This window comes from Bacillus sp. AFS002410, from assembly GCF_002556365.1.
In the GTDB taxonomy this organism is placed as follows: Bacteria; Bacillota; Bacilli; order Bacillales; family Bacillaceae_G; genus Gottfriedia.
Genome location: NZ_NUEU01000009.1, coordinates 344,507 through 459,849, shown reverse-complemented (window position 1 = coordinate 459,849; position 115,343 = coordinate 344,507). Strand labels below are relative to the sequence as shown.

Here is a 115,343-nt window from a genome sequence, read left to right as displayed (position 1 = left end):
CAAAGTAAAAGAAGCAGAACTTTTAGCGGAATTTGCGCAAGAGCGTATTCATGAAGCAAGAGAATTAATTAAAGAAGGTAAAGAAGATCTAGCAAAAGAAACAATTAAAGAAGCTTTAGGTCAGATGGAAAATGCTCAAGGACAGCTTGAAGGTAAGCTTCCAACTATTACTGAGCCAACGACTACAGAAAAAACAACAACAGAAGATAATGCTACGACGAAACCAGCTGAAGATTCAACTGAAGTAGATAAAGAAGATACAGAAAAACAAGAAACAGATAAAGAAGATACAGAAAAACATGAAAAACAAAAATTAACTAAAGAGCAAAAAGAAATAGCAAAAATTCAGCACCACTTAAATAATAATTTACTTGTTTTAGCAGACGTTTTAGATAAAGTGAAAAATCCTAAAGCAAAAGCTGCAATCGCAAAAAATATTGAAAAGAGCTTTAACAAAATTTCTGAAAGACTAGAGAAAGTTTTAAAGCATGAAGAAAAGAATTCAACTGCACTAAAACCAGTTATTACAATTCAATACCCAGATGGATCTACTGAAAAATCAGATACACCAGAAGTTATTACAACTATAACTAAAATTGAAGATGTAAATGATACAGATGTAAAAAATGTTAACGAAGATGTAAAAGATACAGTCGTAAAAAATGTTAATGAAGATGATCAAGGTGAAGATGATGACAAAGATGATGCTGCTGAGGTTTCTACAAAGCCTGTAAAAGTAGAGCATAAGGAAGAGCACCATCAACATAAAGCAAAGAAAGTAAAAGTAGTTAAAGTTAAAAAAGCAAAAGTTGAAAAAGAAGAAAAAGCTGAACGACATGAAGTGAAAAAGCATGAAGTGAAAAAACACGAAGTTACAAATCATAGAAACCGTGGTGAACATGAAAACCGTGGAAACCATAAGGGAAATGAAAAGCAAGAGTGGAAAAAAAATGAAAATTCTAATGACCAAGGTGAAAACCATGGAAATGGACATGACGAAGATTAATAAGTAATTATTACCATTCGCCTTTCAAGAAAATCGCATGAAACATTTCATAAGATGCGATATGCTTAAGTTTAATTGGTAATTAAAATGGTGCCTCTCACATTCATTTGATTATATAATGATGGAGGCGCCTTCTTTAGTCGCCAATCAATCCTCTTTTGAAAGGAGATGGGGTCTTGTTACTTACAATTTTTCAGACACTTTATAAAAGGAAAGAAAAAATTGAAGATATTGTATTAACAATACAACAATCTTCATCAAAGGAACTTGATGATTTTATCATTCAATACTCCCCTTTTATAAGCAAAACTGTTTCTACTATTTGTGGTAGATATATTACAAATAAAGAAGACGAATATAGTATCGGGTTAAGTGCATTTCATGAAGCTATAAAACTATATTCATATAAAAAAGGGGCTTCATTTTTAACTTTCGCCAAATTGATCATAAAACGTGAGTTGATTGATTATTTTCGTAAGGAATCTAAATATCAATTATTGACTTTAGAACAAAATGGGTCGGAGGATATACATAAACAGTACGATGACCATGTATATAGCTCGTATATTAAAAATTTTGATGAGTTCAATCGTAAAGAGGAAATTATTCATTTCAGTGAGATGCTAAAACAATTTGGAATTTCATTAGAAAGTTTAGTAGATGTTTCACCTAAACATGAAGATACAAGGGAGCATATTTTTTCAGTTGTAGACATTATTGCTTCTGATGAAGAAATGTTAGCCTTTCTGTATAAAAAGAAAAAATTACCGATGAATAAACTAGAAACTAAAGTTAATATAAGTCGAAAAACGTTAGACAAACATAGGAAATATATAATTGCTATGTGTATTATTAGCGTCAATGACTATATTTATTTACAAAACTACTTAAAAAGGGGGAGCTGAAGATGATCAATGGTATTGTTTTGAAGGTAAATCATTCTTCCGTAGTAGTACTAACTGCTAACGGTGAGTACTTAAAATGTAAAAAGTTATTGTCATCCTATTCAATTGGTGAAGAAATTCAGTTCCCCATCAGTGCAATTATTTCTAAAAATAAAATAAAAATAAGTATTCCTAAATTGGTACCTGTCGTAATTGCCAGTGCATTAATTCTAATGTCATTTGTATTCGTAAATTGGAACAACAAAAAAGCATTGGCAGCAGGAAGGGTCACAATTGATTCAGGGGCAAAGGTGTCATTAATTTTAGATAAACAGTTAAATGTTATTGGATTAAAAGGTCACAATGAACAAGGTAAAAAAGTGATTGATAAAATAGATAACTGGAAACAGGAGCCTTTACAGTCAGTTATGGATGATTTAGTTGGTGAAATGGAGAAGTCTAAAGTTATTCAACCGGATGATCAAATCAAATTAACTGGTCAGATGAAAAAGGAATTTAAAAATAAACAAAGTAAACTAAATAATGAATTGAAGGATATTCAAGAAACCAATAACCATATTAAAATTCCAAATTCTAAGGATTTAGATCAACTTAAAATTCAACCTAAGATTAAAACTCAACCTCAAACTCAAACTCAAAATAAGCAAGTAAGTAGTTTTAATTCTCATTCAGCTAAAGTGTCAAGAGGCGAAAAGAATGGCAAAGATAAACCTAATGTTAAGTCACCTAAAGTAGAGAATAACAGAGCGAATAATCATCGTTATTCAAAAGAAGAGAAGAATAATAGACACCAAGAAGCGCATTGGGGAAATAAGCAAAGTCAGTGGAAAAATCGACATCAAGAAGAGCATCGAGATTCATCGAAACAAAATCAACAAGGGCAAGACAATAACAATGAAAATCACCAAGATAAAAAAAAAAATCAGAATAATTACGAACGCGAAGTAAAAAGAAGCAATAATTACAAAAGTAGAAAAGAACAAAGAGAACGATGCCATAGTTGCAATACTCGTGATAAAGGGAATGAAAACAAAAACGAGCACGAACACGATAACAGGCACAATAGTAGCTGGCATAATGATAATGATAATAATGATGAAAAAGGCTCAGATTGATGATCTGAGCTTTTTTTACATTCTAAGAGCACAAAGGCCACGAAAGAAATCGCGTGTTATGCATGGCTACTCAAATGCTCGTGAATAACCTTCCAGTCACCAACTGCATCCTTCATAAACACATTTGTAGCCCTACCATGACCTTTTACGAATTTCCCATTCATGTAGCCTTCATAATGATATTGATAAGTACAGGAAGCGGAATTCTCATCAGTAGTTAGCCAGTTTACATTTGTAGCTCTATAGACTTCATCTTGAATTAGATTCCAAGCATTTTCAAAGTACTGTTGGATATCTAGTAAATTTGTACATGATTTATTAGAAAACCAATAAGTAGCATCCTTATGTATGTATTTTTTTACTTGGTCAAAATCATGCGTATTTGTTGCAATTATGTATTGTTGTAAAGCACCCTGATAGTTCATTTCCAAGCCACCTTTATATTAGAGTCGGAGTTAGACTTTAGATGAATATCTATAAACCATCATATCACTAATGATTTCACAGCAGATAAAAAGCTCTTAAAAAGTAAAACCACAAGGGAGTAAAGGTTCCCTTGTGGTTTCTATTTCACTTCAATTATTCCGCCGCTTATTCGTTTATAGCCCCTTAATTTTGATAAGTCTTCCATCAATTGTAATAATGCTATGTCCTTTTTTTTCGACTCAATCATTATATCGATATCACTTCCAATTGATCGAGCAATGTCAAAAAAGGGTTTAATAAAATCAAGATCAATTAAGTCTGAGTGAGACCTAAACTCTTTTTCAGATTTTGGAGAGGAAATATGTATTTTAGGTTTCAAATCAGTGTGATTCCAAGTCGAGTAAATGGAAGGTAATAATTCCTCTAATGGTTCATCACATAAATTGGCCATATGATGATGATAATCGAACACGAGCGGTATACCTTCTTTTTTGCATACGATTAATGTTTCCGAGGTATTGTACGTTTTATCGTCGTTTTCTAGTGTCATTTGTTTTTTTATATGAGAAGGGAGTTTTTTTATATTCTCATAAAAGCGATTAATAGCAAGCTCCTTATTACCATAAGCCCCTCCAATATGGATGTTGATCACACTTTGGTTTGAAACGCCCATTGCTTCAAGTACTTTAAAGTGATATTCCATATCAATTACAGCATTATCAGTAATATGTGGCTTCTCACTTGTAAAAAGCGTGAATTGATTAGGATGGAAGCTAACTCTTAATTCATGCTTTTTAATAAAATCGCCTATTTCTTTGAATTGCTTGTGAAAAATATTAATATAATCAAACTCTACATCGGGATGAGTCGCCAAAGGGACCATTGAAGAGGACATTCTGTATAAGGGAATTTGTTGTCCTACATTATAATGAAGTGCCCTATACGTATTCTCCAAATTTTGTGTTGTAACAGAAATTAGCTTCTCTAAACGTTCATCTTGATCGAGCGCTTTATAACGTGTTAAAGTTAGTGTTTTTGCAGGTGAACAATTATATAAAGATAATGCATGTGAGACGTATCCAAATCGAATAATCATTTTGTGCTCACCTCTATTACTGTTTTTGGTACTTTAAAAACATTACATTAATGGAGAAAGAAGCTTGGATAAAAGCTTACGACATTTCCATGAGAGAGTTGTCTTTTTATAATGTTGAATAGGGTAGGATTTTGAACACTCTAAGTCTTTCATAAATATTTTTTTGATTTCCAATATGAAGGATTCATTTGCAAAAATACAGCTCCACTCATCATTTATACAAAGGCTTCTACGATCAAAGTTAACGGACCCTACATCACAGCAGCAATCATCGATTAATAGTACTTTTGCATGAAAAAATCCTTTCTGATAATGGAAAACTTCGCCGCCACCTTCAAGGATTAAAAGGAGGTGAGGGAAACTAGCTTCTTTAACTAGCCTGTGGTCTTCTTTTTCAGGAACCATAACACAGATACGGACTCCTCGTTTTTGTGCGGCTAGTAAAGCATCCATGAGCTTTTTAGTTGGTATAAAATATGGAGTGCCAATAAAGATATGTTTTTCTGCTTTATCAATTAATTCTTTATAAAGATTCTCAATACGAATAAAGTCAGATGAATAGAAGTGATGTTCGATTTTTCCCGTAACTAGGTCTTTTTCATCAATTAAAGTGAAGGATTCTCCACCGCTTCTAACCCAGTCTATTAAAAATTGAACATGTAAATCTTTTACACCTTCACCTGTCATACGAATATGATAATCTCTCCAATAGCCTAGGTCTTCGTCAAAGCCAATATATTCTTTACCAATATTGAATCCACCAAAATAACCGGTTTTTTGATCAATCACTGTAATTTTACGATGGTTACGGTGCTGAAACCGATAGAGAGTATACGGAAATCCAGTACGTCGATTAAATAATACTTTTACACCATTTTTTTTTAGTTTTTCGATTCTTTTCCGTTTAAGTCCAAAACTACCGATCCAATCGACAAGTAAGCGTACTTGTAGTCCTTCGTGCGCCTTTTTTTCTAGTAGCGACAAAAATTTTTCGGAAGTATCATCATTACGAACGATATAAAAAAGCATGGAAATACTAGAACTTGCCTCATTTATGTCTTTAAGAAGATTTTCGTATAGGACATTACCATCTGTTATTAACATTGTTTCACTATATCTATTTTTAAATGGGCAAACCTTATCATATTTATGAAAAGCTCTGTAACCAAAATAGAGATCTAAGCTAGCAAGGAGTATTAGGATGAGTAGAGCAAATAAGCAAATACAAAGAATCATATAACTAACTCCTTTACCTTTTACGTGTTGATAGTATGACCATTTAAACTGAAGAATATGAAAAAGGGCTAATTTAATATGAAAAAGTATTTGACTGAATAGTCATTCATAATATAATTAAAGTATATATTTTCTGAATATTATTATGGTTATAAATTTTTAAAAAGTAAGCGTTTTATTTATAACCGGGGACATTGGGGGAGGAATACATCATGGATCATGCACTTTTGTATTTGAACGCATTTGGGTTTGTGGCAATTACAGTTTATGCAATTTATTTATTCATTTACCTGATTAAAACAAGACTAGCTTACATCAAGCTAGGCAAAAAGGAAGAGTTTGAAAGAAATTTTAAAGATCGTTTTCAAAAAATTTGGGTGAATGTTTTTGGACAAAAAAAGCTATTGAAGGATAAGAAAAGTGGATTTATCCATTTGCTATTCTTCTACGGATTTATTTTAGTTCAAGCAGGTGCTTTAGATTTTATTTTAAGAGGTCTAGTTCCTGGGGTGCATCTACCACTTGGGCCGTTATATGGTGCATTTACATTTTTTGAAGAAATCGTCGCTTTGTTAATACTGGTAGCAGTTGTTTGGGCTTTCCATAGAAGATATATTGAAAAGTTAGTTCGATTAAAAAGAGGTTGGAAAAGCGGTTTAGTTCTAATTTTTATTGGTTTATTAATGTTATCAACTCTTTTTGGAAATGGTATGGGAATCATTTGGAGCGGAGAAGGAACAAGCTTCCATGAGCCAATCGCATCTTTAGTTGCAACAATCTTTGGTGGAATTAGTAAACCTTTAGCCATTTCATTCTTTTATGTTGCTTGGTGGACTCACTTAATTTCACTTTTAACTTTCTTAGTGTATGTGCCTCAATCAAAGCACGCACATTTACTTGCTGGACCAGCAAATGTGTATTTTAATCGCTTATCGAAAGCAGGGAAATTAGAAAAAATCGATTTTGAAGATGAAACGCAGGAAACATTTGGTGTTGGAAAAATCAGTGATTTCCGTCAGTCTCAATTAATTGATTTATATGCTTGTGTTGAATGTGGTCGTTGTACAAATGTTTGTCCTGCTACGGCAACTGGGAAAATGCTGTCACCGATGGATTTAATCTTAAAACTTCGTGACCATTTAACTGAAACTGGAGCTGTAGTAACATCTAGAGCACCATGGGTTCCAACTGTTGCTTTTTCTAAAACAAAAGGTAATCAATTAGCGTTTTCTTCTCAAGGAAATCAAGAAACAGCAGCAACATTAGAATATAGTCCAAGTTTAATTGGCGATGTCATTACTGAAGAAGAGATTTGGGCATGTACGACTTGTCGTAACTGTGAAGACCAATGTCCAGTAATGAATGAGCATGTTGAAAAGATTATTGATTTACGTCGTTATTTAGTTTTAACGGAAGGGAAAATGCAACCTGATGCTCAACGTGCAATGACGAATATCGAGCGCCAAGGAAATCCTTGGGGATTAAATCGTAAGGATCGTGAAAATTGGAGAGAGCTTGATGAAAGTATCCACATCCCAACTGTAAAAGAAGCTAAAAAAGCTGGGGAAGAAATTGAATACTTATTCTGGGTTGGTTCAATGGGTGCATATGATAACCGTAGCCAAAAAATCGCTCTAGCGTTTGCAAAACTTATGAATGAAGCTGGAATTAAATTTGCAATTTTAGGTAATAAGGAGAAAAACTCTGGTGATACACCTAGACGTTTAGGTCAAGAATTCTTATTCCAGGAATTAGCATCTAATAATATCGCAGAAATCGAAAAAGCAGAAGTAAGCAAATTAGTAACAATTGATCCGCATGCTTATAACACATTTAAAAATGAATATCCTGATTTTGGATTATCAGTTGAAGTTTATCACCATACAGAATTATTATCGCAATGGGTTAAAGAAGGAAGATTAAATCCAGTTCATCGTGTAGATGAAGTTATTACTTATCATGATTCATGTTATTTAGGTAGATACAATGAAGTTTATGAAGCTCCTAGAGATATTCTTCGTGCAATTCCTGGCGTAAAGCTAGTTGAAATGGAGCGTAAACGTGAAACAGGAATGTGCTGTGGAGCGGGTGGTGGATTAATGTGGATGGAAGAGCATGTTGGTAACCGTATTAATGTTACACGTACTGAACAAGCACTTGCAGTTAGTCCGAATGTCATTGGAACAGGATGTCCTTATTGCTTAACAATGTTATCAGATGGAACAAAAGCAAAAGAAGTTGAAGAAAGTGTTAAAACACTCGATGTTGCAGAGCTTTTAGTAATTTCAATCTTTGGAGATAAGCAGAGCCAGGCTTCATAAGAGTTCTATTACTTTTCAAGTTTCATAAACTAACAATGAAAGGTGTGCAACTTGTACACCTTTCAGATTGTAGTGAGCGCCTTTTTATTTGCTATTAAAGGAATTTTTTATAGAAGAGAAATTAGTTTCTTAATTTAAGGGGGAAATTGGGATGAGTAAAACAGTTATAGTAAGTGCAGTTCGTACACCACTAGGACGCTTTGGAGGTATGTTAAAAGGTTTTAGTGCTGCTGAGTTAGGTGGTATTGCAATTAAAGAAACATTGAATCGTGTTAACCATCCTTTAGAATCAATTGATGATGTAATTATGGGAAGCGTTTTACAAGGTGGACAAGGGCAATTACCTTCAAGACAAGCACTACGTAATGCAGGCTTACCTTGGGAAACAAGATCAGAAACAATTAATAAAGTATGTGCATCAGGAATGAGAAGTGTAATGCTTGCTGACTTATTAATTCGTTCTGGTGAAAGTAAACGTATTGTCGCAGGTGGAATGGAATCTATGAGTAATACACCATACTATCAAACCAATTTAAGATGGGGAAATAAGATGGGACACTCTGAGTTAAAAGACGGCTTACTAGTAGATGGTTTAACTTGTTCATTCACTGGCGTTCATATGGGTACATATGGAAGTGAAGTTGCAAAATTAGAAGATATTTCTCGTGAACAACAAGATGAGTGGGCACTTCGTAGTCAACAACTTGCCGTTGAATCGATTAAAACAGGTAGATTTGAAGAAGAGATTGTAACAATTGAGTCTGTTGGCAAAAAAGGTGTCGTAACAAAAATTGAAGTAGATGAGTGTCCAAGAGAGGATTCGACAATTGAAAAATTAGCTAAATTAAATCCTGCATTTGATCGCGACGGAACGATTACTGCAGGAAATGCACCTGGATTAAATGACGGAGCTGCAGCACTTTTAATAATGAGTGAGGAAGAAGCAAAACAAAATGGTTTCACACCATTAGCTACAATTGTTGCTACAGATTCAATGGCTGTAGAAGCAAAGGACTTCCCAAGAACTCCGGGATATGTAATCCAAAAATTATTACAAAAAACAAATAAAAACATTTCAGATATAGATTTATTTGAAATTAACGAAGCATTCGCAGCAGTAGCTTTAGCGAGTGCGAAAATAGCTGATATTCCTTTAGAAAAAATAAATGTAAACGGTGGAGCTATTGCTCTAGGACATCCAATTGGAGCAAGTGGTGCAAGAATCATTGTAACCCTAATTCATGCACTAAAACAACGAGGTGGAGGTCTAGGAATCGCAGCAATCTGTAGTGGCGGTGGTCAAGGAGACGCTATTTTAGTAGAGGTACATTAAGGGAAAAGAGAATAGTATATGAAAAACGTGATCGATTAAGGTAAGGAATTTTTAAAGTAGAGCACAAAGGGAATGCTGCTCATTGGATAGAAGGAAAGAAAATCTATTTTCTTTTCCTACACCATTGATTCTGCATTCCCTTGTTCCTGTCTTTAATTCCATTATGTTTGTTTTTGCTATTTCCTCTACCCTTTTTTTCCTTCCTTTTTTGCACTAAAATTTTTCTACAAAAAATAACAGGAATTTTCAGTTTTTTGTCTAATAATATTCTTAGTAGACTATCTTTTTAGTCAAAGTACAAATTATTATGATAACGCTTACAAAATTCGACAAAAAGAACATGGCAGTGATAAGGGAGCAATAAGGTAAAAAGGAATAGGATATATACTAAGTATCTTTAATTAAAACTTTTATTTAATTGTTCATCCTTGTCCTAGCAAAAATCGGGGGAAATGATCTATGCAATTTCGTTTAAGTGAAGAACATGAAATGATTCGTAAAATGGTAAGAGATTTTGCTAGAAATGAGGTTGCTCCATCAGCTGCTGAGCGTGATGAGCATGAAAAATTTGATCGTTCAATCTTTGATCAAATGGCTGAGTTAGGATTAACAGGCATTCCATTCCCAGAAGAGTATGGTGGAATCGGTAGTGATTATTTAGCTTATGTTATTGCGGTAGAAGAGCTTTCTAGAGTTTGTGCTTCAACAGGTGTAACTTTATCTGCACACACTTCATTAGCTAGTTGGCCGATTTATAAATTTGGTACGGAAGAACAAAAACAAAAATTCTTAAAACCATTAGCACAAGGAACAAAAATTGGTGGTTACGGATTAACTGAACCAGGTTCTGGATCAGATGCTGGTGGAATGAGAACAACTGCTAGAAAAGAAGGAAATGAATATATATTAAACGGTTCAAAAATATTTATTACAAATGGTGGAGAAGCTGAAATCTATGTAGTATTTGCAGTGACTGACCCAACAAATAAACATGGCGTTTCTGCTTTTATCGTTGAAAGTGATTCACCAGGTTTTTCAGTTGGTAAGAAGGAAAGTAAATTAGGTATTCGTTCATCTCCAACAACTGAAATAATCTTTGAAGAATGTCGTATCCCTGCTGAAAACCTTTTAGGTGAAGAAGGTAAGGGATTTAAAGTTGCCATGCAAACTCTTGACGGCGGAAGAAATGGAATTGCTGCACAAGCAGTAGGTATTGCACAAGGTGCTCTAGACGCTTCAGTTGATTATGCTAGAGAGCGTGTTCAATTTGGAAAGCCAATTATTGCTCAACAAGGTATCTCGTTTAAACTTGCTGACATGGCTACAAGCATTGAAGCATCTCGTCTATTAACTTATCAAGCAGCATGGTTAGAGTCGAATGGGCTTCCATATGGTAAAGAATCTGCAATGTCGAAATTATTTGCAGGTGATACTGCAATGAAAGTTACAACAGAAGCAGTACAAGTTTTCGGTGGATATGGATATACAAAGGATTATCCTGTGGAGCGCTTCATGAGAGATGCTAAAATTACTCAAATTTATGAAGGTACACAAGAAATTCAAAAACTAGTAATCTCAAGAATGCTGTAAAAATATAGCTTAATTTTAATTTTGCATTACGAATGATCAGGATAGCTTGGTATAAGGAATATGGGATACCCTTTACCAAGTTTTCTTTTACGAAAAAGGTAATTATAATTCCGGGGGATGATTAGTATGGTAGAAAAGTATCAAGCTAAACATAAGATTCGTTTTGTTACTGCTTCAAGCTTATTTGATGGTCATGACGTGTCGATCAATATGATTAGAAGATTATTGCAAGAAAACGGTGTTGAAGTAGTTCACTTAGGTCATAACCGTTCTGTTGAAGAAATTATTAACGCAGCTATTCAAGAGGATGTACAAGGTATTTCTATTTCTTCCTACCAAGGTGGACATATGGAGTACTTTAAATATATGTATGATTTACTTCAAGAAAGAGGCGCAGCTCACATCAAGTTATTTGGTGGCGGAGGGGGCGTAATCTTGCCTAAAGAGCAAGAGGAGCTAGAAGCATACGGAATTACTAAAATCTATTCACCTGAAGACGGACGCATTATGGGGCTTCAAGGAATGATTAATCATATGCTACAAAGCACAGATTTTCTTCCACCTTTGAAGGACTTAGAAAATGTTCAAAAATTATCCGCAACAAATCATAAAGAGATTGCTAGATTCATTACTCTAGCTGAAAATAAAGGTTCTTTAGATTCAAGTTTAGAAATGGCAGCAACATTAGAAAAATCAGAAACTAGTAAAAGTGTAGTCATTGGTATGACTGGTACTGGTGGAGCTGGTAAAAGTTCATTAACAGATGAACTAGTACGCCGTTTTATTCAAGAGTTTCCTGAAAAAACAATCGGTATTGTTTCGATTGACCCAACGAAGCGAAAAACGGGTGGAGCACTATTAGGTGATCGTATTCGTATGAATTCAATTCACCATCCAAATGTGTATATGAGAAGTTTAGCAACTCGAGATAGCCAATCTGAAATCTCGAATGCTTTAGAGGATACGATCTCAATTTTAAAAACAGCGGATTTTGACGTTATTTTTGTTGAGACAAGTGGAATCGGTCAAGGTGATGCGGCAATTACTCAATACAGTGATATTCATCTGTATGTTATGACGAGCGAATTTGGAGCACCTTCTCAATTAGAAAAAATTGATATGATTGACTTCGCAGATTTAATTGCAATTAATAAATTTGAACGTCAAGGCTCAGAGGATGCATTACGACTTGTTCAAAAACAATATCAACGCAGTCGCCATCTTTTCCATGATGATATAGCTACAATGCCAGTTTACGGTACGATTGCTAGTCAATTTAATGACGCAGGTACTAATAATTTATTCTTAGCTTTAACTGGGGCAATTGAAAAACATACTGCAAATGAGTGGAACACGACGTATATTAAACCAGGAAACGTTGAAAAACAACATGTCATTATTCCGAGTAATCGTCGTTTTTATTTAAGAGAAATCGCAGAAGCGGTAAGAGATTATCATACTAATACCGAAGTTGAAGCAGCAAAAGCTTCAAAGCTATATCAAATTGAGGGAACGCTAGCTGAAATCGAATCACAAAACATTGAAGATGGAAAAAGCACTATAGTAGATTTGAAAAATAAATTTGAAGAATCTCTTGCTCCTTCTACTAAACAAGCTCTAAATCATTTTAAATTGATTAAAGAGGCATATTCAAAAGATCAACTTATTCAAAAAATAAGAGATAAAGAAATAAAAGTTGAGTTAACAACAACAACATTATCTGGTACGAAAATACCTAAAGTGTCTGTTCCAACATATCGTGACTATGGTGACTTACTAAGATGGGTTGCAAAAGAAAATGTACCTGGATACTTCCCATTTACAGCTGGGGTGTTCCCATTCAAGCGCCAAGACGAAGATCCAAAGAGACAATTTGCTGGTGAGGGACCACCAAGTAGAACAAATAAACGTTTCCACTATCTGTGTGAGAATGACCCAGCTAAACGCTTAAGTACAGCATTTGATTCAGTAACTTTATACGGCGAAGATCCAGCAATTCGTCCTGATATTTTTGGGAAAATTGGTGAAAGTGGCGTAAACGTATGTACATTAGAAAATATGATTGAGCTTTACAATGGGTTTGACTTATGTAGCCCTTCAACATCAGTTTCGATGACAATTAACGGTCCAGCTCCAATTATTTTAGCTATGTTCTTAAATACAGCTATTCATCAACAAGTTGAGTTAAAAGAAAAAGAGCTAGGTCGAATTTTAACAGTTGAAGAGTTTACTGTGGTAAAACAAGCAACGTTACAAAAAGTTCGTGGAACAGTTCAAGCTGATATTTTAAAAGAGGATCAAGGGCAAAATACTTGTATCTTCTCAACAGAATTTGCTTTAAAAATGATGGGAGATATTCAACAGTACTTTATCGATAATAGTGTTCGTAATTATTATTCTGTTTCAATTTCTGGGTATCATATTGCTGAAGCTGGAGCAAATCCAATTTCACAACTTGCATTCACTTTATCAAACGGATTCACTTACGTTGAATATTATTTAAGTCGAGGCATGAAGATTGATGATTTTGCTCATAATTTATCGTTCTTCTTTAGTAATGGTCTAGATGCTGAATACTCTGTGATCGGTCGGGTGGCGAGAAGAATTTGGGCTGTTACGATGAAAGATAAATATGGTGCATCTGAGCGTAGTCAAAAACTTAAATACCATGTTCAAACATCAGGTCGTTCTTTACATGCTCAAGAAATGGCATTTAATGATATTCGTACGACATTACAAGCATTATTAGCTTTATATGATAACTGTAACTCACTTCACACAAACGCATATGATGAGGCTGTTACAACTCCTACTGAAGAATCAGTACGTCGTGCAATGGCTATTCAGCTTATAATTCAAAAAGAAAATGGTCTATCGAAAAATGAAAATCCAATTCAAGGATCATTTATCATTGAACAGCTTACTGATTTAGTAGAAGAAGCAGTTCTAAAAGAGTTTGAGAGAATCAGTGATCGTGGTGGCGTATTAGGTGCAATGGAACTACAATATCAACGCGGTAAAATCCAAGAAGAGTCACTTTATTACGAAACACTAAAGCATAATGGAGATCTTCCAATCATCGGAGTAAACTCTTATATCAATCCTAATGAGCAAATGGAATCCATTAATACAATGGAAATCGCTAGATCAAGCTATGAGGAAAAACAATCGCAAATTGATCATGTAGAACAATTCCAAGTTAAAAATAAATCTGAAGCTCAAGTCGCTTTAGAACAATTGAAACAAGTTGCTCGCAAGAACGGTAATTTATTCGAAGAGCTAATGAATACTGTTCGCGTGGCTAGCTTAGGACAAATTACGCAAGCTTTATATGAAGTTGGCGGACAATACCGTAGAAATATGTAATAAACAGTTACGAAAGTTATTTGCTCTGCCTAAAGAGGAGCAAACGACGGGAGTTAGACATCATTAACTACACAATTTATACAAGGGGGAGAGGGGGGGCATTGAAATCCTTTTTATCGACCGATCTACATCCCCTAAACCCTGCCCTTATTTGAGCGTCTTTTGGACGCTCATTTTACTATTTTCATGAAAAATTAATCTAATATTGAAAAATATAGACAAGGTGCTAGCATATTTAACTTAGTTTTGTTTATAATGAAAGATATGTATTTTATAACTAACAAGTAAAATTTATACATAATGTTACTAAAATTATGGTGAAAATATTATTTTTAAAGGAGTGCTTACCTTGAGTTTAAAGCATTACTCGGAAGAGCAATTAAAAGAATTATCGCTTATTGAATTAGCATATGAAACTTTTTCTGAAACAAAGGAACCTATTTCTTTTTATGACTTAGTTGACCAAATGGCAACTGTTTTAGGTGTAACTAGAGATGCGCTTATGGAAAAACTTCCTCAATTTTATACAGAATTAAATATTGATGGACGTTTCGTTTGTTTAGGTGAAAATCGCTGGGGATTACGTGCTTGGTATCCATATGACCAAGCAGAAGAAGAAGTATTACCTGTTGCAAAACCTAAGAAGAAACGTAAGCAAGTAGAAGAAGATGAAGAATTTGATGATTACGACACATCTGATGAAGACGAGTTTGAAGAAGAAGACGCTGAGTTAGATGAACTTGATGAAGATCTAGTTGAAGATGACGAAACGGATGAATTCGATGATGAAGAAATCGACGAAGACGATGAGGATATAGACCTAGAGGATGAAGATTTAGAACTAGAAGAAGAAGAAGATGAAGAATTAGATGAATTTGAAGAGGAAGAAGAACGATAAGTTCTTGACTTTTTAGGACTGAATGAGTAGAATCTTTATTGGGCTCTTTAAAAAGAACGATATATAATTCGACGCTCCCTATTTTATATAGGGGGCGTCTTTGTTTTTTTAGAAAACTTTATAGTAAAGATACGAACATTGCTATATTCTTATTGAATCAAAAAGTTAAAAATTTGCATGAAAAAAACCCATTTTGGAAGACAATAAAGCATGCATACAAAAAGTTATTAAATTATTTTTAGAATTTAGCTTTGTAATTTCTAGTAAGAAAAAATAAAATACGAATGCTAAAAATGGAAGGGGCTCAATTATGACAAAGTATATTTTTGTAACAGGTGGCGTAGTTTCATCTCTTGGTAAAGGGATTGTTGCAGCATCTTTAGGACGATTACTAAAAAACAGAGGATTAAATGTAACAATTCAAAAGTTCGATCCTTATATTAACTTAGACCCAGGAACTATGAGTCCTTACCAACATGGTGAAGTCTTCGTAACAGATGACGGCGCAGAAACAGACTTAGACTTAGGTCACTATGAAAGATTTGTTGATATTAATGTTACTAAATTCAACAATATAACTAGTGGTAAAGTTTATTCTACAGTTTTACAAAAAGAACGTCGTGGAGATTACTTAGGTGGAACTGTACAAGTTATCCCACATATTACAAACGAAATTAAAGATAAAGTTTTCCGTGCTGGTCGCGAAACAAATGCGGATGTTGTTATTACTGAAATCGGTGGAACTGTTGGTGATATCGAATCATTACCATTTATGGAAGCTATTCGTCAAATTAAAGGCGATGTAGGTCGCGACAATGTAATGTATGTTCACTGTACGCTTCTTCCTTATATTAAAGCAGCTGGTGAGTTAAAAACAAAACCAACTCAACATAGTGTAAAAGAGCTTCGTAGTATTGGTATTCAACCAAACGTGATCGTTTTACGTTCAGAAACATCTGTACCACAAGAAATGAAAGATAAAATTGCACAATTCTGTGATGTAGATGCTAAAGACGTAATCGAATGTGTAGACGCTGATACACTTTACGAAATCCCATTAGCTTTACAAGCACAAGGATTAGACAGTATCGCATGTAACCATTTAAAACTACAAACAAATGAAGCAGATATGACAGAATGGACTTCATTAGTAGACAAAGTTAAAAACCTAACGAAATCAACAAAAATTGCTCTTGTTGGTAAATATGTAGAATTACAAGATGCGTATATTTCAGTAGCAGAAGCATTAAAGCACGCAGGATTTGCTTTTGATAGTGAAATTGAAATCAAATGGATTAACGCAGAAGAAGTTACAACAGCTAACGTAAATGAACTTTTAAGCGATGTTGATGGAATTCTTGTACCAGGTGGATTCGGAGACCGTGGTGTAGAAGGAAAAATTTTAACTGCGCAATTCGCTCGTGAAAATAACGTACCATTCTTAGGAATTTGTTTAGGTATGCAAATTGCATCAATCGAATTTGCTAGAAATGTTTTAGGACTGAAAGGTGCTCACTCAGCAGAAATCGATCCAACAACTAACTACCCAATTATCGATTTATTACCAGAGCAAAAAGATGTTGAGGATTTAGGTGGTACATTACGTTTAGGTTTATATCCATGTAAATTAGTTGAAGGCTCAAAAGCATATGAAGCATATGGTGATGAAGTAGTTTACGAACGTCATCGTCATCGTTATGAGTTCAACAATGAATACCGTCAACAAATGGAACAAGAAGGATTTATTTTCTCAGGAACTAGCCCTGATGGTCGTTTAGTAGAAATTATTGAGTTACCAAACCACCCGTGGTTTGTAGCATCTCAATTCCACCCAGAATTTATTTCTCGTCCAAACAGACCACAACCATTATTCAGAGACTTTGTTGGAGCATCACTTCAAGCTCAGAAATAAGGTAAGGGATGAAAATATAGGTCAAAAGTTCGAGTGGAAGCACAAAGACTTTTAAAAATAAAAAACACCCAACAGAATTTATAAAAAAATTTTGTTGGGTGTTTTTTTTGAGTATGAAAGAAAGTCTATTTTCTTATATACTGCTTAATAGTCTTCTAATATCTCGCTGATCGTTAGCAACAGACAGTGGTAAATAAATAAACCTGTAAGTAAGGTAGGGAAGCAGATTCGGTCTCCTTCGTCAGTTGGAACTAGCTTCCTTGTAAGTTCATAGTTAATAAATACATCAGCTAGTTCTGATAAATGATCTTCACCGTTTATAGAGGTAGAGACAATCACTAATCCAATATTTGATTCCGCTAATTTATTTGCAAGGAGAATGGCTTCTTGGTCATCAGTTTTTCTTGTGAATAACAGTACTCGATCTACTGGAGTTAGAGATTGAATTTCGCCGTTTTCAAATAAAGGTTTAAATGCTTCATTTTGCTCAGCACCATCAGTAACCTCTGAAACGATGCCGTAGAATTCTTTTGTGCCGTGGACATAAACATTTCCTTCACCAATAACGGCCTGTGCTAGAAAGCGTGAAGCATCTTCAAAAACTTCCTCTTGTTTAACTACTTTTTGAAAAACTCCATTCAATTGTGTCGAAAAAATTTTTAACATTAAATAATACTCCCTCTTATAAAAGTATGTTCTAACCATTATACTGTAATTTAGGTATATACAAAAAAATTATGAAAAGTAATTTTTTGTAAAGTTTATGAACAAAATGCAGGAAAATGGATTTTTAGGTAGAATGTAAAAATCTAGGGAAGTTTGTATTTTTTTAAGCACGTTATCTGGTTTAGAAAGGTGGTACTATTTTTGGGAAGTAAGTTACTTATTGTAGACGACCAGTACGGAATACGTTTACTTTTACATGAAATTTTCAAAAAAGAAGGCTATGAGGTTTTTCAGGCAGCTAATGGTTTTCAAGCGATTGATATTGTAGTGAAGGATTGTCCCGACTTAGTTATTCTTGATATGAAAATACCAGGTATGGACGGAGTAGAGATTTTAAAACGTATTAAAGAAATAAATAAAGATATTAAAGTCATTTTGATGACGGCTTATGGTGAGCTAGATATTATTGAAGAAGCTAAAAAATTAGGGGCACTACAATATTTTCCAAAACCATTTGATATTGATGAAATTAAGAAGGTTGTTCGAGAGTATACTTCACAACCACAATCTCAGCAGTAAAAAAGCAGATGGGTAGCGGACCATCTGCTTTTATTTTACATTCGCACCTTGAAAGCGTTTTCGGAAATTGGGGATAAAATAGGTAGAAATGTCATTTAATTGTCCAATATGTTACGATAATACGAACATTAGATGATATTTGTTGTGTTTTCATTTCATTTTTTGTATTCTTATGTTGTGATATAAATACCTATTAATTTACATAATAAAGATCGATTTGTAGCATTATATTCTTGTTAGTACAATTATAGGTGCAGATTAATTTTCATAAATGAGTATAAGGAGGGCTTAAAATGCCTTTAGTATCTATGACTGAAATGCTTAATAAAGCAAAAGAAGGTAAGTATGCAGTTGGTCAATACAATATTAATAACTTAGAGTGGACTTTTGCTATTCTTACTGCAGCTGAAAGAGAACAATCACCTGTAATCCTTGGTGTCTCTGAAGGTGCAGCTAAATACATGGGTGGATTTAACACTGTTGTAAAAATGGTTGAAGGTTTACTAATTGATTTAAAAGTGACTGTTCCTGTTGCAATTCATCTTGATCATGGTTCAAGCTATGAAGCTTGTAAAGCTGCAATTGATGCTGGATTTACTTCAGTTATGATTGACGCTTCTCATGATCCGTTTGAGCAAAATGTTGAAACAACTAAAAAAGTTGTAGACTATGCTCATTCTCATGGTGTGTCTGTTGAAGCTGAATTAGGAACTGTTGGTGGACAAGAAGATCACGTTGTTGGTGACATTATCTATGCTGACCCAGCAGAGTGTAAAGAACTTGTAGAGCGTACAGGCATTGACTGCTTAGCTCCAGCTTTAGGTTCTGTTCATGGACCATACAAAGGTGAACCTAAATTAGGTTTCGACGAAATGGAACAAGTTGGTAAAGAGACTAATGTACCATTAGTTTTACACGGTGGAACAGGAATCCCAACTGAACAAATTCAAAAAGCAATCGCTCGTGGAACTGCAAAAATCAACGTAAACACTGAGAACCAAATTGCTTTCAACAAAGCTGTTCGTGATTTCGTTGCAAATGATGCAAACCAATATGATCCACGTAAAGTACTTGGACCAGGTCGCGAAGCAATTATTGCAACAGTGGCTGGTAAAATCCGTGAGTTCGGTACTAGCAACAAAGCGTAATATTTTAAGTTTTTTAGCTTGAAATATGATATATTATAATAAATTAAGCCGTCTAAATTATGTTTAGACGGTTTTCTTGTTTAACCATGCTGTTAAACAAGAAATTTATATGTTTTTTCATTTACACTTGAAGATATTGGACAATAATGATTAGAATTAGTAGAGGACTAATTGATTTTTTTAAAAAATATCTTTACTAAATATCTATTTCTACTTATTCTACCAATTAAATTTTATTTAAAGGGATTGCTTAATATTTATGGAATTTGAAGATATTGTACTAAAAAACGTGCGAGATTTTCCTAAGCAAATGTCTTTACAATAGACTGTTCCTCTCGTATAAACTAAGATTAGGGAAGTAGAAATTTGGAGAAAATAGGTAGAAACTATTTAACAGTTGAGAAGCTGAAAGTTTTACTTCTCTACTATTTTCTTCTGCTCATTTTAGAAGGGAGTATACTATGGAAAAGCTTGTATTAGAAGGCGGTATACCTTTAAAAGGTACTATTCGTGTTAGCGGTGCCAAAAATAGTGCGGTTGCATTAATCCCAGCAACTATACTAGCTAGCTCACCGGTAACACTAGAAGGTGTTCCTAATATTTCAGATGTTCAAACGCTTTGTGACCTACTAGAAGAAATTGGAGGTCAAGTAGAAGTTTCTGATGAAAAAATAATGATTGATCCAACAAATATGGTTGCAATGCCACTTCCAAGTGGAAAAGTAAAAAAATTGCGCGCTTCTTATTATTTAATGGGTGCAATGTTAGGTAGATTTAAGCAAGCGGTTATAGGATTACCGGGTGGATGTTATCTTGGACCAAGACCTATTGATCAACATATAAAAGGTTTTGAAGCATTAGGTGCAAAAGTAACGAATGAGCAAGGTGCAATTTATTTAAGAGCAGAAGAATTAAAAGGTGCACGTATATACCTAGATGTAGTAAGTGTTGGGGCAACGATTAATATCATGTTAGCGGCAGTTTTAGCAAATGGTAGAACCGTTATTGAAAACGCTGCAAAAGAGCCTGAGATTGTTGATGTTGCGACTTTATTAACTAGTATGGGTGCTAAAATTAAAGGTGCTGGTACTGATGTCATTCGAATTGATGGTGTAGAATCTTTATCGGGCTGCACACATACAATTATTCCGGATCGCATTGAAGCAGGGACTTATACAATATTAGCAGCTGCAACTGTGCAAGAAGGGGACAAGGTTATTGTAGATAACGTTATTCCTCATCACTTAGAATCACTTATTGCGAAAATGAGAGAAATGAATATAGATATTGATACGAATGACGATCAAATAATCGTTACAGGATCGAATAGAGAACTGAAATCAGTTGATATTAAAACATTGGTTTATCCAGGTTTTCCGACGGATTTACAGCAGCCGTTTTCTGTATTGCTAACGAAAGCAAATGGGACAGCCGTTATAACTGACACTATTTATGGTGCGAGGTTTAAACATATTGATGAACTTAGAAGAATGAGTGCAACCATTAAAGTAGAGGGAAGTACGGCTATTATTTCTGGTCCATCTGAGTTACAAGGTGGTCGCGTAAAAGCAAGTGATTTACGTGCTGGCGCTGCACTTGTTATAGCAGGTCTAATTGCAGAAGGCAAAACAGAGCTAACTGGATTGGAGCATGTTGATCGAGGATACGAGGATTTAGTTGAAAAGCTTTTAGGCTTAGGAGCAAATGTTTGGCGTGTTCAGTTAACTAAACAAGAAGTTGAACAATTAAAAAATGCGTAAATTTGGATGTCTATATACTCCAGTTTAACATAAATAAGATAGTTTTCATTTACATCAAAGGGGGAGTTTTGAATGGAAAGAAGTTTATCAATGGAGTTAGTGCGTGTTACTGAGGCGGCAGCACTTGCATCAGCAAAATGGATGGGTTTAGGCAAAAAAGATGAAGCAGATGATGCTGCTACAACAGCAATGCGTGATGTGTTTGACACGATTCCTATGAAGGGGACAGTTGTAATTGGCGAAGGGGAAATGGATGAGGCTCCAATGCTTTATATCGGTGAGAAACTTGGAAATGGTTATGGTCCAAGAGTAGATGTAGCAGTTGATCCACTTGAGGGAACAAATATCGTAGCATCTGGTGGCTGGAATGCTTTAGCCGTTATTGCTATAGCTGACCATGGAAATTTATTACATGCGCCTGATATGTATATGGAGAAAATCGCAGTAGGACCTGAAGCTGTAGGTAAAGTTGATATAAATGCATCTGTTCTTGAAAACTTAACGGCTGTAGCAGAAGCAAAAGGGAAAAATATAAACGAAGTCGTTGCAACAGTGTTAAATAGAGAGCGTCACGCGAAATTAATTGAAGAAATTCGTTCTGCAGGTGCTCGAATTAAATTAATCAATGATGGTGATGTAGCTGGTGCAATTAACACAGCTTTTGATCACACAGGTGTTGATATTTTATTCGGTAGCGGTGGAGCACCAGAAGGAGTAATCGCTGCAGTAGCTTTAAAATGCTTAGGTGGCGAACTTCAAGGAAAGTTATTACCTCAAAACGAAGAAGAGATCGAACGTTGCAAACATATGGGCATCGAAGATCCAAACCGTGTATTATACATGGACGATTTAGTTAAAGGTGATGACGCAATTTTTGCTGCTACTGGAGTAACTGATGGAGAATTATTAAAAGGTGTTCAATACAAAGGCAATGTAGGAACTACACATTCATTAGTTATGCGTGCTAAATCAGGAACTGTTCGTTTTGTTGATGGACGTCACAGTTTAAACAAAAAACCTAACCTAGTAATTAAATAATAGAGCAAAAAAGTAGAAGATTCTTATGGTTAATGTTGCATTAACCGATCATCAGTAATCTTCGTCAACAGTCTAAAAAATTTAAATAATAGTGTATTAAAATAATGGCTCTTTCCTTTATTTCCCAAAGGGAAGAGTCATTAAATAGTTCAGTCGAAAAATAGTTGGCATAAAAAACTCTTTCGAATTATAATCTCAATAGATAGTAATCCTATTAATTCTAATTACTTAGAATATTTTTAGGGGAAAAGGTTACACTAAAGAGTAATACTTTATGTAAGTTTCCTTCTTAAAACCTTCTAAATAACCTTCCGAATTAAGAAAAACCCTAATTTGAACGAAAAAAAGTAAAGAGTGGTGTTATATGAGTTTAACAATCTCTGCATTAGAAAGCATGAAATTAAAAGATTTGTATGAACATGCAAAAGTAATGAAAATTTCGTACTACAGCAAATTAACGAAAAAAGAACTTATTTTTGCAATCTTAAAAGCGCAAGCTGAAAAAGATGGATTAATGTTCATGGAAGGTGTATTAGAAATTATCCCTTCAGAAGGATATGGATTCTTACGTCCAATCAATTATTCACCAAGCTCAGAGGATATTTACATTTCTGCATCTCAAATTCGTCGTTTTGATATGCGAAACGGAGATAAAGTTTCCGGTAAAGTACGTCCTCCAAAAGAGAATGAAAGATACTTTGGTCTACTTCAAGTAGAAGCAGTAAATGGAGATGACCCTGAGAATGCGAAAGAACGCGTTCACTTCCCAGGACTTACTGCATTGTATCCTAATCGACAAATGAAGCTTGAAACATCACCTGCTAAGTTTTCAACAAGAATCATCGATATGATTGCCCCAGTAGGATTTGGTCAACGTGGTTTAATTGTAGCCCCTCCAAAAGCAGGTAAAACTGAATTATTAAAAGAAGTTGCAAACAGCATAACAACAAATCACCCAGAAGCAGAACTAATTGTATTACTAATCGATGAGCGACCAGAAGAGGTAACGGATATCGAACGTTCTGTAAAAGGAGATGTTGTTAGTTCAACTTTCGATGAGACGCCAGATAGTCATATTAAAGTTGCTGAATTAGTATTAGAGCGCGCTATGAGACTAGTAGAGCATAAGAAAGATGTCATTATTTTAATGGATAGTATAACTAGACTTGCTCGTGCATACAATTTAGTTATTCCGCCGAGCGGTCGTACATTATCAGGTGGTATTGACCCTGCTGCGTTCCATAGACCAAAACGATTCTTTGGTGCTGCGCGAAACATTGAAGAAGGCGGAAGCTTAACGATTTTAGCTACAGCTTTAATCGATACAGGTTCTCGTATGGACGATGTTATTTATGAAGAATTCAAAGGAACTGGAAATATGGAGCTTCATCTTGATCGTTCGTTAGCTGAACGTCGTATTTTCCCTGCGATTGACATTCGTCGTTCTGGAACACGTAAGGAAGATTTATTAATACCAAAAGATCATCTGGACAAGCTATGGTTAATGAGAAAAACAATGTCAGATATTCCAGACTTTGTTGAACGTTATTTCAGAATGCTTCGTCAAACGAAAACAAATGAAGAATTCTTCAATACGATGACCGAAGAAAGTAGAAAGACACCTGTCTCTCATAAATAGTTGGAAGATATAAGCAACCTGTAAGAGAAAATAGTGGGTTGCAATCTCCCGGGTTAGTTGCTATAATTTCATTTGTATGTGAAATGTAAATTATGTGGTATACACATAGTTTCTTATAACTCTGATTTCAAGGATTTCAGGGCGGAAGGAGATGAAAAACATGAAAGCGAATATTCATCCTAATTACAAGAAAGTAGTGTTTATGGATATTAACACTGGTTTCAAATTCTTAAGCGGATCAACAAAATATTCTAACGAAACAATCGAGTGGGAAGATGGCGAAACTTACCCTTTAATCAAAGTTGAGGTTTCTTCTGATTCACACCCATTCTACACTGGTCGTCAGAAATTTGCTAACGCTGCAGGACGTGTTGAACGTTTCAACAAAAAATACGGCCTTAAGTAATATTGATGAAAAGCAGGCGAGTTATTGCTACTTTGCCTGCTTTTTTTACGCATTTATAGTCAAATATCATAGAAGTATAATTCAATATAATGAATTTTTATATAGATAGAAAAGATACTTACACAAACAATAATGCTGAATTTTCTAGCGTTTTATAATAGCTTAAAATAAATAAAATAGTCTTTGTACTGATATAGAAAGGTGAGACACATAATGTTCTTTATGATGAAAAAAAATGGTTGGATTGAAATGATTTGCGGAAGTATGTTTTCTGGAAAATCAGAGGAACTAATTCGCCGCGTTCGTCGTACACAATTTGCAAGGCAGAGTTGTGTTACATTCAAACCATCAATTGATAATCGATACAGTGAAGTAGAAGTGGTGTCTCACACGGGTATGAAAGTACCTGCTTACGCAGTAACACACTCATCACACATCCTAAAATACGTAACCGAAGAAGTTGAAGTAGTTGCAATCGACGAGATTCAATTCTTTGATGACGAAATCGTAAATATTGTTCAACAACTTGCGAACTCAGGAAAAAGAGTCATTTGTGCGGGATTAGACCAAGATTTCAGAGGATTACCATTCGGAAGGGTACCTGAAATATTATCGATTGCCGAACATGTAACAAAACTAAACGCGGTTTGTGCTACGTGCGGTTCTCCAGCAAGTAGAACTCAAAGATTAATAAATGGTAAACCAGCTTTATTTGAAGACCCTATCATTTTAGTAGGTGCGTCTGAATCATACGAACCAAGATGTCGCCATTGCCACGAGGTACCAACTAAAACAATTCAACCCGCTCTTCAAAATCAAAATGATTAATTGACAGTAGGTTGAAAATTAGCAATTAAGACCATATACTAAGAGTTGTGGATAGACGGCGCAATAACGCATTTATCAGGCAATTAGAATTAAAGAAGCGATTTTGTATCGCTTCTTTCGATATATATTTAGTAAAATTTAAGACGAAAATGTCGAGGTGAAAATTATGTTTGATCGATTGCAAGCAGTAGAGGATCGCTATGATAGATTAAACGATTTACTTAGTGACCCTGAAATATTAAATGACTCAAAAAAATTACGTGAATACTCAAAAGAACAATCTGATATTCAAGAAACGGTTGATGCTTACCGTCAATACAAATCAGTTAAAGAGCAAATCCAAGATGCAAAAGCTATGCTTGAAGAGAAGCTTGATGCTGATATGAAAGAAATGGTAAAAGAAGAGTTAAACGAATTAGAAAACGAATCAAAAGAGCTAGAAGAGCAATTAAAAATCCTTTTAATTCCAAAGGATCCTAATGATGATAAAAACGTTATCGTTGAGATTCGTGGTGCAGCAGGAGGAGACGAGGCTGCATTATTCGCTTCTACTTTATACCGTATGTACAGCCGTTACGCTGAGGTAAATGGATGGAAAACAGAAATCATTGAAGGTAACTATACAGAGCTAGGTGGCTTTAAAGAGGTTATCTTTATGATAAACGGTAAAGGTGCATACTCAAAATTAAAATTTGAAAATGGTGCTCACCGTGTTCAACGTGTTCCCGAAACAGAATCAGGTGGTAGAATTCATACTTCAACTGCAACAGTAGCTGTTTTACCAGAAGCTGAAGAAGTTGAAATTGAAATACATGACAAAGATATTCGTGTTGATACATTTGCTTCAAGTGGACCTGGTGGACAATCGGTAAATACAACGATGTCTGCTGTTCGTTTAACACATATTCCTACGAATACAGTTGTATCATGTCAGGACGAAAAATCACAGATTAAGAATAAAGAAAAAGCGATGAAGGTTCTTCGCGCTAGGGTTTATGATAAATTCCAAAGAGAAGTTCAAGCTGAATATGATCAAAACCGTAAGCAGGCTGTAGGGACGGGTGACCGCTCTGAACGTATCCGTACTTATAACTTCCCACAAAACCGTGTAACTGACCATCGAATTGGATTAACAATTCAAAAGCTTGATCAAATCGTTGAAGGTAAAATCGACGAAATTATTAATGCATTAATTATGGATGACCAAGCGAAACGAATGGAACAAAGTCAATAATGACGACAAAGATATATGAAGCCCTAAAATGGGCTTCTTCTTTTTTACAAGAACACGGTCGCGATGAAAATGTGGGTGAAATTGCATTAAAACATATATTAGACTGCAATCGAACGGAATTGCTGTTGAATATGAGAGAAGATTTAGAAGACAGTCAGTGGACACAATTTCAGGATTTTATTAATAAGCATATTGAAGGCCAGCCAATACAATATTTGATTGGATATGAGTATTTTTATGGTCGTAAATTCTTCGTTAATGAGGAGGTCCTAATACCTCGACCGGAAACAGAAGAATTAGTAGAAGGGGTTCTACAACGTATTCAAAAACATTGGAACAATACAGATCGACTTGAACTAGTTGATGTAGGTACAGGTAGTGGAGCAATTGCGATTTCCCTTGAGCTTGAAAGTAATCAACTTACAGTTCATACAGTCGATATAGCAGAAGAATCAATCCAAGTTGCTAAACGAAATGCACAAGAGCTACATGCGAAAGTTCATTTTATTCATAATGATTTACTTAATTACTTTATTGAAGAAAATAAGAAGGTTGATATTGTTGTATCAAATCCACCTTATATTCCTCATGAGGATTGGTTAGGATTAGATGATGTTGTTAAAAATCATGAGCCATACCGTGCTTTAGTGGGTGGTGAAGACGGTCTGAATTTTTACCGCCGTTTTGCAAATGACTTACCTAAAGTATTAAAAGAAAAGTCTCTTGTTGCATTTGAGGTTGGTGTAAACCAAGGTGAGCCAGTTGCTGACATCTTAAGAAAAGCTTTTCCGGGTGCAGCTGTTGAAGTTGTTTTCGATATAAATGGAAAAGACCGAATGGTATATATGTTAAATAGCTAATAGTGAATCGTAGTACATTGAACTGTAAAAAATCAATGTATTGCGATTCTTTTTTAATATGATAAAGTTGAAAAAGATAAGGAATTTTAATCAAAAAAACTTAATGAAAGAAGATAGTAGAATGAAAAAGTTTAATGGTTGGATTGTGTTTAATGGTCATATTACAGCTACAAAATTTACCGAACTTTTCGAATGGTTACGAGATACTGCAACTGCTAAAGGCATTGATGTCACGTTAGTTAAACATTATGAACTCGTTCCCGTAATCGAAAAAGGTCAAGCAATTTTAAAAGGGAAATACGCGAGCCAAAAGCCTGATTTTGTTATCTTTTGGGACAAGGATGTTCATTTAGCTAGGCATTTAGAAAATATGGGACTTAAATTATATAATTCCGCTAAGACCATCGAAGTCTGCGATGATAAAGCTTTAACTTTTCAGGAATTATCAAACTTCGATATCCCGATGCCAAAAACGATTACTGCACCACTCTTATTTCCGAATTGTGATTTAACAAATTTTGATTTTTATGAAGAAGTAATCAAGGAACTAGGTTTCCCATTAATAATAAAAGAATCATTTGGTTCATTTGGTAGACAAGTTTATTTAGTTGAGAACAGAGAAGATTTTTTCATAAAGGTAGAAGAGCTTAAACATGTACCTCATATTTACCAGGAATTCATAGAGTCAAGTAGAGGGACTGACATTCGTATTCAAGTAGTAGGAAATCAAGTAGTAACGTCTGTGCTAAGAAAATCAGAATCAGATTTCCGTGCGAACGTTACTAACGGTGGAAAAATGTACAAATTTGAGCCGACAGAGGAGCAGATTAACCTAGCACTAAAATGCTCTGAAATTTTAAAAGCTGATTTTGCTGGAATTGACTTATTATTTGGCGAAGACGGAAAAACATATTTATGTGAAGTGAACTCAAATGCGCATTTTAAAAATATTTATTTATGTACAGATGTGGATACGACCAAATATATAATCGATTATATTATTGAAGACTTGGAGAAAAGTATATGATTGGCTGGTTAATCTATTCAGAAGCGGATGCAGATCGAAATAAATCGTATATCGACTGGTTAATAAGTGGAGCAATGGAAAATGGATTTGAACTAAAGTTACTTTATACGGAAGATCTTGTAATTGGTATTCGAAATGGTGTGAATGTACTTTTCTACCAAGGTAAAGAAATAAGTAAGCCGGCTTTTATTATAATGAGAGCAATATCACAAATACTATCCTCCCACTTTGAAGAAATGGGAATTAGAGTTTTTAATAACCATGCCATTTCATCAATGGCCAATCACAAGTTTTTAACTCATCAGAAGCTTGCTAACTTAGGAATTCCTATGCTAGACACTCTTTATTGTAAAAAAAGTACAATTGCAAAAGCAATCGACACAATTCAGTTCCCTTGTGTACTTAAAAATTGCACAGGAAGAGGCGGCAGTGAAGTATTTCTTATCAATGACCAAGAAGAACTTTTGGAGACAGTACAGAACTCAAATTTCGATGAATTATTAATTCAAAGTGTTGCAGAGCAATTAGGCAAGGATTTAAGAGTTTTTATTATCGGCAAAGAGATTATAGCAGCTGTTTTAAGATATTCAGAAAAGGACTTTCGAGCTAATTATTCATTAGGTGGAGGTGCGATACTATATGAACTTTCCCAAACTGAAAAAGAACTCATTCAAAAAATAGTAGACCACTTTGATTTCGACTTCGTTGGAATTGACTTCATGTTCGATGTAGATAATCAACTAATCTTAAATGAAATTGAAGATGTAGTAGGCAGTAGAACATTATATACAGTATCTGATATTGATATTGTTACGCTCTATATGGATTATATAAAGAAAGCACTTGTTTAAAATACAATGACCGTAGCCATTCAAAGTCTTCTATTTTACGAAATGAGAGAGTTCTAGAAAAGACTTTCTTTAACGATCGAGTATAGTTCGACTCCTAAGAGAGATGCGCGAATGCTTAGTCCCATGGGAAGTGGCCATGCTGTAATGGAAATCGTCGGTATACTTATCAACAGAAAAAATAGAATACTAGTGTTTAAGAAACTTATAATTTGTCTACACTGTTCCTAGAGGGATGGTGGAGAGAATGAAAACTAAAAATAAAACAAAACTAACATATAGAATTATTTCTTTATTTATCATATTATTGATCAGCTCATCGGTATTAATGCCACTTCGAGATACAAATGCGAAAGGCAATGAAATGGTCGTAATTCCGAAGAAAGCTGTAAGATTAAGAATACTAGCAAATAGTGATTCTAGTGAAGACCAAGCTCTTAAGCGTAAAGTAAGAGACGAAGTTAATGCTCAAATTAGCACTTGGGTAAAAGATTTAACAAGCTTCGAAGAGGGACAAAAGGTTATTAAAAGCCATATTCCAGACTTACAAAAAACAGTTGCACGCGTTATTAAAGAAGAAGGCTCTAATCAATCATTTACAATTACTTTCTCTAAAAAAGTTAAATTCCCTACAAAATTATATGGAAGTTTCTTATATCCTGCTGGAGATTACGAAGCTGTACTAATTAGACTTGGTGCAGGTCAAGGAGCGAACTGGTGGTGCGTATTGTTCCCGCCTTTATGCTTTCTAGATTTTTCAAATGGTGATGCAACATTAAACAAAGATGCACTTCAAGCTCAACAAAAAGTTGATAAAGAAACGAAAATAGAAGATGAGCCTAAAAACGAACCTACAAAGAATGATGATATAACTCGTTTAAGTAATGATGATAGTTCATTTAAACATAGTAATGATTTACAAATTGAAGATGATGCTGAATCTAATAGCAGTGAAGCTGTTGCAGCATCTACGCTGCCTACTGATGAGCCAAAAAGCGATATAAAAGTTGAAAGCTTCTTCGTTCAAATGTTTAAAAACTTATTTTAGTTCTAGCAATCTCCCTATGTGCATAAAGTATTACAAGCATATTAGGGAGGTTTTTTTATGAAAATAAGATCAGCTATTCAAGAAGATTTCGAAACAATTTTTTCATTTCTAGGACAAGCAGGATTATCTACAAACGGGCTAGAGGAACAACAAGAATCTTTTTTCATAATGGAAGATGACTTCGGGAAAGCAGAAGCAGTTATTGGGTATGAACAAGATGGAGAAGAAGCATTATTAAGATCACTAGTAGTTGCGCCTACCATTTATTCACAGCATATGGTACTCTTTTTACAAAGTGTTCTTGATAAACTAAAAGAGGAAATGATTAATAAAGTATATTTATTAACAAGGCAGCATGTTGTTCAAGACTTATTCCTTTTACTTGGTTTCGGGCAGGTGGACAGGGATGATGTGTCGGACAGTATTAAAGAAATGAATCATTATCAAACTACTATTACAAATGAAGAAGTGTTAGTTTACCAAAAAGAACTATACACAAAGTTATCCACAAATTAGCAAGTTTTGTCCACAATTTGTGGATAAAACTTGCTTTTCATTCTTTGGATCATGTCTAAATTTGTAAAATATACACTATTATTCACTCTAAAGAGAGGTGCTACGGATGGAAACTAAAATATGGTATGTGGATAATCCTGTGAATAAAGTAGAAGTTTACCCACAGATTGTGGATGCAGCTAAAAATTTACAGTTAGGTCAAGTTGTCGCATTTCCGACAGAAACAGTTTATGGACTAGGAGCGAATGCTCTATCAGATGAGGCAGTCCAACGAATTTTCGAGGCTAAAGGTAGACCAAGTGATAATCCACTTATTGTACACATTGCTAACGAAGAGCAATTAGACAGTCTAGTAGAAGAAATTCCAGCAGATGCAAAAAAATTAATGGATGCCTTTTGGCCAGGCCCATTAACTTTAATATTAAAAAGCAAAAAAAATGTCTCAAAATATGTAACGGCAGGTTTATCCACAGTTGGTGTAAGAATGCCAGATCACCCAGTCGCTTTAGCATTAATTGAATCATGTAATTTACCAATAGCTGCACCAAGTGCAAATACATCAGGAAAACCTAGTCCTACTTCTGCAAAACATGTATTTGAAGATTTAAACGGACGAATCGTAGGGATCGTCGATGGTGGTAGCACAGGAGTAGGGGTAGAATCAACTGTGATCGACTGCTCTCAAGAGATATTTACGATATTAAGACCAGGCAGCGTTACGCCAGAAATGATTAAAGAAATCATATCAACAGTAGAAGTAGATCCATCAACTATGAAAGAAAACGAAGCGCCAAAATCTCCTGGAATGAAATATAAGCACTATGCCCCAGACGCTCAAATGCATCTTGTAAATGGAAGCATTGAGTTTATGCACAAGCTTATACACATTTCCAAAAAAGAAGGAAAAAGAGTCGGGATCTTAACAACGGAAGAAAACATAACACAATATGAAGCCGACGTTGTACTCGCGTGCGGAAAGCGTAATGAGCTATCAACCGTAGCAGCATCACTATACGATTGCATTCGTAAATTTAACGATGAACATGTAGATATTATTTACTGTGAAACCTTCCCGTACGAAGGAATCGGAATTGCAATCATGAATCGATTGTGGAAAGCTTGTGGACACTCGGTAGTGCAGGAAAAATAATAGAAGCTCCTTGGGGCTTCTATTATTTTTTTTTGCTGTTAGAGGAAGTGTAAATAAAAAAGCTAAAACTGCAAATAAGTTAGAGGAAGTGCAAATAAAAAAGCTAAAACTGCAAATAAGTTAGAGGAAGTGCAAATAAAAAAGCTGAAAATGCAAATAAATCAGAGGAAGTGCAAATAAAAAAGCTAAAACTGCAATAAAAATCAATAAAACTACAAATAAGAGAAAGAATCATGAAGATATCGAGTGAAAGAATAAAAGAATAGAAGAAAAACCAATAAAATTGATTGAAAAACAACCGAATGCCAAAATATAGTCTAGTAAAACCATAAATAACGCAAAAAAACCATCAGTGTTAAGTTCAGAGAAGGATTTCAACACTATATCAAAGGAGTTCGCTACGATATCAACGAAATTTACTATTATATCAACAAAAATCATCACTATATCAACAAAGTTCACAACTATATCAACAAAGTCCACACTTTGTTCGCCTTTTACGAAATTGAACCCCACACACCTATTATTAAAATTTATTAATTTCCCTCATATGAATTGTAGGACGTGCATATCTTTTAATAGCAAGTCCTAGGGGGGAAAGCATGAGTAGCTCATTAATCGATGAAATGATTACATTAACAATTATGGGATCTGCGCTAGGTTTAGATGCATTCTCAGTTGGATTAGGGATGGGTGTCATACAACTTAAATTTAAACAGATCATAAATATTGGTATTGTAATCGGGCTGTTTCATGTAATAATGCCCTTATTAGGAATGATCATAGGTTATGAGCTATCAGATAAATTTGGGCGGTACGCTGTATTACTCGGTGGAGTGTTATTACTAGGAATAGGCTTCCATATGATTTATTCTACATTGTTTGGAAAAGAGGAAAATAAGTACTCACCTAGTGGATTCGGTTTATTAATTTTTGCGTTTAGTGTGAGTGTAGACAGCTTTTCGGTCGGAATTAGTTTAGGTACATTTGGTGCAAAAACTTGGCTAACGATTATTTTATTTGGTATTATTAGTACAATTTTAACTTGGGCTGGTTTATTTTTAGGACGAAGAGTAGAGCAAGAACTTGGTAAATTTGGGGAACTATTAGGTGGTTCATTCTTGCTAATTTTCGGTATTAAGCTACTATTTTTTTCTTAATAGATACATAAGTTATAAAACGTTAAGGATGGAGACAATTGCCCCATCCTTTTATTTTTTAGTAAAATGAATTAAATAAAATGTTCCGATCAATGAAGGTGAGGTATAGAAATGAAAAATATATTATTTGTTTGTACTGGAAACACATGTAGAAGCCCAATGGCAGAAGCGCTGCTAAGGCACCATGGTAATGAGTTTTTTCAAGTCAAATCTGCAGGTGTCTATGCAATGCCAGGTATTCCTGCGTCTCAAAATGCAATATTGGCGTTAAAGAATAAAGGGATTGATGCGAATCATTCGTCCCAGCAGGTAAATGATGAACTATTAGAATGGTCTTCGAATGTCCTATCAATGACATCGAGCCATAAACAAATGCTAATTACTAACTTCCCTCAGTATAAGGATAAAATATTTACATTTTATGAATTTATAAATGGTCAGAGTATAGATATTTCTGATCCATACGGAGGATCATTACCAATTTATGAACATACATTGAACGAATTAGAAGAATTAGTAAAACAAATCGTTCAAAATGCAAACTAATCATAATTTATTTGATGAAAGGTTGTTAATTAGATTCCCTCAATATGAACATAATAGTGTAAGATAGAAAATGGAAGACAAGTCATACATAAAAAATTACACAATGATGTCAATATGGGGGTTATCTAATGAAAGTAGCAATAGCATCTGATCACGGTGGAGTAAACATACGTCAAGAAATTATGAATTTAATGGATGAAATGGGCATTCAATACGAAGATTATGGTTGCGAATGTGGTACATCTGTAGACTACCCAGATTACGCATTTCCAGTAGCTCAAAAAGTAGTAAGTGGAGAAGTGGATCGAGGAATTTTAATTTGTGGAACAGGCATTGGAATGTCAATTGCTGCGAATAAAGTAGAGGGAATTCGTTGCGCATTGGCACACGATACGTTTAGTGCAAAAGCAACTCGTCAGCATAACAATACAAATATTCTTGCAATGGGAGAACGAGTAATTGGACCTGGCCTAGCAAGAGACATTGCGAAAATTTGGTTATTGACTGAATTTGAAGGCGGACGTCATGAAAACCGAGTAAATAAAATTACAGAATACGAAAAAACTCATAAATTATAAAATAACAAAAAAAGCCGTTAATCCAAAACCGATTGTGAAGATTATCGGTTTTTTTATAATAATAAGAACTTATCAGATTTTGATATAAATGAAAGGAGGAAAAGAAATGAATGAAGAGCAAAACTTAGTAGCTAGGCAAATAAAGTCACTGTTAAATGAACTAAATGATGAAGTAAATTTTACAATTGAACACGTATTAGTAATTGGTTGTAGTACTAGTGAAGTAAGTGGACAAAGAATTGGCACATCGGGGACAATTGAAGTAGCAGAGGTTTTATTTAATGAAATTAAAGCCTTTCAAGATGAAACAGGCGTACAATTAGCATTTCAATGTTGTGAACATTTAAATAGAGCGCTAGTTGTTCAAAAAATGACAGCAAAAAGCTTACATCTAGATGAGGTAACAGTTGTACCAGTCCGTACTGCAGGAGGTGCCCTTGCTTCGTACGCATTTAGACATTTAGAGGGTGCTGTTATTGTTGAGCATATTAAAGCTGATGCAGGGATTGATATTGGGGACACATTGATCGGAATGCATTTAAAGCATGTGGCTGTTCCTTTAAGAACGAGTATTAAACAAGTTGGACAAGCTCATATTACAGCAGCAAAAACGCGTCCAAAGTTAATCGGTGGAGCACGTGCAGTTTATTCAATAGATGAAGACTTGAAATAATATTTTTTAATAGAATAGAATAGCTAAATGTTAGTAAATTGAAAGATATGTCTTTTATTTTTAATACAAAACATGGTAAAATAGAAAGGAATTCGTTCGTTTTATCGAATAATATAGTAAATTTATACTAATAATGTTCGTGTTTTACAATAAGGGGGATATAGCCGTGGAAAATTTAAAAAAGCAAGATCCATCATTGTATGAAGCAATGCAGTTAGAACTAGGTAGACAACGTACTAAAATCGAATTAATTGCTTCTGAAAACTTTGTAAGCGAAGCAGTAATGGAAGCCCAAGGTTCAGTATTAACAAATAAATATGCTGAAGGTTACCCAAGTAAACGATACTATGGTGGTTGTGAATATGTAGACATCGTAGAAAACATTGCAAGAGACCGTGCAAAAGAAATTTTCGGAGCGGAACATGTTAACGTTCAACCTCATTCAGGTGCTCAAGCGAATATGGCAGTTTATTTCACTATTTTAAAACATGGTGATACAGTATTAGGAATGAATTTATCACATGGTGGTCATTTAACTCACGGAAGTCCAGTAAACTTCAGTGGGGTTCAATATAACTTTGTTGAGTATGGTGTAGATCCAGAATCTCAAGTAATCAATTATGAGGATGTATTAGAAAAAGCTAAATTACACAAGCCAAAATTAATTGTAGCTGGTGCTAGTGCTTATCCAAGAGCAATTGACTTTAAAAAATTCAGAGAGATTGCAGATGAAGTTGGAGCATACTTAATGGTTGATATGGCTCATATTGCTGGTTTAGTAGCAACAGGTCATCACCAAAATCCAGTTCCATTCGCTGATTTCGTGACAACAACGACTCATAAAACTTTACGCGGCCCACGTGGTGGTATGATTTTATGTAAAGAAGAATACGCAAAAGCGATTGATAAATCAATCTTCCCTGGAATTCAAGGTGGACCATTAATGCACGTAATTGCAGCAAAAGCAGTTGCATTTGGTGAAGCTTTACAAGATGATTTTAAAAATTATGCTCAAGCAATCATTGATAACGCTGCGCGTTTAGCAGAAGGATTAAAATCTAACGGGTTAAATTTAGTATCTGGTGGTACGGACAATCATTTAATTCTAATTGACGTTCGTTCATTAGAGTTAACTGGTAAAGTTGCTGAACATGTGTTAGATGAAGTTGGAATTACATGTAACAAAAATACAATTCCGTTCGATCCAGCAAGCCCATTTGTAACAAGTGGTATTCGTATCGGTACAGCGGCTGTAACTTCAAGAGGCTTTACTTTAGAAGATATGGACGAAATCGCATCAATTATTGCTGATACTTTAAAAGATCACGAAAATGAAGAAGTATTAGAAACATCTCGTAAACGAGTTAATGCTTTATCTAGCAAATACGAATTATATCCTACATTTTAATTAATAAAATAGCTATCTTTAGAACTGCTTATGAGCAGTACACTAAAGATAGCTTTATTTTTGAAAAGTTATGTGAAGGAGTTCACAAAAAGTTCATTAAAATATGTGAAATTGTTCACAATAATTGGTTGGAATAGAGTACAATAACTCATGTAAACAACAAAAAATAAATTATACGGAGGCAAAAAAATTATGTTTATTAATTTTTTAAGAACTAATAAAATTGCATCTGGTTTTTTAGCTATTATTCGTCTTTATTTAGGATATGAGTGGATTCATGCAGGCTGGGGTAAATTATCAGCTGGTGGATTTGATGCTTCAGGATTTTTAGGATTTGCAGTAAAAAGCGCGACAGGGGAGCATCCAGCAGTACAAGGCTGGTGGGCAGACTTCCTTACAAATTTTGCATTACCAAACATTGATCTATTTAACTTTTTAGTGCCAATTGGAGAATTTGCAATAGGACTTGGACTAATTCTTGGGTGCTTTACAAAATCAGCAATGTTCTTTGGCTTAATGATGAATTTTGCGTTCATGTTTAGTGGTACTACTAGCACAAACCCTCTAATGATTTTATTAGGAATCTTTATTATCATCGCTGGTTCAAATGCAGGACGTTTAGGATTAGATCACTATATTAGCAAATTTATTAATCGAAAAATTTTCTCTTCAAAAGTTTCAGCAAATAATTTAAGCAAAGCATCTTAATCTTATAAAAAATAAAAACTTCCCTTCCGCTAGATTTTTCATAAAGAAGGGGAGTTTTTTCATGAAAATGGGTAAAAATAGCAACTAGATTAGTAAAAAAAGGAAAATTTTGAGTCGCAATAAAAAAAGATATAAATTAATTCACTTTGATTATAGATGTGGCTTGAATTATTTAACCGCTTTCGGTATTCTTTTTAAGAATAAGAAATTACTAAGTATTTGCAAGGAGCGATATAAGTGAGTAAAGTATACGTTTTTGATCATCCGTTAATTCAACATAAAGTTTCTTTAATTCGTAAGAAAGATACTGGAACAAAGGAATTTCGCGCACTAGTTGATGAAGTTGCAGGCTTAATGGCATTTGAAATTACACGCGATTTACCATTACAAGAAGTGGAAATTGAAACACCAGTTGCAATTGCAAAATCGAAAGTTATTGCTGGTAAAAAATTAGGGATTGTACCAATTTTACGTGCTGGTTTAGGAATGGTTGATGGTTTCCTTCAATTAGTTCCTGCAGCGAAAGTTGGACACGTTGGATTATACCGTGACCCTGAGACTTTAAAACCGGTTGAATATTATGTTAAACTTCCTACAGATGTTGAAGAACGTGACTTCATTGTGATTGATCCAATGCTAGCAACAGGTGGCTCAGCAGTTGAAGCAATTAATTCTTTAAAAACACGTGGTGCGAAAAATATTAAGTTTATGTGCTTAATTGCTGCTCCAGAAGGTGTTGAAGTCCTTCAAAAAGCACACCCTGATGTGGATATTTATATAGCTGCTCTTGATGAAAAATTAAACGATCATGGTTATATTGTACCGGGCCTTGGCGATGCTGGAGATCGTTTATTTGGTACGAAGTAATTGCATTTAAAAAGCTTTCCTAATCATAGGAGAGCTTTTTTTAATTAAAAGGGGTATAATAATTTAAAATTTGAGCGTGAAAATTGGATCGGTAAGTTAAAGGGGATTAAAACAATGTCTTTGGAAAAACAAAGGTTAATAATAGATGCAGCAAGATTGTATTATGACTCTGATTTTAGTCAACAAGAGATCGCAACTAAGTTAGGAATCTCTCGTCCAACCGTATCAAGATTACTCCAACAAGCAAAAGAATTGGGATATGTACGAATTGAAATTATAGACCCTCTTGAAGGTAATCAGGATTTAGCAAGAGAATTAAAAAGAAAATATAATTTAGAGTCTGTTGAAGTTTGTTATGCACCAATTGATGATCATAACGAGGTATTGCAATCAATTACGAAAAAAGCTGCAGATGTATTAGTAGATATAGTACATGATGGTGATATTGTAGGAGTAACTTGGGGGACTACTATGTACCATATTGCAACGAAACTAAATAACAAACCGGTAAAAGGTGTGGAGATTATTCAACTAAACGGTGGAGTAAGTTACTCTAAAACGAACACATATGCAACTGAAACAGTGAATTTATTTGCTGAAGCATTTAATACGGTTCCAAGATATTTACCATTGCCAGTTATATTTGATAATCCACAAGTAAAGCAAATGGTCGAAGGGGATCGTCATATTGGCCGTTTAATCGAACTAGGTAAACGATCTAATGTCGCTATTTTTACAGTCGGAACAGTAAAAAAAGATGCTCTATTATTTAGAGTTGGATACTTAAATGAAAAAGAAGAAAATGATTTGCAATCATTTGCTGTGGGGGACATTTGCTCTCGCTTTTTTGATAAAGAAGGAAATATTTATTCTAAACTGCTTGATAGCCGTACAATCGGCATAGCGTTAGATGAACTAAGAAGTAAAGAAAAATCGATATTAGTTGCGGGTGGAGAAAGAAAAATCAACGCAATTCACGGTGCATTGATGGGGAAATATGCAAACATATTGATAACCGATCAATTTACTGCAAAGCGATTATTAGAGCAAGGATAAAGTGAGAAAGAATTAGTAGAAAACAAAAGGAAGCCGAAAAAAGGCTTCTTTTTTTTGCACATTAAGAAAGTAAAAATTGGAAATGGGGAAGGGAAAATGAACTAGTTTCCAATTATTAGGTAAAAATGGCTTGGCAAATCGGCGAATATCTTAATATTACAGGAAAAATTATCCTTGAACATAAGTTCAAAATACATTTTACAAAATTTCACGTCGATGTTATAGTAAAGACATATTCTTAGTAAATAAATTTTAACAAATAAAAATTAATCATTAAGGGAGCGAATTTATATGAATTACGCAAGTTTAGTAGATCACACATTATTACGCGCAGATGCAAAAAGAGAAGAGATTGCAACATTAGCTAAAGAAGCGAAAGAATTTAGCTTTGCGTCTATCTGTATTAATCCTACTTGGGTTTCATATGCAAGTGAATTATTAAAAGATTCTTCTGTAAAGGTTTGTACAGTAATTGGTTTCCCTCTAGGAGCAAATACTCCAGAAGTTAAAGCATTCGAAACTAAAAACGCAATTGAAAATGGTGCTGGAGAAGTTGATATGGTTATCAATATTTCTGCATTAAAAGAAAAAAATGATGAATTAGTTGAAAGAGATGTTCGTGCAGTTGTAGAAGCAGCTAATGGTAAAGCTTTAGTAAAAGTAATTATTGAAACTTGTCTTTTAACTGACGAAGAAAAAGTTAGAGCATGTGAATTATCAGTAAAAGCTGGTGCTGACTTTGTAAAAACTTCTACAGGATTTTCAACTGGTGGAGCAACAGTAGAAGATGTTGCATTAATGCGTAAAACTGTTGGAGCAAACGTAGGTGTTAAAGCTTCTGGTGGTGTTCGTAACTTAAAAGATGTAGAAAACGTAGTGGCTGCTGGTGCTAACCGAATCGGTACAAGTTCAGGTGTTAAAATCGTTCAAGGTGAAGAAGCAAACACAGCTTATTAATTTCTAAATAATTTTAATATAAAAAAAAGTGAGTGAGTTATTGCTCTTTAGCTCTTCCGTTGGTAATATGGTAAAGCGAAGACAAAACTCACACACTTTAATAAATGAATTACCTAACAATTGTTAAAGGGTGATAAATATGAATACACAAACATTAATTAGTGAAGCTTTAAAGGCTCGTGAAAACGCATACGCTCCTTACTCAAAATTTAAAGTAGGTGCAGCGATTTTATTGAATAACCAAACTGTTTACACAGGTTGTAACGTTGAAAATGCCTCTTATGGACTAACAAATTGTGCAGAAAGAACGGCCATTTTTAGTGCAGTAGCTGCTGGAAACACTTCAGCAAAAATTGAAGCAATCGCGATCGTAGGAGACACTGAAGGTCCAATTTCACCATGTGGTGCATGTAGACAAGTAATCGCAGAATTTAGCGATGAAAACACAAAAGTATTCTTAACTAACTTAAAAGGCGATGTTGCTGAAACAACGGTTAAGGAATTACTTCCAGGATCATTTAGTTCAAAAGATTTAGAAGGCTAATCCTTGTCTGACATCTAACTTCTAGATGATGTCTGACATCCAACAAATATAAAAGTTGTGTTCGTTTTGAAAGCGCTTATATTAAAAAATAAAATTTATTGGATTTTCGGGGGAGAAACATGAAATATATTATAGCTCTTATTGGACTACTAGTTGTTTTCGGTCTGGCTTTCGTTGCTAGTAGTGATCGTAAAAAGATTAAATATCGTCCATTAGTAATCATGGTCGTTATTCAAATCATTTTAGCTTTCGTACTATTAAATACTGAAGTAGGTTTATTCTTAATTAAAGGAATTTCAAACGGCTTTGGAAAGTTATTAGAATATGCTGCAGAAGGTGTGAATTTCGTATTCGGTGGAATGATCAATGCGAACGCTGCTCCTTTCTTCACAGGTGTATTATTACCGATCGTATTTATTTCTGCTTTAATTGGTATTTTACAATACACAAAAATTTTACCGTTCGTAATCAAATATATTGGTTTAATTTTAAGCAAAATCAATGGAATGGGTAAATTAGAATCTTACAATGCGGTAGCTTCTGCAATTTTAGGACAATCTGAAGTATTCATTTCAGTTAAAAAACAACTTGGTCTTTTACCAAAGAATCGTTTATATACACTTTGTGCATCGGCAATGTCAACTGTATCTATGTCAATCGTAGGTGCATATATGACAATGATTGAACCAAAATATGTAGTAACTGCAATTGTCTTAAACTTATTTGGTGGGTTTATTATTTCATCAATTATCAATCCTTACACTGTAACTCCTGAAGAAGATATCTTAACTGTACAAGAAGAGGAAAAACAAACATTCTTCGAAATGCTAGGCGAGTATATTTTAGATGGATTCAAAGTAGCGATTATCGTTGCAGCAATGTTAATTGGTTTTGTTGCATTAATTGGTGCAATCAATAATATTTTTGATATGATTTTTGGAATCTCATTCCAAGGTATTTTAGGATATGTTTTTGCTCCATTCGCATTTATTATGGGTGTACCATTTAAAGAAGCGGTTGATGCAGGTAGCATTATGGCGACTAAGCTTGTTTCAAATGAGTTCGTTGCGATGATGGATTTAGGGAAAGCAAGTAAACACTTCTCAGCTCGTACATTAGGAATTGTTTCAGTATTCCTTGTATCATTTGCTAACTTCTCATCTATCGGTATTATTGCTGGAGCAGTTAAAGGATTACATGAAAAACAAGGTAATGCTGTTGCTCGTTTCGGCTTAAAATTATTATTTGGTGCAACATTAGTAAGTGTTTTAACAGCTATTATCGTTGGTATCGTTTTAAATTAATTTAATTCAAGCGTTTGACTTCGATCAGGCGCTTGTATTTTTTTTCTAATCTTAATCTAGGAGGGTTGAGTTAAAAAGTTAATCTTGATCAATTTTCTTTTTAACATTTCACTATGGGAACTGTAGGTTTGCTTTTATCTGGCGCAACTCTATTTTTAAATAGTCTTGTTTTATTAAATAAAGCGAATGCCAAAAGTGCAGCTTTATTAAATTTATTTGTTGGTACAATACAGGTTGTTTTTCCTTTTTACCTTTTAATGCACTTAGGTGCTGGAAAATGGGAATTATTTAATACTGCGAGTATTTTCTTTTTTGGTATTACTTATTTATATGTTGGATTTACAAACCTAAAAGACTTTAACGGAACGGGATTAGGATGGTTTTCTCTTTGGGTTTCAATCATGTCTGTTCTGTGGGCATTTGTGAATTTCGTTATGATCCATGATGTTGTCAACGGTCTATTATGGGTTATGTGGGCATATTTATGGTACTTATTCTTTGCTGGATTAGTATTAGGAAAGAAAATTGAACGTTATACAGGAATCGTTGCAATGATTCAATCATGGACTACAATTACTCTTCCTGCATTTTTTATGCTTTTAGGAATTTGGCAAGATGCAATGATTTCAAAAGTTTGGATTGTAGTTTTAAGTGCTGCTATACTGTATTTTGTCATCCATGAAATTAAATCATTTGTGACAAATAAAAGATTTAACTTATTTAACCAACCTGAATTAAAAAATTAATGATAATTCATAAAGAAAAGACTAACTTTTGGTGAGCTAAATGCTACACCTAGAGTTAGTCTTTTTTGGTTTTGAAAAATTTACAGATTCTAGAGAAAATTACCTTTATATACATGAATGGACGATTAGTGAGAAAGCTAAAAAGAAAAATATCTTTATAAAGGAGAACCAAACTTGAATGAAAAATTACTTTCTTAAAATAATGATTTGTTTAGTTTTTTTGCTAATACCATTTAAAAATTATGCTGTAAATGCACATGAAGAGCAAAAACAAATAGCCTTAATTTCAATTAAAGATGGCATGATCACACAAGCATTAAAATATATTGAGGAACGCTTCCCAAATGTGAAAATAAGACAACAATATACTGAAACTTATTATGGCCTTTCTGTGTCAGGTTCTCTTGAAGAGCTATCACAGTTAGCTAAATTGCCACTAGTACAAGATATGCATTTTGTAACCATTTATAGAGCTCATTTAGAAGATAGTATCCCTTTTATAGGAGCCGACGAAGCTCAGCTTTATAAGGACAAAAGGGGAAGAAAGATTACTGGAGAAGGAGTTAAAGTAGGGATCATTGATACCGGAGTTGATTACAAACATCCTGATTTGAGATCGAACTACGGCGGAGGATATGACACAATCGATTTAGATAAAGATCCGATGGAAACGAAGCTTGAAGAAAAGAGTACGTTTCACGGTACACATGTAGCCGGCGTAATAGCAGCAAATGGGAAAAGAAAAGGCGTCGCACCAAAAGCGACAATCTATGCTTATCGTGCACTAGGTCCAGGTGGTGTTGGTACTTCTGAGACTGTTATGGCAGCGATTGAGCGAGCAGTGAAGGATAAGGTAGATATTATAAATTTATCATTAGGAAATGATGTAAATGGACCGGATTGGCCTACGAGTATTGCTCTAGATAAAGCTGTAGAAAAAGGTGTGCTAGCAATTACTGCTGCTGGTAACTCTGGACCAGGATTATGGACTGTTGGTTCACCTGCTACAGCATCAAAAGCTTTAACAGTTGGTGCGAGCTATCCACCTGTACTTTTCCCGTCAATCCATGTGAAAAATAAAGAAACGATTATTAGTCCTATGATTGGCTCGGTTAAATGGGGTAAAGGGTTAAATGGCCGATTCGTATTTAAAAAATATGGAGAAAAAAGTGAGCTTAAAAGAGTTAAAGATAAAATCGTCTTATTAGAAAGAGGTAAGCTTACGTTTACTGATAAAGTGAAAAATGCTCAAGATGCCGGAGCGAAGGCTGTAATTGTTTATAACAATGTTGATGGAAATTTCATCGGCCAAATCAAAGGAAAGCTTACGATTCCTTCAGCTACTATTTCAAGAAAAGATGGCTTAATGATTAAAAAAATCATCGAAAAAGGCAAGGTAGAAGCTAAAAGCGGAAGTGAAAAAAAGGTAGATGTTCTAGCAGATTTTAGCTCTAGAGGACCTGTAACTGGAACTTGGCAAATGAAGCCGGATTTGTTAGCACCGGGTGTACAAATAAAAAGTACAATTCCAGGCGGTTATTTAGCACTTCAAGGAACGAGTATGGCAAGTCCACATGTTGCAGGAGCAGCAGCTTTATTAAAACAATTGCATCCTGATTGGAGTATGGATGATTTAAAAAGTGTACTTGTTAATACGGCAACACCATTATATAAGAATAATAAAAAGATGTATCATGCGTACGAACAAGGAGCTGGAAGATTAGATATAGAAAAAGCTTTAGAGACAGAAACGACTTTATTTCCAATGTCACTATCTTTCGGAGTAACTAAAAAAACAGATGGATTAGTAAAGAAAGATTTTGTCGTAAGAATTTCAAACAAATCAAATGCGCCAAAACAAATTACAACTATAAATAATCAACAGGCGACTGGAATACAATGGGTAATACCAAAGCCTTTTACAATACCAGCTCGCACAAGTAAAAAAATAACTTTAAGCGCTACAGTTAATACAAAGATTTTAAAGGATGGCTTTTACGATGGTGCGATTACATTTAACACAAACGATGAAGAGAAGTTAAGAATGCCGTTTTTATTACTACAAGGGGAACCGAATTTTCCGTCAGTAATGGGATTTCACTTCGGAAGAGTTAAAGGTAAAAATCGTTACAAATATGAATTGTATTTACCAAGTAAGGTTGAGGAATACAAGATCGCTGTTTTCGAATCAGAAACATTTCGTTTATTAGGAGTAATTGATGAACAGAAAAATAGTAAGAGGGGGATTATCAAAAAGGAATTAGTTTTAAAGGAATTTCCTAAAAATGGTATTTATAAGTTTGTAATATTCTATAAACGTAAACAATATGAAAGTGCAACTGAATCATACGTTAATGTGGCGAAGATTTACGTAGAAGACTAAAAATTGGTAAGTAATTTTTAATAGTTTTTTAATTTAGGTAATTGACACTTTTTTGTAACATATTGTATGCTTAACATGAATGTTTAAAAGGGTTTTCATTACATGTAAATACTATGTTATTAAAATTTTTTGAACGTTTTGTGAACAATTTGTGAACGTTTTCAATGTTTAGAGATTTTAGGACACAATTGTTGTAGAATAAACCATGATAAGACTTTTGGCAATTTTTTGAGAATAAAAATTGACATGGAGGGATTTTGTATGAAAAAAAACAATCAACATCCTCTTAAAGCAATGACACTCATGTCTTCAATTTTAGCTCAACTTGTCGGTTCTATTCTCATCGGAATCTTTCTAGGAAGATGGATTGATTCATTTTTTAAATGGCCAGTACCAGTATTTATGATCATATTTTTATTGTTAGGTCTTTTTACTGGCATTTATGGCACGCTCAAAATAGTTAAACAATTTACACCAGGGGACTAGTTATGCAAAAAGAACAATTAAAACGCTTTGTACGAGATATGTTGTATATTATTGCTTTATCCGTTTTAGGTTGGGCTTTTACCGACTATAAAACGATTTTCACAGGTTATATTCTCGGAACCGTAACTAGCTTTTATTGTATATGGATTCTACACAGAAAGATAAATACCTTCTTTGACCGAGTTTTAAAGCAACAAAAAGTTCGATCTTTAGGTACTGTAATTTGTCTTTCAGCGGTGGCTCTAACAATGGTCATCGCGCTTCGGTATGAAAACTTTGTGAGCATACCGGCACTAACCGCGGGACTAATGACAGGACATCTTGTCATTATGATACATTTTGCAATACATCAAACGTCTTTTGCAAGGAAGAGAGGTGAATAAATTGGAACACGAAGCTAAAGGTTTTAATTTTATTGGTTTAGATTTTACGTATACAAATGTTCTAATGACAACCATTGCTGCAGTAATCGTCTTTATCATCGCAGTTACATGCTCTAGAAGTCTACAAATACGTCCGTCAGGAAAACAAAACTTTTTTGAGTGGATTATTGACTTCGTTAAAGGCCTTATCAACAGTACAATGGATTGGGAAACTGGTGGTCGCTTCCTTACACTAGGTGTGACATTACTTATGTACATATTTGTTTCAAATATGTTAGGTCTACCGTTCGATATCTCGATCGATGGAAGCTCAGTTTGGAAATCACCTACATCAGACCCAGTCATTACTTTATCATTAGCAATCTTTATAGTTGGTTTATCACATTATTATGGTATTAAAATGAGAGGCTTTAAGGCTTATGGAAAAGGGTTTTTCCAGCCGATGGGATTCTTGTTTCCATTAAAAATTATTGAGGAATTAGCGAACACATTAACGCTAGGTCTTCGACTTTACGGTAACATTTACGCAGGGGAAGTATTATTAGGTTTACTTGCAACAATGGGTACACATGCATATGCGGATAGTGTAGGTGCAGGTGTGATTTGGACAATCGCGGCAGCAATACCGATGATTGTTTGGCAAGGATTCTCTGTATTTGTTGGTTCAATCCAAGCGTTTATCTTCGTAATGTTAACGATGGTGTACTTGTCACATAAAGTGGCGGACGAGCATTAAGCAGCTCACTTGAATTTGGTAGTTAGATAAAAATTATTATAAAAAATATATTTCTTATGATTAAGAAGGAGGAAATTTAAAATGGCTTTAATAGCAGCGGCAATCGCAATTGGTTTAGGTGCACTAGGTGCAGGTATTGGTAACGGTTTAATTGTATCACGTACAGTAGAAGGTGTTGCTCGTCAACCAGAATTACGTTCAACTCTTCAAGCTTTAATGTTCATCGGGGTTGCATTAGTTGAGGCACTTCCAATCATCGCAGTAGTTATCGCATTCATGGCATTTGGTAAAGCTTAAGATTATACAAATTATTAAAAAAATGGCGAAGTTTGTGTTCACATTTACTTCGCCATTCCTTTATGACACTCAGTTTTGAAGGATTCCTTTTGAAAGTTAAGTCCAAGTCGGTAAGAGATGAGGGCTATGTTATAAAAAATAAATAAATAAATAAATAAATACAACCCTTGAAGGGAGTGAAAGCTTGTGTTAAACGGATCACAATTCGTATTAGCTGAGGCAGGACATGGTGTACCTTGGGGCAATGTCGTGTTTCAATTAGTAATATTTCTAATTTTACTTGCTCTTCTGAAAAAGTATGCATTAGGACCTGTAATGGGAATTATGAAACAACGTGAAGATCACATCGCTAATCAATTAGATTCAGCTGAGAAAAACAACGCAGATGCAATGAAACTAGTTGAAGAGCAAAAGCAAGAGTTAGTTGCTGCTCGTACAGAAGCTCGCGAGCTTCTTGAGAAAGCTAGAAAGCAAGCTGATGTACAACGTGAAGAAATCGTTGCAGCAGCAAAAGCAGAAGCTGAAAACTTGAAAGAAAGCGCTAAACGTGAAATTACTCGTGAAAAAGAGCTTGCAGTACAATCAGTTCAACAACAAGTTGCTTCATTATCTGTATTAATTGCTTCTAAAGTACTTGAAAAAGAAGTGAAGTCTGAAGACCAATCTGCTATTTTTGATCAATTTCTTAAAGAAGTAGGCGAAGCTAAATGAGTAACGAATTAGTTGCAAAACGCTACGCAAACGCTCTTTTTGAATTAGCTACTGAACAAAATTTAGTAGAAACTGTTGAACATGATTTACAAGTAGTGAAAAAGGAATACGTAGAAAACTTAGAATTAAATAAGTTTTTACAACATCCTGGAATCACAAAAGAAAGCAAAAAGTCTGTCTTAAATGACACATTTGCTTCAATTTCTGAAACGGTATTAAATCTAGTTTGTTTATTAGTTGATCGCCAACGCTTAAGCACTATTTCTAATTTAGTAACTGAGTATGTAAAAATTGCGAATGAAACTCGTAATATTGCAGATGCAACAGTTTACTCTGTAACGGCATTGTCTTCTGAAGAACTAGAGAAAATTGGAGCGTTATTCGCTTCTAAATTAGGTAAAAATTCAATACGTGTGAAAAACGAAATTGACCCATCATTAATCGGTGGTTACAAAGTGCGTGTTGGAAACCGTATTTTTGACGGCAGCTTAAAAAATAAACTTGTTCGAATCGAACGTGAATTAATCGCAAAATAGTTTGTAGATAGGGGTGAAATGCATGAGCATCAAAGCTGAAGAAATCAGTGCGCTGATTAAAAAGCAAATCGAAAATTACCAAACTGAAATAGAAGTTAGTGATGTTGGTACAGTTATCCAAGTTGGTGACGGTATCGCTCGTGCTCATGGTCTTGACCAATGTATGTCTGGAGAGCTAGTTGAGTTCTCTAACGGCGTTATGGGACTAGCACAAAACTTAGAAGAAAACAACGTAGGTATCATCATCTTAGGACCTTACACAGGCATTAAAGAAGGCGACGAAGTTCGTCGTACTGGACGCATCATGCAAGTTCCAGTTGGTGAAGCATTAGTAGGACGTGTTGTAAACTCATTAGGTCAACCAGTTGATGGTTTAGGCCCAATCGAAACAACAAAATCTCGTCCAATCGAAAACGCTGCTCCTGGCGTAATGGCACGTAAATCAGTACATGAGCCATTACAAACAGGTATCAAAGCGATCGACGCTCTTGTACCAATCGGACGTGGACAACGTGAGTTAATCATCGGTGACCGTCAAACTGGTAAAACAGCTGTTGCAATCGATACAATCCTTAACCAAGCTGACCAAAACATGATCTGTATCTATGTTGCAATCGGTCAAAAAGAATCAACAGTTCGTGGACTTGTTGAAACTTTACGTAAGCATGGCGCTTTAGATTACACAATCGTTGTAACTGCACCTGCTTCATCTCCAGCTCCAATGTTATACTTAGCACCTTTCGCTGGTGTAACTATGGGTGAAGAGTTTATGTACAATGGTAAACACGTATTAGTAGTATACGATGATTTATCAAAACAAGCGGTAGCTTACCGTGAGCTTTCATTACTATTAAAACGTCCTCCAGGTCGTGAAGCATATCCAGGGGATGTATTCTACTTACACTCTCGCTTATTAGAGCGTGCAGCTAAGTTAAATGATGAGTTAGGTGGCGGTTCATTAACTGCATTACCATTCATCGAAACACAAGCTGGTGATATCTCAGCTTATATTCCAACAAACGTAATCTCAATTACTGACGGACAAATCTTCTTACAGTCTGACTTATTCTTCTCTGGCGTACGTCCAGCGATCAATGCAGGTCTTTCTGTATCACGTGTTGGTGGTTCAGCGCAAACTAAGGCGATGAAATCAGTAGCAGGTACGCTACGTCTTGACTTAGCGTCATTCCGTGAGCTTGAAGCATTTGCTGCGTTCGGTTCTGACTTAGATAAAGCAACTCAAGCTAAACTTAACCGTGGTGCTCGTACAGTTGAAATCCTTAAACAAGGTTTACACAAACCTTTAAAAGTAGAAAAACAAGTAACATCTTTATATGCACTAACACGTGGTCACTTAGACAGCGTAGCAGTTGAAGACATTACTCGTTTTGAAGAAGAAATGTTAGCTTGGATGGACGCTAATGCTAAAGGTCTTTTAGATGCTATTCGTGATACTGGTAAATTACCAAACGAAGCTGACCTTGATGCTGCAATCACAAGCTTTAAAAAGAACTTTATTGCTTCTAAATAAGAAGGCGATTTAAATATCTGGATTTGAAGGATCGGGCTCTAGCTCGTCCTTCATTTAACTGTTTACCAAAAGGTGGTGAAAACCTGTGGCATCATTACGCGATATAAAAACAAAAATTAATTCAACAAAAAAGACAAGCCAAATCACAAAAGCGATGGAGATGGTTTCTGCTGCGAAATTAAACCGTGCTGAACAAAACTCTAAGCAATTTGTTCCTTACATGGACAAAATGCAAGAGGTAGTTGGTAGCGTGGCAAAAGGTGTAAACAGTAGACATCCGATGCTAGTAACTCGTCCAGTTAAAAAGACTGGTTACATTGTCATCACTTCTGACCGTGGTTTAGCTGGTGCATTTAATAGTAACGTATTACGTGCGGTAACTAATACAATTAGAGATCGTCATAAATCGAATGATGAATTTGCAATTATTGTATTAGGTCGAGTTGGACGTGATTACTTTAAGCGTTTAGGTTACCCAATCGTTGAAGAGGTTCTTGGAATTCCAGATCAACCTTCATTCGATGATATTCAAAAATTTGCTAATCGTACAGTTCAAATGTATACTGACGGCATTTTTGATGAGCTTTACTTATCATATAACCATTTCATAAGTAAAATTTCTCAAGAGGTTACTGAGAAAAAGCTATTACCTTTAACTGATATTGACACAGGTAAGGCAACAACTAATTACGAATTTGAACCATCTGATGATGAAATCTTGGAAGTTTTACTGCCTCAATATGCAGAAAGCTTAATCTTTGGTGCATTATTAGACAGTAAAGCTAGTGAACACGCTTCACGTATGACAGCGATGAAAAGTGCAACTGATAACGCGAAAGAAGTTATTAGTAAGCTTACTCTTCACTATAACCGTGCGCGTCAAGCAGCAATTACACAAGAAATTACTGAAATCGTTGGTGGAGCAGCAGCACTTGGCTAATCTGCTTATAACGGCTATATAAATTGATCGGCTTTTAATGAAACAATGCTAGGAGGAAAAGCGATGAGCAATGGTATTATTACTCAGGTATTAGGACCGGTTGTAGACGTAAAGTTCGAAAACGGCCAATTACCACAAATATATAATGCGTTACGTGTTCGTAAAGAAGCGGGCAACGCAAACGAAGTAAACATTGATTTAACATTAGAAGTTGCTCTTCACTTAGGTGACGATACTGTTCGTACAGTTGCAATGGCTTCAACTGATGGATTAGTACGTGGAATGGAAGCAGTTAACACAGGTAAACCAATTTCGGTTCCAGTTGGTGACGCTACATTAGGACGCGTATTCAATGTATTAGGTGACAACATTGACTTAGACGAAGCACTTGGAGAAGACGTACGTCGTGACCCAATTCACCGTCAAGCACCTAAATTTGAAGAATTAACTACAAAAGTAGAGATCCTTGAAACTGGTATCAAAGTAGTAGACTTATTAGCTCCTTACATCAAAGGTGGTAAAATCGGTCTTTTCGGTGGTGCGGGTGTAGGTAAAACTGTATTAATTCAAGAATTAATTAACAACATCGCACAAGAGCACGGCGGTATCTCAGTATTCGCTGGTGTAGGTGAGCGTACTCGTGAAGGTAACGACTTATACCACGAAATGAGCGATTCTGGCGTTATCAAGAAAACAGCGATGGTATTCGGACAAATGAACGAACCACCTGGTGCACGTCAACGTGTTGCCTTAACTGGTTTAACAATGGCTGAATATTTCCGTGATGAGCAAGGACAAGACGTGTTATTCTTCATCGATAACATCTTCCGTTTCACTCAAGCAGGTTCTGAGGTTTCTGCCCTATTAGGTCGTATGCCTTCTGCGGTAGGTTACCAACCAACTCTTGCTACTGAAATGGGTCAATTACAAGAGCGTATCACTTCAACAAACAAAGGTTCTGTAACTTCGATTCAAGCGATTTACGTTCCTGCCGATGACTATACGGATCCAGCACCAGCTACAGCGTTCGCTCACTTAGATGCTACAACAAACTTAGAGCGTCGTTTATCTGAGATGGGTATTTACCCAGCGGTAGATCCATTAGCATCTACATCTCGTGCATTAAACCCTGAAATCGTTGGTGAAGAGCACTATGAAGTAGCTCGTCAAGTACAATCAACTTTACAACGTTATAGAGAACTTCAAGATATCATCGCAATCTTAGGTATGGATGAGTTATCAGAAGAAGATAAATTAGTCGTAGCTCGTGCTCGTCGTATTCAATTCTTCTTATCTCAAAACTTCCACGTTGCGGAGCAATTCACAGGACAAAAAGGTTCTTACGTACCAGTTAAAGAAACTGTTAGTGGATTCAAAGAGATCTTAGAAGGTAAATACGATACTCTTCCAGAAGATGCATTCCGTCTAGTTGGACGCATTGAAGAAGTAGTAGAAAAAGCAAAAACATTAGTATAATAATTGTCTAATCGAAAGCTTGTTCATCATTCTTAATTGAATGAACTTGATTAGCTCAGAAGCTAGACAGGAGGAGTTCACTATGAAGACAATGAAAGTCAGTATCGTCACTCCTAATGGACCGGCTTATGAAGGCGAAACAGAATTCGTTAGCACGAAAGCAACTAGCGGTGAGCTAGGTATCTTACCTGGACACATTTCAACTGTGGCACCGTTAGCAACAGCACCTGTTAAAATTAAATCACAAGCTGGAACAGACTATGTTGCAGTAAGTGGCGGATTCATTGAAATTCGACCTGAAGCCGTTACAATATTGGCTCAATCTGCTGAAGCATCAACTGAAATCGATGTTGAGCGTGCAGTAGAAGCAAAAAAACGTGCAGAAAAACGTCTACAAGACAGACGCCCTGACACAGACATCAAACGCGCTGAACTTGCTTTACACAAAGCAATGAACCGTTTAAACGTAGCACAATATAAGTAATTTTAAAAAGAGCCCTTTTGTGGCTCTTTTTTTGTTGGGTTGTTGTTTGAATGCTTGCGGTAAAGTAGTGTTGATTTTGTTGTAAGGAGGGGAAGTCGGGGATCGCAAATAAGATTGGCGAATCGCTATTAAAACTTGAGAATCGCAAATAAAAAAGGCAAATCGTAATTAAGGATTTTAAAATTGCAAATAGGCATTTCAAAACTGCAAATAAACTGGAGAAAGGTGCAAATAAGTAAAGTAGATGCCGTTACTGTCAATAACTAGCTCATGTCTGTGCAAATAAGGGTGTTAAAACTGTAAATAAGAATTTCAAAAGTGCAATTAAGCATTGGAAAGGTGCAAATAAGATTAATTAATCAGCAATACGAAGTTAGGTGCAAATAAAATTGGACAAAGTGCAATTGAAAATTGTAAAACTGCAATTAAAAATAGCGAAAGTGCAAATAAAATCAAGGTACTGCAAATAAAGTTTGGGAAACTGCAAATAAAATTGTGATAACTTCAATTAATTTTACTGAAACTGCAAATAAAACATGCAAATCAAACTAAATAATCATAATTGTGATCGAAATTAGTTTAAAATAGTTAGTTTTATTAAATAATAGTTCAACTCTAGATGAAATTTAGATGAATTACGGAAAATAAGAGATAAAATCGCTCGTTTTTTTCATTTTCAATTAGAAGGTATTCCAACAAAAAAACTTGAATAAAGAAAAGAAATCCAAGAGAGGTGATTTTTGATGATTTTAAAAGAACGAACTGTACCACTGATTATTAAAAAGTTAGAAGCGCTTTTAAGAAGGTTACCTAATAATCATCCACAATGGACAAGAATTGAGGAAGATCTCTTCAAGTACAAAGCAGGGTATCACGGTGAAAAGTCCTTAGACTATCATTTAAGCTTTTTTCCAAAAGAAAGTAGTATTATTTTGCACGATCTCAGACTAGTAGATGATTTTAAACACTTTTTTCAAATTGATACGATTATTATCACACCGCGTTTGCTAATCATTATTGAAGTAAAGAATTTAATTGGTACATTGTATTTTGATCAAACCTTTAATCAATTTATTCGCATTATCGATGGAAAGGAAGAGTCTTTTACAAATCCTATTATTCAAGTTGAAAGGCAAAAAAGACAACTTACTGAATGGCTTCGAAAGCATAACTTTAAAAATTTATGTGTAATACCGTATGTTGTAGTAAGCAATCCAAAAACGATAATAAAAGCGTCTATAAATCAAAGTGAAATTGCTAAAAAAGTTTTTCACTCAGAGTTACTTTATAAAAAGGTTGAAGAACTAGAAATAAAATTTAAAACAGATCTTTATACTCAAAAAGAAATAAGGAAGTTAGCTAAACTATTAATAAAACAACACCAGCTTTTAGATCAAAATATATTAGACAAGTACAATATTAGTAGTGCTGAACTTCTTACTGGAGTACTTTGTTCTAATTGTAGTCAGTTTACTATGGAGCGTGATAAAGGAAATTGGATTTGCAACTATTGCCTACATGACTCAAAAGAAGCACATATAGGTGCATTGGTTGATTATCTTTTATTAATTGGAAACACGATAAAAAATAAACAAGCTAGAGACTTTCTTCATATTCCCTCTATCTATAACGCTTCAAGACTCCTATCAAAACTAAACCTCACAACCTCAGGAACAAAAAAGGACAAAACCCACTATTTAGACGAGTTATCTCAACAATCTTCTTATTAAATATTTTCCAGTCCTGCAGTCGGTAAGATTCCGTTTCTTGAGATTTTTAGTAAATACTCTGCCATGTGTTTTTTTGAGTAGGGCATGTCATTTTCAACCCAGAATGAGATTACGCTTAGAGTTGCGCCGGAAATATAACTTACTAGCAGGTCGCTAGGTACTTGGAATTTATTCTTTTTTGGTTGAATGAATTTGATGCCTGTTTCGAATGCTGTTGCTAGTACATCGTAAAGTCTTCTTCTAAATAGATTTGGTCCTTGTCTTCTAAGCAGGACTTTGTAGAAGTAGCTGTTTTTTTCGACATGTTCGAATAGATGGTAGTAAGATTGCAGGGTCATCTCTTCAAGATTATTCTGGTTTCCGTCATACATACTGAAATTAACATTTTTCATTGCTTTGTCTAAATCAACTAGCTTTTCTCTAACAATTTGTCGTACCATTTGGTATTTGTCTTCGTAGTGGCTATAAAAGGTTGCTCTGTTAACGTTTGCTTTTTTTGTGATATCTTGAACGCTGATTGATTCGAAGTCTTTATTATCAGCTAGTAGATTAATTAGTGCATCTTGTAAAAGTTGTCTAGTTCGAACGACGCGGGGGTCGAGATTATTTTTTATGGACATTTTAAAACTCCTTTATTAAATAACTTTAATAAAATAAACAATGAATTACTAAAGTGTTGTTTAAACAACAAAAATAAGATTATTAACGGTTGAGTACGTTTCTAAATCAATTATAATTAAAAACTATGAGAAGTAAAACGACAATGTGTTGTTTTACTTTTGTTACCTATATAGAGAGAAACGATTAAAAATTAGGAGGATTTTATTTATGGGGAACATGAAGAAAATGGTGTTTGTTAACATAATTACTTTAGTCATATTAGTTGCTGGTGGATTTGTCGGTTATTACTATTATGATCAATCTACGAGTTATATAAAAACGGATAATGCAAAAATAGATGGACAACAAATTGTTATTTCATCTCCTGCTGCTGGTAAGCTTGATTCATGGTCAGGTTCATTTGGTAAAACATTTTCACCAAACCAATCAATTGGTAAAGTTTTAACTGCACCTCAAGCTGCTAGTGACACAGCTCATGAAGTTTCGGTTTCAGTTCCAACGAACGCTACTATTGTTCAAACAAATGCAATTAAAGATCAATTAGTTGCTGCAGGTTCAACTCTTGGTTATGCATATAACTTAGATAATCTTTGGGTTACAGCAAATATTAAAGAGACTCAAGTAGAAGATGTGAAAAAAGGACAAGAAGTTGATGTGTATGTTGATGCATATCCGGATACTACATTAACAGGAACTGTAGAGTCTGTTGGTTTAACTACTGCTAATACATTTAGTTTACTACCTTCTGGAAATTCTAATGCAAATTATACGAAAGTGGAACAGGTTGTCCCAGTAAGAATTTCTTTAGATCATAACAAGTCATTTGAAATTGTTCCAGGAATGAATGCTTCTGTTCGTATCCATAAGTAAGGAGGAATTTCGATGTCTACTGGAATGATCATAGCATATGGAGGGTTTTGCTTAATTGTTTTCTTTATTATTAACCGAATTGCTTTAAGAAATAAAGAAAATAGTCCAAAAATAGATCAAACAAAAGAAACAGTTCAAAAAGAAGAATTAACTAAAATAGAAAAATCTGAAGAAGTTAAAAAGAAACCAGCCCCAACTGAATCGAATGAAAAGCAAAGTTTTAGTATGGGTAAAGTTTTGACGGTGCTGTTACTAGGGATGTTCGTGTCTATTTTAAATCAAACATTAATAAATGTTGCTTTACCGAAGTTGATGGCTGATTTTAATGTTACAACTTCGACTGCACAATGGCTATCTACTGGATTTATGTTGGTAAATGGTATCTTAATTCCAGTCAGTGCCTATTTAGTTGAAACATTTACTTATCGAAAGTTATTTATCTTTTCGATGATTGCCTTTACGGTTGGTTCAATTATTTGTGCTCTTTCAGGTAATTTCCCAATTATGATGGTTGGACGCGTAGTACAAGCGGTCGGAGCAGGTATATTAATGCCTCTTGGTATGAATATCTTTATGACGATTTTCCCACCTGAAAAGCGTGGAGCTGCTATGGGATTAATGGGGATCGCAATGATCCTGGCACCAGCTATTGGTCCAACAATAACTGGTTATGTTGTTCAAGATTATTCTTGGCATTTCTTATTCTATGGAATGGCTGTGTTTGGTGTCATTGCAATCATTCTAGCTAATGCTTGGTTCCGTATTTCACGTAAACGTTCATTCCCAACTTTAGATATTTTGGGAGTGCTAAGTTCGTCACTTGGATTTGGTAGTTTATTATATGGTTTCAGTGAAGCTGGTAATGAAGGCTGGGGTAGCACAGAAGTAGTCCTATCATTAGTGATTGCGTTTATAAGCTTAGGATTATTTGTGTGGAGAGAATTAACGGCAAAACAACCATTAATTAACTTAAAAGTATTTAAATCCTTTTCTTTTTCTTACACATTATTAATTAATTTAATCGTTACAACAGCTTTATATGGAGGGATGTTTTTATTACCTCTATATTTACAAAACATCCGTGGTTTTACGCCAATTAAAGCAGGTTTATTATTGCTACCTGGTTCATTAATTATGGGTGCACTTGGACCTCTTACGGGTAAATTATTCGATAAATATGGAATCCGTCCTTTAGCGATTTTTGGACTGCTTATTATGACTTTTACAACTTATGAGTTCACAAAATTGTCTATTGATACACCATATTTAAAAATTATGTTTTTCTATACACTACGTTCATTTGGTATGTCATTTATTATGATGCCAATCATGACTGCTGGTTTAAATAAGTTGCCAGTTAAGATGATTACTCATGGTACTGCAACTCAAAATACTTTGCGACAAGTGGCTGGATCGGTAGGTACGGCAATCCTTGTTACAATTATGACGACTCAAACGACAAACCATTTGGCGGACTTTTCAAATGAAGTGACTTCAACGAATTCCTTCATTATGGATTGGGTTCATCACACAGGCGCGCAGTTAGCGGGCGCGGCTGGAGTAAGTTCTGCACAGGGTGGTGCGTTAGCAGTTACGTCACTTTATAGTCAGGCTTCTAAATTAGCATCAATTAACGGTATTAATGATGCATTTATTTTCGCAACTGCATTATCTGGTATTGCTTTAGTTCTTTCATTTTTTATGGGAAGTACAAAAAGTAGAAAGTTTGCACAACCTAAATCTAAAAATCAAAATAAGCAATCTTCAGAAACGATTGCATCTTAAAAATAAACCAACTCAATTTTTTGAGTTGGTTTATTTTTTTTCTTCGACAATTATCACTATTTTTTAATTTGTGGAAATTGTGAATAACTTTCTGTGGATTTGTGGATAACTCCTATACTGATATAAAGTTTTCGATATCAGAAACAGTGGCTAAAACATTAGAAATCTATTAGAACGGCGTACATTAATGATTATTAGAGAATAATGGAATTTATTTTCCAACTATATTATCAATTTTAGGATTAATGGCAATAAATATCGACACGTTTTTGTCACATTTGTTATAATGGATACGATTACAAAACTGAATAGTAAAAATTAATGAAAAATACATTATATTTATAATAAGTATATAATGTAGAGCTCTGTAGTTAGGGGAGGGACAAGTTTCGTGAATGCTTATTTAAATAATTACGTGATCGTAGTCGTGTTTCTAGTTATTGGGATAGCGCTTCCAGTTGTTGCACTTTCAGTGATAGGGAAAATTTTAAGACCAAACGTACCAACTGAAGCGAAGGCAACGACGTATGAAAGTGGTATTGAACCATTCCATGATGCGAAGGTTCGTTTCCACGCTGGGTATTACATATTTGCACTATTATTCGTTATTTTTGATGTTGAAACTGTTTTCTTATATCCGTGGGCTGTAGCATATGATCAATTAGGACTTTTTGCATTTGTGGAGATGATTATCTTTATCCTTATGTTACTGTTGGGACTTATTTATGCTTGGAAGAAGAAGGTGTTGAAATGGTTATGAAGCTAGATGGAATTTCTGTTGCTGAGATGGAGGAACTCCAAAAAAATATTTTCTTCACTACTTTGGAAGAAGTGAAGGCATGGGCAAGGAGTAACTCGTTATGGCCATTAACATTCGGGTTAGCTTGTTGTGCAATCGAAATGATGGGTGTAGGTTCATCACATTATGATTTAGACCGTTTTGGATCGTTTTTCCGTACTTCTCCTCGTCAATCTGACTGTATGATTGTTTCTGGAACTGTTACGAAAAAGATGGCTCCAATTGTGAAACGCTTATATGACCAAATGCCTGAGCCTAAATGGGTAATTGCAATGGGTTCATGTGCAACTGCTGGTGGACCATACGTTAACTCGTATGCAGTCGTTAAAGGAGTTGACCAAATCATTCCTGTAGACGTTTATATTCCTGGTTGTCCTCCGAATCCAGCTGCGTTAATTTACGGTATTAACAAATTAAAAGAGAAGATTCGTTACGAGGCTAAAACTGGAAAGCAGGTGACGAATAAATGAGTGAAGATAAGTCTAAAGAACAACTAAAGAAAGAAGCGGCTGAGAGGGCGAAAGAAGCAGCTAGACGAAAAATGGAACAGTTAAAGGCGGAAAAAGAAGGCGCTGATAACAATGGTGTCCAGAAAGAAGAAGCTTCTTTAGTTGAAAAGCCAGCCGATGAAAATCAAATAAAACAAGAAGAAACAACAACTGAAGATGAAAAAGCGAAAGCACTTGCACTAGCGAAAGCAAAAGCTGTTGCAGCAGCGAAGGCAAAGGCAGCAGCAATCGCAAAACAAAAAGCAGCAGAAGCAGGGGAACAAGCAGAAGAACCGGCTTCAGAAGATGAAAAGGCAAAAGCTTTAGCATTGGCGAAAGCAAAGGCTGTTGCAGCAGCAAAGGCGAAGGCAGCAGCAATCGCGAAACAAAAAGCAGCAGAAGCAGGGGAGCAAGCAGAAGAACCAGCTTCAGAAGATGAAAAAGCAAAAGCTTTAGCATTGGCAAAAGCAAAAGCAGTAGCGGCGGCAAAGGCGAAGGCAGCGGCATTAGCTAAACAAAAAGCAGCTGAAGGTGGAGAAACTCCATCAGACGGTGCAGATGATGAAAAAGCGAAAGCAATTGCAGCGGCGAAGGCAAAAGCAGTAGCGGCAGCAAAAGCGAAGGCAGCAGCGTTGGCAAAACAAAAAGCAGCAGGTGGAGAAGACACAGCAAGTGCTGGTTCTGACGATGACGCGGCAAAAGCGAAAGCAAAGGCAATTGCAGTTGCGAAGGCGAAAGCAGCGGCAGCATTAAAAGCCAAAGCAAAATCAGGCGGTGCTACTGAGGCTCCAGCTGAAGAAGCAAAAGCTTCTCATAATCAACCATTATTAGATGAAGTAAAGGCATTAATTGAAAAAGAGTTTGGCGCTGAAGTGATTGAGGAAGCAACAATCAATACACTTTCTAAACATGATCCAACTTTTACAATCAAAAACGATGCTTATTATAAAGTGGCAGAATACTTAAAAAATAATAACGAGCTTAAATTTACTTATTTATCTGGATTACATGGAACTGATTTCGTTGAGTACATGGAGGTTTACTCTTACATCTATTCATATAAACGTAAACATGGAATCGCTTTAAAAGTTAGAGCAGATCGCAATCAGCCGATTGTCGATAGTATTACTCCAATTTGGGAAGGGGCAAACTGGCCGGAGCGTGAGACATATGATCTACTAGGCATTCAGTTTGAAGGACATCCAAAATTGGAACGTATTTTACTGCCGGAAACTTGGGTTGGCTACCCACTTAGAAAAGATTATGTTCAATTTGACGAGGGGGTGTAGGATAAGCCATGATTCGTACTGAAGAAATGCTATTAAATGTCGGTCCTCAGCATCCTAGTACACACGGTGTATTTCGTCTTGTGTTAAAGATTGATGGAGAGATCATTAAAGAGGCGACGCCAGTCATCGGTTATCTACACCGAGGTACAGAAAAAATCGCTGAAAATCTTCAATATACACAGATTATTCCTTATACAGACCGTATGGACTATCTATCGGCAATGACAAATAACTATGTTCTCTGCCATGCTGTTGAAACAATGATGGATATTAAGGTTCCAGACCGCGCGGAATATTTACGTGTGATCTCAATGGAGCTAGGTCGAGTTGCTAGTCACTTAGTTTGGTGGGGTACAAATCTTCTAGATATTGGGGCAGTTAGTCCATTCCTTTATGCTTTCCGAGAGCGTGAAATGATTATCAATCTATTAAATGAATTATGTGGGGCGAGACTTACTTTTAACTATATGCGTGTTGGTGGAGTTAAGTGGGATGCTCCAGATGGATGGATTGAAAAAGTAAGAGAATTCATTCCTTATATGAGAGAGCAGCTAAAGGGTTATCATGATTTAGTTTCAGGTAATGAAATTTTTATTAATCGTGTAAAAGGCATCGGTGCATATTCACAAGAAGATGCGATTAACTTCTCACTAAGTGGTGCTAATCTACGTTGTACGGGCGTTAAATACGACCTACGAAAAGATGCTCCATATTCTATTTACGACCGTTTTGATTTCGATGTACCAGTAGGAACGGCTGGAGATGCATGGGATCGTTATATGTGCAGAATGCTAGAGATTGAAGAGTCATTAAAGATTTTAGAACAAGCTGTTGAACAATTCCCTGCTGAAGGTGATATTTTAGCAAAAGTTCCTAAAATCATTAAAGCTCCTAAAGGTGAAGGATACGTAAGAATCGAGTCACCACGTGGAGAAATTGGTTGCTATATTGCGAGTGATGGAAAAAAAGAGCCGTATCGTTTGAAGTTTAGACGACCATCTTTTTATAACCTGCAAATTCTTCCAAAGCTATTAAAAGGTGAAAACATCGCAAACTTAATTACTATTTTAGGTGGCATTGATATTGTACTTGGGGAGGTAGACGGATAATGATAGAAAATCTTCTACAAAGTACACCGTCTTGGATTAATTTTCTCATCTATTTAGGTTTAGGCGTTATTTTTCTATTTGTAGTTTTAGGTTTCGTTACGTTTGGTATTCTGTCAGAACGTAAAGTAATGGGATTCATGCAAGGACGTATTGGTCCGAACCAAGTTGGTGGACGATTTGGTTTACTACAAACTGTTGCTGACGTATTAAAACTTCTTTTAAAAGAAGATACTATTCCAAAAGCAGCAGATAAACCATTATTTATTTTAGCTCCAGTCATCGCATTTGCACCAGCGTTTATGGTATTAGCAACACTACCTTTTACAGAAAATTTGCAGTTTGCTGATATTGGTGTCGGGTTACTTTATTATATTGCCGTTTCAGGGTTAACAACTGTTGGTGTTGTTACAGCAGGTTGGGCATCGAATAACAAATACTCACTAATCGGTGGTATGCGTGCAGCAGCACAAATGATTTCATATGAAATTCCGTTAGTAATGAGTGTATTAGGTGTAATCCTATTAACAGGAAGCTTAAATTTAAATGATATTGTTAATGCTCAAGACAATGTATGGTTCATTGTAACTCAGCCGATTGCTTTTATCGTTTTCTTAATTGCAGCAGTTGCTGAATTAAATCGTACACCTTTTGACTTACCTGAAGCAGAATCAGAGTTAGTTGCAGGTTATCATACAGAGTTTTCAGGTTTCCGTTGGGCGTTCTTTATGCTTTCGGAATATGTATATTTCTTTGCAATGTGTTCATTAATTACAATTCTATTCTTAGGTGGATGGAAGCCGATTGCAGGTCTAGACTTTATTCCTGGAGCTGTTTGGTTCTCTTTAAAATTTAGTGTGATTTTATACTTATTAATTTGGTTCCGTGTAACGTTCCCACGTTTACGAGCTGACCAATTAATGGAGTTCGGTTGGAAAGTACTGTTACCAGTTTCATTAGCTAATATTTTAATAACTGCTTTAGTAAAAAGCTTATTCTTCTAAACAAATCGACCAATCTAAAGGGGTGTGAGTCATGATTGGGTTAGTAAAAGGATTAAAGTATACTCTTCAAAATTTAACGCGCGAGAAAGTAACATATGATTATCCAAATCAGCCGATTCCGTTACCAGATCGCTTTCGTGGTATTCAAAAGTTTTATCCAGAAAAATGTATTGTTTGTAACCAATGTTCGGCAATCTGTCCAACAGACTGTATTACATTAACTGGGAAAAAGCATCCTGATCCTGCGAAAAAAGGAAAAATTATCGACACATACGATATCAATTTCGAAATTTGTATTTTATGTGATTTATGTACAGAGGTTTGTCCTACAGAAGCGATTATTATGACGAATAACTTTGAGCTTGCAGAGTATTCACGTGATGAGTTGTTTAAAGACCTTCAATGGCTTGATGAAAATGATCAAAACATTCGAAAGGAGAATAAAGCATGAGTGGTTTTGTAGTTGCTTTCTTTCTTCTTTCTTTAGCAGCCATATTAGGCGGAGTAATGATGTTAAACTCAACGAAAGTAATGCACATGATGCTTTCACTTGTATTAACATTCATTAGTATTGCAGGGATTTATGTTCTCTTATCAGCGGAATTTGTGGCGGTTGTTCAAATTCTTATTTATTCAGGTGCAGTAACGATCTTAATGATTTTTGGAATCATGTTAACAAAGCATGATATTGAAAGTGAAAAGCCAAAAAGAAATTGGAGAAATATTGCTGCATTTGTTGGTATTGTTGCATTTGGAGTTGTTATGTTTTTAGGTGTAAACGGTCTTTCAATCGATGCATCAGATGTTGATTTAGCAACAAACAATACGAAAAATATTGGATTACAATTATTTTCAAATCACATCGTACCATTTGAAGTAATGTCTGTATTATTACTAATTGCTTTAGTAGGTGCGATTATTTTAGCAAAATCAGATGATTCAAAAGAGGAGGGTACGAAGGAATGACTTCAGTTCCAATTAATGCTTATCTTCTTTTAGCGCTTATATTATTTTGTATCGGTTTATATGGTGCACTAACAAAGCGAAACACAGTAATCGTGTTAATTTGTATCGAGTTAATGTTAAATGCTGCAAATATTAATTTAGTGGCATTCAGTAAACTTGGTGTGGCACCGTCTTTAACTGGACAAATTTTCTCATTATTTACGATCTCAGTTGCGGCTGCTGAAGCTGCAGTGGGCGTTGCAATTTTAATTGCATGGTATCGTCATCGTCAGACAGTCAATATCGATGAAGCTGATTCATTGAAAAGATAATTAGGAGGTGAAATTTGATGATGCAGTATGCTTGGCTTGTTCCGGTACTTCCGCTAATTTCGTTTCTAATCCTAATATTAGCTGGTACAAAAGGAAAGAAAGGTAGTGGGATTTTAGGGGCAACTTTAACAGGAATCTCATTCATCATCTCCTTGTTCGTCTTATTTGACCGTCTACAAGGGGATACAGTGCAGAAATTATACACTTGGTTAACAATTGGTAATGTCGATATTCACGTTGGATATGTAGTAAATGCACTAAATTCGTTAATGTTAGTAATTGTTACGTTTGTTAGTACATTAGTACATATTTATTCTACTGCTTATATGGAAGACGACGACCGTATTACGGTATTCTTTGCATATTTAGGTTTATTCACATTTGCGATGCTAGCACTTGTCATTTCACCTAGTATTCTACAACTTTATGTATTCTGGGAGTTAGTAGGTCTAGGATCATTTTTACTTGTTGGTTTCTACTTCTACAAAGAAGAAGCAAAAGCAGCAGCTAAAAAAGCGTTCATTATGACTAGAATAGGGGACGTTGGTTTATTTATTGGGATGGTCCTTTTATTTTGGAAAACAAAGAGCTTTGACTTCGATCAAATCTTCCATGTAATCCAAGGAGGACAAGTGAGTACTAGTATGTTAACACTTATTGCCATTTTAATATTCGTTGGGGCAATGGGGAAATCAGGTCAGTTCCCACTTCACACATGGCTTCCTGATGCGATGGAAGGTCCGACACCAGTTTCTGCATTAATCCACGCAGCAACGATGGTAGCAGCCGGTGTTTACTTAGTTGCGACTACTTATCCAATTTTTATCGCTAGTGGAACTGCTCTAACTGTTGTTGCGATTGTTGGAGGATTTACTGCTATTTTTGCAGCAAGTATTGGTCTAGTACAAAGAGATATAAAGCGAGTGCTTGCCTATTCTACAGTCAGCCAATTAGGTTATATGATGCTTTCATTAGGTGTTGGGGGATATACAGCAAGTATCTTCCACTTAACTACGCATGCATTCTTTAAAGCTTTATTATTCTTAGCTGCAGGTAGTGTAATTCACGCAGTACACACTCAAGACATCTTTAAAATGGGTGGATTACGTCACAAAATGAAGTGGACATCTGCACTATTTCTAATCGGTACTTTAGCGATTACAGGTGTACCGTTACTATCTGGTTTCTTTAGTAAGGATGAGATTATAGCAGCAACTTGGGAACATGGAAATTACGTTTTATTCGTTGTCGCTTTAGTTGCAGCATTCTTTACTTCTTTCTATATGTTCCGCTTATTCTTCTTAGTTTTCACTGGTGAAGAAAAAACAAAAGGTGCACACGAATCACCGAAGTCAATGGTTATTCCAATGTCACTATTAGGTATCCTTGCAATTTTTGCGGGTTATATTAATACACCATTCTTTGGACGCCACTTAAATGACTTTTTATTAGATGGTGTTCCATTTAAAATCACTGAACATAGTCATGAACCGGTTTGGATTATGATTGTAGCAACTCTTGTTTCTTTAGCGGGTATTACACTTGCTTACAATATGTATGGAAGAAAGCCTCAGCAAACTAATCAAGAAGAAAACGGATTATTCCATGAAATTCTTCTTAATAAATATTATGTAGACGAATTATATAGCGTAACGATCGTAAAGGGTATGTTTGCAATCGGGCATGTAATGTTTGTAATTGAGCGTTTTGTAATTGAAGGGCTTGCAGTTTTAGTAAAAGGAATTGTAAGTAGTATCGGTGGAATTGGTTCAAGACTTCAAAGTGGTCAAGTTCAAACTTATGGATTTATTACACTACTTGGTCTAGCACTAATTTTACTAGCAATCGTTGTGACAGGGGGGTACAACTTATGATGTCGAGTTTCTTATTATGGGTTGTTTTCTCACCTTTATTAGGATTATTACTAGTTTCTTTCGCTCCAAAAAATTCTTATAAGCTTTGGGCATTAGCGACTTCAGTTTTATCATTCGCTATTACAATTCTTGCATATATAGCAGGTCATAATCATTCTAGTTTAAAAGACTGGAATATTTCATACGATTGGTTCTCGTTTGGAAAAATCTTTGCTGGTTCGACTAGATTGTTTCAAGTAAAATTTGAACTTGGCGTAGATGGTTTATCATTAGTTATGATTTTACTAACTGGTATAATCTCATTAATCGCTGTAATAGCAGGTTATTCAATTAATAAAGGCTCAAAAGGCTTTTACCAATTATTATTCATCCTACAAGTAGGGATGTTTGGGGTATTTACAGCTCAGAACTTAGTGTTATTCTTCTTATTCTTTGAATTAACGCTAGTTCCGATGTTCTTCTTAATTGGAAAATGGGGCCGATATGATAGTGAGCGTGCGGGTTACCAATTCTTAATTTACAACGGATTAGGTTCTGCGTTCTTATTATTTGTTATAGCTGTTCTGTTTGCTCGCACTGGCACAACTAATTATGCAGTGTTAGCAAATATTATTCCGTCGGGCCAACAGACACTTAGCCCAATTTCAGATCATTTAAAAATGGTTTTATTAGTTTGTTTATTAATCTCATTCGCAATTAAACTACCGTTATTCCCGTTCCATCGATGGATGGTGAATGTACATACTCAAGCAAATCCTGCTGTTGTAATCATTCACGCTGGGATCCTTTTAAAAATTGGAACTTACGGTTTAATTCGTTTTGCATTAGGTATTTTTCCAGAGCAATTTGACAAAATGTCGACTGCTCTTGCGATTATTGGTGTAATTAATTTACTTTATGGAGCTTATATTGCTTTAATTCAAAAGGAATTACGTTCTGTATTGGCTTACTCAAGTTTCTCGCATATGGGGATTGTAATAATTGGATTAGCGGCGATGAATAGTGCCGGAATTCAAGGAGCTATTTTGCAATCAGTATCTCACGGTTTAATTGCAGCATTACTATTCTTAATAGTTGGTATGCTAGAAAACCGAGGTGATTCTACAAGCTTTGATCGTATTTCTGGGTTATCAAAATTAACTCCTAGATTAGCTGGATTATTACTTTTTGGTGGTATGGCATCTCTAGGTTTACCTGGCCTATCAGGTTTCGTAGGGGAATGGTTGTCATTTGTTGGTCTATTCCAAAGTCATAAAGTAATTGCAACAGTTGGTACATTAGGTATCATTTTAACTGCAGCATATATTTTAAGAGCAATTTTACAATTATGCTTCGGTAAAAATAGTGATTTTATTTCATCATTCACTGATCTATCAAAACGCGAAGCAATCGCATCAGTCATTTTGGTACTTGCGATTGTCCTGCTTGGTGTATACCCAGCATTCGTAAATAATATGATCGTTTCATCAGTGGATTTTATCATTCAAGGGATTAGAGGTGTATAGAAGATGACATGGAAAGCATTATCTGATTTTCAATGGGGAACTATGGGTCCTGAGATTATTCTAGTAGCTGCTGCGCTTCTTCTATTAATCCTTGAGCTTATACTACCTAAAAATGTAAATCGTAAAATAGTCGGTTGGATTGGCTTACTTAGCGTTGTTGGTTCATTTGTATGGTTAATCACACTATATTCGCATAAACATACAAGTCTATTAGCCGGATCTTTCAAACTAGACTCGTTTGGGCTACTATTTAAATCTGTTTTATTAATTGGAGCAATCTTAGTCTTATTACTTGCTTTAGGAGATAAAACAATTGCAGAGCGATCAGAATACTATACGTTATTTATCACTGCCTTAATTGGCGCGATGTATATGGCTTCAAGTAGCGATTTAATTACATTATTTGTTGGACTAGAGCTACTTTCAATCTCATCTTACATTTTAGTTGGGATTCAAAAGAGAAGAGAAGGTTCTTCAGAGGCTGCACTCAAGTATGTAATTAACGGTGGTATTTCGACGGCAATCACATTATTCGGTTTAAGCTATACTTACGGCTTAACAGGTACGACTAACATTTCAGAAATGCATACGTTGCTTTCTCAAGGAGTACCGAGTAGTAATGAATTTTTATTAATTCTAGCATTCGTTCTAGTGTTTGTTGGATTATCATTTAAACTTGCATCTGTACCATTCCATATGTGGGCACCAGATGTTTATGAGGGTGCTCCAACTCCAGTAACAGCATTTTTAGCTACTGTTTCAAAAACAGGTGGATTTATCATCGTACTACGCATTTTCTTAGTGATCTTTACAGGTGCGTTATTGACGAAGGAACATAAATCAGTATTTGAAGTAATGCAGCCGGTTATTGCTACGTTAGCCGCGCTATCAATGATAATAGGTAATACAATTGCTTTAAAACAAAGCAGTCTAAAACGAATACTTGCATACTCAGGTATTGCACATGGAGGATATGTTCTAGTTGCGTTTGTAAGTATTTCCCTATTCATGTTTGAGAGTATTTGGTTCTACTTATTGGCTTATACATTTATGACAATCGGAATTTTAACAATTGTTTATAATGTACAACAACAAAGAGGATCAGATTCACTTTCTTCATTTGCTGGACTAGGTAAAACAAATCCATTTTTAGCGGTTATCATGTCAATATTCGTTTTATCGTTAGCAGGGATACCATTAACTGCAGGATTTATTGGAAAGTTAAATATTTTCATGGGGGCTTTTGTCCTAGAAAAAGGATATTTCGTATTAGGTGGAATTTTACTTTTAACTACAGTTGTATCTTACTTTTACTATTTTGGCATCCTTCAAAATATATTCTTTAGAAGTGGTGAAGAACGTAAAATAGTATTGCCAAAGACACATCTTTTCGTTGTTATAGTTTGTGCAGTCTTAACGATTGTATTAGGTATTAAACCATCTTTAGCTTTAGATGTATTTCATAAGCTAGACATTGTGAAAGATTTCTTTATGGCGTAAAATAAACTTAGATTAAAAAGTGTAGGATTACTCCTACACTTTTTAATTTGCAATTAAGAACAAAATTATTTAAAAGATCGAACGAAAAGAGGGCATAAAAATGGAAGCTTTAGTTGGGACAGAAGCGGCATTAGCAATTATTGTCCATTTACTTTTCATTATTTTAACTTGGTGGGCAATAACCGCAATTAAATGGGAAAGTATTATGAAAAAAGGTCATGTCGCCCAAATTCGACTTTTTATGGTGTTATTAACAATTACAATTTCTTCTGCTGTAAGTAGTTTCTTCTTAGACTACCTTCAATATGCAAAAAACATTTCATATTTATTGAAATAATTTGTCAAAAAGTATGTTATAAAACACCGTATAAACCCCTCTTTACCTGTGAAAAATGGAGGTAAGAGAGAGGGGATTTTTTATGAAAAAAACGATCTATTTATTTATAATGATGATTACTTTTGCTACGGTATTATTTTTTAATTGGGGTAAAATCGGTATGGCTGACACGGGAGTAGGCCAATTGAACCGTTTTGCAGATGTATTAAATAAAAAAGACATTTCGGTTACAAGTTGGAATTTGTATGCACGAGAAGCTAAAATGAATACTTCAGTGACTAAAATAATCGGTGATTATAAAGAAAAATTTAAAAATTTTAAATGGACTTATACAGATAATGGTAATAAAATAATTGGTACATTTAACCATAAGTCAATCACAGAAAGAATTGTGGTAACATCTACTAGCAGTAATAGCAGCTATGTAATTTATGAACTGAGTGGGACTAAATGGGACCAACACGCTGAAAAAGAAACAAAAAGTCTTATAAAGAATTCAATGGAAAATATTTTTAGTAAGGAACCTACTATTTTTACTTGTATAAAGGGGACAATGGGTGGTAAACTTGAAGGTGTTTTGCAGGGTATAAAAAATGATTTTTTGGGGACTTTCAAAGCAACAGAAATTGAAGAAATAAAAGAAGGGGCATTCGTCTCTGTTTCAGCATATACTGAACAGTGGAATGACGCTTTGGTTGCAAATGGCAAAAAAATAAATTTACAAATTGCAATTCGTGAAAACAATGTTGATAAATCAACGACAATTATTCTTGGAACACCGATTATAACAGTAGAATATTGATAGATCTATTTTAGGACACGGAGGGGAAAAGTTTGGATAAAATCATTGTCCGTGGCGGGAAACAGCTTCAAGGCACAGTTCGTGTAGAAGGTGCAAAAAATGCTGTCTTACCAGTTCTTGCTGCAGCGCTACTAGCTAGTGAAGGAAAAAATATAATTCATGACGTACCAACTCTATCTGACGTTTATACGATTAACGAAGTTCTTCGTAATTTAAATACAGAGGTTGAGTTCGAAAATAATACAGTAACAGTTGACGCTTCAAAAGATTTATTTGTTGAAGCACCATTTGAATATGTTCGCAAAATGCGAGCATCAATTCTTGTAATGGGACCACTTTTAGCTAGAAATGGTCATGCGCGTGTTGCTTTACCAGGTGGATGTGCAATTGGATCTAGACCAATTGAACAACACTTAAAGGGCTTTGAAGCAATGGGAGCTCAAATTACGGTTGGTAATGGTTTTGTAGAGGCAAAATCAAACGGTCGTTTAAAAGGGGCAAAAATCTATTTAGATTTCCCAAGTGTGGGTGCAACAGAAAACATCATGTCTGCAGCAGCGCTTGCTGATGGAACGACAATTCTTGAAAATGCTGCAAAGGAACCTGAAATTGTTGACTTAGCAAACTTCATTAATTCAATGGGTGGTAAAGTTCGAGGTGCTGGAACAGGCACTATTCGAATTGAAGGTGTGCCAACACTATTTGGTACAACTCATCATATTATTCCAGACCGTATTGAAGCAGGAACTTTTATGGTAGCTGCGGCGATTACGAATGGAAATGTATTAATTGAAAATGCAGTTCCTGAACATTTAAGCTCAGTTGTAGCTAAAATGCGTGAAATGGGTGTAACGATTATCGAAGAAGAAGAAGGTCTTCGTGTAATTGGTACTGACAATTTAAAACCTGTAGACATCAAAACGATGCCTCATCCAGGCTTCCCAACAGATATGCAATCACAAATGATGGCACTTCTATTAAAAGCTACTGGAACAGGCATGATTACTGAAACAGTATTCGAAAATCGTTTCATGCACGTTGAAGAATTCCGTCGCATGAATGCAAATATTAAAATTGAAGGTCGATCAACGATTATTCATGGACCAAATGATCTACAAGGCGCAGAAGTAGCTGCTACCGATTTACGTGCTGCTGCATCACTAATCCTTGCTGGTCTTGTTGTAGATGGATATACTCGCGTTACTGAATTAAAACATTTAGATCGTGGATATGTTAATTTCCATGAAAAGCTTGCTGCACTTGGAGCGGACATTGAACGTGTAAACGAACCAAGCACAGCGGTAGAGGAAGAAACACTTAAAGACTTACAAGCGTAAACTAAAAAACAATTCAAATGCCTGGCACTTTGTGTTACCCCACATAGAGTCGGGCATTTTTGCATTCTCATGCAACTTTCTACTATCAGTTATAGACGGAAACCGTATAAAATATTCTAAAAATAAGAAAAAAATAATATATTTAATTAGAATAATTTAATTTGAAAACAGATCGATATTGTTCTAAATGCTTGTCCATCTGCATAAATTATCTTTAGAAAGGGCAATTAGTTGAAAATTGTCATATAAAGTTGTTTAGGAATGGATAGGAGGAAAATATGAAGTCATTTAAAACATTGGTCACTGCAGGATTAACTACTTGCTCAGTCGTTATTATTATCCCAACATTACTTGTTCTACCATTTCATAGCCATACAGACGGTAGGTTGGTTGATCAGCTACAGAAAAAAGCAAATCAAGTTGCAGCAGCGAACAAAGATGATAATTTAAGTATCTCTGTTTTTAGAACGAAAACACAAAAAGTTGAAAAATTACCAATCGAGGAATATGTTTTAGGTGTTGTGGCTTCAGAAATGCCTGCAAAATTTGAACCAGAAGCATTAAAAGCACAAAGCTTAAGTGCAAGAACATTTATTATCAAGAGATTAAAAGAAGGTAAGCCGCTTGAAGAAGGTGGAATAGTAGATGATACTGTTCAATTCCAAGTCTTTCAGGACCGTGATGATTTAAAGAAAAGATTTGGATCTAATTACGATGTAAGCATAGCAAAAATAGAAAAAGCAGTAAAAGCCACTGAAGGACAAATATTAACATACGATGGACAACCTATTACAGCATCATTCTTCTCTTCAAGTAATGGCTACACAGAAAACTCAGAAGAATATTGGAGCAGTAGTGTACCATACTTAAAAAGCGTACCAAGCCCATGGGATTCTATTGCACCTGACTATATTTCTACAGTAGCATTCTCCATAAGCGACTTCGAAAATAAACTTAATGTTAAAATTAATAAGTCCGACATAGGGAAAGTAACATCAAGAACACAAAGTAAACGTGTGGCAAAAGTAATGTTTGGAAATAAAACGCTAACTGGTAAAGAAATCCGAGAAAAGCTGAACCTACGTTCAACAGACTTTACATGGGAGCGTAAGGGCGACGAAATCATCATCACAACAAAAGGCTTTGGACACGGAGTTGGCATGAGTCAATACGGAGCAAATGAACTCGCAAAACAAGGTAAAACATATGATGAGATTGTTAAGTACTATTACAAGGGAATAGCTATTCAGAAGCTGAGTAAGAACGATTACGAAGCATTAGGGAAGCTTTGACGGATAGATAAATAGGCAGGATTAAAAATGGACTCTTTGGGTCCGTTTTTTTTGCATTTAATTAAAAACCCCTCTAATTAAACTAAAATTAGTCTAATTAGAGGGGGATATGGTATAAAATTGTTCTTGCAGAGTCATTTAATTTAATGAAGTCTACGAATGGAATTGCAGTAATTCAGGTCTAACCGTAGCGGTCTTCGTAATTTTTATCCTTGCTTGTTTGCATACTTATAATAAAAATAGCCTACAAATGGACGAACTTTTATATTTGTTACGTTAGGCTTTTGCAAGTAAACATATCCTGCTTGATAGACAGGAGCAATAGCAGCGTCATTTAGTAAAGTGTCTTCTGCTTTATGAAGAAGCTGGGTTCTTTCAGTTTCATTTTGTAGACTTACTGTGTTAGCTTTCTGTAAGAATTCATCATATTGTTTGTTTTTATAGTTTAATACATTTAAAGCTGATTTAGATGTGAATAACTCTAAATAAGTTGTAGGATCTGGATAGTCAGCACCCCATGTATCTAATGATAGATCATAGTTTCCTTGTTGGCGTAATTCGAATTTTTGCTGTGCAGGCATAACAGTAATATTAACTGTTAAACCTTTTAAGTTTGTTTCTAATTGTGCTTTAAGATATTCACCGATTTTGCGTGAAGTATTACTATCGCTAACTAGTAATGAAATACTAGCTTTTGATTTACCACTCTCTTTTAATGCCTCTTTAAAAAGTGACTTTGCTTTTTCTAAATTAACTGTAGATGGGTGAGATGTTGTGCTAACGAAATCTACACCTTTTGAGCTTTTTACTAAACCTTTAGGGATGATTCGGTCTGTAGGAATTGAACCATCATTTAATAGTGTTGTACTAATATCCTCTTTATTAAAGCCGTTAGCAATAGCTTTACGCATTTTTTGATTTGCTAGTAATGGATTCTTCTGATTAAAGCTAATATAAGACACGATTGGCATTGCTAGTTTATTTAACTCTTTATTACCTTTATAACGATCGATTACGCTAGAATCAATAATTGCTTGATCGAGTTCGCCAGTTTCATATAGATTAACAGCTGTCGAAGTTTCTTTCATAATCTTAACGTCAATTTTATCCACAGATACGTTCTTTTTATCATAGTATTGAGGGTTTTTAGTCATTGTAAATCCAACTTCATGATTCCATTTACTTACTACGTAAGGGCCATTATATAAAGTGGTATTTGCTTCTAGACCATATTTACTACCTTGTTCTTTAACGAATTTTTCATTAAGTGGGAAGTACATTGGTAAACTAGTTAATTGAATGAAATAAGGAATAGGGCGATCTAGTTTAATTTGTAATGTTTTTTTATCTATTGCAGTTACCCCAAGTTTATCCACAGGCAGTTTTCCTTGGTTAATTTCTTTTGCATTTTCAATATCATATAAATCGTATGCAAATTGAGCTTTTGTATTTGGGTCAACTGCACGCTTCATTGCAAAAACAAAATCTTGTGCAGTTACAGGATCACCATTCGAATATTTAGCATCTCTTAAAGTGAAAGTATAAACTTTTCCATCCGCACTAACTTTATAAGACGAAGCTGCTGCTGGAACATATTCTCCTTTTTCATTTGGCATATAAAGACCTTCCATAACACTATTAAGTGCATTTAACGATGGACCATCCAAGGCTAATGAACTATCAAGGCTAACGATATCTGAAGTATCCATTAGGTGTAGTGTATGATCATTTGATTTGCTGGCAGTCTGATTAGACTGTTGTCCACAGCCTGCTAGTGCCAATGTAAGTAATAAAGTAATTGATGCGAAGCTTTTCTTAGTAAATTTCATTTTATCTTCTCTCCTTAATTTTTGGGTACAAAAAAAGAGTCCCCGCCTTATAAAAAGGACGAGGACTCCCGTGGTGCCACCTTAATTAGCCTAAAACCGTTTTAGACTCACTTTGCAGTATCAAAACAAATGCAATGAACTACCTTGTGACAAAAAGCAGTATCGAAACATGTGTTTGAATACCCGTCCCTTTTATCGGTGAGACGTCCGCCAAAGCCTACTGCACAATTAAGGGTTCGGTTTGGGTGCTCAGAAGCCCATTCAAAAATATGTCCGTACTGACTTGCACCAACCGTCAGCTCTCTGAAACATCCATATAATCTACTCTTCTTCATCAACGCAAAAATATATAATGACTGAATTAATTTTTAAAGTTTAAGTTTTTAATACATCGTACAAGCTTGTAGTGTGATTATATTTTGTAAAAAAGAAAAATGCAAGAAAAATATTTTTTCATATTCATAATTGAATTTATTAACTTATCCACAATTATTGTGTATAACCGTTGTGGAATTGTGGATAAATCGCTTTCATTTGTTAATATTTTTATAATAAATTGTGGATTGTTTTCAAATTGTGTTGAAAAATAAGAATTTTGTCGAACTAAAATTTTCTAAATTGCGTATATAATTTCTGGAATCTGTTGACAATGATTGCAGAGGTGATAAGGATGAGAGAGGAACAAAACAAAAAAACTTCTCAAAAGGTTGTTAAGATGTTAAGAAAGCGTTGGGTAGTACCAGCAATTTATTTAGTAAGTGCAGCAGTAATTTTAACGGGTGCGTTATGGTACCAATACAGTAATGCTCCAACTCCAACAAAAACTGGAACTACTGTTGATACAAGAGAGCCAGATGCAATTCCAACTTCACAGCCAGAGGAAAAATTAACTTACCCAGTTGCGAAGGATAAAGAAGTTCAAGTTAAAAGTCACTACTATGATGACTCAGCGTCAAAAGATGAGCAACAAGCATCTTTAATTCAAATGGATAGTAATACCTTTACGATCAATACTGGTATGGATTTAGTTGCAAATGATGGAAAAGAATTTGATGTAACTGCAGCTCTTAGCGGTACTGTAACAAAAGCTCAAAAAGATGCTCAGCTAGGTTATGTAGTTGTAGTAGAAAGTGGTAATGGATTAGTTTCATACTACCAAAGTTTAAAATCTGTTAGTGTTGAACCAGGAACTACTGTTTCACAAGGTCAAGTACTTGGAACTGCTGGTACTGCTATAATCGGTAAAGAAAGTGGCATTCATGTTCATTATGAATTACGTAAAGATGGTGTAGCAATTAATCCAGAGAAATACCAAGGACAAGAAGTATCTTCAATCATTAGTTCTGAAGGGACTAAAAGTGAAGCTAAAGATTCTAGTACAATGAATACTTCTGGAAATGTTTCAGATGATACTCAAGGCGATTCATCTAATACAGATTCAGACCCAACTGATAATTCACGATAATAATTAATCATTTCACAAAGTGCCTAACACATGGGAATCAAACCCCATATGTGTTGGGCACTTGTTTTTTTCTGATAATTGTGCATAGTTAGAAACTTTCCCTAATACAATGTTATAAACCCATCAAAGAGGTGTTTGAGGTGAGGGATCGTGGATTTTCTACCTAGTCAAAATAAGTGTAACTCAGCAGGTCAGTCAGAGCAGGAAAAAAAGCAGCTAAGTCAGTCAAAACGAGTCTCATTTCACGCTTCTCACATCCATTTAGAGGAGGAGAGTAGTGTGCACGATTACATCAAAGAGAGAACGATCAAGATTGGGAAATATATCGTGGAGACGAAGAAAACCGTACGCGTAATAGCTAAAGAGTTTGGAGTATCAAAAAGTACAGTACACAAAGATTTAACAGAACGCCTTCCGGAAATAAATCCAGATTTGGCAAATGAAGTTAAAGAAATATTGGACTATCACAAATCAATTCGTCACTTACGCGGTGGAGAGGCTACAAAGCAAAAGTATCAAAAAGAAGACGTTGAAAAAGTAACGAAATAATGTTTCTGAGCCTTGAAAACAAAATTAGAAATATTTAACCTCCTATTCACAAATAATTAATTACTAAAAGCAGTTGTTTATGGTAAAATTATATTTTGGTATGGAACGTATTCGGGGAACTGCTCATGAGTATAGTGAATAAGGAGGAGCCAAAAGGAATGTTTTCTAAGGATATCGGAATAGATCTTGGTACAGCCAATGTCTTAATACATGTAAAAGGTAAAGGAATCGTTTTAAACGAGCCTTCTGTAGTTGCAATAGAGCGTAGTAGCGGTAAAGTTTTAGCAGTAGGTGAAGAAGCAAGCCGTATGGTAGGTCGTACACCTGGTAATATCGTTGCAATTCGCCCATTAAAAGATGGGGTAATTGCTGACTTTGATATTACTGAAGCAATGCTACGTCATTTTATAAATAAATTAGATGTAAAAGGTTTTATGTCAAAACCGCGTATTTTGATTTGTTGTCCAACAAACATCACATCTGTTGAACAAAAAGCAATTCGTGAAGCTGCTGAAAAGAGCGGCGGTAAACAAGTTTATCTTGAAGAAGAGCCAAAGGTTGCTGCAATCGGAGCTGGAATGGATATATTCCAACCAAGTGGTAACATGGTAATTGATATTGGCGGTGGGACAACCGATGTCGCTGTCTTATCGATGGGAGATATCGTCACCGCCTCTTCAATTAAAATGGCAGGGGACAAGTTTGATATGGAGATTTTAAACTATATCAAGCGTGAATACAAACTGCTTATTGGAGAACGTACTGCAGAGCAAATTAAAATTGAAGTAGGTACTGTTTTCCCTGGTGCTAGAAATGAAACAATCGATATCCGTGGTCGTGATATGGTAACTGGTTTACCTCGTACAATTACTGTACAATCTGATGAAGTTCAAAGAGCATTAAGTGAACCAGTTTACTTAATTGTACAAGCTGCAAAAACAGTACTAGAACGTACACCACCTGAATTATCAGCTGATATTATTGATCGTGGAGTTATTCTAACTGGGGGCGGAGCGTTACTTCATGGTATAGATACTTTACTTGCTGAAGAATTAAGAGTTCCTGTTTTCATTGCTGAAGACCCAATGCAATGTGTTGCAGTTGGTACTGGTATTATGTTAGAAAACATTGATAAGGTTCCGAGCCGTTACTTAAAATAAACATCTCTGAGCCTATCCGGAGTGCACCCCAAATGTTAGACATTGTCTAAGATTTGGGGTGCACTTTTTATGTATTAAGGAAAATCGACGTAGTTTTATAAGTATATGTGATCTTCGCCTAAAAACTCGCCAATTGGCGAGTTTTTTTTATGTCTAAATTTAAAGTGAAGATTCGTTTTTGTTATAAAAATGTTTAGGTTTTGTAAAATTAATACGAACTAGAAGGTAGTCATGTTTGCGATAGAGAAAAGGAATGTATCATGTTATTGATTAAATAGCCATTTATAAAATTAAATTAAAGAAATTGTAAATCGAGAATTGGCTAGGCCCTTTATACATATGTTTTAAGGACTTAAAGCTCTCAAACTTCTAGTTTATAGAAATAAAAGTTATGAAAAATAAATCTCGATCAAAAGTAGACCAATAGAAATATGAACCGTAATTAAAAGCAAATTTAACAATCATATAGATTTTACATAAGTAGTGTTTTTTATCTTTATAGAACTTTTATAGGATGGAGATGAAACATGACGCGCATTGTTGTTGCTGGTACGGGATATGTTGGCCTTTCAACAGGAGTTTCATTTGCTACAGTTGGTTACAATGTAACATGTGTTGATATTGACTATGAAAAAATTAATTTGCTCCAAAAAGGTATTTGTCCAATTTTTGAACCAGGCTTGCAAGAAGCATTAGTAGAAAATATATCACTTAAGAGGATTAAGTTTACGACAAATTATCAATTAGCTTATAGTCAGGCAGATATCATATTTATTGCAGTAGGGACGCCAGAGCTTCCAGATGGAACAGCGAATTTGAGTTATTTAAAAGTGGTTGCAAAGGATATTGCAATGAATGCTAAAAGAAATCTTATGGTTGTCATTAAAAGCACGGTACCTGTTGGAACGAACGAGATTGTTAAGGAAATTATGAACGAAAATGCACTACAGCATTTAAACATTGACGTCATCTCAAATCCAGAGTTTTTAAGGGAAGGGTCTGCTTTATACGATCTATTTAATGGAGATCGAATTATCATTGGTTCAGAGAGTCAAGCTGCGACAGAATTGGTTGAGGAATTATATAAACCATTTAACCTACCTATTTATGTAACAGATGTAAGAAGTGCAGAGATGATAAAGTATGCTTCGAATGCTTTTTTAGCTACTAAAATCAGTTTCATAAATGAGATTGCTATGGTTTGTGAAAATTTAGAAGCTAATGTTGAGCATGTTGCAAAGGGGATTGGGTTAGATCATAGGATTGGTTCAAAGTTTTTAAATGCGGGGATTGGATATGGCGGATCTTGCTTTCCAAAGGATACGACTGCCTTAGTGAAAGAGGCTGAGTTAGTTGGTGTAGACTTAAAGTTGTTAAAATCAGTCATTACTATAAATAACCAACAGAAGCTTAAATTATTTGAAGTTGCAAAATCTATTTTAGGTGATTTGACTAATAAAGAAATTTCATTGCTTGGAGTTAGCTTTAAACCGAATACGAATGATATACGACATGCCCCATCGATTACGTTAATTAACCAGTTCTTGAAAGAAAATACTAAAATTACAGTATATGATCCATGTGCTTTACCAGAGTTAAGAAAGGTTTTCGGTAACTCCATAAGCTATTCAACAAATATTGAACATGCCATTCTTGATAAAGAAGCTACATTAATTTTGACGGAGTGGGAAGAAATCTTACAATTCGATCTCCAACTATATGAGGAATTTATGAAAGTACCACTAATAATTGATGGACGTAATTGCTTTGAACTAGATAGAATTAAAAACACAAATATTCACTATTACTCAATCGGTCGACAGGCTGTAAATCCTTTGTTAAAGCTTATAGGAAAATTTTAATGCTTATTGATTAACCATTTAAAACGGAAAGTATAGACTTTTGAAAAAGTTGTATAACTTGGTGTGCTGTGAGGGCAAAACCAAGAAAACACAAGCGAACTAGTGTGGGAAATTAAATATGTTTATTTTATTAATGAAAAGTGGCGTCTCATTGAGATGGCCACTTTTTTGGTGCGCCAAGCATGTGGAAAAAATAGATTGGTTTAGAAAACAATACATTAAATGAAATAATTTGGAAAAAGTATAAGAATAATAAGCCATGATAATGGGGCGGTGGTAAAACATGTTTAATTACAAAGAAACCAATAGTGCAGCAACTAATAAAAAAATTCCATTTCAGAGTAATATATCACGTTCTTTAAGTAAGGACATTTTAGAAAATATAAAAAGAATTAAAGACGATTTTGGTGATAGCTCCGATTTGGTCATTCGTCACGAAACCCTTGGCGAAGGTATGCAATATTCTTTTGCAACGATTCATATTGACGGAATTTCAAATGAGAAGCTAGTGAATGATGGAATAATCGATAAAATCGTGAAAATTAATAGGGAGAAAGAAACAACTCTGTCATTAACAGATTTAGAAAATGGATTAAAGAGCGTGATTGCTGTTTCAAGTTTAAAATCACAATCAAGTTATACAAATCTTTTATCAGGATTATTAATAGGAGACACTGTTATTCTTTTGGATCACGATAGTAATTTCTTAGTTGCTTGTACAAAAATGGTGCAAACTAGAAGTATATCAGAACCATCAACTCAAACTGTAATTAGAGGGCCAAAGGATAGCTTCACGGAAAGCTTACGTACAAATACATCTCTTATTCGAAATAGAATTCAGCATCCAGCATTACGGATTGAGTCGTTGAAAATAGGCGAAATAACTAGAACTGATGTAGAGATTATGTATATAAAAGGTATCGTAGATGAAGAGTTATTAAAAGAAGTAAAACATCGTGTAGAGGCAATTAATGTAGACGTAATATTAGAATCAAGCTATATCGAAAACTATATTCAGAACGATCAAAAGACCATCTTTCCTACAATGCTTAACTCAGAGCGACCAGATGCTGTAGTAGGTAACTTATTGGAGGGGCGTGTTGCTATTTTCACAGCCGGAACACCATTTGTTTTGATTTTACCAGCTACGTTTACACAGTTCTTTCAATCTCCAGAGGATTATTACCAAAGCTCATATATAGGTACATTTTTAAGAATGCTACGATATCTATCTTTTTGGGTCGCTTTATTTGCACCCGGAATTTTCATTGCGATTACTTCATTCCATCAAGCCGTAATTCCAACGGTATTATTAGTAAGCTTAGCTTCGCAGCGTGAAGGAGTACCTTTACCGGCAATTGTCGAGGCACTTGGTATGGAGCTGGTTTTTGAAGTGTTACGTGAAGCCGGAATTCGAATGCCAAGAGCGGTTGGACAGGCGCTTTCAATTGTTGGAGCCTTAATTTTAGGTCAAGCAGCAGTACAAGCGGGATTTGTATCTGCGTCGATGGTAATTATCGTATCAATTACAGCGATTGCTAGCTTTACTATTCCTTATTATAATATGTCAATTGCGGCAAGGATTCTTAGGTTTACTTTACTAATAGCTGCGGCTTATATCGGATTATTTGGCATGCTGGTAGGTGGATTAATTATCTTACTTCATATGTGTAGCCTTCGTTCCTTTGGTGAACCTTATTTTGCACCATTTGCGCCGTTCCGTATTAAAAGTCAAAAGGATACAATTTTAGTGGTACCTAGTCAAGGTAATCCAAAAACCATTGATGAGCAAAGAAGCGGTGAATAAGTGATGAAACGAAAATTTATAATCTTAATTCTTATTACTAGCTTACTTTTAGTGAGTTGTTCTAACTATAAAGAACTAAACAGTGTTTCAATCGTGGTCGCTATGGGAGTCGACTATTTGCCTAAGGATAACCAATATAATATGATTCTTCAAATCATTAATCCGAGTGCGATTGCAACTCAGACAGGTTCGATTGGTACACCCATTATTTCTTTACAAGATAAAGGTAGAACAATTTCAGAAGCAGCACGAAATATAACGAGAAGTGTCTCGCGTTCAAATATCTATTCACATGTTGCACTTGTAGTGATCGGTGAAAAATTAGCAAAAGAAAAAACATTAAACTATATTTTTGATGTATTCGAGAGAGATTCAAAAATTCGAGTAAATATTCCAGTTATTATTGCGAGAGATGATAGCGTGTATAAGGTATTAAATAATTTACCGGCACTTGATAAATTACCAGCTAAATCAATCGTAGGTAAAATCAAAAATACATCTTCGCTTTTAGGAGAAAACCAAGAAATTCAAATGCGCCAAGTGATCTCTGCTCTCTCAAGTAGTGGTAGAGAACCGGTCATCAATGGAGCAACCTTAGAAGACGAGAGTGATACATCGGAAACACTTGATAATTTTTCGAAGGTAAAATCATCTTATAACATGATAAATGGGCTAGGGGTCATAAAAAAAGGGCGGTTAGTAGGTTGGCTAGATGGTCCTCCAGCGAAATCTGTACAAATGATTGATAATGTAATTAAGGAAACAAATGTACAAATAAAATGCAGCAAAAATGAGTTTGACTCGATGGAGATCACTCGTATGAAAACGGCCACAAAGATCAAGATGAAAGGTGGCATACCTATCATTCACTTAAATGTAAAAGCCATTGCAATTATTGACGAGGTACTTTGTAATGACAATTTTGATCAAGCAAAAACATTAAAAAAGTATGAAGTTTTAAGTGAGAATGCTGTCAAGCAGACGATTGAAAAAGGAATTAAAGAAGCACAAGGATATGGAGCGGATATTTTCGGCTTTGGAGAAAAGTTACATTTAGCAAATCCTAAATCCTTTAAAAAGTACGAGAAAAATTGGAATGATGAATTTAAAAAAGCAAAAGTGAAAATCGATGTAGACGTTCAAATAAATAATGTAGGTATGAGGAAAAAAGCTTATCCATTTTAGAAAAGAAGGGAATGCTAATGAATCGAAAATTATCAATTGGTGCCTACCAATTCTTTAGTATTATATTTTTATTTGAGATGGGGAGCGCTACTTTAGTAGGACTTGCAGCTGGAGCTATGCAGGATGCTTGGATTAGTGTATTAATCGCTTTGGGTTCTGGATGCTTAATATTTTGTATATATATTAAATTATTTGAAATGTACCCGGAAATACCTTTTACGAAATATATCCAATCTATATTAGGTAAGTTTACCGGTAAAATACTAGCAATGATTTATATTCTATATTTTATCTATATTGGAGCTCGGGTTCTTAGAGATTTTGAAGAACTGCTAGTTATAACACTTTATAATGCCTCCTCACTTATTTCGATTGGCATACTATTAATGTTTTTGGTTATGTATGCGATCTTTAAGGGTTTTGAGGTATTTGGAAGAGCATGTGAGTTGCTATTTGTTTTGACTATTATCATTACAACTACAATTATAGGATTTGAAATGATTGCTGGTTTAATAAAAATAGATAATTTAAGACCGGTATTAGAAGTGGGCTGGAAAAAAATCTTAATGGAGACTTATCCTTTAGCAGTAACCTTCCCATTTGGTGAAATGGTAGTTTTTACAATGCTATTGCCAAATTTAAAGAAGCCAGATTATGCATGGAAGATTGGTATTCCTGGATTAATCTTTGTAGGATTGGTTTTAACACTAATCACAATGCTCAATATATGTGTTTTAGGTGCAAATACGCTACAAAGAGCCACTTATCCTATATTAACATCAGTAAGCTATATTAACATTGCAGATTTTATTCAACGACTCGATTCAGTTCTTGTAGTCATAATGGTTATAGGAGGATTTATTAAAATAGCAGTTTTTTTCTTTTGTGCAGTAATTGGAGCAGGGGACTTATTTAAAATAAAAAAAGCTGATACACTTACCTATCCAATTGCACTGATTATGTTAGTTTGTTCCGTTTGGATGGCTCCCGATTATTTAGAGCATTATAAAGAGGGCTTAGACATTGTACCTTATTTCTTACATATACCATTACAAATCCTAATCCCTCTTGTATTGTTGGTCATTGCATTAATTCAAAATAAAGCAAAAACGAAAGAGAATGCAGCTTAGAACTTCTAAACTGCATTCTCTTTCGCTTTAATTAGTCGTATTTTGATTAGCATTCTGCTCTTGGTTTCGCTTCTTCTTTAGGTTTTTCATATACTGCAAGACAATCTTTGCAATGCCGAATGGTACAGTGAAAAAGAAGATTAAAACATAGTCTTCACCTACAAGCTCGGTTTTACTTAGCTTTATATTTGTTAGTAGATGAGGAAAACTATCACCGTTGTATAGGTCAATCACTTCCAATAAACACATCTCTAGTACGAATAAACATAGAAATACCCAAAATACTCGCAATGCACGCACCCCATTATATAAAGATCCTAATTATCATTATTTTGGTATATGATGGTATCGTTTATTCGGAAAATAAAAGAAACTTAGATCTTTCGATAGTAGAGACTTACGATCAGTTTTAGAGGGCTTCATACTTTTAAAGTTGTGGGAGTAGAGAAGTCGGTGGATCATTGACTGTGACGATAAAAAGACAGATTTAAAAGTTTTTTACTTCTTTTAAATCTGTCTTTATTGTTTTTTTACAAGAACTACTTAACTAAAGTTTAATAGATAATTTCTAACAATATTTCGATGATTAAAGGGCGGATTTATTATTTGAATTAGGCTTGTATAATGTTGATTTTCGATTTTTTTGTACCAAGTAACCAATTGATACGATCAAAATCCAGGGAATACCGATTTTCCACGCTGAATTCCAATCAGGTGAAAATGCCATCGTAATTAAGATACCACTAAGTAAAAGAATTCCGACCCACTGAAGAACTGGAAAGAGCGGTGCTTTAACAGGTAATGGCCCTTGATAATGAAGGTGGACCGTTTTTCTAAAACGTAAATGGCTAATTAGGATTATAAGCCATACTAGAATTCCACCAAAGATAGAGATTCCGAATAATTTGTTAAAAGTATCCGGATAGTACATAGATAGGACACTTGCTATTAATACCCCGCAGCTTGATATGAATATTGCTGTTACAGGTGTACCATTTTTAGATAAATTCCCTAATGATTTTGGGGCATATTCACCGCGAGATAATGAAAATAGCATACGTGATGTTAAATATAAATTTGTATTCATACTAGATAATGCAGCTGTTAAAATAACAAAGTTCATGATTCCGGCAGCATACTTCACTCCAGAGCTCTCAAAGATTTTTACAAAGGGAGATCCAGAAACCTGGTGGGCACCTGCTTGCATCCAAGGAACTACAGCAACTATAATACCTAATGATAATATATAGAATAGAAATAAACGTAATACCATACTCTTCATTGCTTTAGGGATTGCTTTATTTGGATCCTTTGATTCCCCGGCTGTAACTGCAACAATTTCGACGCCATAAAAACTAAAGATTGCCATTAACACTGCCATCCAAACTCCTTTAAAACCATTAGGGAGGAAGCCGTGTTGATCTGTATAATGGTGAAATCCGATAGAGTGCGTGTGACCAATTCCGAAAAGAAGCGAAATACCAAATATGATGAACAATACAATTGCTACAACTTTAATCATGGCGAACCAATACTCTATATGGCCAAAGTTTGCAACGGATCTACTATTTATAAGGACAATCGCTACACCAAATCCAAGTGTCCATAACCAAACAGGAATACTAGGAAACCAATACTGCATATAAAGGCCAACTGCAACGGCTTCTCCGCCAATTGCAATAACTTGTGCAGCCCAATATGTATAGCGTATTAGAAAGCCAGCCCAAGGGTTTAAATACATTTCTGCATAAGTTCCAAATGAACCTGCTGTTGGATGCACAACAGCCATTTCAGATAAACTAAACATCATTATAACTGCAATGAACGCAGCGATAATATAACTTAGAATTACACCTGGTCCTGCATATCCTATTGCTATACCACTTCCCATAAATAAACCAGTACCAATTGCCCCGCCAATTCCAATCATGGTAAGCTGGCTGCTAGTAAGCGAACGATTAAGTCCTCCTTCTCGTTCAATTAAAGTTTTATTTTCATTCATATTGTTTCGCCACCTTTCTTAAATTGTTTACTAAGTTTCAGCGTCCAATCGACACTTTTTCCGGCGAGTAGCATACTAAAAAATGTGAGGAAAGTTTGCTGTAATCCACCTCCGATTAAAGAACATAATAGGACACTTCCGTTTATGATCATCATCGTTTTCCCAATCGAAAAAGTAGGGTATTTTCGATTGATAACTACACTGGCTATATCAAGACCTCCAGTTGTACCACCTGCTAAAATAACGATTCCAATACTAACCCCTGACAGTAAACCCCCAAGCAGGCATCCTACTATCGGAATGTGCAACCCAGGCAGTGAAGCAAATAAAGATAAGAAAAGTGATAAGCTACTCATTCCGATTAAACTTAAGAGTGCAAAAGCTGCACCGACTGCTTTGTATCCAATCAAAAAAAGAGGAATGTTTAATAAAAAATAAAGAAGTCCGAGTGGAATAGGGATAACTTTAACAAGCATCATACTAATACCACCAAGTCCTGGTGCAACAATACCGTTTGGTAATTGGAAGATATAATAGGTTAATGCGACTAAAATTGTTCCACCAATTACTTTGATTGCACTTAGAAAATATTCTTTATCGTTAGCCGTTATTGATTGCATCGGCAATCTCCTCGAGCGCACGTACTACTTCTTCATCCGTATTGTAGAAATGAGGTGCTACTCGTAAAACATCATTTCGAGCTGAGACAATTATATTTTTTCTTTTTAAATATTGCTCAATGGCAGAAGCTTGATCTACCCGAATTGCAGTGTTACTGCCCTTTATGGATAAATCAGTTGGACTAACTACTGTCAACCCAAGCGTTTGAGCGGTTTCTATTGCAACTCTTGATAAATAAGATAGGTAATCTTGTATAGCCGATACGCCAATTTGGTTTAATAAAGAAATACCCGCTTCAGCTGCATAGGCATTTATCATCATTGGAGTTCCAGTGTCAAATCGTCTTGTTCCTTCAGCATAATCAAGGAGACGAGGATTAAATGCAAATGGATTTACGCGACTAAACCAACCAGTCGTAGGGGGATTTAGTGCATCTGCTAACTCTTTTCTTACATATAAAAAGCTAATTCCAGGAATACCTAGTAAAAATTTTTGTGCACCTGTTGCAAGTGCATCGATTCCCATTTCTTTTACATCTATTGGAACACTTCCCGCAGATTGATAGGCATCAACAAATAATAGTGATCCATTTGCTTTCGTAATATTTGATATAGCTTTTATATCCTGAATAAACCCATTATAATAAGACACATGTGACACAGATGTGATAAGGGTGCTCGAATCTACTGCTTTTTCATATTGTTCGATTTGAATTTGATGAAGGTTTTCTTCTAAAAATGTGACGTTTGCCCCGCGTGGTACTTGGGATAGCCAAACGTGACCAATACATGGAAAGTCGATATCCGTTGTAACAACTTTATTCCGTTTTCCAGAAAAATCCAATGATGATGCGAAAGATGAAGCAGCATCGGATACACTTGATAGGACGGCGATTTCATCAACAGAAGCATTTATTAAAGTAGCGAAGGCAACTTTTGCTTCATGGACTTTATCCATCCAGCCTTCCCAATCCATACCTTTCTCGGTCCAACTCGTTAAATAGGATTGAATCCCTTCCTTCACTGGTAATGAAATGGCACTTTGGGAACAACTTGATAAATGGATTGTTTCCGTTAAGGTTGGAAAAAGTGAGCGTTTCTCATTAAATGTGCTTATCATTTTAATCATCCTTTCACTATTTTGATAGCGTTTTCATTTTTAGACACATAACTAATACGAGGTGACATATGAATCATCAATCCTTATGGTTTGAACAAGGTGAATGGACTGCAACGCCTTTTCTTGAGATAGGTAAAGAATTATCATTTTCACGTGAAATCTTATTGTTTCAACAAGATGAGAGACATCCGTTTGTGTATCTCGTCCTTGAGGGACGGATCCGTATTTATCTGTTATCGCCTAATGGAGCTGAACGTCACTTATATATCGTTGGTCCTGGAAATATAATAGGAGAATCAAATGTATGGGTAGATGAAGCATTTGGCTACAATGCATCTACATCATCGACCGCACGTGTCCTACGAATTCCAAAATCATCCTTTTATGATATCGTTATGAGTGAGCCAACACTCATTCAAAAAGTCCTAAAATCATTAAGCAACAAACAATCAGCATTACTTCTCCAAACGAAGCTAATGAGCTTTTCGGATGTAGGAGAACGTGTCTTAACAATGTTGAGACAGCTTGCATCCTCATATGGAAAGGAAACTACTAAAGGTATAACGATATCGATTCCATTCACTCATCAAGAACTAGCCTATGTGGTTGGTTCATCACGAGTAAGCGTTTCTTATGTCATGAATGAATTATGCGAAAAAGGAATTATCGAGAAACAAAATGGACGATATACATTACTAACCTAGGCGCATTAACACTTCTTGTTCTACCTTAATCTTAAGAAATTCTGATTGTTTAATCTGTCAAATGCTTTACAAAATATCTTATTTTTAAAAATTTTCTGTAAATATAAATGATGCGTAAGCTTAAATACAATTGAAGGCTAAAAATGAATTTATTTCTTGCTAAAATTTAAATGTGGACGAGTCAGCAATAGTAGATATAACGAATATTTAGTAATTATGACGATCAATAGTTAAACTATTTTAGAGCCTGTTTACTGACGATTATAGTTAAAAAGAACGGTTTGCGTTAACTTACAAAATAGGATAGTATATTATTGATAGCGCATAGAAGCTGGTCTTAAGACTTGCTTCTTTTTTATTAACATAATGAATTTATACAAATTAGGAGGACTACATAATATGTTAGATATTAAAGCAATTAAAGAAATTCTTCCTCATCGTTACCCATTTTTATTAGTTGATCGAATCATTGAGCATGAAGAAGGTAAACGTGCGGTTGGGATTAAAAATGTTACAGCTAATGAAGAGTTTTTTAACGGACATTTCCCTGATTATCCAGTAATGCCTGGGGTATTAATTGTAGAAGCTCTAGCACAAGTTGGTGGAGTTGCGGCATTGAGCCTGGAGCAAAATAAAGGGAAACTTGCATTATTTGCTGGTATCGATAACTGCCGTTTTAAAAAGCAAGTAGTACCTGGTGATCAGTTAAGACTAGAGGTTGAACTAGTGAAAATGCGTGGACCAATTGGTAAAGGTAAAGCAGTAGCAACTGTTGACGGACAAATAGCTTGTGAAGCTGAACTTACGTTTGCGCTTAAATAAAAATGATCAGTAAAAATCCTATTTTCAAAATAGGATTTTTTTTATGGAACTGTCTGGACTGCTAATAAAAATGGGAAAAGTGCAGATAAAAAGGCCGAATCTGCAAATAAATTCAGTGAAACTGCAATTAAGATAAGGGAGAACTGCAAATAAATTCAATGAAACTGCAATTTAAATAAGCAAAACTGCAAATAAACTGTGTGCTCTGCAAATAAAAATGATAAAACTGCCATTAAAACAGCTGAAACTGTTAATACAACCATGATAGTAAATAAAAATGGCCAAATCGCAATTAAAATAGCGGAATCACAAATAAAAAAAGCAAACCTCACTCTTATTAAGTGAGGTTTTGTCCTACTTTATGACTTCTTCTCGAAGTGTCTCTAAGTATGCTTCTTTGTCGTCCCTGTAAAATAAATTATATGTATCAAACGGAATCATCTTATCATCAGTCGTAACAAAATGAACGCATGATTTTTTTACGCTACGAACATCTAAATCATAATTATCTTGGAATTTCATTATTAAAACTCGAAATACATTTTCGTATCCCATTCCATTTGGTAAAATAACTTTTGGTAAACAACATAGTAGATCTTTTAAGCCTTGAAACCCACTTTGAGGGGAATGGTTTAAACTAAATAACTTGAAAACTTTGTTACGTAATTCTGCATCACTTTCGAAAACAATTGTATTTCTTTCGCCTTCAAGCAACACATTTTTATCAATGATGCTAGTTAACGGAGTGATTTTACCACCCATTTTTAAAGCATAGCCCATCGCTAAACTATCAGGGTGACATGGTACTGGTATAATATCGTCTTCTGAGTAGAATTCGCTTTGCTTAATAATCTCTTGGCGAACTTCACTAAGTGTTAAGCGTTCAGTTGATGGGTCGTAGTTTTCAGTTCTTCCGGCATGTTGGATAGGCTGAAACGTCACACCACGTACACATTTTTGTTCTGTGCCCCATTTAATGATTTTGCCTATTTCATGATCATTTAATCCCTTTTTTAGGACGGCTACCAGTGTTGTACTAAGATTATATTTATTTAAATTATTAATAGCTTTTTGACGCACTTCTCGTAAATCACGCCCTCGAAGCTCAAGAAGCGTTTCCTCTTCAAAACTATCAAATTGAAGATAGATTTCAAATCCAGGTTTGTAACTTGCCAGTCTTTTTACGAAGGCTTCGTCGGTGGCAATCCTAATTCCATTCGTATTTACCATGAGGTGTTTAATACTTCTCTTCTTTGCCTCATCTAATATTTCAAAAAATTGAGGGTGGATTGTAGGTTCACCACCAGAGATTTGAACTACATCTGCTTCCTTTTCGTTTTTAATAATCGTATCAAACATTCTTTTGATCGTTTCTAAATCTTTCCAAGAATTTCGTTTTGGCGAGCTATCTGCATAACAAATTGGACACTGTAAATTACATACATCTGTTATTTCAACAATACTTAAACAACTATGCTGTTCGTGATCCGGGCAAAGACCACAGTCGTATGGGCAGCCATATTTAATTGGCGTGTTCCATCGATGAGGCATTTCACTAGGTTTAATAAATTCTCTACACAATTGATAATATGGGATATCTGTAGAAATTAGGACTTTCTCCATACCATGATGCATACAGCGTTTTAACATATAAACACAATCATTTTCATATATAATTTTTGCTTCTACTTTTCGTAAACACTTGCTACAAACAGATAGTGTAAAGTCAGTGTACGTATACGGACGATTTGGCACGATATTTTCTCCTTCTTTGATATACAAAATATATAGCGTAATACAATACGCCTATTAAACAGGTTATTTGAATACTGCTCATTTCTTCATATGGCTTGATTGTTGGTTTCAGCCATTCAATACAAAATCTATACAGGAAGTATGAGGCTGAAAAAATAGCAAATTGAAAACCCTCGTATGGTTTTTGTCTGAGCAGGTATTTTATAACGAACAGTAAACAGCATAAAAAAGCAATGTCATAAAGTGAAGTTGGATGACGTTTTACTCCATCGCCTACATCGATTCCAAAAATACTTGATGTTGGAATTCCATATGTATCATCTGTTAAACCGGTCAAGAAGCAACCAATTCTTCCAATACACATTGCTAGACAAAGTGGGAGGACCATATCATCACCGGTTGAACGTGTTTGGTTGCAAAGTTTTTTACTTAACTCGACTCCAATGATACCTCCTAGTAATCCACCTACAATGGTTTTACCTTGAAATATTCCAAATAAACCATGACTATGAATGCTGTGTAACAATTTCGGAATGTCCTGAAGTGAAGCGACAATAAGGCTACCCAAAAGAGAACCTAGAATTGCACCAATTAGCACATAAACGGTTTTTTCTTCACTAATTGTTTCTTTTCGGCGGAACTTAATATATACTCTAAATCCTATAAAAAAGGCTAAACTTTCAAAAACTCTATGTGGATGAAGTTCCATACCAAAAAGCTGAATCATTACAGGTGTGTTTATAGTATCACTTCCTTTTTTATGCCAAAAATTTTATTGTTATGTTGCTAACCCTATGATACTATTTTTCTGAATATTCTACTATCTATATTTATAGGTAGTGCAAAATAGGGAGGAGGGATGAGGTTGTCAGGAAATAGACGTGATCATCATCCAGTTGCTGATTTTTTTAAAGGGTTATTTCTTGGAACTCTCACTTCATTCAGTGGGATCATTGTTACTTTTATGGGAATTGGTTTATTCAGTTTTCCTGTCGCAGCAGGAGTGGTTGTTGCTATACCACTTTTAATTGGCATTTATTTTTGGATTGTCTCAAAAAGAAAGTTCTTTGCTCTAGGTTTTTTTATGTCACTTCCAATTGTATTTTTTATATTCTATTCGATTTGTGGAACCCTTTTTTTGGACGGTATTTGATAAAATTCACTCTCTTTTAGAGGACAAAATATTGAGACTCCGCGTTCGTATCATACCGTGGGTTCTTTTTTGCAAAGCAATATCTTAGACCAACCACTGTATATATCAACTTTGAACTGCCAGAGCAAAAAAAAGCATGCACAAAATAAGTGCATGCCAATTTTTCCTCAAACAAAAGACTTCAAGTCCTACAAACAAAATAAGTTATCTAGATAAATATCAGATTACTTATTAGCTTTTCTCCACTCAATCGCTTTGCGTTCTACTTCCTTCACAAAAGCATCTTTTCCATCCATATATCCATTAATATCCGTTGGGAATTTTTCTGCTAGCTGCGCTTTTAATTCTCCATATGCTTTCATCTCGTCCTCATGTTCTCTTAAATATGCAGGAACTGCTAGATGTCTTTCAATTTCTTTTTCATTATCAATCTGATACATATGCATTTGGTGGGTACGATTTTCGCCACCTTTACGGAAGTATCTCCTACCTGGAAGACCAAACTCGCCAAGTCCCTCATAGCCAATCTCAGCTAATTTATCGTTATACTTGTCTACACTTTCGATGTTTTTAACAATAGGCAACATATCGATAATCGGTTTAGCTTTTAAATTTGGTACAGATGTACTACCAATATGGTGGATCTCAATTAGTTCGTCTTTTAAGATCTCGCGTATTTGTTTTGCTTCTGCTTGAAATAAGTCTTTCCAACTTTCATCATGGTTTTTAACGATTACGTTCATGTGGACCTCCGCTATAAAAATATTAAGAGTAAGTATGTTAATCTTAAACATATTCTCTAAAAAAATTTCGAAGAGAGAGTTTAAGTTTACTAATAGATTTGAAAAAGTTGATAAATTATTAGTGAAAAAAAGAAATTTTAAAGTTCTAATGAGAATACGAAATAATACAAGTTAAATAAAAATCCCCTTAAGACTACAAAGTTTTTTAAGGGGATTTTCGTATTTTAAATAGCTACTTTTTTTAAATTAATCTTCTAAAAACTCAATAAATCAACAAGCTCATCCATGGATAATTCAGTAATCCATTGTTCACTCGTTATGATTGTATCGTTAAGTGACTGTTTACGTTGAAGCATTTCGTCGATTTTTTCTTCTAGCGTACCAATCGTTACAAATTTATGGACTTGAACGAATTTTGTTTGTCCGATTCTGTACGCTCGGTCAGTTGCTTGATTTTCAACAGCTGGGTTCCACCATCGGTCAAAGTGCATAACGTGATTTGCTGCTGTTAAGTTTAATCCTGTTCCACCAGCTTTAAGTGAAAGAATGAATACTTTTACATCACCATTTTGAAAGCGAGAAATCATGTTATCACGAGCATTTTTAGGAACGCTACCATTTAAAAATAAAACTTCTTCACCAAATTTTGCTTGGATCGCTTCTTTTAGCATATCACCCATTCGCACATATTGAGTAAAGATTAGGCAGCTTTCTTTTTGTTCTAATATAGGATCTATTAACTCGAATAGTCGTTCAACCTTACTTGAGCGGTCTTCGAATTCGACAAGCTGTGATTCCTTTAAGAATAGAGAAGGGTGATCACAAATTTGTTTTAATTTATTTAACATCCATAAGATACGACCGCGGCGTTCGATGCCAGTTAACGTATCGATCTGTTTTAAGCTGTCTTGAACAACTTGTTCATATAATGCCGCCTGTTCAACTGATAAAGGACAAAGCATATTTTGTTCTTGCTTTGGTGGAAGATTTAAAGCAACATCTTCATCTTGCTTTGTACGTCTAAGTAAGAAGGGGGCAATTAGACGATGAACTGCTTTTATCTTTTCTTCATCGCGATCCTTCTCAATTGGATTTACATAATTGCTAGCAAAACGGGTCAATGTACCAAGATATCCTCTATTAATAAAATCAAATATTGTCCAAAGCTCCGTCAAGCGGTTTTCCATTGGCGTTCCAGTTAGAGCAATGCGATGCTCTGCTTTCAATCCACGAACAGCACGAGACTGCTTTGTCGTCGGATTTTTTATGTTCTGAGCTTCGTCAAGAATGATACTCTTCCATACATATTGTTGGAGATCTTCATAGTCTAATACACTTAAAGCATAAGAAGTTATAACAATATCGACATCTCTTACTACTGAAAATAAATCTTCTCCTTTTAAGCGGTTCCCACCATAGTGAACATGTACAGTTAAGTCTGGATAAAATAGCTCGATTTCTCGTTTCCAGTTGTTGATAACAGAGGTAGGGCAGACAATCAAGGATGCTCCGGGCTTTTCTTCATTCTCTTTACGATAAGCCAAGTAACAAATCGACTGAATTGTTTTACCAAGTCCCATATCATCGGCAAGCAATGCACCAAACCCCATATTTTTCAAATGGACTAACCATTCAAATCCTTTTTGTTGGTATGCACGTAAAGTTGCTTGTAAGCCATGTGGAGCAGTAAGTTCAGGAACTTCTGAAATGGATGTTAATCTTTTAGTAAGTTCACGGAAAACATCATCAACTTCAATTTCAACTTCTGCAAAAGGTGAGTGATCTTCCTCAGGCTTTTCAGCTCCTTGTAGTAGTTCATGTTGTAAAACTTCGTGAAATCTAAGTCCTTGTTTTTCAGCCTTTGCCATCATTTTCTTCATGCGTGCAATAAAAGCAGGGTCTAGCGCAATCCACTGACCATTAAATTGAATTAAACGTCTTTGATTTTCAACGAATTGCTGGAATTGTTGTTCTGATAGTTCCATCCCATTTGTGGATATTCGCCAATTAAAATCAACGAGTGTTTCCATATTGAAAAACGAATTCCCAGTTGGTTTTCCTTTTACACTCGCTTTTAAGGTCATTTTATTTTGTTTTAAAGCTTGCCACCAGCTTGGTAAAAGAACTTGGATATTTGCGGAAAGAACTTTTTCACTATCCTCTGTTAAAAATGTCCATGCATCTTGCTCACTTAAAATTTCTCTTGGTTTATTCTCTTCAATTAAGGTAGGTACAAGTAATCCAACGCCTTGAAACGTTCGATCCAAATACTCGGCATAAGATGTATGCTTTTTTTGTAGCGATTCATGTCCTTTATACTCATAAGGCTTGATTGTTTTTCGCTCATCAATTAAATATGTACGTAAATGCCAATCATCGTGCTCACTCAAAGGTTCCTCAAGGACTAATCGAATTGAAAACGGGACATCATCATCTCTAAGTCCTATTTTCACATGCCAATCGTCTTCATCAACACTATGTGTAAGTTGCTGTTTTATGTAACTTGGATTGTAATATAAGCCTCTAGCAATATCCCAACGTTTAGAATGCATTGTTTCTATTTCAAACTGTTGTTTAATTGCAGAAGAAACCAATTCCTTTAAAGTTGGTTCTAATTGATCATACCCATCAATTTTCCAAAGTTCTTCACCATTCTGATAATGAGCAAAGCTTGGGGAAATATGACCTTCCTTAAAATCCTCATATAATCTCGAAATCTCAGAGTGAAACTCATTTGCTTCATCTAAATAAGTAATCTCTACTAATGAATTTTCTTGATGTTCTTTAAAAAAAGTAAGTGCTTCAATTGGAGTTAAAAGAATACCTTCAATCTGGCCGACTCGGGTCGGTTGCAATAATGTTCCGTAATATGAAGGTTCATGCCATTGAAACACTAGATGCTTCCATGCTGTTACCGGTAAAATGACACCGTGACTTTGCATACCATAAATGAGCAAGCCATTTCGCTCTACCCACTTTACAGCAATACTAAGATTTGCTAGTCGCTTCATTGACTAATTTTCCTTTCTTTATTTCCTCTTGAAGTGCACGTAAACGAATAAATTGAGATTCAATATATTGAATATAATCATCCCATTCATTCAAACGCTTTAATTTTTTATAATTTGTTCTTAGCTTCTTTAAATAACGAACAGCTATTTTATAGTTTGCTCTACCTTTTAACTCAATGTAATAAAGGACTAAGTGATGATATAAAGGTAATACAGATTGTGGTGAGTGCTTATGTACTTCCTGAAGGTCATGTTTATCAATAAAATCAGGTTTATATGAATATAAGTACATTTGCAGCTCTGCCCAGCGTTTGTATTCCCGATTATGCATTAAATAATCAGTGTACTGCATCACGCTATGTGGAAGCAATGCTTGATAAACTACTTCTAGACCAGCCGTTTGATTAGTGTAAAAACTATTGTATTCATAGTTAGTTAAGAAATGTTTTGCAAAAGTAGTCTTTGCATATTCATCATCGCCATTTTGCAAAAAGTGTAAAAGCATTTCGTAATATATTGGCAAAAATGAAGTCAGTCGATCAGTTTCATTGTTTTTTCGCAGGTTCTCAATCCAATAAGTAAAGCTATAAAGCGTACGCTCACTATTACTATACTGTTTGATAATAGACAGCATTTTTTCATCTTCTTTTAACAAATAATGTAGATGAGCTTTTCCTAAATCTGCGTAATAATTGTCCTCGAATTCTGATAAAACCTCTAAATCCTTATGTAAAATCTTTGAATTATTTAAAAGCTCTTTATAAACATATCGAAAGGTGTTATATCGAGGTATTAAACAAAGCGTTCTCTCTAATAACAGAGCTTGCAACTGCTCTCGAAGCACCTCTTCATATTGACTAGAAACAGAACCACCTGTCAGGTTATGCAGTTGTCTACTAACAGCCTCAACTTGATTTTCTAACATTGTCATTTCACGCGGTAAATGCGCATTGTCGTAAACTGTGCTTTGAATTTCTATTTGTCCGACCATTTTATTCATTGTAAAGATTGACGCAAGTAACTGATATAGAAGCTTTTCCTTTTCCTGACGTGGTTGCTGATTTAATAATCCGTGATAAAACCGTTCATATAATGGATAAACAAAATAGACATCTTGGTAAAAAGACGTACGCTGCTGTTCAATATATTCCTTGTACTTTTGCTCAAATAACGCAACTGTTTCCTTTGGTCGATCCTGCTCAATCATATTCATTTGATCAAGTAGTTGTCGACCAGTCATGATAGTTGGAATACTTTTTAGAGAAGATTGTTTAAATTTCCTCATAATATCACCAACTAATGAAAACGAAGCGGCAGCATAGCACAATAGTGCAATTTGATGTTGGCAAGGAGGGGCCTCATAACAATCGCAACCATTTTGGTCATGATTTTCAATATGTAAAATTGGTAAATGAATCTGATCGCCCTCTTCGACAACTCCAACAAGTCGACCCTCTCGAACCGAGACATTATATACTTGACCTAATCGATATAATTGTAGGCCAGTTTCAACAAGCTCCGCATCTCTAGAATTCTGGGGAGAAAGCTTTGAAAAAAGTGAATAGGATAGTTCATAAATAATATCTTTATTTAAATCACGCTGAAGCATTCGCTGCCTCCTAACTCGAAACATTCTTATTGGTAATTATACCCTAAACAAATAAGATACACATAGCCGAAAAGGGAAAAAATGAAAGATGATATAGATTGTTAATTTAAAATTTTAATTAAGATTTTAGAATAAATGAAAACAAGCAAATCCTATTTACTCAATAAATTAATTGAATATATATGTAAAATCCTCATAGTTTCAACCAAAAACTATAAAAACATACCTATATTTAAAAGTAAAAAACGTAACAGGAAAGGGCAAGTGTGTAATACAAACTTAATATGCAAAAAAAGGCTAATATAATAAAATATTAATATACTAGACAATTAAAATAAGCTCCCTTAATGGGGGCTTTTCGTCTGTTATGAGATCTTTTAATAGTAAGAAAACAATTATTTACATATATACAATTGTTTTTAATTAACTGGAGAGGTGAAGGATTTGAAAAAAGGTTTTACTAGTTTAATTGTTTTAGTACTTATTTTTAGTATGTTTAAAGATGTATTTGCAGAATCAACAACACAAGCAAAAACGGAAAAATGGGTTGTAACGCTAGGACCTACAGTTTTAACGACTCAGAATACTGAAACTGGTGGAACAACTGGTGGAGCAACTGGCGGAACAACTGACGGAACAACTGGTGAAACAACCGGCGGAACAACTGGTGAAACAACCGGCGGAGCAACTGGTGGAACAACCGGCGGAACAACTGGTGGAACAACCGGCGGAACAACTGGTGGAACAACTAGTGGAACAACCGATGGGACAACTGGTGAAACAACTGGAGGAACGACCGGCGGAACAACAGCAGGAACATCCAGCGGAACAACTGTCAAAACAGCTGATGCAACAACAAGCAGTACAACTACTATAACAATTCCAGCAAATGTAAAGCTAAAAGTAGATAAAGAAGAGAATGATCTTTACTATGTTACTTATAAAGAAAACGCTGGTACTATTTTGAAAAGTGCAGTCCGAGATGCAACTCCTTGGGAAGTTAACCCTACAGCGACAGTTTTTAAAGTCACTAAAGATACGCCTCTATTATTAAATGAAAATGGAAAATTAGTGAATAGAGGAACAGTAAAAGCAAATACAGTTTTTAGTAAAAGTGGCGAAAAGGGTCAAAATTTAATGATCCAATATTCTAATCAAACTGCTTATATTGATAAAAGTAATACACTGCCTTTAACAAAAGATAAAATGCCAGTAACTAATATTGTTACTAAACCTGTTAAAATTACAGCGAGTGTAGCAGTGCGAAATACTAAAGTTGTTTTCCCAAATACTTCAAAAACAACGATGGTTAACGTTCCTGCCAAGCAGAAGTTAGTTATTGATTCAATCTATTCGTCCTATTATGTTGTAAAAATCGGGGGAATTAAGGGACTAATTCCACAAGCTGATCTTTCACTAAAGACTAATAATTATGTTGATCCAAATGGTAATTATTCATATGATAAATTAACTGCGGACTTACAAGAGTTAAATGCTTGGTACCCTAGTTTTACAAAAGTAGAAATAATTGGAAAATCAGTAGATGGTAGAAATTTATATGCCTTTAAACTAGGGACTGGAAAATCAGAAATTAGTATTAACGGTTCGCACCACGCACGTGAGCACATGACGACAAATGTTATTATGGAAATGCTTGATCAATATGCTAGTGCATATGAAAAAAATACGAAAATAAGTAGCTTTGATGTTAGAAAGACACTAACACAAACTTCAATTTATTTTGTGCCGATGGTTAATCCTGATGGTGTAATGCTTGTACAAAAAGGTGCTAGCAGTGCAAAGAATCCGAGTCAAGTTATTAAATTGAATAAAGGAAGTAAAAATTTTACAGCTTGGAAGGCGAATGTACGCGGCGTGGATTTAAATCGTCAATATCCAGCGGGATGGAGTACGATTCCTGGTAATAAATCAAAGCCTGGCCCAGATAACTATAAAGGTACAAAAGCTTTAAGTGAACCAGAAGCAAAAGCTTTATATGATTTTACGAATAAACATTCTTTCAAAAATACTGTTGCATATCACTCATCTGGAAATATTATTTTCTGGCATTATAATCAAACAGGAAGTCAATTTACTAGAGACAAAGCTATTGCTACAAAATTATCAAAACAAACAGGATATAGTTTGGTTGCTCCCGCAAAAGGCGGAGGCGGAGGATATAAAGACTGGTATGTTACTGCTAAAAAACGACCAGGATTTACAATTGAAATTTCTCCTTATGTAGGAAACAAACCAGTTCCAAATAGTTACTTTAGTAGCATTATGAAGAAAAACTTACCAGTTGGACTAATTTTAGCCAACGAAAAGTAAAAAATTAACGTAATAATTAAATTTAATCGACTAATTTTAATTATTCTTCGTGCACAATTTGTTTTCCATTTCATTTTGTGTTAAGATAGGTACATACTTAATAAGAAATTGGTTAATTCAATTCATGTGTTAAAAGGGACGAATTTTCATCCTGTTCTAATGTGTGTATTTTTTCTTAACAATACTCATTAAGTGTAAAAAAACAGGTATATATGGAGGTTCGTACAATGAACACAGGTACAGTTAAATGGTTTAACGCAGAAAAAGGTTTCGGATTCATCGCTGTTGAAGGTGGAGACGATGTATTCGTACATTTCTCAGCTATCCAAGGCGACGGTTTCAAATCACTTGAAGAAGGCCAAAAAGTAAGCTTTGAGATCACTCAAGGTAACCGTGGCGCTCAAGCTGAAAACGTAGTTAAATTATAATTTTCACTTTTGTGTGAAATAAAGGACTGCTAACATTATTGTTAGCAGTCTTTTTGTTTTGTTTGAAGAATGGAAATTGCTGGGGACTACAAATATAGTGGCATAAACAAAAGAACTGCAATAAAATCACGGTTTCTGCAATAAATATGTGCAAACTAAATCTTCATATTAAAAATAATTTTTCTAATTTCCTAAAATTACGCAACAAAAAAAGAGCCTAGTTAAGCTCTTTTTCTTACATACATCTTATTTTAATGCAGAATCAATTAATTCGGTTGCTTCTAGTTGGGAAATTCCTTTAATTAAGCTAAGTTCACCAACAAACATTCGTTTTGCAGTATCTAACATTTCTCTTTCGCTTGGATTTAAAGGTTTCTCCTTGCTTTGAAGTGTTAGATCACGTACAACTTGAGCTCCTGCGAGTAATTCGCCAGACTTTAGTTTTTTCATATTTAAGTCATATTTTTGTTTCCATGATAAGGATTCATCGGGAAGACCATTTGTAAAGTCATCTAATACATTTTCTAAATATTTGTGGTCTTCAACTAAACGAATTTTCGTATTTGACACATTCCCTTGAGGGACCATCAGCTTTAAATTGCTGGATGGAATGTTAATTATGTAGTACTGTTGTGTTACACCTTGTATAACTTTCTCTTCGATGGAATCAATTACTGCAGCTCCCTGCATAGGGTAAATAATTTGATCGCCAATTTTGAACAATGTACCCACCTCCGAAAATTCTAATAACATAAGTATATCATTAATAAATCAAATATCAAAATTTATATAATAACATTTGTAAAATATTTTTGTCAATAATTTTTTTGTATATTTTTTTGTTTTTTTGGGAAAAAGATGAACATGTCATATGGTAGTGGACATAATATGGAGAGAGAGAAAGCCGATGGGAGGTTACTTATGAATTTTCGTGTAGTTATTTTTATCGTAATAGTACTCACATTTTTTTCAACGACTAGCGGTTGTAGTCAACAAGAACAAAGAGAGCTGGAAAAACTTCCTGACGGGGTATTACTGGCGGCGTCTGAACTTTCTTATGAAGCATTTCTAAGTAAAGACATAGGTAAAAGCTTAAAAGAACATAAAGGTATAGTCGATCCCTTATTAACTCAAATTCATAAAAGTTTGAGTGATTATAGATTAGTTTCTATGACCTCAGGTAATATCGGTTTTTCTGCAATTGCATTAAAGAACAATAAAAATAATAGTTTACTATTCGCATTTAGTGGAATAAAGAAAATTAATTTGCAGGATATTTATCAAAGATTAGTTGGATTTGAATCTCCAGAAAATGGCTCTCCTGTCGCTGTGGATGATCAAGCATTACAAGCATATGATTGGGTAAAATCAATTTTAAATAAAAAAGAGAATAATCATGCAAGCGTATATGTTACTGGCCATTCATTTGGAGGCTACTTAGCTCAATATGTAGGATATCAGCTGAATAACGATAAACAATTGAAAAATCATCTATTTGTACAGGGCGTTACATTTAACTCATTAGGTGTATTATTAGATGATGGTTCGAAAAAGCTTCAAGCGAAAACACAAAAAATACAAAAATCTTATAAACCGTTATTTACAAATTATATCGTAAAAGGTGACCCATTAGACTATGCAAGTAAAACCTTCTTTAAACAAATCACCGGATACTCACTTCAACAACTAGGTAATGTAAAATATATTACGGTTGATGAGAACTATAAGTCTTCTTTAGAGGCATTAGAAAAAACGACGGATTTATGGACAAAAGCAAGATTGTTAAAACCATTATATCCTTACCATGACTTAGTTGAGTTTGAAAGTACTTTTTGGAAATAGAGAAACATAAAAAGCTACTACCTATTGCGGTAGTAGCTTTTCTAATGAGACATTATTTGTATTGAATGTCGTCTCTAAGTGATTCGACCTTCGTTAAGGCTTGATCAATATCTGCCTCACTAACCCCAAAATGCGCTAGCGCGTCATGAAGATGAGTAGCAATTGCGTTAAAATGATTAGGCTGGATATTCATTCCTTCATGGGCTTTTGACATGGATTTACCAGTATACTGTTTAGGACCACCTAAAGCAAAGCTAATAAATTTTGTCTGGTGGCGACGTTGTTTATCCATATCCGTATTTTCAAAGAAGTGATTAACTGTTTCATCTTTAAGGACTAGCTCATCATAAAAGTAATCCACTACTTTTCCAACTGTTTCTTCTCCACCGTATTTTTCGTAAAGTGTTTGTTCCATTTAGTAACTTCCTTTCAATATATGATAAAGGTAGATTCCCCTTAAATAGATGAAATATAACTAGAATATTAATAGCTTGTAATTTTAATTTTGATTTGAAAAAAGTGTTAACTGCAATAATTATAAAGATAACTTTATTGAGATATTTGAAAGTAAAAAAGAACTAAATATGTCTAATATATTTCAAATATAGACATATAAAGAATAGTGTTTAATAAATTAATATTGAGGTTGATTGATTATGATTTGATAGGGCGTTAGAGATGATTGAGACAAACATTTCGTTCTATTTAAAGAAATATGGTACTTTATGCTCAGGAAATAGAAAAGATAGATTTTAATATTTTTCTACTACGTAGAATATATATTTGATTGCTATTAATGAAATTTACTCTAAAGTTATTTATTTGTAAAATTTAGAATAATTTAATTATAATTAAAGGATTTGTAATTGACTTGTTCTTTATAAAGAATTAAAATTGGTTCATATTATATAATTTAATAAAGATTTAATTTGTTTACGTGAATAAAACTGGTGAAAGTTATTTTTTTTTAGGGTGTGTTCGTTATATAGAATTAATAGTGCTTTAGTACTGTACGATTCAAAATAATTATATAAAAATTGAGGAGGCAGTAATGAGTTTAAACAAACAAGATACTTTTATGAAAAATGTAAAAAGAAAAGAGATTGATCTAAAGGAGTACTTCGAGGTAATAAAGAGAAGAATTTGGTTAATTTTGGCTGTTACAGTGCTAACTTCAATTTTGGGTCTGATATATAATGACTTTTTTAAAAAGGATGTTCCACTTTATAGAGCATCTAGGCAAATATTGATTGATGCTGACAATGAAAGTTTAAAAACTCTAACGGTAATGATTAAAGCCCCTATGACTATAGCAAAAGTTAAAAACGAAATAGGTTTAAAAAGGTCGGCCGATGTTTTAAACAATCAGATTGGTTTCACAAGAATAGATGAATCAAAAGTTTTTGAGATAACGGTTGTAGATCCTAATCCCCAAATGGCTATTGAGATTGCAAATGAAACGGCTATTGCATCAAAAAATCAAATGGCTGATTTTTTAAAATTTAATAAAGTTCAATTGATTCCTGAAGGTGAAGATAACGGTACTCTAATAAATGGTCCACAACATAATATTATTAAATATACTGTTGTTATTGGTATTGTGTTAGGAATTGGAATAGCATTTTTACTTGATTCCTTAGATGAAACGGTAAGAAGAGAAAGTGAAATTGAAGAAATATTAGATGCTCCAGTTATCGGCCTAGTATCAAATATGAACAAGAAAAAATTATTGAGGGAGAGAAAGAAATATAAAACTACAATTTCAAAGGGTGAAACAAATGATTTTTAAAAAAAGATACAAAAAAAATTTAAAGAAAAGGTTTCTCGTCACATTTACTCATCCGGATTCAATGATCTCAGACCAGTTCCGGATGATTCGCACAAATATAAATTTTTTAACGGAAGAAAAGAAAAAACGCAACATACTTATCACTTCAACAGAAAACGGTGAAGGAAAATCTACAATAACAGCAAATTTAGCCGTCTCAATGGCACAGCAAAAAGAAAGGGTGCTCTTAATTGACGCAAACTTAAGAGATTCGAATATACATAAAATTTTTAAAATAGAAAATAACACTGGTTTAACTAATGTACTAACGAAGCAAATAAGCCTTGAGGAGGCAGTAATTCAATCAGGTATTGGAAACTTAGATATTTTAACTAGTGGATCTGTTTCATTTAATCCCGTTGAAATATTGGCTAATGAAAATGTAAAAGATTTACTAAAAATACTAGTTAATACATATGATATTGTACTAGTTGATTCTCCTTCAATCTTGGAATTCACCGAATCTAGGGTGTTAGCAAATCATTGTGATGGAGTCGTTTTAGTTGTTAACCGTGGAAGAACCGAAACGGATAATATAATTGAAGCAAGAAGAGTATTAGACCTTGCTAATGGAAATTTAGTAGGCGCAATTATAAATGAAATATAAATTCATTTGTATTAGTAAACTATGTTAAGGATATCTGTTAAATAGATATTCTTAGTTTATCGTTCTTTATTAAGAATGAGTGGCGATGTCTACTTGCCATTATCTATGTAGACACTCGACCATGCTGTGGGTTGGAAAAGACCTTAGACGCGAGTCGTCAAGAGTGTGGTGTGAGGGTGGGTTAGATGCCCGTTTTATTTATAAAGTATTTATTTTAGTGTTTTTTAGAAAAGCCTTAAAATAAATACTTTAACCCAAAATGAGATGGAGATGTCTGGATGATGAAAACTAAGTATAGTCCACCTAAAAGTGTTAAAAAAACAATTCGGTTTATAGAGCAAGAAGCAACTTTAGATCAACTAATTAGATTAGGAAGCTCTTGGTTCACGCAATTGATTGTAGAAAAAAAATACTTGAATTATTTGATGCCAAGGAAGGTGTATGTAAGTGACTTATAGGCAAAGGCTATCTTTATTTATTTTAATTGATTCAAGCATCGTTCTTTCCGCGATTTTTATTAGTAAATTTTTAGTAGAGGGAACTATCTATGTCATTTCATTTCAAACCGTTGTTAGCTCACTTATAATTTTAACAAGCCATCATCTGTACTCAATAATATTTAAGTTATATAAGAAAGCATGGGAGTACGCTAGTATAGGAGAATTATTAATTATTTTCAGAGTGGTTACCTATTCATTCGTTAGTTCAGTGATAATTCATTTAGTCGCCATGCAAAAGGCAAACTTTAGACTTTTTACTGTGACTTGGTTACTTCATATGTTGTTAATTGGTGGATCAAGATTTACATGGAGACTATATAGAGACTCAGTTGCTAAGAAAACGGACAATAAAAAAAGAACATTAATTGTAGGAGCTGGTTCTGCGGGGACAATGATTGCAAGACAACTGTTAAAAAATAATGAGACGAATCTCCATCCAATAGCATTTATTGATGATAATATAAAAAAACATCATTTGGATATATTAGGAATCCCTGTACTTGGAGGAGTAGAAAAAATTGAAAGCACTGTAAGTAAGCTCTCTATAGAGAAAATTATTATTGCAATCCCCTCTTTAAGCAGAAAAGAATTAAACATTATCTTTCAAGAGTGTTCTAAAACAGATGCAAGTACAAAAATTCTTCCAATGATAGAGGATATTATCACTGGAAAAGTTTCAGTAAATCAATTTCGAGATGTACAAGTTGAAGACTTACTTGGTAGGGATCCAGTAATGATGGATATTGAGAGTATATCGGATTCAATTACAAACAAAGTAGTTTTAGTTACAGGTGCGGGTGGATCGATTGGTTCTGAAATTTCACGTCAAATTTCAGAATTTAATCCAAAGAAGCTAATTTTACTAGGTCATGGTGAAAACAGCATCTATACAATTGAGATGGAATTAAAGGAACGTTTTAAAGACTCAACAATTGAATTTATTACAGAGATTGCTGATTTACAAGATACAAAGAAAATGATGGATGTTATGGATCGACATAGTCCAAATGTTGTCTACCATGCTGCAGCACATAAGCATGTACCATTAATGGAACGAAATCCGGAGGAAGCCTTTAAAAATAATGTAATTGGAACGATGAATGTTGCAAAAGCTGCAAGTTGGCACAGTGTTGAAACTTTTGTCATGATATCGACTGATAAAGCAGTAAACCCTACAAGTGTGATGGGAGCAACAAAAAAACTAGCTGAGATGATTATTCAGGATTTGGATAAAAGTAGTAATACAAAATTTGTTGCAGTTAGATTTGGGAATGTGTTAGGTAGCCGAGGTAGTGTAATTCCATTATTTAAGAAGCAAATTGAAAAAGGTGGACCGGTAACGGTCACTGATCCAGAAATGGTTCGTTACTTTATGACAATCCCAGAAGCATCAAGATTAGTAATACAAGCTGGCGCACTTGCAAAAGGTGGAGAGATATTTGTATTGGATATGGGTGAGCCAGTGAAAATTGTAGATCTTGCTAAAAATTTAATTTTATTATCTGGTAATACAGTTGATGAAATAGGAATCGAATACACGGGTATGAGACCTGGTGAGAAATTATTTGAGGAGTTGTTGAAGGAAGATGAAGTTCATGATGAACAAATCTATCCAAAGATTTACATCGGAAAGACGACTGATTTATACATAAAAGAGATTAACGATATCATTAATAATTATCAAACTTGTGATCAAAAAGAGTTGAAAGATAGAATAATAAACTTGGCTAATAAACGTATGGTTACGCATCAAAGTAAAGTGATGTAACGATTAAGTTAAAAAGGGGAACAAAATATGATAGATAAAAGAGCAAATATTCCAGCCAGGGGTTTAGGAGCTAGATTTCTTCCAGTGACAAGCGCCATAGCGATTGAGTTTCAAAAATTAATAGGTGAAAGAAATGGTTAAAAAAGTACTTTTTTGTGCAACCGTGGATTATCATTTTACAGCATTTCATATGCCATATATTAAATGGTTCAAGGAGAATGGCTGGGAAGTACACATAGCCGCAAATGGTGAGATAAACATCCCATACGTAGATCAAAAATTTAATCTATCTATCCAAAGGTCGCCTTTCAAATTGAAAAATATTAATGCTTTAAGGGAGCTTAAAACGATTATTGATCAGAATAAATATGAAATCATACATTGCCATACTCCAATGGGAGGCATTCTTACTCGTCTTGCAGCTCGAAAGTCTAGAGTTAAAGGCACGAAAGTAATCTATACGGCTCATGGATTTCATTTTTGTGTGGGTGCTCCAATACTTAACTGGTTATTATATTATCCAATTGAAAAATTCATGGCTCCTCTAACTGATTGTTTAATAACAATTAACAAAGAAGATTATGAACTATCTAAAAATAAGTTAAAAGTAAAAAAAATCGAGCATATACACGGTGTTGGAGTAGATACGGAAGATTTTAAGCCAATAGATGAATTGAATAAAAAGGTACTGAAAGAGTCGTTTGGTTATCATCCAAATGACTTTTTACTTTTTTATGCAGCAGAATTTAACAAAAATAAAAATCAACAATTTCTTCTTAATTCATTGGCCTTAATTAAAGAGGATTCACTGAATGTAAAGCTTTTGCTTGCTGGTGAAGGAGTTTTACTTAACGAGTGTAAGCAATTGGCAGAAAATCTTGGTATTTCTCATATGGTAGACTTTTTAGGCTATAGAAAAGATATTAAATATATTCTCCCAATGTGCGATGTTGCAGTTGGGTCTAGTCTACGGGAAGGTTTACCAGTCAATATTATGGAAGCTATGGCCTGTGGTTTACCGATAGTTGCAGTAGATAATAGAGGTCATCGGGAGCTTGTTGTGGATGACAATAATGGATGGTTATTAAAGAGTAATGATACAAATGGATTCGCTAAGAAGTTAAAGTATCTAATTAAAAGAAAAGGCGTTAAAGAAAGACTGGGTATTAATAGTAGAAAGATTGTAATGAGTAAATACAGTATTGAAAAAGTAATTGATAAAAAAAGTAGGGTTTATAGAAGGTATATGAATGAAACGGAGGATACTACGTGGGCAACCCTTTAAGAGTTTTACACGCGGTTGTTAATATGAACCGTGGTGGTGCGGAAACGCTAATTATGAATTTGTATCGTAATATTGATCGATCGAAAGTGCAATTCGACTTTTTGACGTGCAAGGAAGGGGCATATGATTCTGAAATAGTTGCCATGGGTGGAAAAATTCATCGGATTCCATATGTAACAGAAATTGGTCACTTAGGTTATTTAAAAAAGTTAGATAAATTTTTTAGGAAAAACCCAAATTATAATATTGTTCATTCTCATATGGATAAAATGAGTGGACTGGTTTTAAGAGCCGCAAAGAAAGCTAATATTCCTACACGCATCGCGCATAGCCATAATACAAAAAGTGAAGGAGGGTTTGCTACACAATTTTATAAATGGTATGCAGGTAAAAAAATCGAATCTAATGCTACACATCTATTTGCTTGTTCTGAGGATGCAAGTAAGTGGTTGTTTTCTAAAAGATCAAATGAATCACTAATATTAAAAAATGGAATTGAATGTGATAAGTTTCATTTTTCATTGCAGATAAGAGAGGAAATTAGAAAAGAGTTAATTATCGATAACGAAGCATTTGTTATAGGCCATGTTGGAAGATTTAATCATCAAAAAAACCATCTTTTTTTATTAGATATTTTCGCTGGCTTACTTAAAAAAATGCCAAATGCAATACTTATCTTGGTAGGTGGAGGATCACTTCAAGCCAAAATCGAATCTAAGATACAAGAACTTCAGATTGGGAAAAGTGTAATGTTACTAGGTATTAGAGATGATATTCATCGGATTTTACAAGCATTGGACGTATTTGTTTTTCCATCTTTGCATGAAGGTCTGCCTGTAACGTTAATTGAAGCGCAAGGTGCTGGGTTAACTTGTATTATTTCAGATTCAATTACAAAAGAAGTGGATATGGAAATGGGATTAATCCAATATTGCTCGATATCTGATAAAGAAAAATGGATTCAGAAAATCTTAGAAATATCTTTAGGAAATATGGCTAGAGAAAATGCTGAAATTGCATTGAATCAAAAAGGATATGACATTCGAAAAACTGCGGATATTACTCAAAAGACATATATCTCGTTAGGGAGGTAAAATATGAAGAAATTAACTGTATTTACTCCAACATATAATCGAGCATACTGTCTTCATAATTGTTATGTGAGCTTAAAGAATCAAACATGTAAAGAATTTATTTGGTTAATAATCGACGATGGTTCATCTGACGAAACAAAAGCATTAGTAGAAGGTTGGATGGAAGAAAATGAAATTGAAATAAAGTATTTTTGGCAAGAAAATCAGGGAATGCATGGGGCTCATAATACTGCTTATAAGATAATAAATACAGAATTAAATGTGTGTATTGATTCAGATGACTATATGCCATTGGATGCAGTAGAAAAAATTATTCGTTTTTGGAATCAGTATGGTAATGAGGAAGTAAGTGGAATCATAGGTTTAGATTCTTATACAGATGGAAATGTGATTGGTACAAAATTACCTGTCAATTTGAAGAAATCAAGATTATTTGATTTATATAACAAACATGGAGTAACAGGGGATAAAAAACTAGTTTATCGAACTGAGCTAACAAAGTCATTTCCATATCCACTTTTTACAAATGAGAGGTACGTTGGGCTAGCGTATAAATATCATATGCTTGATAAACAGTACGAAATGTTATTAATGAATGAGATATTGTGTTGCGTTGAATATCTTCCAGACGGTTCTTCGTATAATATGTTAAATCAGTACTTAAAAAATCCAAGGGGATTTGCTTTTTATAGAAAGGAAATGATGAAATTACCATTTGCTAGTTCCACATTTAAATTTAGACAAGCTATTCACTATGTATCTAGTAGTTTTATAAGTAAAAATAAAAATTTCCTAAAAGAAACACCAAATATAATGTTAACCTTATTTGCTATACCTTTAGGAATAACATTGTATTTTTATATTACAAGAAAAGCAAAGACTGTTTAGTAACTTTTTTAGTTGGAATTGTTTTTCTGTTGGAAGGGATAATATAATGTGACTCCTTTATGGATTAATCTTACTTTGGTATTTGTTTTTTCATTTTTTGCAAGGTATGCTGCAATACCTAGCTTTTCACTTAAATCAGAAATTACTTCAGTTTATATTAAACCAAATAAGATATTAGTATTAGGTACCTTAATGTCGCTTGTGCTGATATCGGGGTTAAGATCAAATATTGGCGATACATATTTTTATGTCCATATTTATGAAATGTACAATTTTTCTTGGGATTATGTATTAAGCCAAAAAGATATTGGTTTTGGAATACTCCAAATGATTTTAAAACATTATTCAGATGATCCACAGATTATGATTTTTACCACTGCTCTAATTACCAACGTATTGATTGTTACGATTTTGTATAATTATTCGAAAATTTTTGAAATAAGTATGTATGTTTATATAACAGGGGGGCTTTTCTTAGTTTCTATGAATGGGATTAGACAAGTTCTTGCAGCTGCCATTGCGTTTACGGGTATAAAGTTTCTAATGGATGGAAATTGGAAACGATATATTCTCATTATACTTTTTGCCTCTTTATTTCATCAAAGTGCGTTAATCCTGATTCCGTTATATTTTATAGTTCGTTTTAAGGCATGGTCAAAAGTAACCATTGCTCTAGTATTACTTTCGATTGTAATTGTAATTGGTTACAGCCAATTTTCTTCAATTTTATTTTCTGCGATACAAGAAACACAATACGGAGGTTATCAAAACTTCAATGAAGGTGGAGCTAGCTCAATAAGAGTTATTGTGAACGCGGTACCACTTTGTCTAGCATTTATGGGAAGAGATAAATTGAGAGAAATTTTTCCAAAAAGCGATATTGTTGTAAATATGACTTTACTAGGCTTTATTTTCATGCTTATAGCGACTCAAAACTGGATATTTGCAAGGTTCTCTATCTATTTTGATTTATATCAATTAATCTTAATTTCTTGGATTATTATGCTATTTAAAGATAAAGATAAAAAACTAGTTTACTACGGAATACTAGTTTTTTATTTTATGTATTATTATTACGAAAGTGTTATTAGCCTAAATATTTACTATCAAAGTAATTACTTTTACTGAAAAATTTAATATTTTATCCTTTAATGAACTAACTTCTATAGGATTTGAAGTTAGTTTTTTTAAAAAAATGATTGTGAAAGTGAGGAATGAAAAGATGGCAGTACTTGTTACTGGAGGTGCTGGTTATATTGGAAGTCATACTTGTGTGGAGCTTCTTAATGAAGGATATGAGATTATAGTCGTAGATAACTTTTTAAATAGTAAACCGGAAGCATTAAAATGTGTATCTGATATTACTGGGAGATCATTTACATATTACAATATTGATTTATTAAATAAGGATGATCTTGAGGAAGTATTTATAAAACATAAAATTGAGTCAGTTATTCACTTTGCTGGTCTTAAAGCTGTTGGCGAGTCAACCATAAATCCAATTGAGTATTATCATAACAATGTAACTGGGACCCTTGTCCTTTGTGAATTAATGAAAAAGTATGAGGTAAAGAAACTTGTATTTAGTTCCTCCGCAACAGTGTATGGAACTACAGATAAAATTCCAATTTCTGAAGAAACACAAATAGGAGCAGTAAATCCATATGGTCGTACAAAACAAATGATTGAAGAAATTTTAAGGGATTTATTTCAATCTGATCAAACTTGGAGTATCGCTTTATTAAGATATTTCAATCCGATTGGAGCTCATGAAAGTGGTCTAATTGGTGAGGATCCTAAAGGAATTCCAAATAACCTTATGCCATTTATATCACAAGTAGCTGTGGGGAAATTGTCCAGTTTAAGTGTATTTGGAAATGATTATAATACGATAGATGGAACAGGAGTAAGAGACTATATACATGTAGTGGACTTAGCAATTGGACATCTCAGAGCCTTAAAAAAAGTGTTGAATACAAACGGTGTAGATGCTTTTAATCTTGGTACAGGTAGAGGCTATAGTGTTTTAGAGATGGTTAGAGCATTTGAAGAAGTAACTGATCAAAAAATTCCTTATGTAATAAAAGAAAGACGACCAGGTGATGCTGCAATCTGTTTTGCTGATGTTACTAAGGCAAAAAATGAATTAGGTTGGCAAGCAAGCCGTAGTATAGAAGAAATGTGTGAAGATACTTGGAGATGGCAGAAAAATAATCCTAGTGGATATCAAGTAGATAGTGATATACATTCGACACTAGTTAAAGCAGGAGCGGTGAGTGAGGGATAATATTGGAGACTATAAAGTTAACACAAATACAGTTAATGGAAATACTTGAGATTCATTGTAAAAAAGGAAATGAAAACTTCGAAATAAAAACAAAAGATTTTGTTAAAGAGATGATACAATCTATCGAAATGATTTGTAAGACCAACTCAGTAAATTCTAAATAGAAAAATAAATAGGAGTAAGGTTTATGAAACGAGTAATAGATTTGACTGTTTCTCTAGGGGTTTTATTAATGTTATGTCCAATTATATTTACTATTGCAATTTTGGTTAGATTTAAGATGGGGTCACCCATTCTTTTTACTCAGGAACGACCTGGGTTAAATGGGGAGCCCTTTTATCTATATAAATTTCGTACTATGAAAAATTTAAAAGATGGCCAAGGAAATGCATTGTCTGACGAATTACGTTTAACATCGTTTGGTAAATTCCTAAGAAAATATAGTTTAGACGAGTTTCCACAACTCCTAAATGTATTAAAAGGGGAAATGAGCTTAGTAGGACCTAGGCCATTTTTAATGGAATATTTAGCACTGTATACGGATGAGCAAATGGTACGACATAATGTTAAACCGGGAATAACCGGATGGGCTCAAGTGAACGGAAGGAATGCGATTTCATGGGAGGAGAAATTTAATTTGGACATATGGTATGTAAAAAACCATAATCTATTTCTAGATTTTAAGATCCTGATATTGACGGCTATTAAAGTCGTTAAAAGGGAAGGAATTACTCAACAAGGACAAGTGACGGTGGAAAAATTTAGTGGATCAAATGAAGTGATGTAGTATGAGAGTAATTATTATAGGAGACGGCGGACATAGTAAAGTAATTCAGGAAATGCTTTTTTTATTAAATCATGAAATTACAGCAATATTAGATGATAAATACGAAGAGGAAGTTCTGGAAAAAGGAATTGTACATGCACCATTATCAGCATTAAAAAGAAAGCTAAATGATAATACCAAGGTTGTAATAGGAATTGGAGATAATAATAGTAGAAAACAAATTTCGGAATTAATAAATATAAGTATAGAAAATTATTTATCAGTAATACATCCCTCGGCGGTAGTAAGTTCATCGGCTATTATAGGTAATGGAACAGTTATTATGCCTAAAGCGGTCATTAATGCAAATGCAAAAATTGGAGTACATTGTATTATCAATACGGGTGCTATCATTGAACATGATAATACAATAAGCGATTACACCCATGTATCACCAAATGCAACGTTAACGGGAAATGTATCATTGGGAAAAGGTGTACACGTAGGGGCTTCAGCAACTGTAATTCCAGGTATTAAAATTGGGCAATGGTCAATTATAGGCGCAGGCTCAACAGTAATTGACCACATACCACCATATAAAAAAGCTGTTGGATGCCCTGCGAGAATACTTTAAAAGTAATAAAAAAATTATAAGGATACGGAGGTTGTTATTAGGTGAATCAATCCAGAATCTATCTATCTCCACCTCATATGAGTGGAAAAGAACAAAAATATATACAAGATGCATTTAATACAAATTGGGTTGCACCACTTGGCCCCAATGTAGATGCATTTGAACAAGAAATTGCCTCTTATGTGGGAGCCAGTGAAGTTATTGCCGTAAATTCAGGTACGGCAGCGATTCACTTGGCTCTTTCTTTATTAGATGTACAAAAAGGGGATACAGTGTTCTGCTCAAGTCTTACCTTTATTGCTAGTGCAAATCCTATTGTCTATCAAGGAGCTGAGCCGGTTTTTATTGATTCAGAGCCTGATACGTGGAATATGTCTCCAAATGCATTAGAAAGAGCGTTACGAGAAGCTCAATTAGAACAAAAATTGCCTAAAGCAGTTATTGTAGTTAACCTCTATGGTCAGAGTGCTAAAATGGATGAACTTCTTGCACTATGTAACCAATATGATGTTCCTCTCGTTGAAGATGCCGCTGAATCATTGGGGTCTACTTATAAGGGAAAAGCAAGTGGAACATTTGGTAGATTCGGCATCTATTCGTTTAATGGCAATAAAATTATTACAACTTCCGGTGGAGGGGCGTTAATTTCCGACAATATTGATGCAATTCAGAAGGCTAGATTTTTGGCAACTCAAGCTCGTGATCAGGCACCATATTACCAACACTCTGTATCTGGTTATAATTACAGAATGAGTAATATACTAGCAGGAGTTGGTAGAGCGCAACTACAAGTATTAAATGACCGTGTAACTAAAAGAAGAATTATATTTGATCAGTATTATAAAGAATTATCGGGAGTACCGGGTATTAAATTTATGCCTGAGTTAGAAAATACAAGAAGTAATCGATGGCTTACAACGCTCACGATCAATGAAATGGAAACAGGTATATCTGCAAGTAAACTGATAGAAATATTGAACGAGAATAATATTGAAGCCCGTCATGTTTGGAAACCACTTCACTTACAGCCTCTATTCAAAAAAAATCTCTATTATTCCCACTCGGAGAACTCTAATGTAGCAGAGTTCTTATTTCAAACAGGACTATGTCTACCATCTGGGTCGAATCTTTCGGAAGTAGAACAAAATAGAGTTGTTAATTGTCTGAAAAGTGAGATTGATCAAAGTGTTAAAAAAGAAGGCATTGTATGAAAGAAGTGTGAGGTATAAACGGATGATTGGGAAAAATATACATCAAATACGCAAGAAAAAAGGGTTTACGTTGTCAGAACTTGCTGAACAGGCAAATATTTCAAAATCATATTTAAGCAATATTGAACGCGAATTAAATGATAATCCATCTATTCAAGTAATGGAAAAAATTACGAAAGTATTAAATGTAGAATTAAAAACTTTGTTAGATTCAAAGCCAGAAGTACCATTTCTACCAGAAAAAGAGGTTCTTGATTTAGTAAAAGAGCTAAAAGATTTTGGGGTTGAAATCGAAAAACTCCATGAATATAAGAAGGTTTTCGAATTTATAAAATGGCAGAATAGTAATAGAGAAGACTAATATAGTGTTTTTTCATAAGGAGAAAATTGAGAATGAGTAAAACGAAAATTCCTAAAATTATTCATTACTGCTGGTTTGGTGGGAAGGAAAAACCTGATATTGTTAAAAAATGTATTAAAAGCTGGAGGGTTATTTTACCCGAGTATGAAATTATTGAGTGGAATGAAATGAATTTTAATACTAATTGCAATAAATACGTAAACGAAGCATATGAATCAAAAAAATTTGCTTTTGTTAGTGATTATGTGAGATTGCATGCCCTATATGAAATCGGTGGCATTTACTTAGATACGGATGTAGAAGTATTTAAATCATTTAATGACTTGTTACACCACGATGCCTTTTGGGGATTTGAACAAGAAAATTTTATTGCTACAAGTACAATTGGTGCAGTTAAAGGTAATCAGTTAATTAAATTATTTTTAGATTCATATAAAAACAAAAATTATATTAAAGAGGATGGTAGCCAGAATCAACTAACGAATGTAGCTATTGTAACCGATCTATTAAAAAACAAAGGATTAAAAACTAACGGAGAATACCAAGAAATAGATGGTATGGGGACTTTCTATCCTCAGAATTATTTTTCTCCCTATGATTATATTAATTGCAGAAAATTTATTACTGAAGACACATATGCTATGCACCATTTTTATAAAAGTTGGTTACCACATAGAGAGAGAATTAAAGGTAATATTAAACTCTTTGCTTCCAAACTAATTGGTGGAGAAAATATTGCAAGAATAAGAAAATTGGTATCAAGGATATAGGAGGCAAAAATGAAGAATGTACTAATAGCCTCATTTGACATGGAAGTTGGTGGGGTAGAAAGAAGTCTTATAAGTATGCTTGATAATTTTGATTATGAAAACAATAATGTTGAATTATTTTTATATAGACATCAAGGGGA

The 115,343-nt window shown here is 34.5% G+C and carries 109 protein-coding genes and 1 other annotated feature (2 of these 110 running past the window's edge); of the genes, 92 read left to right on the top strand and 17 right to left on the bottom strand.

The features are described from left to right. The 3 genes from CN692_RS09830 to CN692_RS09820 form a co-directional block, all read left to right on the top strand. On the top strand, positions 1 to 1,006 hold the 3' portion of the coding sequence (locus CN692_RS09830; RefSeq protein ID WP_098118972.1) for a DUF5667 domain-containing protein. It extends 206 nt beyond the left edge of the window; only the last 1,006 of its 1,212 coding nucleotides appear in the window; the start codon falls outside the window, past its left edge; its stop codon occupies positions 1,004 to 1,006. Positions 1,007 to 1,182: 176 nt separating this feature from the next. After that, positions 1,183 to 1,911, top strand: a complete 729-nt coding sequence (sigI, locus tag CN692_RS09825; RefSeq protein WP_257144000.1) for an RNA polymerase sigma-I factor — start codon at positions 1,183 to 1,185, stop codon at positions 1,909 to 1,911. Between the two features lie 2 nt (positions 1,912 to 1,913). Beyond that, on the top strand, positions 1,914 to 3,026 hold the full coding sequence (locus CN692_RS09820) for an anti-sigma factor domain-containing protein (protein ID WP_098118970.1): 1,113 nt from the start codon (positions 1,914 to 1,916) through the stop codon (positions 3,024 to 3,026). A 56-nt stretch (positions 3,027 to 3,082) separates the two neighbouring features. On the opposite strand, the gene CN692_RS09815 is transcribed toward CN692_RS09820, so the two are convergent. From CN692_RS09815 to cls, 3 genes are all read right to left on the bottom strand, one after another. Then, a complete protein-coding gene (locus tag CN692_RS09815) occupies positions 3,083 to 3,451 on the bottom strand; it encodes a YybH family protein (protein WP_098118969.1) in 369 nt (122 codons plus the stop codon). A gap of 140 nt (positions 3,452 to 3,591) precedes the next feature. Continuing rightward, complete coding sequence (uvsE, locus tag CN692_RS09810) at positions 3,592 to 4,548, bottom strand: UV DNA damage repair endonuclease UvsE (protein ID WP_098118968.1); 957 nt, start codon at positions 4,546 to 4,548, stop codon at positions 3,592 to 3,594. 42 nt (positions 4,549 to 4,590) lie between these two features. Further along, positions 4,591 to 5,784 carry a cardiolipin synthase gene (cls, locus tag CN692_RS09805; RefSeq protein WP_098118967.1) on the bottom strand — a complete coding sequence of 398 codons (1,194 nt, stop codon included), beginning with the start codon at positions 5,782 to 5,784 and terminating at the stop codon, positions 4,591 to 4,593. 212 nt (positions 5,785 to 5,996) lie between these two features. Between cls and CN692_RS09800 the strand changes: the two genes are divergently transcribed. The 6 genes from CN692_RS09800 (at position 5,997) to CN692_RS09775 (ending at position 17,204) form a co-directional block, all read left to right on the top strand. After that, positions 5,997 to 8,105: a heterodisulfide reductase-related iron-sulfur binding cluster gene (locus tag CN692_RS09800; protein ID WP_098118966.1), complete on the top strand. Its 2,109-nt coding sequence runs from the start codon at positions 5,997 to 5,999 to the stop codon at positions 8,103 to 8,105. Between the two features lie 151 nt (positions 8,106 to 8,256). Continuing rightward, positions 8,257 to 9,438: an acetyl-CoA C-acetyltransferase gene (locus CN692_RS09795; RefSeq protein WP_098118965.1), complete on the top strand. Its 1,182-nt coding sequence runs from the start codon at positions 8,257 to 8,259 to the stop codon at positions 9,436 to 9,438. Between the two features lie 459 nt (positions 9,439 to 9,897). Beyond that, positions 9,898 to 11,028 (top strand): acyl-CoA dehydrogenase, encoded by a 1,131-nt coding sequence (locus tag CN692_RS09790; RefSeq protein WP_098118964.1) that lies wholly within the window; start codon positions 9,898 to 9,900, stop codon positions 11,026 to 11,028. Between the two features lie 126 nt (positions 11,029 to 11,154). Continuing rightward, complete coding sequence (icmF, locus tag CN692_RS09785; RefSeq protein ID WP_098118963.1) at positions 11,155 to 14,394, top strand: fused isobutyryl-CoA mutase/GTPase IcmF; 3,240 nt, start codon at positions 11,155 to 11,157, stop codon at positions 14,392 to 14,394. A 349-nt stretch (positions 14,395 to 14,743) separates the two neighbouring features. Continuing rightward, positions 14,744 to 15,292, top strand: a complete 549-nt coding sequence (gene rpoE, locus CN692_RS09780; RefSeq protein WP_098118962.1) for a DNA-directed RNA polymerase subunit delta — start codon at positions 14,744 to 14,746, stop codon at positions 15,290 to 15,292. A gap of 310 nt (positions 15,293 to 15,602) precedes the next feature. Next, entirely contained in the window at positions 15,603 to 17,204 is a 1,602-nt protein-coding gene (locus CN692_RS09775; protein ID WP_098118961.1) for a CTP synthase, read from the top strand. Positions 17,205 to 17,348: 144 nt separating this feature from the next. Here CN692_RS09775 and CN692_RS09770 read toward each other — a convergent pair whose 3' ends face one another. Beyond that, entirely contained in the window at positions 17,349 to 17,870 is a 522-nt protein-coding gene (locus tag CN692_RS09770) for a DUF2529 family protein (protein WP_179874404.1), read from the bottom strand. Between the two features lie 201 nt (positions 17,871 to 18,071). Between CN692_RS09770 and CN692_RS09765 the strand changes: the two genes are divergently transcribed. From CN692_RS09765 to CN692_RS09575, 38 genes are all read left to right on the top strand, one after another. Further along, positions 18,072 to 18,449, top strand: coding sequence for a response regulator (locus CN692_RS09765; protein ID WP_088070284.1), 378 nt, complete (start codon positions 18,072 to 18,074; stop codon positions 18,447 to 18,449). Positions 18,450 to 18,742: 293 nt separating this feature from the next. Continuing rightward, the gene (locus CN692_RS09760) at positions 18,743 to 19,597 is read left to right on the top strand and encodes a class II fructose-bisphosphate aldolase (RefSeq protein ID WP_098118959.1); all 855 of its coding nucleotides are present in this window, start codon (positions 18,743 to 18,745) and stop codon (positions 19,595 to 19,597) included. A gap of 461 nt (positions 19,598 to 20,058) precedes the next feature. Further along, positions 20,059 to 21,357 carry a UDP-N-acetylglucosamine 1-carboxyvinyltransferase gene (locus CN692_RS09755; protein WP_098118958.1) on the top strand — a complete coding sequence of 433 codons (1,299 nt, stop codon included), beginning with the start codon at positions 20,059 to 20,061 and terminating at the stop codon, positions 21,355 to 21,357. Between the two features lie 72 nt (positions 21,358 to 21,429). Next, the gene (glpX, locus tag CN692_RS09750; protein ID WP_098118957.1) at positions 21,430 to 22,395 is read left to right on the top strand and encodes a class II fructose-bisphosphatase; all 966 of its coding nucleotides are present in this window, start codon (positions 21,430 to 21,432) and stop codon (positions 22,393 to 22,395) included. A gap of 364 nt (positions 22,396 to 22,759) precedes the next feature. Next, the gene (rho, locus tag CN692_RS09745) at positions 22,760 to 24,034 is read left to right on the top strand and encodes a transcription termination factor Rho (RefSeq protein WP_098118956.1); all 1,275 of its coding nucleotides are present in this window, start codon (positions 22,760 to 22,762) and stop codon (positions 24,032 to 24,034) included. A 160-nt stretch (positions 24,035 to 24,194) separates the two neighbouring features. Further along, a complete protein-coding gene (locus CN692_RS09740; RefSeq protein ID WP_025671035.1) occupies positions 24,195 to 24,440 on the top strand; it encodes a type B 50S ribosomal protein L31 in 246 nt (81 codons plus the stop codon). Positions 24,441 to 24,653: 213 nt separating this feature from the next. Further along, the gene (locus CN692_RS09735) at positions 24,654 to 25,268 is read left to right on the top strand and encodes a thymidine kinase (RefSeq protein ID WP_098118955.1); all 615 of its coding nucleotides are present in this window, start codon (positions 24,654 to 24,656) and stop codon (positions 25,266 to 25,268) included. A 166-nt stretch (positions 25,269 to 25,434) separates the two neighbouring features. Continuing rightward, a complete protein-coding gene (gene prfA / locus CN692_RS09730) occupies positions 25,435 to 26,502 on the top strand; it encodes a peptide chain release factor 1 (protein WP_142317313.1) in 1,068 nt (355 codons plus the stop codon). Further along, positions 26,502 to 27,362 (top strand): peptide chain release factor N(5)-glutamine methyltransferase, encoded by an 861-nt coding sequence (gene prmC / locus CN692_RS09725; RefSeq protein ID WP_098118953.1) that lies wholly within the window; start codon positions 26,502 to 26,504, stop codon positions 27,360 to 27,362. Before prfA ends, prmC begins: the two co-directional genes overlap by 1 nt. Positions 27,363 to 27,483: 121 nt before the next feature. After that, positions 27,484 to 28,389 (top strand): ATP-grasp domain-containing protein, encoded by a 906-nt coding sequence (locus CN692_RS09720; RefSeq protein ID WP_098118952.1) that lies wholly within the window; start codon positions 27,484 to 27,486, stop codon positions 28,387 to 28,389. Then, the gene (locus tag CN692_RS09715) at positions 28,386 to 29,240 is read left to right on the top strand and encodes an ATP-grasp domain-containing protein (protein WP_098118951.1); all 855 of its coding nucleotides are present in this window, start codon (positions 28,386 to 28,388) and stop codon (positions 29,238 to 29,240) included. Before CN692_RS09720 ends, CN692_RS09715 begins: the two co-directional genes overlap by 4 nt. A gap of 244 nt (positions 29,241 to 29,484) precedes the next feature. Further along, the gene (gene spoIIR / locus CN692_RS09710) at positions 29,485 to 30,285 is read left to right on the top strand and encodes a stage II sporulation protein R (protein ID WP_098118950.1); all 801 of its coding nucleotides are present in this window, start codon (positions 29,485 to 29,487) and stop codon (positions 30,283 to 30,285) included. 57 nt (positions 30,286 to 30,342) lie between these two features. Beyond that, complete coding sequence (locus CN692_RS09705) at positions 30,343 to 30,801, top strand: GNAT family N-acetyltransferase (RefSeq protein WP_098118949.1); 459 nt, start codon at positions 30,343 to 30,345, stop codon at positions 30,799 to 30,801. A gap of 106 nt (positions 30,802 to 30,907) precedes the next feature. Next, positions 30,908 to 31,951, top strand: coding sequence for an L-threonylcarbamoyladenylate synthase (locus CN692_RS09700; protein WP_098118948.1), 1,044 nt, complete (start codon positions 30,908 to 30,910; stop codon positions 31,949 to 31,951). Between the two features lie 602 nt (positions 31,952 to 32,553). Further along, on the top strand, positions 32,554 to 33,111 hold the full coding sequence (locus CN692_RS09690) for a manganese efflux pump MntP (RefSeq protein ID WP_098118946.1): 558 nt from the start codon (positions 32,554 to 32,556) through the stop codon (positions 33,109 to 33,111). 111 nt (positions 33,112 to 33,222) lie between these two features. Then, positions 33,223 to 33,657 (top strand): low molecular weight protein arginine phosphatase, encoded by a 435-nt coding sequence (locus tag CN692_RS09685; protein WP_098118945.1) that lies wholly within the window; start codon positions 33,223 to 33,225, stop codon positions 33,655 to 33,657. Positions 33,658 to 33,785: 128 nt separating this feature from the next. After that, the gene (rpiB, locus tag CN692_RS09680; protein WP_098118944.1) at positions 33,786 to 34,235 is read left to right on the top strand and encodes a ribose 5-phosphate isomerase B; all 450 of its coding nucleotides are present in this window, start codon (positions 33,786 to 33,788) and stop codon (positions 34,233 to 34,235) included. Between the two features lie 88 nt (positions 34,236 to 34,323). Then, positions 34,324 to 34,908, top strand: a complete 585-nt coding sequence (locus tag CN692_RS09675; RefSeq protein ID WP_373605027.1) for a TIGR01440 family protein — start codon at positions 34,324 to 34,326, stop codon at positions 34,906 to 34,908. Positions 34,909 to 35,074: 166 nt separating this feature from the next. Further along, on the top strand, positions 35,075 to 36,316 hold the full coding sequence (gene glyA / locus CN692_RS09670; protein ID WP_142317514.1) for a serine hydroxymethyltransferase: 1,242 nt from the start codon (positions 35,075 to 35,077) through the stop codon (positions 36,314 to 36,316). A gap of 192 nt (positions 36,317 to 36,508) precedes the next feature. Beyond that, positions 36,509 to 37,024 carry a DoxX family protein gene (locus tag CN692_RS09665; protein WP_098118941.1) on the top strand — a complete coding sequence of 172 codons (516 nt, stop codon included), beginning with the start codon at positions 36,509 to 36,511 and terminating at the stop codon, positions 37,022 to 37,024. 237 nt (positions 37,025 to 37,261) lie between these two features. Then, positions 37,262 to 37,891, top strand: coding sequence for a uracil phosphoribosyltransferase (gene upp, locus CN692_RS09660; protein WP_025568588.1), 630 nt, complete (start codon positions 37,262 to 37,264; stop codon positions 37,889 to 37,891). Positions 37,892 to 38,005: 114 nt separating this feature from the next. Next, a complete protein-coding gene (locus CN692_RS09655; RefSeq protein WP_098118940.1) occupies positions 38,006 to 38,947 on the top strand; it encodes a sugar-binding transcriptional regulator in 942 nt (313 codons plus the stop codon). Between the two features lie 291 nt (positions 38,948 to 39,238). Then, on the top strand, positions 39,239 to 39,904 hold the full coding sequence (gene deoC / locus CN692_RS09650; protein ID WP_098118939.1) for a deoxyribose-phosphate aldolase: 666 nt from the start codon (positions 39,239 to 39,241) through the stop codon (positions 39,902 to 39,904). A gap of 139 nt (positions 39,905 to 40,043) precedes the next feature. Further along, positions 40,044 to 40,448, top strand: a complete 405-nt coding sequence (locus CN692_RS09645) for a cytidine deaminase (protein ID WP_098118938.1) — start codon at positions 40,044 to 40,046, stop codon at positions 40,446 to 40,448. A 119-nt stretch (positions 40,449 to 40,567) separates the two neighbouring features. Further along, positions 40,568 to 41,752 (top strand): NupC/NupG family nucleoside CNT transporter, encoded by a 1,185-nt coding sequence (locus CN692_RS09640; protein ID WP_098118937.1) that lies wholly within the window; start codon positions 40,568 to 40,570, stop codon positions 41,750 to 41,752. A 113-nt stretch (positions 41,753 to 41,865) separates the two neighbouring features. After that, positions 41,866 to 42,498, top strand: a complete 633-nt coding sequence (locus CN692_RS09635; RefSeq protein WP_098118936.1) for an AmiS/UreI family transporter — start codon at positions 41,866 to 41,868, stop codon at positions 42,496 to 42,498. Between the two features lie 178 nt (positions 42,499 to 42,676). Next, positions 42,677 to 44,881: a S8 family serine peptidase gene (locus tag CN692_RS27010; RefSeq protein ID WP_098118935.1), complete on the top strand. Its 2,205-nt coding sequence runs from the start codon at positions 42,677 to 42,679 to the stop codon at positions 44,879 to 44,881. Between the two features lie 261 nt (positions 44,882 to 45,142). Next, a complete protein-coding gene (locus tag CN692_RS09625) occupies positions 45,143 to 45,367 on the top strand; it encodes an AtpZ/AtpI family protein (protein ID WP_098118934.1) in 225 nt (74 codons plus the stop codon). 2 nt (positions 45,368 to 45,369) lie between these two features. After that, positions 45,370 to 45,750, top strand: coding sequence for an ATP synthase subunit I (locus CN692_RS09620; RefSeq protein ID WP_098118933.1), 381 nt, complete (start codon positions 45,370 to 45,372; stop codon positions 45,748 to 45,750). A 1-nt stretch (position 45,751) separates the two neighbouring features. Next, a complete protein-coding gene (atpB, locus tag CN692_RS09615; RefSeq protein ID WP_098118932.1) occupies positions 45,752 to 46,486 on the top strand; it encodes a F0F1 ATP synthase subunit A in 735 nt (244 codons plus the stop codon). An 81-nt stretch (positions 46,487 to 46,567) separates the two neighbouring features. Beyond that, positions 46,568 to 46,783 (top strand): F0F1 ATP synthase subunit C, encoded by a 216-nt coding sequence (gene atpE, locus CN692_RS09610; RefSeq protein WP_098118931.1) that lies wholly within the window; start codon positions 46,568 to 46,570, stop codon positions 46,781 to 46,783. Between the two features lie 186 nt (positions 46,784 to 46,969). Continuing rightward, positions 46,970 to 47,494 carry a F0F1 ATP synthase subunit B gene (atpF, locus tag CN692_RS09605; RefSeq protein ID WP_098118930.1) on the top strand — a complete coding sequence of 175 codons (525 nt, stop codon included), beginning with the start codon at positions 46,970 to 46,972 and terminating at the stop codon, positions 47,492 to 47,494. Beyond that, positions 47,491 to 48,030 (top strand): F0F1 ATP synthase subunit delta, encoded by a 540-nt coding sequence (locus CN692_RS09600; RefSeq protein ID WP_098118929.1) that lies wholly within the window; start codon positions 47,491 to 47,493, stop codon positions 48,028 to 48,030. The genes atpF and CN692_RS09600 overlap by 4 nt, the downstream gene beginning before the upstream one ends. 22 nt (positions 48,031 to 48,052) lie before the next feature. Beyond that, positions 48,053 to 49,561, top strand: coding sequence for a F0F1 ATP synthase subunit alpha (atpA, locus tag CN692_RS09595; RefSeq protein ID WP_056469307.1), 1,509 nt, complete (start codon positions 48,053 to 48,055; stop codon positions 49,559 to 49,561). 85 nt (positions 49,562 to 49,646) lie between these two features. Beyond that, on the top strand, positions 49,647 to 50,501 hold the full coding sequence (locus CN692_RS09590; RefSeq protein ID WP_098118928.1) for a F0F1 ATP synthase subunit gamma: 855 nt from the start codon (positions 49,647 to 49,649) through the stop codon (positions 50,499 to 50,501). Positions 50,502 to 50,564: 63 nt separating this feature from the next. After that, complete coding sequence (gene atpD / locus CN692_RS09585; protein ID WP_098118927.1) at positions 50,565 to 51,977, top strand: F0F1 ATP synthase subunit beta; 1,413 nt, start codon at positions 50,565 to 50,567, stop codon at positions 51,975 to 51,977. Positions 51,978 to 52,059: 82 nt separating this feature from the next. Further along, positions 52,060 to 52,461, top strand: coding sequence for a F0F1 ATP synthase subunit epsilon (locus CN692_RS09580; protein WP_098118926.1), 402 nt, complete (start codon positions 52,060 to 52,062; stop codon positions 52,459 to 52,461). Positions 52,462 to 53,204: 743 nt separating this feature from the next. After that, on the top strand, positions 53,205 to 54,191 hold the full coding sequence (locus CN692_RS09575) for a nuclease-related domain-containing protein (protein WP_098118925.1): 987 nt from the start codon (positions 53,205 to 53,207) through the stop codon (positions 54,189 to 54,191). Here CN692_RS09575 and CN692_RS09570 read toward each other — a convergent pair. Then, a complete protein-coding gene (locus CN692_RS09570; RefSeq protein WP_098118924.1) occupies positions 54,188 to 54,811 on the bottom strand; it encodes a TetR/AcrR family transcriptional regulator in 624 nt (207 codons plus the stop codon). The two genes, CN692_RS09575 and CN692_RS09570, sit on opposite strands and share 4 nt — an antisense overlap. Positions 54,812 to 55,037: 226 nt before the next feature. On the opposite strand from CN692_RS09570, the gene CN692_RS09565 reads away from it, so the two are divergent. The 17 genes from CN692_RS09565 to spoIID all read left to right on the top strand — a co-directional run bounded on the left by CN692_RS09565 (position 55,038) and on the right by spoIID (position 72,077). Then, positions 55,038 to 55,682 (top strand): HlyD family secretion protein, encoded by a 645-nt coding sequence (locus tag CN692_RS09565; protein ID WP_373605030.1) that lies wholly within the window; start codon positions 55,038 to 55,040, stop codon positions 55,680 to 55,682. Positions 55,683 to 55,694: 12 nt separating this feature from the next. Beyond that, positions 55,695 to 57,467, top strand: a complete 1,773-nt coding sequence (locus CN692_RS09560; RefSeq protein WP_098118922.1) for a DHA2 family efflux MFS transporter permease subunit — start codon at positions 55,695 to 55,697, stop codon at positions 57,465 to 57,467. A 391-nt stretch (positions 57,468 to 57,858) separates the two neighbouring features. After that, positions 57,859 to 58,227 (top strand): NADH-quinone oxidoreductase subunit A, encoded by a 369-nt coding sequence (locus CN692_RS09555; protein ID WP_056469320.1) that lies wholly within the window; start codon positions 57,859 to 57,861, stop codon positions 58,225 to 58,227. Then, on the top strand, positions 58,218 to 58,736 hold the full coding sequence (locus CN692_RS09550) for a NuoB/complex I 20 kDa subunit family protein (protein WP_088041662.1): 519 nt from the start codon (positions 58,218 to 58,220) through the stop codon (positions 58,734 to 58,736). Before CN692_RS09555 ends, CN692_RS09550 begins: the two co-directional genes overlap by 10 nt. Further along, positions 58,733 to 60,043, top strand: coding sequence for an NADH-quinone oxidoreductase subunit C (locus CN692_RS09545; RefSeq protein WP_098118921.1), 1,311 nt, complete (start codon positions 58,733 to 58,735; stop codon positions 60,041 to 60,043). Before CN692_RS09550 ends, CN692_RS09545 begins: the two co-directional genes overlap by 4 nt. Before the next feature lie 8 nt (positions 60,044 to 60,051). Then, complete coding sequence (locus CN692_RS09540) at positions 60,052 to 61,152, top strand: NADH-quinone oxidoreductase subunit D (protein WP_098118920.1); 1,101 nt, start codon at positions 60,052 to 60,054, stop codon at positions 61,150 to 61,152. Next, complete coding sequence (gene nuoH, locus CN692_RS09535) at positions 61,152 to 62,153, top strand: NADH-quinone oxidoreductase subunit NuoH (RefSeq protein WP_098118919.1); 1,002 nt, start codon at positions 61,152 to 61,154, stop codon at positions 62,151 to 62,153. Before CN692_RS09540 ends, nuoH begins: the two co-directional genes overlap by 1 nt. Before the next feature lie 31 nt (positions 62,154 to 62,184). Beyond that, the gene (gene nuoI / locus CN692_RS09530) at positions 62,185 to 62,604 is read left to right on the top strand and encodes an NADH-quinone oxidoreductase subunit NuoI (RefSeq protein WP_098118918.1); all 420 of its coding nucleotides are present in this window, start codon (positions 62,185 to 62,187) and stop codon (positions 62,602 to 62,604) included. After that, positions 62,601 to 63,119, top strand: a complete 519-nt coding sequence (locus CN692_RS09525) for an NADH-quinone oxidoreductase subunit J (RefSeq protein WP_098118917.1) — start codon at positions 62,601 to 62,603, stop codon at positions 63,117 to 63,119. The genes nuoI and CN692_RS09525 overlap by 4 nt, the downstream gene beginning before the upstream one ends. Then, positions 63,116 to 63,430, top strand: a complete 315-nt coding sequence (nuoK, locus tag CN692_RS09520) for an NADH-quinone oxidoreductase subunit NuoK (RefSeq protein WP_098118916.1) — start codon at positions 63,116 to 63,118, stop codon at positions 63,428 to 63,430. The genes CN692_RS09525 and nuoK overlap by 4 nt, the downstream gene beginning before the upstream one ends. A 17-nt stretch (positions 63,431 to 63,447) precedes the next feature. After that, positions 63,448 to 65,304, top strand: coding sequence for an NADH-quinone oxidoreductase subunit L (gene nuoL, locus CN692_RS09515; RefSeq protein WP_098118915.1), 1,857 nt, complete (start codon positions 63,448 to 63,450; stop codon positions 65,302 to 65,304). Then, positions 65,301 to 66,809 (top strand): complex I subunit 4 family protein, encoded by a 1,509-nt coding sequence (locus tag CN692_RS09510; RefSeq protein WP_098118914.1) that lies wholly within the window; start codon positions 65,301 to 65,303, stop codon positions 66,807 to 66,809. Before nuoL ends, CN692_RS09510 begins: the two co-directional genes overlap by 4 nt. A 3-nt stretch (positions 66,810 to 66,812) precedes the next feature. Further along, on the top strand, positions 66,813 to 68,309 hold the full coding sequence (gene nuoN / locus CN692_RS09505; protein WP_098118913.1) for an NADH-quinone oxidoreductase subunit NuoN: 1,497 nt from the start codon (positions 66,813 to 66,815) through the stop codon (positions 68,307 to 68,309). Positions 68,310 to 68,409: 100 nt separating this feature from the next. Then, on the top strand, positions 68,410 to 68,646 hold the full coding sequence (locus CN692_RS09500) for a DUF1146 family protein (RefSeq protein ID WP_098118912.1): 237 nt from the start codon (positions 68,410 to 68,412) through the stop codon (positions 68,644 to 68,646). Between the two features lie 82 nt (positions 68,647 to 68,728). Continuing rightward, the gene (locus CN692_RS09495; protein WP_179865461.1) at positions 68,729 to 69,448 is read left to right on the top strand and encodes a YwmB family TATA-box binding protein; all 720 of its coding nucleotides are present in this window, start codon (positions 68,729 to 68,731) and stop codon (positions 69,446 to 69,448) included. Positions 69,449 to 69,480: 32 nt separating this feature from the next. Next, positions 69,481 to 70,785, top strand: coding sequence for a UDP-N-acetylglucosamine 1-carboxyvinyltransferase (gene murA / locus CN692_RS09490; RefSeq protein WP_098118910.1), 1,305 nt, complete (start codon positions 69,481 to 69,483; stop codon positions 70,783 to 70,785). Positions 70,786 to 71,063: 278 nt separating this feature from the next. Continuing rightward, positions 71,064 to 72,077 (top strand): stage II sporulation protein D, encoded by a 1,014-nt coding sequence (gene spoIID, locus CN692_RS09485; RefSeq protein WP_098118909.1) that lies wholly within the window; start codon positions 71,064 to 71,066, stop codon positions 72,075 to 72,077. Between the two features lie 206 nt (positions 72,078 to 72,283). Here the strand turns inward: spoIID and CN692_RS09480 are convergent, their stop codons facing one another. Then, positions 72,284 to 73,906, bottom strand: coding sequence for a peptide ABC transporter substrate-binding protein (locus CN692_RS09480; RefSeq protein WP_098118908.1), 1,623 nt, complete (start codon positions 73,904 to 73,906; stop codon positions 72,284 to 72,286). Positions 73,907 to 73,957: 51 nt separating this feature from the next. After that, positions 73,958 to 74,253: a binding site (T-box leader), on the bottom strand. Positions 74,254 to 74,576: 323 nt separating this feature from the next. Between CN692_RS09480 and CN692_RS09475 the strand changes: the two genes are divergently transcribed. The 7 genes from CN692_RS09475 (at position 74,577) to CN692_RS09445 (ending at position 83,064) form a co-directional block, all read left to right on the top strand. Continuing rightward, positions 74,577 to 75,371 carry a M23 family metallopeptidase gene (locus CN692_RS09475; RefSeq protein WP_179865462.1) on the top strand — a complete coding sequence of 265 codons (795 nt, stop codon included), beginning with the start codon at positions 74,577 to 74,579 and terminating at the stop codon, positions 75,369 to 75,371. A 279-nt stretch (positions 75,372 to 75,650) separates the two neighbouring features. Next, the gene (gene spoIIID, locus CN692_RS09470; RefSeq protein ID WP_025569002.1) at positions 75,651 to 75,920 is read left to right on the top strand and encodes a sporulation transcriptional regulator SpoIIID; all 270 of its coding nucleotides are present in this window, start codon (positions 75,651 to 75,653) and stop codon (positions 75,918 to 75,920) included. Positions 75,921 to 76,078: 158 nt separating this feature from the next. Further along, positions 76,079 to 77,080, top strand: a complete 1,002-nt coding sequence (locus tag CN692_RS09465) for a rod shape-determining protein (RefSeq protein ID WP_098118906.1) — start codon at positions 76,079 to 76,081, stop codon at positions 77,078 to 77,080. Between the two features lie 527 nt (positions 77,081 to 77,607). Beyond that, a complete protein-coding gene (locus tag CN692_RS09460; protein ID WP_098118905.1) occupies positions 77,608 to 78,942 on the top strand; it encodes a UDP-glucose dehydrogenase family protein in 1,335 nt (444 codons plus the stop codon). A 283-nt stretch (positions 78,943 to 79,225) separates the two neighbouring features. After that, positions 79,226 to 80,749 carry a spore germination protein gene (locus CN692_RS09455; RefSeq protein WP_098118904.1) on the top strand — a complete coding sequence of 508 codons (1,524 nt, stop codon included), beginning with the start codon at positions 79,226 to 79,228 and terminating at the stop codon, positions 80,747 to 80,749. A gap of 3 nt (positions 80,750 to 80,752) precedes the next feature. Beyond that, a complete protein-coding gene (locus CN692_RS09450; RefSeq protein ID WP_098118903.1) occupies positions 80,753 to 81,934 on the top strand; it encodes a Ger(x)C family spore germination protein in 1,182 nt (393 codons plus the stop codon). Between the two features lie 17 nt (positions 81,935 to 81,951). Continuing rightward, positions 81,952 to 83,064 (top strand): GerAB/ArcD/ProY family transporter, encoded by a 1,113-nt coding sequence (locus CN692_RS09445; protein WP_179874403.1) that lies wholly within the window; start codon positions 81,952 to 81,954, stop codon positions 83,062 to 83,064. 27 nt (positions 83,065 to 83,091) lie between these two features. Here CN692_RS09445 and CN692_RS09440 read toward each other — a convergent pair whose 3' ends face one another. From CN692_RS09440 to CN692_RS09425, 4 genes are all read right to left on the bottom strand, one after another. Next, positions 83,092 to 83,355: a hypothetical protein gene (locus CN692_RS09440; RefSeq protein ID WP_098118901.1), complete on the bottom strand. Its 264-nt coding sequence runs from the start codon at positions 83,353 to 83,355 to the stop codon at positions 83,092 to 83,094. A gap of 295 nt (positions 83,356 to 83,650) precedes the next feature. Beyond that, positions 83,651 to 85,066 (bottom strand): amino acid permease, encoded by a 1,416-nt coding sequence (locus CN692_RS09435; RefSeq protein ID WP_098118900.1) that lies wholly within the window; start codon positions 85,064 to 85,066, stop codon positions 83,651 to 83,653. Further along, complete coding sequence (locus tag CN692_RS09430) at positions 85,063 to 85,686, bottom strand: YitT family protein (protein WP_098118899.1); 624 nt, start codon at positions 85,684 to 85,686, stop codon at positions 85,063 to 85,065. Before CN692_RS09430 ends, CN692_RS09435 begins: the two co-directional genes overlap by 4 nt. Continuing rightward, on the bottom strand, positions 85,667 to 86,806 hold the full coding sequence (locus tag CN692_RS09425) for an aminotransferase class V-fold PLP-dependent enzyme (RefSeq protein ID WP_098118898.1): 1,140 nt from the start codon (positions 86,804 to 86,806) through the stop codon (positions 85,667 to 85,669). Before CN692_RS09425 ends, CN692_RS09430 begins: the two co-directional genes overlap by 20 nt. Before the next feature lie 68 nt (positions 86,807 to 86,874). On the opposite strand from CN692_RS09425, the gene CN692_RS09420 reads away from it, so the two are divergent. Together CN692_RS09420 and fabZ are read left to right on the top strand one after the other, a co-directional pair. Next, positions 86,875 to 87,510 carry a Crp/Fnr family transcriptional regulator gene (locus CN692_RS09420; protein ID WP_098118897.1) on the top strand — a complete coding sequence of 212 codons (636 nt, stop codon included), beginning with the start codon at positions 86,875 to 86,877 and terminating at the stop codon, positions 87,508 to 87,510. A gap of 399 nt (positions 87,511 to 87,909) precedes the next feature. Further along, positions 87,910 to 88,332: a 3-hydroxyacyl-ACP dehydratase FabZ gene (gene fabZ, locus CN692_RS09415; protein WP_098118896.1), complete on the top strand. Its 423-nt coding sequence runs from the start codon at positions 87,910 to 87,912 to the stop codon at positions 88,330 to 88,332. Between the two features lie 354 nt (positions 88,333 to 88,686). Here fabZ and CN692_RS09410 read toward each other — a convergent pair whose 3' ends face one another. Beyond that, positions 88,687 to 90,087: a radical SAM protein gene (locus tag CN692_RS09410; RefSeq protein WP_098118895.1), complete on the bottom strand. Its 1,401-nt coding sequence runs from the start codon at positions 90,085 to 90,087 to the stop codon at positions 88,687 to 88,689. After that, on the bottom strand, positions 90,059 to 90,814 hold the full coding sequence (locus tag CN692_RS09405; RefSeq protein ID WP_098118894.1) for a prolipoprotein diacylglyceryl transferase: 756 nt from the start codon (positions 90,812 to 90,814) through the stop codon (positions 90,059 to 90,061). The genes CN692_RS09410 and CN692_RS09405 overlap by 29 nt, the downstream gene beginning before the upstream one ends. A 138-nt stretch (positions 90,815 to 90,952) precedes the next feature. Between CN692_RS09405 and CN692_RS09400 the strand changes: the two genes are divergently transcribed. After that, positions 90,953 to 91,240, top strand: a complete 288-nt coding sequence (locus CN692_RS09400; RefSeq protein ID WP_098118893.1) for a hypothetical protein — start codon at positions 90,953 to 90,955, stop codon at positions 91,238 to 91,240. A 224-nt stretch (positions 91,241 to 91,464) separates the two neighbouring features. Here CN692_RS09400 and CN692_RS09395 read toward each other — a convergent pair whose 3' ends face one another. From CN692_RS09395 to CN692_RS09385, 3 genes are all read right to left on the bottom strand, one after another. Continuing rightward, the gene (locus tag CN692_RS09395) at positions 91,465 to 91,983 is read right to left on the bottom strand and encodes a GrpB family protein (protein ID WP_098118892.1); all 519 of its coding nucleotides are present in this window, start codon (positions 91,981 to 91,983) and stop codon (positions 91,465 to 91,467) included. A 254-nt stretch (positions 91,984 to 92,237) separates the two neighbouring features. Continuing rightward, positions 92,238 to 94,994 (bottom strand): DEAD/DEAH box helicase, encoded by a 2,757-nt coding sequence (locus CN692_RS09390; RefSeq protein WP_098118891.1) that lies wholly within the window; start codon positions 94,992 to 94,994, stop codon positions 92,238 to 92,240. After that, positions 94,972 to 96,603 (bottom strand): hypothetical protein, encoded by a 1,632-nt coding sequence (locus tag CN692_RS09385; RefSeq protein ID WP_098118890.1) that lies wholly within the window; start codon positions 96,601 to 96,603, stop codon positions 94,972 to 94,974. Before CN692_RS09385 ends, CN692_RS09390 begins: the two co-directional genes overlap by 23 nt. A gap of 444 nt (positions 96,604 to 97,047) precedes the next feature. Between CN692_RS09385 and CN692_RS09375 the strand changes: the two genes are divergently transcribed. Together CN692_RS09375 and cspD are read left to right on the top strand one after the other, a co-directional pair. After that, the gene (locus tag CN692_RS09375; RefSeq protein WP_179874402.1) at positions 97,048 to 98,934 is read left to right on the top strand and encodes a M14 family metallopeptidase; all 1,887 of its coding nucleotides are present in this window, start codon (positions 97,048 to 97,050) and stop codon (positions 98,932 to 98,934) included. A 227-nt stretch (positions 98,935 to 99,161) separates the two neighbouring features. Continuing rightward, positions 99,162 to 99,362: a cold-shock protein CspD gene (cspD, locus tag CN692_RS09370; RefSeq protein ID WP_025568675.1), complete on the top strand. Its 201-nt coding sequence runs from the start codon at positions 99,162 to 99,164 to the stop codon at positions 99,360 to 99,362. 246 nt (positions 99,363 to 99,608) lie between these two features. Here cspD and CN692_RS09365 read toward each other — a convergent pair whose 3' ends face one another. Next, positions 99,609 to 100,094 carry a CarD family transcriptional regulator gene (locus tag CN692_RS09365; RefSeq protein WP_257131767.1) on the bottom strand — a complete coding sequence of 162 codons (486 nt, stop codon included), beginning with the start codon at positions 100,092 to 100,094 and terminating at the stop codon, positions 99,609 to 99,611. A 189-nt stretch (positions 100,095 to 100,283) separates the two neighbouring features. On the opposite strand from CN692_RS09365, the gene CN692_RS09360 reads away from it, so the two are divergent. Next, positions 100,284 to 101,204, top strand: coding sequence for an alpha/beta hydrolase fold domain-containing protein (locus CN692_RS09360; RefSeq protein WP_098118886.1), 921 nt, complete (start codon positions 100,284 to 100,286; stop codon positions 101,202 to 101,204). 52 nt (positions 101,205 to 101,256) lie between these two features. Here the strand turns inward: CN692_RS09360 and CN692_RS09355 are convergent, their stop codons facing one another. Further along, a complete protein-coding gene (locus CN692_RS09355; RefSeq protein ID WP_098118885.1) occupies positions 101,257 to 101,619 on the bottom strand; it encodes a group I truncated hemoglobin in 363 nt (120 codons plus the stop codon). 636 nt (positions 101,620 to 102,255) lie between these two features. On the opposite strand from CN692_RS09355, the gene CN692_RS09350 reads away from it, so the two are divergent. The 15 genes from CN692_RS09350 to CN692_RS09280 form a co-directional block, all read left to right on the top strand. Further along, a complete protein-coding gene (locus CN692_RS09350) occupies positions 102,256 to 102,993 on the top strand; it encodes a YveK family protein (protein WP_098118884.1) in 738 nt (245 codons plus the stop codon). Then, positions 102,983 to 103,639, top strand: coding sequence for a CpsD/CapB family tyrosine-protein kinase (locus CN692_RS09345; RefSeq protein WP_098118883.1), 657 nt, complete (start codon positions 102,983 to 102,985; stop codon positions 103,637 to 103,639). The genes CN692_RS09350 and CN692_RS09345 overlap by 11 nt, the downstream gene beginning before the upstream one ends. Positions 103,640 to 103,917: 278 nt before the next feature. Then, positions 103,918 to 104,097: a hypothetical protein gene (locus CN692_RS09340; protein WP_098118882.1), complete on the top strand. Its 180-nt coding sequence runs from the start codon at positions 103,918 to 103,920 to the stop codon at positions 104,095 to 104,097. Next, the gene (locus CN692_RS09335) at positions 104,087 to 105,907 is read left to right on the top strand and encodes a polysaccharide biosynthesis protein (RefSeq protein ID WP_098118881.1); all 1,821 of its coding nucleotides are present in this window, start codon (positions 104,087 to 104,089) and stop codon (positions 105,905 to 105,907) included. The genes CN692_RS09340 and CN692_RS09335 overlap by 11 nt, the downstream gene beginning before the upstream one ends. A 133-nt stretch (positions 105,908 to 106,040) precedes the next feature. Next, a complete protein-coding gene (locus CN692_RS09330) occupies positions 106,041 to 107,192 on the top strand; it encodes a glycosyltransferase family 4 protein (protein WP_098118880.1) in 1,152 nt (383 codons plus the stop codon). Further along, positions 107,177 to 108,286, top strand: a complete 1,110-nt coding sequence (locus CN692_RS09325) for a glycosyltransferase family 1 protein (RefSeq protein WP_098118879.1) — start codon at positions 107,177 to 107,179, stop codon at positions 108,284 to 108,286. Before CN692_RS09330 ends, CN692_RS09325 begins: the two co-directional genes overlap by 16 nt. Positions 108,287 to 108,289: 3 nt before the next feature. Then, the gene (locus CN692_RS09320; protein ID WP_098118878.1) at positions 108,290 to 109,174 is read left to right on the top strand and encodes a glycosyltransferase family 2 protein; all 885 of its coding nucleotides are present in this window, start codon (positions 108,290 to 108,292) and stop codon (positions 109,172 to 109,174) included. Positions 109,175 to 109,222: 48 nt separating this feature from the next. Next, complete coding sequence (locus tag CN692_RS09315) at positions 109,223 to 110,302, top strand: EpsG family protein (protein ID WP_098118877.1); 1,080 nt, start codon at positions 109,223 to 109,225, stop codon at positions 110,300 to 110,302. 94 nt (positions 110,303 to 110,396) lie between these two features. Beyond that, positions 110,397 to 111,461 (top strand): UDP-glucose 4-epimerase GalE, encoded by a 1,065-nt coding sequence (gene galE / locus CN692_RS09310; protein WP_098118876.1) that lies wholly within the window; start codon positions 110,397 to 110,399, stop codon positions 111,459 to 111,461. A gap of 187 nt (positions 111,462 to 111,648) precedes the next feature. Continuing rightward, positions 111,649 to 112,248, top strand: coding sequence for a sugar transferase (locus CN692_RS09305; protein WP_098118875.1), 600 nt, complete (start codon positions 111,649 to 111,651; stop codon positions 112,246 to 112,248). 1 nt (position 112,249) lies between these two features. After that, positions 112,250 to 112,861, top strand: coding sequence for an acetyltransferase (locus CN692_RS09300; RefSeq protein WP_098118874.1), 612 nt, complete (start codon positions 112,250 to 112,252; stop codon positions 112,859 to 112,861). Positions 112,862 to 112,938: 77 nt separating this feature from the next. Then, a complete protein-coding gene (locus CN692_RS09295; RefSeq protein WP_098119115.1) occupies positions 112,939 to 114,072 on the top strand; it encodes a DegT/DnrJ/EryC1/StrS family aminotransferase in 1,134 nt (377 codons plus the stop codon). 22 nt (positions 114,073 to 114,094) lie between these two features. Beyond that, positions 114,095 to 114,433 (top strand): helix-turn-helix domain-containing protein, encoded by a 339-nt coding sequence (locus tag CN692_RS09290; protein ID WP_098118873.1) that lies wholly within the window; start codon positions 114,095 to 114,097, stop codon positions 114,431 to 114,433. A 32-nt stretch (positions 114,434 to 114,465) separates the two neighbouring features. Further along, positions 114,466 to 115,203 carry a glycosyltransferase family 32 protein gene (locus CN692_RS09285; protein WP_098118872.1) on the top strand — a complete coding sequence of 246 codons (738 nt, stop codon included), beginning with the start codon at positions 114,466 to 114,468 and terminating at the stop codon, positions 115,201 to 115,203. Between the two features lie 9 nt (positions 115,204 to 115,212). After that, positions 115,213 to 115,343, top strand: partial view of a glycosyltransferase gene (locus tag CN692_RS09280; protein WP_098118871.1) — the beginning only. The gene runs 1,114 nt beyond the window's last position; only the first 131 of its 1,245 coding nucleotides appear in the window; its start codon is at positions 115,213 to 115,215; its stop codon lies off the right edge, out of view.

Bases quoted from the DNA above. Each gene is read 5' to 3' on its own strand.
- atpD (WP_098118927.1), top strand. From the start codon at position 50,565: ATGAGCAATGGTATTATTACTCAGGTATTAGGACCGGTTGTAGACGTA.
- nuoL (WP_098118915.1), top strand. From the start codon at position 63,448: ATGATGCAGTATGCTTGGCTTGTTCCGGTACTTCCGCTAATTTCGTTT.
- CN692_RS09340 (WP_098118882.1), top strand. From the start codon at position 103,918: ATGATGAAAACTAAGTATAGTCCACCTAAAAGTGTTAAAAAAACAATT.
- CN692_RS09790 (WP_098118964.1), top strand. From the start codon at position 9,898: ATGCAATTTCGTTTAAGTGAAGAACATGAAATGATTCGTAAAATGGTA.
- CN692_RS09820 (WP_098118970.1), top strand. From the start codon at position 1,914: ATGATCAATGGTATTGTTTTGAAGGTAAATCATTCTTCCGTAGTAGTA.
- CN692_RS09430 (WP_098118899.1), bottom strand. From the start codon at position 85,686: ATGCAATCAATAACGGCTAACGATAAAGAATATTTTCTAAGTGCAATC.
- CN692_RS09545 (WP_098118921.1), top strand. From the start codon at position 58,733: ATGAGTGAAGATAAGTCTAAAGAACAACTAAAGAAAGAAGCGGCTGAG.
- CN692_RS09390 (WP_098118891.1), bottom strand. From the start codon at position 94,994: ATGAAGCGACTAGCAAATCTTAGTATTGCTGTAAAGTGGGTAGAGCGA.
- CN692_RS09600 (WP_098118929.1), top strand. From the start codon at position 47,491: ATGAGTAACGAATTAGTTGCAAAACGCTACGCAAACGCTCTTTTTGAA.
- CN692_RS09705 (WP_098118949.1), top strand. From the start codon at position 30,343: ATGAAAATAAGATCAGCTATTCAAGAAGATTTCGAAACAATTTTTTCA.
- CN692_RS09460 (WP_098118905.1), top strand. From the start codon at position 77,608: ATGACGCGCATTGTTGTTGCTGGTACGGGATATGTTGGCCTTTCAACA.
- CN692_RS09290 (WP_098118873.1), top strand. From the start codon at position 114,095: ATGATTGGGAAAAATATACATCAAATACGCAAGAAAAAAGGGTTTACG.
- nuoH (WP_098118919.1), top strand. From the start codon at position 61,152: ATGATAGAAAATCTTCTACAAAGTACACCGTCTTGGATTAATTTTCTC.
- CN692_RS09425 (WP_098118898.1), bottom strand. From the start codon at position 86,806: ATGATAAGCACATTTAATGAGAAACGCTCACTTTTTCCAACCTTAACG.
- CN692_RS09575 (WP_098118925.1), top strand. From the start codon at position 53,205: ATGATTTTAAAAGAACGAACTGTACCACTGATTATTAAAAAGTTAGAA.
- CN692_RS09360 (WP_098118886.1), top strand. From the start codon at position 100,284: ATGAATTTTCGTGTAGTTATTTTTATCGTAATAGTACTCACATTTTTT.
- rpiB (WP_098118944.1), top strand. From the start codon at position 33,786: ATGAAAGTAGCAATAGCATCTGATCACGGTGGAGTAAACATACGTCAA.
- CN692_RS09510 (WP_098118914.1), top strand. From the start codon at position 65,301: ATGATGTCGAGTTTCTTATTATGGGTTGTTTTCTCACCTTTATTAGGA.
- CN692_RS09495 (WP_179865461.1), top strand. From the start codon at position 68,729: ATGAAAAAAACGATCTATTTATTTATAATGATGATTACTTTTGCTACG.
- CN692_RS09475 (WP_179865462.1), top strand. From the start codon at position 74,577: ATGAGAGAGGAACAAAACAAAAAAACTTCTCAAAAGGTTGTTAAGATG.
- spoIIR (WP_098118950.1), top strand. From the start codon at position 29,485: ATGAAAACTAAAAATAAAACAAAACTAACATATAGAATTATTTCTTTA.
- CN692_RS09405 (WP_098118894.1), bottom strand. From the start codon at position 90,814: ATGATTCAGCTTTTTGGTATGGAACTTCATCCACATAGAGTTTTTGAA.
- nuoK (WP_098118916.1), top strand. From the start codon at position 63,116: ATGACTTCAGTTCCAATTAATGCTTATCTTCTTTTAGCGCTTATATTA.
- CN692_RS09395 (WP_098118892.1), bottom strand. From the start codon at position 91,983: ATGAACGTAATCGTTAAAAACCATGATGAAAGTTGGAAAGACTTATTT.
- CN692_RS09645 (WP_098118938.1), top strand. From the start codon at position 40,044: ATGAATACACAAACATTAATTAGTGAAGCTTTAAAGGCTCGTGAAAAC.
- CN692_RS09565 (WP_373605030.1), top strand. From the start codon at position 55,038: ATGGTGTTTGTTAACATAATTACTTTAGTCATATTAGTTGCTGGTGGA.
- CN692_RS09560 (WP_098118922.1), top strand. From the start codon at position 55,695: ATGTCTACTGGAATGATCATAGCATATGGAGGGTTTTGCTTAATTGTT.
- CN692_RS09690 (WP_098118946.1), top strand. From the start codon at position 32,554: ATGAGTAGCTCATTAATCGATGAAATGATTACATTAACAATTATGGGA.
- CN692_RS09435 (WP_098118900.1), bottom strand. From the start codon at position 85,066: ATGAATGAAAATAAAACTTTAATTGAACGAGAAGGAGGACTTAATCGT.
- glpX (WP_098118957.1), top strand. From the start codon at position 21,430: ATGGAAAGAAGTTTATCAATGGAGTTAGTGCGTGTTACTGAGGCGGCA.
- prfA (WP_142317313.1), top strand. From the start codon at position 25,435: ATGTTTGATCGATTGCAAGCAGTAGAGGATCGCTATGATAGATTAAAC.
- CN692_RS09450 (WP_098118903.1), top strand. From the start codon at position 80,753: ATGAAACGAAAATTTATAATCTTAATTCTTATTACTAGCTTACTTTTA.
- CN692_RS09770 (WP_179874404.1), bottom strand. From the start codon at position 17,870: ATGTTAAAAATTTTTTCGACACAATTGAATGGAGTTTTTCAAAAAGTA.
- deoC (WP_098118939.1), top strand. From the start codon at position 39,239: ATGAATTACGCAAGTTTAGTAGATCACACATTATTACGCGCAGATGCA.
- CN692_RS09295 (WP_098119115.1), top strand. From the start codon at position 112,939: ATGAGTGGAAAAGAACAAAAATATATACAAGATGCATTTAATACAAAT.
- galE (WP_098118876.1), top strand. From the start codon at position 110,397: ATGGCAGTACTTGTTACTGGAGGTGCTGGTTATATTGGAAGTCATACT.
- CN692_RS09740 (WP_025671035.1), top strand. From the start codon at position 24,195: ATGAAAGCGAATATTCATCCTAATTACAAGAAAGTAGTGTTTATGGAT.
- CN692_RS09350 (WP_098118884.1), top strand. From the start codon at position 102,256: ATGAGTTTAAACAAACAAGATACTTTTATGAAAAATGTAAAAAGAAAA.
- atpA (WP_056469307.1), top strand. From the start codon at position 48,053: ATGAGCATCAAAGCTGAAGAAATCAGTGCGCTGATTAAAAAGCAAATC.
- cls (WP_098118967.1), bottom strand. From the start codon at position 5,784: ATGATTCTTTGTATTTGCTTATTTGCTCTACTCATCCTAATACTCCTT.
- CN692_RS09455 (WP_098118904.1), top strand. From the start codon at position 79,226: ATGTTTAATTACAAAGAAACCAATAGTGCAGCAACTAATAAAAAAATT.
- CN692_RS09420 (WP_098118897.1), top strand. From the start codon at position 86,875: ATGAATCATCAATCCTTATGGTTTGAACAAGGTGAATGGACTGCAACG.
- CN692_RS09620 (WP_098118933.1), top strand. From the start codon at position 45,370: ATGCAAAAAGAACAATTAAAACGCTTTGTACGAGATATGTTGTATATT.
- CN692_RS09550 (WP_088041662.1), top strand. From the start codon at position 58,218: ATGGTTATGAAGCTAGATGGAATTTCTGTTGCTGAGATGGAGGAACTC.
- CN692_RS09305 (WP_098118875.1), top strand. From the start codon at position 111,649: ATGAAACGAGTAATAGATTTGACTGTTTCTCTAGGGGTTTTATTAATG.
- CN692_RS09285 (WP_098118872.1), top strand. From the start codon at position 114,466: ATGAGTAAAACGAAAATTCCTAAAATTATTCATTACTGCTGGTTTGGT.
- CN692_RS09540 (WP_098118920.1), top strand. From the start codon at position 60,052: ATGATTCGTACTGAAGAAATGCTATTAAATGTCGGTCCTCAGCATCCT.
- CN692_RS09300 (WP_098118874.1), top strand. From the start codon at position 112,250: ATGAGAGTAATTATTATAGGAGACGGCGGACATAGTAAAGTAATTCAG.
- CN692_RS27010 (WP_098118935.1), top strand. From the start codon at position 42,677: ATGAAAAATTACTTTCTTAAAATAATGATTTGTTTAGTTTTTTTGCTA.
- CN692_RS09655 (WP_098118940.1), top strand. From the start codon at position 38,006: ATGTCTTTGGAAAAACAAAGGTTAATAATAGATGCAGCAAGATTGTAT.
- CN692_RS09330 (WP_098118880.1), top strand. From the start codon at position 106,041: ATGGTTAAAAAAGTACTTTTTTGTGCAACCGTGGATTATCATTTTACA.
- CN692_RS09675 (WP_373605027.1), top strand. From the start codon at position 34,324: ATGAAAGGAGGAAAAGAAATGAATGAAGAGCAAAACTTAGTAGCTAGG.
- CN692_RS09665 (WP_098118941.1), top strand. From the start codon at position 36,509: ATGTTTATTAATTTTTTAAGAACTAATAAAATTGCATCTGGTTTTTTA.
- CN692_RS09685 (WP_098118945.1), top strand. From the start codon at position 33,223: ATGAAAAATATATTATTTGTTTGTACTGGAAACACATGTAGAAGCCCA.
- fabZ (WP_098118896.1), top strand. From the start codon at position 87,910: ATGTTAGATATTAAAGCAATTAAAGAAATTCTTCCTCATCGTTACCCA.
- CN692_RS09775 (WP_098118961.1), top strand. From the start codon at position 15,603: ATGACAAAGTATATTTTTGTAACAGGTGGCGTAGTTTCATCTCTTGGT.
- CN692_RS09735 (WP_098118955.1), top strand. From the start codon at position 24,654: ATGTTCTTTATGATGAAAAAAAATGGTTGGATTGAAATGATTTGCGGA.
- prmC (WP_098118953.1), top strand. From the start codon at position 26,502: ATGACGACAAAGATATATGAAGCCCTAAAATGGGCTTCTTCTTTTTTA.
- CN692_RS09625 (WP_098118934.1), top strand. From the start codon at position 45,143: ATGAAAAAAAACAATCAACATCCTCTTAAAGCAATGACACTCATGTCT.
- CN692_RS09800 (WP_098118966.1), top strand. From the start codon at position 5,997: ATGGATCATGCACTTTTGTATTTGAACGCATTTGGGTTTGTGGCAATT.
- CN692_RS09755 (WP_098118958.1), top strand. From the start codon at position 20,059: ATGGAAAAGCTTGTATTAGAAGGCGGTATACCTTTAAAAGGTACTATT.
- CN692_RS09385 (WP_098118890.1), bottom strand. From the start codon at position 96,603: ATGCTTCAGCGTGATTTAAATAAAGATATTATTTATGAACTATCCTAT.
- CN692_RS09640 (WP_098118937.1), top strand. From the start codon at position 40,568: ATGAAATATATTATAGCTCTTATTGGACTACTAGTTGTTTTCGGTCTG.
- icmF (WP_098118963.1), top strand. From the start codon at position 11,155: ATGGTAGAAAAGTATCAAGCTAAACATAAGATTCGTTTTGTTACTGCT.
- CN692_RS09635 (WP_098118936.1), top strand. From the start codon at position 41,866: ATGGGAACTGTAGGTTTGCTTTTATCTGGCGCAACTCTATTTTTAAAT.
- nuoN (WP_098118913.1), top strand. From the start codon at position 66,813: ATGACATGGAAAGCATTATCTGATTTTCAATGGGGAACTATGGGTCCT.
- spoIID (WP_098118909.1), top strand. From the start codon at position 71,064: ATGAAGTCATTTAAAACATTGGTCACTGCAGGATTAACTACTTGCTCA.
- CN692_RS09345 (WP_098118883.1), top strand. From the start codon at position 102,983: ATGATTTTTAAAAAAAGATACAAAAAAAATTTAAAGAAAAGGTTTCTC.
- CN692_RS09570 (WP_098118924.1), bottom strand. From the start codon at position 54,811: ATGTCCATAAAAAATAATCTCGACCCCCGCGTCGTTCGAACTAGACAA.
- CN692_RS09500 (WP_098118912.1), top strand. From the start codon at position 68,410: ATGGAAGCTTTAGTTGGGACAGAAGCGGCATTAGCAATTATTGTCCAT.
- CN692_RS09760 (WP_098118959.1), top strand. From the start codon at position 18,743: ATGCCTTTAGTATCTATGACTGAAATGCTTAATAAAGCAAAAGAAGGT.
- nuoI (WP_098118918.1), top strand. From the start codon at position 62,185: ATGATTGGGTTAGTAAAAGGATTAAAGTATACTCTTCAAAATTTAACG.
- CN692_RS09720 (WP_098118952.1), top strand. From the start codon at position 27,484: ATGAAAAAGTTTAATGGTTGGATTGTGTTTAATGGTCATATTACAGCT.
- cspD (WP_025568675.1), top strand. From the start codon at position 99,162: ATGAACACAGGTACAGTTAAATGGTTTAACGCAGAAAAAGGTTTCGGA.
- CN692_RS09445 (WP_179874403.1), top strand. From the start codon at position 81,952: ATGAATCGAAAATTATCAATTGGTGCCTACCAATTCTTTAGTATTATA.
- uvsE (WP_098118968.1), bottom strand. From the start codon at position 4,548: ATGATTATTCGATTTGGATACGTCTCACATGCATTATCTTTATATAAT.
- CN692_RS09465 (WP_098118906.1), top strand. From the start codon at position 76,079: ATGTTTTCTAAGGATATCGGAATAGATCTTGGTACAGCCAATGTCTTA.
- CN692_RS09700 (WP_098118948.1), top strand. From the start codon at position 30,908: ATGGAAACTAAAATATGGTATGTGGATAATCCTGTGAATAAAGTAGAA.
- CN692_RS09715 (WP_098118951.1), top strand. From the start codon at position 28,386: ATGATTGGCTGGTTAATCTATTCAGAAGCGGATGCAGATCGAAATAAA.
- CN692_RS09815 (WP_098118969.1), bottom strand. From the start codon at position 3,451: ATGAACTATCAGGGTGCTTTACAACAATACATAATTGCAACAAATACG.
- CN692_RS09795 (WP_098118965.1), top strand. From the start codon at position 8,257: ATGAGTAAAACAGTTATAGTAAGTGCAGTTCGTACACCACTAGGACGC.
- CN692_RS09320 (WP_098118878.1), top strand. From the start codon at position 108,290: ATGAAGAAATTAACTGTATTTACTCCAACATATAATCGAGCATACTGT.
- CN692_RS09580 (WP_098118926.1), top strand. From the start codon at position 52,060: ATGAAGACAATGAAAGTCAGTATCGTCACTCCTAATGGACCGGCTTAT.
- rho (WP_098118956.1), top strand. From the start codon at position 22,760: ATGAGTTTAACAATCTCTGCATTAGAAAGCATGAAATTAAAAGATTTG.
- CN692_RS09480 (WP_098118908.1), bottom strand. From the start codon at position 73,906: ATGAAATTTACTAAGAAAAGCTTCGCATCAATTACTTTATTACTTACA.
- CN692_RS09355 (WP_098118885.1), bottom strand. From the start codon at position 101,619: ATGGAACAAACACTTTACGAAAAATACGGTGGAGAAGAAACAGTTGGA.
- atpE (WP_098118931.1), top strand. From the start codon at position 46,568: ATGGCTTTAATAGCAGCGGCAATCGCAATTGGTTTAGGTGCACTAGGT.
- CN692_RS09525 (WP_098118917.1), top strand. From the start codon at position 62,601: ATGAGTGGTTTTGTAGTTGCTTTCTTTCTTCTTTCTTTAGCAGCCATA.